General features: G+C 56.8%; 114 protein-coding genes and 3 tRNA genes (2 of these 117 running past the window's edge). 73 read left to right on the forward strand and 44 right to left on the reverse strand.

Annotated elements, in window-relative coordinates; genetic code table 11:
* The 4 genes in view from ade to CU100_RS09005 are tightly spaced (at most 8 nt apart) and all read left to right on the forward strand, a layout consistent with a single transcriptional unit that may run on beyond the window.
* On the forward strand, window positions 1-1461 hold the 3' portion of the coding sequence (gene ade, locus CU100_RS08990; protein ID WP_106717189.1) for an adenine deaminase. 354 nt of this gene lie to the left of the window's left edge; only the last 1461 of its 1815 coding nucleotides appear in the window; its start codon lies beyond the left edge, outside the window; it ends in the stop codon at window positions 1459-1461.
* Window positions 1458-2717 (forward strand): threonine ammonia-lyase IlvA, encoded by a 1260-nt coding sequence (gene ilvA / locus CU100_RS08995; RefSeq protein WP_106716252.1) that lies wholly within the window; start codon window positions 1458-1460, stop codon window positions 2715-2717. The genes ade and ilvA overlap by 4 nt, the downstream gene beginning before the upstream one ends.
* 8 nt (window positions 2718-2725) lie before the next feature.
* The gene (locus CU100_RS09000; RefSeq protein WP_106716254.1) at window positions 2726-3271 is read left to right on the forward strand and encodes a DUF1697 domain-containing protein; all 546 of its coding nucleotides are present in this window, start codon (window positions 2726-2728) and stop codon (window positions 3269-3271) included.
* Window positions 3268-3804 carry a DUF1697 domain-containing protein gene (locus tag CU100_RS09005; RefSeq protein ID WP_170113782.1) on the forward strand — a complete coding sequence of 179 codons (537 nt, stop codon included), beginning with the start codon at window positions 3268-3270 and terminating at the stop codon, window positions 3802-3804. Before CU100_RS09000 ends, CU100_RS09005 begins: the two co-directional genes overlap by 4 nt.
* Here CU100_RS09005 and CU100_RS09010 read toward each other — a convergent pair.
* Complete coding sequence (locus tag CU100_RS09010; RefSeq protein ID WP_106716256.1) at window positions 3780-5198, reverse strand: aminotransferase-like domain-containing protein; 1419 nt, start codon at window positions 5196-5198, stop codon at window positions 3780-3782. The genes CU100_RS09005 and CU100_RS09010 overlap by 25 nt on opposite strands.
* A gap of 111 nt (window positions 5199-5309) precedes the next feature.
* Between CU100_RS09010 and CU100_RS09015 the strand changes: the two genes are divergently transcribed.
* From CU100_RS09015 to CU100_RS09050, 8 genes are all read left to right on the forward strand, one after another.
* Window positions 5310-6173, forward strand: a complete 864-nt coding sequence (locus CU100_RS09015) for a DMT family transporter (RefSeq protein WP_106716257.1) — start codon at window positions 5310-5312, stop codon at window positions 6171-6173.
* Window positions 6174-6505: 332 nt separating this feature from the next.
* Entirely contained in the window at window positions 6506-7837 is a 1332-nt protein-coding gene (locus CU100_RS09020) for a DEAD/DEAH box helicase (RefSeq protein ID WP_106717190.1), read from the forward strand.
* Window positions 7838-8005: 168 nt separating this feature from the next.
* Complete coding sequence (locus CU100_RS09025; protein ID WP_106716259.1) at window positions 8006-9040, forward strand: cysteine synthase A; 1035 nt, start codon at window positions 8006-8008, stop codon at window positions 9038-9040.
* Window positions 9040-9786 (forward strand): alanyl-tRNA editing protein, encoded by a 747-nt coding sequence (locus tag CU100_RS09030; protein ID WP_106716260.1) that lies wholly within the window; start codon window positions 9040-9042, stop codon window positions 9784-9786. The genes CU100_RS09025 and CU100_RS09030 overlap by 1 nt, the downstream gene beginning before the upstream one ends.
* A gap of 2 nt (window positions 9787-9788) precedes the next feature.
* Window positions 9789-10640: a 3-mercaptopyruvate sulfurtransferase gene (gene sseA / locus CU100_RS09035; RefSeq protein ID WP_106716261.1), complete on the forward strand. Its 852-nt coding sequence runs from the start codon at window positions 9789-9791 to the stop codon at window positions 10638-10640.
* A 157-nt stretch (window positions 10641-10797) separates the two neighbouring features.
* Complete coding sequence (locus tag CU100_RS09040) at window positions 10798-11325, forward strand: GNAT family N-acetyltransferase (protein WP_106717191.1); 528 nt, start codon at window positions 10798-10800, stop codon at window positions 11323-11325.
* 195 nt (window positions 11326-11520) lie between these two features.
* The gene (locus CU100_RS09045; protein ID WP_146141819.1) at window positions 11521-11952 is read left to right on the forward strand and encodes a hypothetical protein; all 432 of its coding nucleotides are present in this window, start codon (window positions 11521-11523) and stop codon (window positions 11950-11952) included.
* A gap of 69 nt (window positions 11953-12021) precedes the next feature.
* Window positions 12022-12495, forward strand: coding sequence for a DUF1203 domain-containing protein (locus CU100_RS09050; RefSeq protein WP_106716264.1), 474 nt, complete (start codon window positions 12022-12024; stop codon window positions 12493-12495).
* Between the two features lie 217 nt (window positions 12496-12712).
* Here CU100_RS09050 and ald read toward each other — a convergent pair whose 3' ends face one another.
* The gene (ald, locus tag CU100_RS09055) at window positions 12713-13828 is read right to left on the reverse strand and encodes an alanine dehydrogenase (RefSeq protein ID WP_106716265.1); all 1116 of its coding nucleotides are present in this window, start codon (window positions 13826-13828) and stop codon (window positions 12713-12715) included.
* Window positions 13829-14047: 219 nt separating this feature from the next.
* On the opposite strand from ald, the gene CU100_RS09060 reads away from it, so the two are divergent.
* On the forward strand, window positions 14048-14530 hold the full coding sequence (locus CU100_RS09060; RefSeq protein ID WP_106716267.1) for an Lrp/AsnC family transcriptional regulator: 483 nt from the start codon (window positions 14048-14050) through the stop codon (window positions 14528-14530).
* 171 nt (window positions 14531-14701) lie between these two features.
* Here the strand turns inward: CU100_RS09060 and CU100_RS09065 are convergent, their stop codons facing one another.
* Window positions 14702-15058, reverse strand: a complete 357-nt coding sequence (locus CU100_RS09065; protein ID WP_106716269.1) for an MmcQ/YjbR family DNA-binding protein — start codon at window positions 15056-15058, stop codon at window positions 14702-14704.
* Window positions 15055-16311: an SAM-dependent methyltransferase gene (locus CU100_RS09070; RefSeq protein ID WP_106716271.1), complete on the reverse strand. Its 1257-nt coding sequence runs from the start codon at window positions 16309-16311 to the stop codon at window positions 15055-15057. Before CU100_RS09070 ends, CU100_RS09065 begins: the two co-directional genes overlap by 4 nt.
* A gap of 542 nt (window positions 16312-16853) precedes the next feature.
* Here CU100_RS09070 and CU100_RS09075 point away from each other — a divergent pair.
* From CU100_RS09075 to CU100_RS09095, 6 genes are all read left to right on the forward strand, one after another.
* Window positions 16854-17384 (forward strand): Csu type fimbrial protein, encoded by a 531-nt coding sequence (locus CU100_RS09075; RefSeq protein ID WP_106716272.1) that lies wholly within the window; start codon window positions 16854-16856, stop codon window positions 17382-17384.
* Window positions 17385-17412: 28 nt separating this feature from the next.
* Window positions 17413-18129, forward strand: a complete 717-nt coding sequence (locus tag CU100_RS09080) for a fimbrial biogenesis chaperone (RefSeq protein ID WP_106716273.1) — start codon at window positions 17413-17415, stop codon at window positions 18127-18129.
* Entirely contained in the window at window positions 18110-20530 is a 2421-nt protein-coding gene (locus CU100_RS09085) for a fimbria/pilus outer membrane usher protein (RefSeq protein ID WP_106716275.1), read from the forward strand. The genes CU100_RS09080 and CU100_RS09085 overlap by 20 nt, the downstream gene beginning before the upstream one ends.
* Before the next feature lie 68 nt (window positions 20531-20598).
* The gene (locus CU100_RS09090) at window positions 20599-21513 is read left to right on the forward strand and encodes a Csu type fimbrial protein (protein ID WP_245419012.1); all 915 of its coding nucleotides are present in this window, start codon (window positions 20599-20601) and stop codon (window positions 21511-21513) included.
* Window positions 21506-21652 carry a hypothetical protein gene (locus tag CU100_RS26800; protein ID WP_170113783.1) on the forward strand — a complete coding sequence of 49 codons (147 nt, stop codon included), beginning with the start codon at window positions 21506-21508 and terminating at the stop codon, window positions 21650-21652. The genes CU100_RS09090 and CU100_RS26800 overlap by 8 nt, the downstream gene beginning before the upstream one ends.
* A complete protein-coding gene (locus tag CU100_RS09095; RefSeq protein WP_106716279.1) occupies window positions 21649-22635 on the forward strand; it encodes a Csu type fimbrial protein in 987 nt (328 codons plus the stop codon). The genes CU100_RS26800 and CU100_RS09095 overlap by 4 nt, the downstream gene beginning before the upstream one ends.
* 847 nt (window positions 22636-23482) lie before the next feature.
* On the opposite strand, the gene CU100_RS09100 is transcribed toward CU100_RS09095, so the two are convergent.
* Complete coding sequence (locus CU100_RS09100; RefSeq protein ID WP_106716280.1) at window positions 23483-23926, reverse strand: hypothetical protein; 444 nt, start codon at window positions 23924-23926, stop codon at window positions 23483-23485.
* Window positions 23923-25458, reverse strand: coding sequence for an NAD(P)H-hydrate dehydratase (locus CU100_RS09105; RefSeq protein ID WP_106716281.1), 1536 nt, complete (start codon window positions 25456-25458; stop codon window positions 23923-23925). The genes CU100_RS09100 and CU100_RS09105 overlap by 4 nt, the downstream gene beginning before the upstream one ends.
* Window positions 25459-25595: 137 nt before the next feature.
* Between CU100_RS09105 and CU100_RS09110 the strand changes: the two genes are divergently transcribed.
* Window positions 25596-25850 carry a DUF2171 domain-containing protein gene (locus CU100_RS09110; RefSeq protein WP_106716283.1) on the forward strand — a complete coding sequence of 85 codons (255 nt, stop codon included), beginning with the start codon at window positions 25596-25598 and terminating at the stop codon, window positions 25848-25850.
* A 23-nt stretch (window positions 25851-25873) separates the two neighbouring features.
* Here CU100_RS09110 and CU100_RS09115 read toward each other — a convergent pair whose 3' ends face one another.
* Complete coding sequence (locus tag CU100_RS09115) at window positions 25874-26182, reverse strand: DUF6665 family protein (protein WP_106716285.1); 309 nt, start codon at window positions 26180-26182, stop codon at window positions 25874-25876.
* A gap of 123 nt (window positions 26183-26305) precedes the next feature.
* Between CU100_RS09115 and CU100_RS09120 the strand changes: the two genes are divergently transcribed.
* Complete coding sequence (locus tag CU100_RS09120) at window positions 26306-26515, forward strand: hypothetical protein (RefSeq protein WP_106716287.1); 210 nt, start codon at window positions 26306-26308, stop codon at window positions 26513-26515.
* A 34-nt stretch (window positions 26516-26549) separates the two neighbouring features.
* Here CU100_RS09120 and CU100_RS09125 read toward each other — a convergent pair whose 3' ends face one another.
* Window positions 26550-26984: a hypothetical protein gene (locus tag CU100_RS09125; RefSeq protein ID WP_106716289.1), complete on the reverse strand. Its 435-nt coding sequence runs from the start codon at window positions 26982-26984 to the stop codon at window positions 26550-26552.
* 344 nt (window positions 26985-27328) lie between these two features.
* Here CU100_RS09125 and CU100_RS09130 point away from each other — a divergent pair, with 344 nt between their 5' ends.
* Entirely contained in the window at window positions 27329-27817 is a 489-nt protein-coding gene (locus CU100_RS09130) for a DUF4126 domain-containing protein (protein WP_106716291.1), read from the forward strand.
* A gap of 76 nt (window positions 27818-27893) precedes the next feature.
* Here CU100_RS09130 and CU100_RS09135 read toward each other — a convergent pair.
* Window positions 27894-27968, reverse strand: a tRNA-Asn gene (locus CU100_RS09135).
* Between the two features lie 162 nt (window positions 27969-28130).
* Between CU100_RS09135 and CU100_RS09140 the strand changes: the two genes are divergently transcribed.
* Complete coding sequence (locus CU100_RS09140; RefSeq protein ID WP_407070316.1) at window positions 28131-28451, forward strand: hypothetical protein; 321 nt, start codon at window positions 28131-28133, stop codon at window positions 28449-28451.
* A 48-nt stretch (window positions 28452-28499) separates the two neighbouring features.
* On the opposite strand, the gene CU100_RS09145 is transcribed toward CU100_RS09140, so the two are convergent.
* The 3 genes from CU100_RS09145 to CU100_RS09155 form a co-directional block, all read right to left on the reverse strand.
* Complete coding sequence (locus tag CU100_RS09145; RefSeq protein ID WP_106716293.1) at window positions 28500-30437, reverse strand: PAS domain-containing hybrid sensor histidine kinase/response regulator; 1938 nt, start codon at window positions 30435-30437, stop codon at window positions 28500-28502.
* A gap of 97 nt (window positions 30438-30534) precedes the next feature.
* The gene (locus CU100_RS09150) at window positions 30535-32046 is read right to left on the reverse strand and encodes an ATPase domain-containing protein (protein ID WP_106716295.1); all 1512 of its coding nucleotides are present in this window, start codon (window positions 32044-32046) and stop codon (window positions 30535-30537) included.
* 257 nt (window positions 32047-32303) lie between these two features.
* Entirely contained in the window at window positions 32304-33773 is a 1470-nt protein-coding gene (locus tag CU100_RS09155; RefSeq protein ID WP_170113784.1) for a glucosyltransferase domain-containing protein, read from the reverse strand.
* Between the two features lie 255 nt (window positions 33774-34028).
* Here CU100_RS09155 and CU100_RS09160 point away from each other — a divergent pair.
* From CU100_RS09160 to CU100_RS09190, 6 genes are all read left to right on the forward strand, one after another.
* Window positions 34029-34102: transfer RNA gene (locus tag CU100_RS09160), tRNA-Cys, on the forward strand.
* Window positions 34103-34800: 698 nt separating this feature from the next.
* A complete protein-coding gene (gene tauA, locus CU100_RS09165; protein WP_106716299.1) occupies window positions 34801-35808 on the forward strand; it encodes a taurine ABC transporter substrate-binding protein in 1008 nt (335 codons plus the stop codon).
* A 72-nt stretch (window positions 35809-35880) separates the two neighbouring features.
* Window positions 35881-36675 (forward strand): taurine ABC transporter ATP-binding protein, encoded by a 795-nt coding sequence (locus tag CU100_RS09170; RefSeq protein ID WP_106716301.1) that lies wholly within the window; start codon window positions 35881-35883, stop codon window positions 36673-36675.
* The gene (locus CU100_RS09175; RefSeq protein ID WP_106716303.1) at window positions 36672-37514 is read left to right on the forward strand and encodes an ABC transporter permease subunit; all 843 of its coding nucleotides are present in this window, start codon (window positions 36672-36674) and stop codon (window positions 37512-37514) included. The genes CU100_RS09170 and CU100_RS09175 overlap by 4 nt, the downstream gene beginning before the upstream one ends.
* 40 nt (window positions 37515-37554) lie before the next feature.
* The gene (ssuD, locus tag CU100_RS09180; RefSeq protein ID WP_106716304.1) at window positions 37555-38760 is read left to right on the forward strand and encodes an FMNH2-dependent alkanesulfonate monooxygenase; all 1206 of its coding nucleotides are present in this window, start codon (window positions 37555-37557) and stop codon (window positions 38758-38760) included.
* A 391-nt stretch (window positions 38761-39151) separates the two neighbouring features.
* Window positions 39152-39376 (forward strand): hypothetical protein, encoded by a 225-nt coding sequence (locus tag CU100_RS09190; protein ID WP_106716305.1) that lies wholly within the window; start codon window positions 39152-39154, stop codon window positions 39374-39376.
* 358 nt (window positions 39377-39734) lie between these two features.
* On the opposite strand, the gene CU100_RS09195 is transcribed toward CU100_RS09190, so the two are convergent.
* From CU100_RS09195 to CU100_RS09220, 6 genes are all read right to left on the reverse strand, one after another.
* On the reverse strand, window positions 39735-39944 hold the full coding sequence (locus tag CU100_RS09195; protein ID WP_106716306.1) for a hypothetical protein: 210 nt from the start codon (window positions 39942-39944) through the stop codon (window positions 39735-39737).
* Between the two features lie 222 nt (window positions 39945-40166).
* The gene (locus CU100_RS09200; protein WP_106716307.1) at window positions 40167-40937 is read right to left on the reverse strand and encodes a pyrroline-5-carboxylate reductase; all 771 of its coding nucleotides are present in this window, start codon (window positions 40935-40937) and stop codon (window positions 40167-40169) included.
* A 69-nt stretch (window positions 40938-41006) separates the two neighbouring features.
* Window positions 41007-41210, reverse strand: a complete 204-nt coding sequence (locus tag CU100_RS09205; RefSeq protein WP_106716308.1) for a hypothetical protein — start codon at window positions 41208-41210, stop codon at window positions 41007-41009.
* Window positions 41211-41351: 141 nt separating this feature from the next.
* Entirely contained in the window at window positions 41352-42320 is a 969-nt protein-coding gene (locus tag CU100_RS09210; protein ID WP_106716309.1) for an NAD-dependent epimerase/dehydratase family protein, read from the reverse strand.
* A 258-nt stretch (window positions 42321-42578) separates the two neighbouring features.
* The gene (locus CU100_RS09215; protein WP_106716310.1) at window positions 42579-43580 is read right to left on the reverse strand and encodes an NADP-dependent oxidoreductase; all 1002 of its coding nucleotides are present in this window, start codon (window positions 43578-43580) and stop codon (window positions 42579-42581) included.
* 59 nt (window positions 43581-43639) lie between these two features.
* Entirely contained in the window at window positions 43640-44455 is an 816-nt protein-coding gene (locus tag CU100_RS09220) for an oxidoreductase (RefSeq protein ID WP_106716311.1), read from the reverse strand.
* 89 nt (window positions 44456-44544) lie between these two features.
* On the opposite strand from CU100_RS09220, the gene CU100_RS09225 reads away from it, so the two are divergent.
* The 3 genes from CU100_RS09225 (at window position 44545) to CU100_RS09235 (ending at window position 48566) form a co-directional block, all read left to right on the forward strand.
* Window positions 44545-44985: a winged helix-turn-helix transcriptional regulator gene (locus CU100_RS09225; protein ID WP_106716312.1), complete on the forward strand. Its 441-nt coding sequence runs from the start codon at window positions 44545-44547 to the stop codon at window positions 44983-44985.
* Between the two features lie 368 nt (window positions 44986-45353).
* Window positions 45354-48239: an autotransporter family protein gene (locus tag CU100_RS09230; RefSeq protein ID WP_245418977.1), complete on the forward strand. Its 2886-nt coding sequence runs from the start codon at window positions 45354-45356 to the stop codon at window positions 48237-48239.
* A gap of 69 nt (window positions 48240-48308) precedes the next feature.
* Complete coding sequence (locus CU100_RS09235) at window positions 48309-48566, forward strand: DUF982 domain-containing protein (protein ID WP_146141821.1); 258 nt, start codon at window positions 48309-48311, stop codon at window positions 48564-48566.
* A 249-nt stretch (window positions 48567-48815) separates the two neighbouring features.
* Here CU100_RS09235 and CU100_RS09240 read toward each other — a convergent pair whose 3' ends face one another.
* Window positions 48816-49208 (reverse strand): YkvA family protein, encoded by a 393-nt coding sequence (locus tag CU100_RS09240; protein ID WP_106716314.1) that lies wholly within the window; start codon window positions 49206-49208, stop codon window positions 48816-48818.
* 138 nt (window positions 49209-49346) lie between these two features.
* Between CU100_RS09240 and CU100_RS09245 the strand changes: the two genes are divergently transcribed.
* Window positions 49347-49814 (forward strand): hypothetical protein, encoded by a 468-nt coding sequence (locus CU100_RS09245; RefSeq protein ID WP_146141822.1) that lies wholly within the window; start codon window positions 49347-49349, stop codon window positions 49812-49814.
* 2 nt (window positions 49815-49816) lie between these two features.
* Here the strand turns inward: CU100_RS09245 and CU100_RS09250 are convergent, their stop codons facing one another.
* Complete coding sequence (locus tag CU100_RS09250; RefSeq protein WP_106716316.1) at window positions 49817-50368, reverse strand: GGDEF domain-containing protein; 552 nt, start codon at window positions 50366-50368, stop codon at window positions 49817-49819.
* 342 nt (window positions 50369-50710) lie between these two features.
* Here CU100_RS09250 and CU100_RS09255 point away from each other — a divergent pair, with 342 nt between their 5' ends.
* The 7 genes from CU100_RS09255 (at window position 50711) to CU100_RS09285 (ending at window position 62000) form a co-directional block, all read left to right on the forward strand.
* Window positions 50711-51367 carry a protein-L-isoaspartate O-methyltransferase family protein gene (locus CU100_RS09255; protein WP_106716317.1) on the forward strand — a complete coding sequence of 219 codons (657 nt, stop codon included), beginning with the start codon at window positions 50711-50713 and terminating at the stop codon, window positions 51365-51367.
* 139 nt (window positions 51368-51506) lie between these two features.
* A complete protein-coding gene (locus tag CU100_RS09260; protein WP_106717194.1) occupies window positions 51507-52901 on the forward strand; it encodes a TolC family outer membrane protein in 1395 nt (464 codons plus the stop codon).
* 203 nt (window positions 52902-53104) lie between these two features.
* Window positions 53105-53920, forward strand: coding sequence for a DUF2497 domain-containing protein (locus tag CU100_RS09265; protein WP_170113785.1), 816 nt, complete (start codon window positions 53105-53107; stop codon window positions 53918-53920).
* Between the two features lie 336 nt (window positions 53921-54256).
* A complete protein-coding gene (locus tag CU100_RS09270) occupies window positions 54257-57043 on the forward strand; it encodes a valine--tRNA ligase (protein WP_106716319.1) in 2787 nt (928 codons plus the stop codon).
* Between the two features lie 400 nt (window positions 57044-57443).
* Complete coding sequence (locus tag CU100_RS09275) at window positions 57444-58739, forward strand: OmpP1/FadL family transporter (protein WP_106716320.1); 1296 nt, start codon at window positions 57444-57446, stop codon at window positions 58737-58739.
* Between the two features lie 347 nt (window positions 58740-59086).
* Window positions 59087-60388, forward strand: a complete 1302-nt coding sequence (locus tag CU100_RS09280; RefSeq protein WP_106716321.1) for an OmpP1/FadL family transporter — start codon at window positions 59087-59089, stop codon at window positions 60386-60388.
* 817 nt (window positions 60389-61205) lie between these two features.
* Entirely contained in the window at window positions 61206-62000 is a 795-nt protein-coding gene (locus CU100_RS09285) for a tetratricopeptide repeat protein (protein WP_106716322.1), read from the forward strand.
* Window positions 62001-62052: 52 nt separating this feature from the next.
* On the opposite strand, the gene CU100_RS09290 is transcribed toward CU100_RS09285, so the two are convergent.
* The 3 genes from CU100_RS09290 to erpA all read right to left on the reverse strand — a co-directional run bounded on the left by CU100_RS09290 (window position 62053) and on the right by erpA (window position 65881).
* A complete protein-coding gene (locus CU100_RS09290) occupies window positions 62053-64497 on the reverse strand; it encodes a phosphocholine-specific phospholipase C (RefSeq protein ID WP_170113786.1) in 2445 nt (814 codons plus the stop codon).
* Between the two features lie 227 nt (window positions 64498-64724).
* A complete protein-coding gene (gene xth, locus CU100_RS09295) occupies window positions 64725-65504 on the reverse strand; it encodes an exodeoxyribonuclease III (RefSeq protein WP_106716324.1) in 780 nt (259 codons plus the stop codon).
* A gap of 41 nt (window positions 65505-65545) precedes the next feature.
* Window positions 65546-65881, reverse strand: coding sequence for an iron-sulfur cluster insertion protein ErpA (gene erpA / locus CU100_RS09300; RefSeq protein WP_106716325.1), 336 nt, complete (start codon window positions 65879-65881; stop codon window positions 65546-65548).
* 310 nt (window positions 65882-66191) lie between these two features.
* Here erpA and CU100_RS09305 point away from each other — a divergent pair, with 310 nt between their 5' ends.
* The 14 genes from CU100_RS09305 to CU100_RS09370 all read left to right on the forward strand — a co-directional run bounded on the left by CU100_RS09305 (window position 66192) and on the right by CU100_RS09370 (window position 81434).
* A complete protein-coding gene (locus tag CU100_RS09305) occupies window positions 66192-67400 on the forward strand; it encodes a deoxyguanosinetriphosphate triphosphohydrolase (RefSeq protein WP_106716326.1) in 1209 nt (402 codons plus the stop codon).
* Window positions 67401-67574: 174 nt separating this feature from the next.
* Window positions 67575-69332 (forward strand): arginine--tRNA ligase, encoded by a 1758-nt coding sequence (gene argS / locus CU100_RS09310; RefSeq protein WP_106716327.1) that lies wholly within the window; start codon window positions 67575-67577, stop codon window positions 69330-69332.
* A gap of 111 nt (window positions 69333-69443) precedes the next feature.
* Window positions 69444-71993 carry an SPOR domain-containing protein gene (locus CU100_RS09315; protein WP_106716328.1) on the forward strand — a complete coding sequence of 850 codons (2550 nt, stop codon included), beginning with the start codon at window positions 69444-69446 and terminating at the stop codon, window positions 71991-71993.
* Window positions 71994-72140: 147 nt separating this feature from the next.
* Window positions 72141-72449, forward strand: coding sequence for a DUF2442 domain-containing protein (locus CU100_RS09320; protein ID WP_280951591.1), 309 nt, complete (start codon window positions 72141-72143; stop codon window positions 72447-72449).
* Window positions 72450-72515: 66 nt separating this feature from the next.
* The gene (gene nagZ, locus CU100_RS09325) at window positions 72516-73535 is read left to right on the forward strand and encodes a beta-N-acetylhexosaminidase (protein WP_106716330.1); all 1020 of its coding nucleotides are present in this window, start codon (window positions 72516-72518) and stop codon (window positions 73533-73535) included.
* A gap of 13 nt (window positions 73536-73548) precedes the next feature.
* Window positions 73549-74400 (forward strand): segregation and condensation protein A, encoded by an 852-nt coding sequence (locus CU100_RS09330; protein WP_407070317.1) that lies wholly within the window; start codon window positions 73549-73551, stop codon window positions 74398-74400.
* On the forward strand, window positions 74393-75121 hold the full coding sequence (gene scpB / locus CU100_RS09335; protein WP_106716331.1) for an SMC-Scp complex subunit ScpB: 729 nt from the start codon (window positions 74393-74395) through the stop codon (window positions 75119-75121). The genes CU100_RS09330 and scpB overlap by 8 nt, the downstream gene beginning before the upstream one ends.
* A 172-nt stretch (window positions 75122-75293) precedes the next feature.
* Entirely contained in the window at window positions 75294-75521 is a 228-nt protein-coding gene (locus CU100_RS09340; protein WP_106716332.1) for a twin-arginine translocase TatA/TatE family subunit, read from the forward strand.
* Between the two features lie 83 nt (window positions 75522-75604).
* Window positions 75605-76234: a Sec-independent protein translocase protein TatB gene (tatB, locus tag CU100_RS09345; protein WP_106716333.1), complete on the forward strand. Its 630-nt coding sequence runs from the start codon at window positions 75605-75607 to the stop codon at window positions 76232-76234.
* Between the two features lie 41 nt (window positions 76235-76275).
* Window positions 76276-77055, forward strand: coding sequence for a twin-arginine translocase subunit TatC (tatC, locus tag CU100_RS09350; protein ID WP_407070326.1), 780 nt, complete (start codon window positions 76276-76278; stop codon window positions 77053-77055).
* A gap of 207 nt (window positions 77056-77262) precedes the next feature.
* A complete protein-coding gene (serS, locus tag CU100_RS09355; protein WP_106716335.1) occupies window positions 77263-78546 on the forward strand; it encodes a serine--tRNA ligase in 1284 nt (427 codons plus the stop codon).
* Window positions 78547-78558: 12 nt separating this feature from the next.
* A complete protein-coding gene (gene surE, locus CU100_RS09360; RefSeq protein WP_106716336.1) occupies window positions 78559-79317 on the forward strand; it encodes a 5'/3'-nucleotidase SurE in 759 nt (252 codons plus the stop codon).
* Window positions 79314-79967 carry a protein-L-isoaspartate(D-aspartate) O-methyltransferase gene (locus CU100_RS09365; RefSeq protein WP_106716337.1) on the forward strand — a complete coding sequence of 218 codons (654 nt, stop codon included), beginning with the start codon at window positions 79314-79316 and terminating at the stop codon, window positions 79965-79967. Before surE ends, CU100_RS09365 begins: the two co-directional genes overlap by 4 nt.
* Window positions 79968-80129: 162 nt before the next feature.
* Window positions 80130-81434, forward strand: a complete 1305-nt coding sequence (locus CU100_RS09370) for a peptidoglycan DD-metalloendopeptidase family protein (RefSeq protein WP_106716338.1) — start codon at window positions 80130-80132, stop codon at window positions 81432-81434.
* 96 nt (window positions 81435-81530) lie between these two features.
* On the opposite strand, the gene CU100_RS09375 is transcribed toward CU100_RS09370, so the two are convergent.
* On the reverse strand, window positions 81531-82394 hold the full coding sequence (locus CU100_RS09375) for an ATP-binding protein (protein ID WP_170113825.1): 864 nt from the start codon (window positions 82392-82394) through the stop codon (window positions 81531-81533).
* A gap of 270 nt (window positions 82395-82664) precedes the next feature.
* Here CU100_RS09375 and yajC point away from each other — a divergent pair, with 270 nt between their 5' ends.
* From yajC to CU100_RS09395, 4 genes are all read left to right on the forward strand, one after another.
* On the forward strand, window positions 82665-83006 hold the full coding sequence (yajC, locus tag CU100_RS09380; RefSeq protein ID WP_106716339.1) for a preprotein translocase subunit YajC: 342 nt from the start codon (window positions 82665-82667) through the stop codon (window positions 83004-83006).
* A 121-nt stretch (window positions 83007-83127) separates the two neighbouring features.
* Entirely contained in the window at window positions 83128-85395 is a 2268-nt protein-coding gene (gene secD, locus CU100_RS09385; RefSeq protein WP_106716340.1) for a protein translocase subunit SecD, read from the forward strand.
* Window positions 85396-85399: 4 nt separating this feature from the next.
* Window positions 85400-85789, forward strand: coding sequence for an Mth938-like domain-containing protein (locus tag CU100_RS09390; RefSeq protein ID WP_106716341.1), 390 nt, complete (start codon window positions 85400-85402; stop codon window positions 85787-85789).
* A gap of 27 nt (window positions 85790-85816) precedes the next feature.
* On the forward strand, window positions 85817-86653 hold the full coding sequence (locus CU100_RS09395; RefSeq protein WP_106716342.1) for a phytoene/squalene synthase family protein: 837 nt from the start codon (window positions 85817-85819) through the stop codon (window positions 86651-86653).
* A 130-nt stretch (window positions 86654-86783) separates the two neighbouring features.
* Here CU100_RS09395 and trmFO read toward each other — a convergent pair whose 3' ends face one another.
* Both trmFO and CU100_RS09405 read right to left on the reverse strand, forming a co-directional pair.
* Window positions 86784-88193, reverse strand: a complete 1410-nt coding sequence (gene trmFO, locus CU100_RS09400; protein ID WP_106716343.1) for a methylenetetrahydrofolate--tRNA-(uracil(54)-C(5))-methyltransferase (FADH(2)-oxidizing) TrmFO — start codon at window positions 88191-88193, stop codon at window positions 86784-86786.
* Between the two features lie 81 nt (window positions 88194-88274).
* Window positions 88275-89222 carry an aldo/keto reductase gene (locus tag CU100_RS09405; RefSeq protein WP_106716344.1) on the reverse strand — a complete coding sequence of 316 codons (948 nt, stop codon included), beginning with the start codon at window positions 89220-89222 and terminating at the stop codon, window positions 88275-88277.
* Window positions 89223-89296: 74 nt separating this feature from the next.
* On the opposite strand from CU100_RS09405, the gene CU100_RS09410 reads away from it, so the two are divergent.
* Window positions 89297-89860 (forward strand): hypothetical protein, encoded by a 564-nt coding sequence (locus CU100_RS09410; RefSeq protein ID WP_106716345.1) that lies wholly within the window; start codon window positions 89297-89299, stop codon window positions 89858-89860.
* Between the two features lie 138 nt (window positions 89861-89998).
* On the opposite strand, the gene CU100_RS09415 is transcribed toward CU100_RS09410, so the two are convergent.
* Window positions 89999-90145 (reverse strand): DUF1127 domain-containing protein, encoded by a 147-nt coding sequence (locus CU100_RS09415; protein ID WP_106716346.1) that lies wholly within the window; start codon window positions 90143-90145, stop codon window positions 89999-90001.
* A gap of 250 nt (window positions 90146-90395) precedes the next feature.
* On the opposite strand from CU100_RS09415, the gene CU100_RS09420 reads away from it, so the two are divergent.
* The 4 genes from CU100_RS09420 (at window position 90396) to CU100_RS09435 (ending at window position 93789) form a co-directional block, all read left to right on the forward strand.
* On the forward strand, window positions 90396-91523 hold the full coding sequence (locus CU100_RS09420) for a DUF2157 domain-containing protein (protein WP_106716347.1): 1128 nt from the start codon (window positions 90396-90398) through the stop codon (window positions 91521-91523).
* Window positions 91520-92095, forward strand: a complete 576-nt coding sequence (locus CU100_RS09425; RefSeq protein ID WP_106716348.1) for a GDYXXLXY domain-containing protein — start codon at window positions 91520-91522, stop codon at window positions 92093-92095. The genes CU100_RS09420 and CU100_RS09425 overlap by 4 nt, the downstream gene beginning before the upstream one ends.
* A 116-nt stretch (window positions 92096-92211) precedes the next feature.
* Window positions 92212-92294 (forward strand) — tRNA-Leu (locus CU100_RS09430).
* A gap of 136 nt (window positions 92295-92430) precedes the next feature.
* Window positions 92431-93789, forward strand: a complete 1359-nt coding sequence (locus CU100_RS09435) for a DUF6538 domain-containing protein (protein WP_106716349.1) — start codon at window positions 92431-92433, stop codon at window positions 93787-93789.
* A 227-nt stretch (window positions 93790-94016) separates the two neighbouring features.
* Here the strand turns inward: CU100_RS09435 and CU100_RS09440 are convergent, their stop codons facing one another.
* From CU100_RS09440 to CU100_RS09495, 13 genes are all read right to left on the reverse strand, one after another.
* Window positions 94017-94436 carry a hypothetical protein gene (locus CU100_RS09440; protein WP_106716350.1) on the reverse strand — a complete coding sequence of 140 codons (420 nt, stop codon included), beginning with the start codon at window positions 94434-94436 and terminating at the stop codon, window positions 94017-94019.
* A complete protein-coding gene (locus CU100_RS09445; protein ID WP_106716351.1) occupies window positions 94433-95068 on the reverse strand; it encodes a hypothetical protein in 636 nt (211 codons plus the stop codon). Before CU100_RS09445 ends, CU100_RS09440 begins: the two co-directional genes overlap by 4 nt.
* Window positions 95068-95262 (reverse strand): hypothetical protein, encoded by a 195-nt coding sequence (locus CU100_RS09450; RefSeq protein ID WP_106716352.1) that lies wholly within the window; start codon window positions 95260-95262, stop codon window positions 95068-95070. Before CU100_RS09450 ends, CU100_RS09445 begins: the two co-directional genes overlap by 1 nt.
* The gene (locus CU100_RS26805; protein WP_170113788.1) at window positions 95262-95438 is read right to left on the reverse strand and encodes a hypothetical protein; all 177 of its coding nucleotides are present in this window, start codon (window positions 95436-95438) and stop codon (window positions 95262-95264) included. Before CU100_RS26805 ends, CU100_RS09450 begins: the two co-directional genes overlap by 1 nt.
* On the reverse strand, window positions 95435-95650 hold the full coding sequence (locus CU100_RS09455; RefSeq protein ID WP_106716353.1) for a hypothetical protein: 216 nt from the start codon (window positions 95648-95650) through the stop codon (window positions 95435-95437). The genes CU100_RS26805 and CU100_RS09455 overlap by 4 nt, the downstream gene beginning before the upstream one ends.
* Window positions 95647-96123, reverse strand: a complete 477-nt coding sequence (locus tag CU100_RS09460) for a DUF1367 family protein (protein ID WP_106716354.1) — start codon at window positions 96121-96123, stop codon at window positions 95647-95649. Before CU100_RS09460 ends, CU100_RS09455 begins: the two co-directional genes overlap by 4 nt.
* A gap of 3 nt (window positions 96124-96126) precedes the next feature.
* Window positions 96127-97164, reverse strand: a complete 1038-nt coding sequence (locus CU100_RS09465; protein WP_106716355.1) for a hypothetical protein — start codon at window positions 97162-97164, stop codon at window positions 96127-96129.
* Window positions 97161-97397 (reverse strand): hypothetical protein, encoded by a 237-nt coding sequence (locus tag CU100_RS09470; RefSeq protein ID WP_106716356.1) that lies wholly within the window; start codon window positions 97395-97397, stop codon window positions 97161-97163. The genes CU100_RS09465 and CU100_RS09470 overlap by 4 nt, the downstream gene beginning before the upstream one ends.
* Window positions 97394-98425, reverse strand: a complete 1032-nt coding sequence (locus tag CU100_RS09475) for a hypothetical protein (protein WP_245418978.1) — start codon at window positions 98423-98425, stop codon at window positions 97394-97396. The genes CU100_RS09470 and CU100_RS09475 overlap by 4 nt, the downstream gene beginning before the upstream one ends.
* A complete protein-coding gene (locus CU100_RS26810) occupies window positions 98425-98598 on the reverse strand; it encodes a hypothetical protein (RefSeq protein WP_170113789.1) in 174 nt (57 codons plus the stop codon). The genes CU100_RS09475 and CU100_RS26810 overlap by 1 nt, the downstream gene beginning before the upstream one ends.
* A gap of 288 nt (window positions 98599-98886) precedes the next feature.
* A complete protein-coding gene (locus CU100_RS09480; protein ID WP_146141824.1) occupies window positions 98887-99318 on the reverse strand; it encodes a hypothetical protein in 432 nt (143 codons plus the stop codon).
* 430 nt (window positions 99319-99748) lie between these two features.
* The gene (locus tag CU100_RS09490; RefSeq protein ID WP_106716359.1) at window positions 99749-100561 is read right to left on the reverse strand and encodes a tetratricopeptide repeat protein; all 813 of its coding nucleotides are present in this window, start codon (window positions 100559-100561) and stop codon (window positions 99749-99751) included.
* A gap of 77 nt (window positions 100562-100638) precedes the next feature.
* A complete protein-coding gene (locus CU100_RS09495) occupies window positions 100639-101325 on the reverse strand; it encodes a LexA family protein (protein ID WP_106716360.1) in 687 nt (228 codons plus the stop codon).
* Window positions 101326-101656: 331 nt separating this feature from the next.
* On the opposite strand from CU100_RS09495, the gene CU100_RS09505 reads away from it, so the two are divergent.
* A complete protein-coding gene (locus CU100_RS09505; protein WP_106716362.1) occupies window positions 101657-102634 on the forward strand; it encodes a DUF2312 domain-containing protein in 978 nt (325 codons plus the stop codon).
* A gap of 11 nt (window positions 102635-102645) precedes the next feature.
* On the opposite strand, the gene CU100_RS09510 is transcribed toward CU100_RS09505, so the two are convergent.
* A complete protein-coding gene (locus CU100_RS09510; RefSeq protein WP_106716363.1) occupies window positions 102646-102957 on the reverse strand; it encodes a hypothetical protein in 312 nt (103 codons plus the stop codon).
* A gap of 115 nt (window positions 102958-103072) precedes the next feature.
* Between CU100_RS09510 and CU100_RS09515 the strand changes: the two genes are divergently transcribed.
* A complete protein-coding gene (locus CU100_RS09515) occupies window positions 103073-103387 on the forward strand; it encodes a hypothetical protein (protein WP_245418979.1) in 315 nt (104 codons plus the stop codon).
* A gap of 51 nt (window positions 103388-103438) precedes the next feature.
* Window positions 103439-104368 (forward strand): hypothetical protein, encoded by a 930-nt coding sequence (locus CU100_RS09520; RefSeq protein WP_245418980.1) that lies wholly within the window; start codon window positions 103439-103441, stop codon window positions 104366-104368.
* A 233-nt stretch (window positions 104369-104601) separates the two neighbouring features.
* Here the strand turns inward: CU100_RS09520 and CU100_RS27540 are convergent, their stop codons facing one another.
* The gene (locus CU100_RS27540) at window positions 104602-105459 is read right to left on the reverse strand and encodes an HNH endonuclease (protein ID WP_342588302.1); all 858 of its coding nucleotides are present in this window, start codon (window positions 105457-105459) and stop codon (window positions 104602-104604) included.
* 148 nt (window positions 105460-105607) lie between these two features.
* Here CU100_RS27540 and CU100_RS09530 point away from each other — a divergent pair, with 148 nt between their 5' ends.
* From CU100_RS09530 to nusG, 7 genes are read left to right on the forward strand one after another with little or no spacing between them, the layout of a single operon-like run.
* A complete protein-coding gene (locus tag CU100_RS09530; RefSeq protein ID WP_106716365.1) occupies window positions 105608-106303 on the forward strand; it encodes a TRM11 family methyltransferase in 696 nt (231 codons plus the stop codon).
* Window positions 106300-106506, forward strand: coding sequence for a hypothetical protein (locus CU100_RS09535; protein WP_106716366.1), 207 nt, complete (start codon window positions 106300-106302; stop codon window positions 106504-106506). Before CU100_RS09530 ends, CU100_RS09535 begins: the two co-directional genes overlap by 4 nt.
* Window positions 106503-107294 (forward strand): deazapurine DNA modification protein DpdA family protein, encoded by a 792-nt coding sequence (locus CU100_RS09540; RefSeq protein WP_106716367.1) that lies wholly within the window; start codon window positions 106503-106505, stop codon window positions 107292-107294. Before CU100_RS09535 ends, CU100_RS09540 begins: the two co-directional genes overlap by 4 nt.
* On the forward strand, window positions 107291-107893 hold the full coding sequence (locus CU100_RS09545) for a YdaU family protein (protein ID WP_106716368.1): 603 nt from the start codon (window positions 107291-107293) through the stop codon (window positions 107891-107893). Before CU100_RS09540 ends, CU100_RS09545 begins: the two co-directional genes overlap by 4 nt.
* Window positions 107880-108110, forward strand: a complete 231-nt coding sequence (locus CU100_RS09550) for a hypothetical protein (RefSeq protein WP_106716369.1) — start codon at window positions 107880-107882, stop codon at window positions 108108-108110. Before CU100_RS09545 ends, CU100_RS09550 begins: the two co-directional genes overlap by 14 nt.
* An 11-nt stretch (window positions 108111-108121) precedes the next feature.
* The gene (locus tag CU100_RS09555) at window positions 108122-108433 is read left to right on the forward strand and encodes a LexA family protein (protein WP_106716370.1); all 312 of its coding nucleotides are present in this window, start codon (window positions 108122-108124) and stop codon (window positions 108431-108433) included.
* Between the two features lie 35 nt (window positions 108434-108468).
* Window positions 108469-109053, forward strand: a complete 585-nt coding sequence (gene nusG, locus CU100_RS09560; RefSeq protein ID WP_106716371.1) for a transcription termination/antitermination protein NusG — start codon at window positions 108469-108471, stop codon at window positions 109051-109053.
* Window positions 109054-109061: 8 nt separating this feature from the next.
* Here nusG and CU100_RS09565 read toward each other — a convergent pair whose 3' ends face one another.
* Both CU100_RS09565 and CU100_RS09570 read right to left on the reverse strand, forming a co-directional pair.
* Complete coding sequence (locus CU100_RS09565; RefSeq protein WP_106716372.1) at window positions 109062-110087, reverse strand: DUF1214 domain-containing protein; 1026 nt, start codon at window positions 110085-110087, stop codon at window positions 109062-109064.
* Window positions 110088-110099: 12 nt separating this feature from the next.
* Window positions 110100-111474, reverse strand: partial view of a DUF1254 domain-containing protein gene (locus CU100_RS09570; protein ID WP_170113790.1) — the 3' portion only. 41 nt of this gene lie beyond the right edge of the window; the window shows 1375 of its 1416 coding nt (coding positions 42-1416); its start codon lies off the right edge, out of view; its stop codon occupies window positions 110100-110102.

Below are 111474 nucleotides of genomic sequence, written 5' to 3' on the forward strand. Positions count from 1 at the left end.
ATGTTCATCGATCCGCACGAAATCGCCAACGTGCTTGGGCTCGACGGTGTCCGCCTGATGCACGACGAGGCGCTCGCCATGCCGATCAATGTGCACGTGCAGATGCCAAGTTGCGTTCCGTCGGCACCAGGGTTGGAAAATGCGGGGGCTGCCATCAGTCCAGCAGACGTCGCCGAGGCAATGGCTTGGCCCAACATAATCGGTCTCGGCGAGGTGATGAACTTCCCGGGCGTGGCCAACAACGACGCTTCCATGCGCGGAGGGATCGATGCCACGGTAAAAGCCGGCAAAACCGTCGGCGGTCACTTCGCGTCGCCTGAGCTTGGGCGGGCCTTCCACGGATATGTTGCAGGTGGTCCAGAGGATGATCATGAAGGCACTCGCATGGAGGATGCCATCGCCCGGGTTCGCCAGGGCATGCGCGCCATGTTGCGTCTTGGCTCTGCCTGGTATGACGTTGCCCGGCAGATCAAGGCTGTTACCGAGCAAGGCCTCGATCCACGCAATTTCATCTTGTGTACGGATGACAGTCATTCCGGAACGCTCGTGAACGAAGGTCACATGGACCGTGTTGTGCGCCACGCCATCGCCCAAGGGCTGAAGCCGGTGACCGCAATCCAGATGGCGACACTCAATACAGCGCAACATTTCCGGCTTGAGCGGGAGATTGGCTCGATTACACCGGGACGACTTGCCGACTTCCTTCTCGTTTCGGACCTGGCGAACCTCACCATCGACCGCGTTTACGCACGTGGTGTGCTTGTGGCGGAGAAGGGTAAGCTCACTGCCGAGATTCCAGCCTATGACTACCCTGCATTTGCCAAGCATACGATCAAGCTCGGCAAGAAGCTGCAGGCTAATGATTTCGACATCAGGTCTCCCAAACCCGCAAATCACGTCACTGCGCGGGTGATAGGCGTCATAGAAAATCAAGCGCCGACAAAAGCGCTCGAAGCGGAGCTCACCGTGAGGGATGGCATCGTACAGATGGATCGGCGCAATGATGTTTGCCAGATTGCTCTTGTCGAGCGGCACCGGGGAACTGGAGCAGTTGTCAATGGCTTCGTCTCGGGCTTCGGCTATACCCTTGATTGCGCAATGGCTTCAACTGTCGCTCATGACAGCCATCACATGATTGTCGTTGGCACCAACAAGGCGGACATGGCCAAAGCTGCCAACCGCCTAGGCGAAGTCGGCGGTGGTGTCGTGCTCTTTTCCAAGGGCCGCGAACTTGCATTGGTGGAAATGCCGATTGCGGGACTGATGTCGGATCAGCGTGCAGAACTTGTCGCAGCAAAGGCCGACAAACTCGTCAACGCGATGCGAGCGATGGGTTGTACTCTCAACAACGCGTATATGCAGCACTCGCTGCTCGCATTGGTGGTAATACCGGAATTGCGTATTTCAGATGTCGGGATTATCGATGTCCGGACATTTGAGAAGGTTGACCTGTTCCTATGACTGCATTCATCAAGGCCGTGGACCGCGCGACGGAAAAGATGCGCGTGCTGTTCCCCGAAACTCCGCTGCAACTCAACCATTATCTTTCCCAGAAATACGGTGCGCAAGTCTGGCTCAAGCGCGAAGACTTGTCGCCAGTAAGGTCCTATAAGATCCGTGGCGCGTTCAATTTCATCTCGCATTACTTGACAGGGCACGGATCGCAGGACTCATCCTTCGTTTGTGCCTCGGCTGGAAACCACGCGCAGGGCTTCGCCTATATCTGCCGGCATTTCGGCAAGAGGGGCGTCGTTTTCATGCCTGTGACCACGCCCCAACAGAAAATCGACAAGACACGCAGTTTTGGCGGTGATTTCATCGAAATACGGCTGTTCGGAGATATTTTCGATCAATGCTACGCCGCTGCGCAGGACTTTGCCGCAAAAACCGGGGCAATCATGGTCCCGCCTTTCGACCACATGGACATCATCACTGGACAAGCGACCGTGGCGCATGAAATCGCTACTCAGCTGCCGGACAAGCGCAAGCCCGACCTGATGATCTTGCCTGTGGGCGGTGGCGGGCTTTCCGGCGGTGTTACACGCTATCTTGCCGATCTCGGCTGGGAAACCCGTTTTCGCTTCGTTGAACCTTCGGGTGCGCCAAGCCTGAAACGCAGTCTTGAAGCGGGAAAACGTGTCAAACTCGACACCGTGGACAATTTCGTCGATGGCGCTGCCGTCGCCGAGATAGGTCGTGAAAACTTCAAGTTGCTCAAAGGCTTCGCGGCAGACTCTGTATCTTTGATTCCAGAGAACCGCCTCAGTTCAACTATCCTCGAAATGCTCAATGTTGAGGGTATAGTCGTAGAGCCGGCGGGTGCTCTCGCAATCGACGCACTCAAGGACTTCAAGAAGAGCGAGATCAGGAACAAACGCGTGGTTCTGGTCATATCCGGCAGCAATTTCGACTTCGAACGTCTGCCGGAGTTGAAGGAACGATCGCTGCGCTACGAGGGTCTAAAGAAGTATTTCATTTTCCGGTTTCCCCAGCGACCCGGCGCTCTTCGGTCGTTTCTTGATCTTCTCGGACCGGAAGACGATGTCGCGCGCTTCGAATACCTCAAGAAATCCGCACGGAATTTCGGTTCGGTGCTTATCGGCATCGAAACGAAAAACAAAATCAATTTCGACATGTTGTTCAAACGATTTGATGAGGCGGGTTGGGCATATCAGGACATCACTGATAATGAGACCATTGCCGGATTGATCATCTGAGGAGGTATATGACCACCTGGATTGTCCTGTTTCGCGGTGTCGGCGGCGATACTTTGTTGCCAGTGCAGCCATTGAAGCAAGCACTGGCTGAAGAGGGCTTTCGGTCGGTTGTAACCTATATCAACACCGGCAATGTGGTCCTTGTTTCAAACGATACGCCAAAGCGTATTGCCAGACATGTTGCTAACATCGCGCTGGAGCATTTCGGCTTCTCCAAGCACATCATGATCGTCAGTAAGGCCGAGTGGGGTAGACTGATCGTCAACAATCCTTTCCCACTGGCGGTAAACGAGCCGGCCAAACTTCACGCCTACGTCATGGAGCGGGCACCCGATCCTGAGGCGGTAGAGGCGCTCAGGCAGAAGGCAACCGGACCAGAACAGTTCGAGATAAGGGGCAGGGTACTGTACTATTACACTCCGCAAGGGGTTTCGAATGCAAGGTTGCATCCCAAAATTGAACCGACCCTGAAGATTGCGGCCACAGCAAGAAATTGGAATACTGTGGTCAAGCTGTCCCATTTGGCAGAACAAGTGGCGAGGGATGCAAAGTGACCATTTATATCGTGCTTTTTCGTGGCATCAATGTTGGTGGAAACAAGAAAGTCAAAATGGAGACTTTGCGGAGCTTGCTTGTGGAGGCCGGCTACGAAGGCGTGGCAACTTACGTGCAGAGTGGCAATGTTGTCCTTAAATCCAGCAAGACCGCGCGTCAGATTGCCGAGGTAATTTCGAAACGTTTTTCGGGGAGTTTCGGTTTCGAATCACGTGTTTTCATCCGAAGTACTGATGAGTGGAACTGCATGATCAATAAAAACCCCTATCCCCAGGCAGTGGAGAATCCCATCTCTCTCCATTCGGTCATTCTTGAAGGTGACCCGACGGATGCTGCTTTGGAGGCGTTTGCAAACAAGGCAAGCGAAAACGAGAGCTTCACGATCAGGAATCGCGTGCTCTACCTCTATACGCCTAACGGGTTTGGTACTTCGCCGCTTGCTGCTGCACTCGACAAGGCCCTGAAAGTGCCGCTTACCTCGCGCAACTGGCGAACGGTGCTGGCGCTTCAAGAACTGGCCGAAGCGGCCTGATCGGCAACGAGCCTTCCCAGCACTTCGAAGATATGTGGATTGTTGCACTGGGCTACATTGAAACGCATGTACGAATGAGCGGCCTGCGCTTGGCTAAACACATTGCCCGGCGCGAAAACGATCCCTTCTTCCAGTCCGAGTTGGGCGATTCTAGCGGCATCGACGCCGTCTGGAAGTTTACACCAGAGAAACATGCCACCGCGCGGCTGTATCCACGGAACAATGCCGAGCGGCTTTAGCCTGGCGATTGTATCGCCCATGCTCCGCGCGAGTCGCGTACGCAGGCTATCCATGTGCTTGCGATAGGTTCCATCCTTCAACATGGACAGCACGACCTCGGATCCTATTCGTCCGCTCCCGAACGAAGTGGCTATGCGCAGGTCCACCAACCCATCAATCCACTCGCGCCGCGTGGCCACGAAGCCGCAACGAATGGATGCAGACAACGATTTCGAAAAGCTTCCAATATGTATAACGCGGTCGAGCCCGTCGAACGCAGCGAGTCTGGGGGCCGGTTGATGTTCGAAATCCGCGAAGATATCGTCTTCGATGATTGTCAGGTCATGCTGTTCCGCAAGCTTGAGCAGCCGGTGAGCGACAACGGATGAAAGTACCGCGCCAGTCGGATTATGCAGGGCGGAGTTGGTAATATAGAGGCGAGGGCGGTGTTGCGACAGGATTTTGCCAAAAAGCTCGGGGTCGGGGCCGTTCCTTGTGTAGGGTACGCCTATTATCTTGGCGCGGTGCGCTTTCAACAAAGCGTGGAAATTAAAATAGCAGGGATCGTCGACCATTACTGCATCGCCAGGTTCAATCAGAAACCGGCAAAGGAGATCGACCGCCTGCGTGCCCGACTCCGTTAACATGATCTGGTCGGGCATGACCTCCACTCCATGTTCAGCCATGCGTCGCGCAAGCAGTTGCCGCAGTGGTTTCAAGCCGAGTGGCGACGCGTAGTCGGTGAGCGAGTTGTCTTGCCTCCTCGCCAGCGCACGCAACGCGCGGCGAATACCTGCTTCAGGCATCCATGAAGACGGCAGCCATCCGCAGCCAGGTTTTGCCATACCGTCACTCGCATCAAGTGATGACCTCGACACCCACAACGGATCAATGGCGCGGTCTGGCCTGGGTTCGATCTCAGCCAGTGCCAAAGGGGGCATACGCCCGGCGACATAGAAACCTGATCCGCGCCGGGATTGTATGACACCCTCTGCCACCAGCCGGTCATACGCTTCGACGATTGTCGACTTGGAGGCTGCCATTGTCTTGGCGAAGCTCCGGATCGAGGGAAGCCTGGCGCCCGGTGCAAGCGTGCGGGCAGCAATGCGCTGGCGAATGTCATTCGCCACACGGCTTACCAGTGTTCCGCTTCCCCCAATCAATCCATCATCCATCTGTACTGCTCACAATTCCATGACAGTTTGGCAGTATTGTACTGCACCGTATCTGGCAAATCCAGTGTTCAGGGTCGATAGAACGAGCATGGATCACATGGCTGGGAAAACATGGACAAGATAACAAGCGGCTGGATCAACGGATTCATAGGCGTACTCATCTTCAGCGGGTCTTTGCCGGCAACGCGCGCGGCTGTTGCGGGCTTCGATCCGCTATTCTTGACCAGTGCTCGGGCAACTATTGCCGCCGCGCTTGCACTTGCGCTCCTGCTCGCCTTCAGGGAAAAGCGTCCTGTGAAAACGGATCTCGGTCCTTTGTTCATTACAGCCATGGGTGTCGTCGTTGGCTTTCCGCTCCTGACTGCTCTTGCGCTCCGCCATATCACGTCAGCTCATTCCATCGTTTTCATAGGACTTCTGCCGCTTTCCACCGCAATCTTCGGTGTCCTGCGCGGCGGTGAGCGAATGCGCCCCATGTTCTGGTTGTTTTCGTGCCTGGGCAGCCTGCTTGTGGCCGGATTTGCCCTGACACAAAATCTGGTCGTATCGCTGAGTGGTGACCTGCTGATGTTAGCGGCCATCATCGCTTGCGGACTTGGCTATGCGGAGGGTGCCCGACTATCACGCAGACTCGGCGGCTGGCAGGTGATCTGCTGGGCGCTGGTCCTTTCATTGCCAGTGATGTTGCCTCTAACCCTTTACGTTTTTCCGCCAGATTTGAGCGGCGTTGGCCAAGCCGCTTGGATAGGCTTCGTCTATGTTTCGCTATTCTCGATGCTGATAGGTTTTATTTTCTGGTATCGTGGACTGGCCCAAGGCGGAATCGCGGCTGTCGGTCAGTTGCAACTGCTGCAACCTTTCTTTGGCCTTGTTCTCGCCGCGACACTTCTGCACGAATCCGTTGGCTGGCCCATGATCGCGGTCACTTTGGCGGTAATACTATGCGTCGCGGGCGCCAAGCATTTCGCCAAATAGTCAATGCATTTTGCGCCGCACAATAAAATCGGTTGCATTTTTGTAGAGATGAGCCCATATGCCTGTCAGGCGCTTGGACCGGTCATGCCGGTGTTCCGAACCAGGACTTGTGGCGTCTGAGACCCATCCGCGTTAGGCGGTGGGCACGGCTGCGCAAGTCGCTTTGATCCTCTGGCCTTAAGAGCCTTGAGTTCCCAGCGTCTCGTCGTTCATCCAAATAATGTTGCACGCAGGTTGCGCCCTGTGGTGCGTTGTGTGGCTCGCGATAAATCGCGCTTGGCCAATGAAAGAGAATTGAATTGGAAAATATTGAAACAAACGGCTTTGCCGCCATGGGTCTGAATGCCATCCTGCTGAAAGCAGTGGATGCTTCCGGAATGGCTGCTCCCAAGCCCATTCAGGCACAGGCCATTCCGGCACAGCTTGCCGGACAGGATATTCTTGGCATCGCCCAGACAGGCTCCGGCAAGACTGCAGCTTTCGCACTGCCGATCCTGCAGAAGATCATAACTATAGGTGACAAGCGCAAGGGAAAGACCGCCCGTGCTCTTGTTCTTGCTCCAACCCGCGAATTGGCCGTGCAGATTGAAGAAACGTTCCGCACTTTGGCGAAAGGCGCTCACATTTCGACCGCACTCGTCCTTGGTGGGGTCTCGCGCATCGCGCAGATCAACAAAATGCAGGCAGGCGTCGATGTGCTGATCGCAACACCAGGTCGTTTGACCGACCTTGTGCGTGACAATAGGGTCGATCTCTCGGAAACGCGCTGGCTCGTGCTCGATGAGGCCGACCGCATGCTTGACATGGGTTTCATCAACGACGTTAAGCGCATTGCCAAGGGCACGCATCGCGATCGCCAGACGGCTCTGTTCTCCGCAACGATGCCTCAGGAGGTTGCTACGTTGGCGGCCACCCTGTTGCGCAATCCTGTTCGCGTCGAAGTTGCACCTCAGGGTACAACGGCCGCCGAGATCAAGCAGGTCGTACACATGATCCCGACGAAGCAGAAGAAGCAGGTTCTTTCGGCTATGCTCAAGGATGAGACTTTGTCTTCGGTCATAGTTTTCACCCGGACGAAGCACGGTGCCGACGCGGTTACCCGCGTTCTTGAGAAGGACGGCTACAATGTTGCAGCCATCCACGGCAACAAGTCTCAGAATGCGCGCCAGCGCGCGCTAAATGGCTTCAAGGATGGTTCGGTACGTGTTCTTGTCGCGACGGATATCGCTGCCCGTGGTATCGATGTCGTTGGCATCAGTCACGTGATCAATTTCGACCTGCCCGATGAGCCGGAGAGCTATGTCCACCGTATCGGTCGCACGGGCCGCAACGGCGCGTCCGGCAAGGCGATCACGCTCTATGATCCGGCAGAAGAGGCGTCCAAGTTCAAGGCGGTGGAACGCGTTACACGCATGCGTCTGCCCTTGGCGGATTCGCCGATCGACCTTTCAAGTCTTCCGGCTCGTGCTGCCAACAGCGACCAGCGTCCGCCGCGTCGCGAAGGCGGCAACGGTGCACCCGGCAAGAAGCCGCACCGCGGCCAGTCTGCCGGCAAGCCGCGTGAGGCACGTGGCGAAAAGGTGTGGAGCAATGATGCGGGTGCCCCTGCGAACAAGCGTCCATTCCGTCGCAACAAAAAGGGCTTCGGTGCAAAGGCTGCTTAACGGCTGCTATCAAGACTGATACCCGGCCACCGGAGCCTTGTGCCGGTGGCTTTTTCATTTCTATCGTTACACAAATCTCCTCATATCGTTCTGTTTGAGAAATTCTCTGCTTGAACGGTTTGATCGGGGCAAATAGGTTCGAGCCAAGCAGAATGAAGGACTTGGCCCATGTACGATTCAGTTATCGACACTATCGGAAACACCCCTCTCATTCGCCTCAAGAAAGCTTCCGATCTCACGGGCTGTGAGATTTACGGCAAGGCCGAATTCTTGAACCCGGGCCAGTCCGTCAAGGATCGCGCAGCGCTCTACATAATTCGCGACGCCGAAGAACGCGGCCTTTTGAGGCGAGGCGGGGTGATAGTTGAAGGGACGGCCGGTAACACCGGTATTGGGCTGACCATGGTTGCACGAACGCTTGGCTACCGCACAGTTATCGTGATACCCGAGACCCAGAGTCAGGAGAAGAAAGATGCCTTGAGGCTTCTTGGCGCTGAATTGGTCGAAGTGCCGGCTGTTCCGTACAAAAATCCGGACAATTATGTGAAAATCTCCGGTCGTCTTGCAGAGCAGATGGCAAAAACCGAGCCGAATGGGGCGATTTGGGCCAATCAATTCGACAATGTCGCCAACCGTCAGGCTCACGTAGAGACGACGGCGCCGGAGATCTGGCGCGACACGAACGGCAAGGTGGACGGGTTCGTCTGTGCAGTCGGTTCTGGCGGCACTCTTGCGGGGGTAGCGCAAGGGCTGAAGGCGAGAGACGCGAACATAAAGATCGGACTTGCCGATCCACTCGGCGCGGCACTATTTTCCTACTATACGACGGGTGAGTTCAAATCCGAAGGAAGTTCCATTACCGAGGGCATTGGGCAAGGCCGTGTGACAGCCAATCTTGCGGGCTTCACGCCCGATTTCTCCTATCAAATCCCCGACGCGGAAGCGCTTGAGATCGTCTTCGATCTCGTGACTGAGGAGGGGTTGTGTTTGGGGGGGTCGTCGGGAATCAATATCGCCGGGGCGATCCGGATGGCGCGGGATCTCGGACCCGACAAGATTATCGTGACGGTCCTTTGCGACTACGGTAATCGATACCAGTCGAAAATGTTCAATCCGGAGTTCCTGCGTTCCAAGAACTTGCCGGTTCCGGCATGGCTGGAAGCAAAGACAAACATACCGGTTCCTTTCGAGAATATATCCTGATGGCCTATGACACCGGAATTCTTTTCCGCGAGGATTCTTACCTCAAGGAGATCAACGCGACAGTATTGGCGATCAATGATCGCGGCGGCATCGTCACGGACCAGACCGTGTTTTATGCCACATCCGGCGGCCAGCCAGGCGATACGGGCTTTTTCATCCGGGATGATGGTTCGACGGTCAACATTGCCGCAACAATTACCGGCGAAACAAAGGAAGAGATCATCCACATACCAGCAGCGGACCAGCCTTCTGTTACCGTCGGCGAAACGCTCACGCTGCGTATCGACTGGGACCGCCGCTACAAGCTGATGCGGATGCACACGGCTTGTCATCTGCTCAGCGTGGTCTGTCCTTTTCCAATCACTGGAGCCGCGGTCAGCGAGGATGACAGCCGTGTCGATTTCGATCTGCCCGACGCGGGTGTGACCAAGGAAGACATTACGCGCAAGATGATGGAACTCGTCGAAGCCAATCACCCGATATTCACGCGCTGGATCACCGATGAGGAACTCGCCGCCAATCCGGGCCTGATCAAATCCAAGAATGTGAGGCCGCCAAGCGGGACGGGCCGTATCAGGCTGGTTTGCATCGGCGAAAACGCTTCGGTGGATTCGCAACCCTGCGGCGGCACACATGTGGCGACGACCGGTGAAGTAGGCACGATCCATATCGGCAAAATCGAAAAGAAAGGCAAGGAGAACAGGCGGTTCCGTATCCGCATCGGCGCTTTGCCAGAGGGAGTATGAACGTGGCAGACAAGAGCCCCTTTGTGGTTTCACCCGATTGGTTGCAGGAAAGACTGGGCAGGCCTGGCCTCAGCGTTCTCGATGCCTCCTGGTATCTTCCCGCCCAGAACCGCGATGCCAAGGCGGAATATGACACAGCTCATATTCCGGGCGCCATTTTCTTCGACCATGAAGAAATGTCTGATCCGGATTCGCAGCTGCCGCACACTCTCATGAAGCCGGAAGCCTTCGCGGCGGCTGCGAGCAGCATGGGCATCACCAATGACGACACGATCGTGGTCTATGACGGGCCAGGAATGATGACCGCTCCGCGTGTATGGTGGATGTTCCGTACGTTCGGGGCTAAAAATGTCTTCGTACTGGACGGAGGATTCGATAATTGGAAGAAGGATGGCAGACCGGTCACCAATGCGGTGACCAAGATCGCTCCATCCGCCTTCGCTCCCGATTTCGACCCGGGCAAAGTGGCAAGTTTTACGCAGATGCGCGAGATCGTCGAAGGCAGGTCACGACAGATAGCGGACGCGCGTTCGGCCGGGCGCTTCAAGGGCGTTGATCCCGAGCCTCGCGAAGGGTTGCGATCAGGCCATATGCCTGGCGCCCGCAGCGTGCCATCGACCAGCCTTTCAGAAAACGGTTACCTGAAGGATGTCAGCCAGTTGCGCGACGTTTTGAACAGCGCTGGCATTGATTTGTCGCGCCCTGTCGTGACGAGTTGCGGGTCGGGCATAACGGCCGCCGTGATTACGCTCGCGCTCGAATCGGTGGGTCACAAGGACAATATTCTTTATGATGGATCCTGGTCGGAATGGGGTGGCAACAAGGACACTCCCGTCGCTACCGGCAACGCATGAGTATCTGTCCAGAAACTCTACCGTGGCGATCATCTGACGCGATTTTCAGCGCTTCCGGTGCTCACGTGCTTTGTGTACGCTGCTCTCGTCGCCAGGACGATCGCAAAAACCACGCCATATGCCCCGCCGCAGCGACGTTCAAGACGGACACCAGGCCATGACGAAGCCAAGGATATTGAAGACACGTGTTACGCATCTCGAGATGACGGAGCGGCCAACGCAATCGGTGCCGACGCCTGTCAGTTTCAAACTGGCGCTGATGCGTGCCACGAAGATTTCATTGCCGTTCTACCGCTTTCTCTATGAACAGGTGGGCAAGCCGCATCATTGGTCCGTGCATCGCCGCCTTGGCGACGACGAATTGAAGGCGATTATTCATCGCAACAATGTGGATATACATGTCCTCTACGCCGATGGTTCACCAGCGGGCTTTTTCGAACTGGTCATCGATGAAGAACAGGCAGTTACCGAAATTCTGTATTTCGGCCTGGTACCGGAATTTCAGGGCAGGGGGCTCGCCAAGTTCTTCTTGAACGAAGCAATTCTGACCGCCTGGATGAGCAGTCCGCAACGCGTTATTATCGAAACCAATACTTTGGATAGCCCGCGGGCATTGCAAATGTACCAAAGAATGGGCTTTAAACCCGTCGGTTTTGCGGAGGCGGAAATCGAAGCCTGGGACTAGGTCCTCAATCAAGTGGTACAAGCACCGACATTATTTTCATCCAAGTGCCCGAACAAGTAGTCGTTTGCCGTTTACATCAGATTTGGGGTCGAGCGCCTTAAGTCAAACAATTCTTCGACCTCCACCTTTCGTTCTATATGCCTTGCCCCGATCTCTCTTTAAACAGAGAAAGCCAAGCGATTCTTCGGGGGTAGAATGAAAAGTTTATTGTGCGGCTTGACGCTCGTAGCGTCGAGCCTTGTGGTTTCTTCTTGTCAAACAAGTGATCCCAAGTTTACGAAGTCCGGATCAGCCATCTATTCGATACCGGCGAAGGCGGGTCACAAAACCGGACTTTTGAACAATTATATGGTCAATCCTGATTGCTCCAGTGGCAGAACACCGGATTTCAAGGTTGTAACCGCTCCTGCAAACGGGACCGTTGACCTTTGGCGCGGTACTGTTTCTCCTTCATTCCGGCCCGGGCATCCGCAAGAGAAGTGCAACGCGCGTAAAATAGCGGCAGTTGGCGCGTATTACACTCCAAGAGCAGGATTCGTTGGTAGCGACACTGTGGTCGTTTCAAGCAAGGCACCCGGCAGCGACGTCTTCAGCTACGTCACTCTCAACATCAACGTCACGAAGTAGCGTTCTGCAGGAATCGGGTGGCTGATCGCCGAAATCGGGTGTTTCCTTGTCTTGACAAGGAGACTTCCCATGAGCGCGATTCAATTTGTTGCCATCACGACAACAATGGCACGTTACTATCAGATGGGCGGGGCTGACGCGAATGGCCAGACGCCGGAGACCCATGTTTCAGATGGCGATGGCGTGCCCTGCAGGCATTGTCTGCAAAACGTGAAGGCAGGCAGCAAATATCTTGTCCTTTCACACCGGCCGTTCCCCGCGCCGCAGCCCTATGCAGAAACCGGCCCGATCTTCCTGCACGCGGAAGAGTGCGAGCGCTATCAGGAACCGGCAGAAATGCCCGAAATGTTTCGTGAGAACGATGATTATATACTTCGCGGCTATTCCTGCCAGGATCGTATCGTTTACGGCACAGGCGGAGTGATCGGGACAAAGGAGATCCTGAGCCGCGCAGGGCAGTTGCTGCGACGCGACGATGTCGCCTATGTCCACATGCGATCGGCGCGGAACAATTGCTTCCAGTGCCGTATCGAATTCGCATGAAGGTCTGGGCGACGTCCCTCAGCGTTGCCGTCGCCAATGGGTCCTCGGGTCGAGCCCGAGAATGACGGCGAGGAAGGAGCGCTTTGATGTAGGCGTCGCCAATGGTCCTCGGGTCCAGCCCGAGGATGACGGCGAGGAAGGAGCGCTTCGATGTAGGCGTCGCCGATCGGTCCTCGGGTCAAGCCCGAGGATGACGGCGAGGGAAGGTCCAGCAGGATCAGGCGGCTATTGCTGATTTTGCCTCGACCATTTCCAGCCCGAGCGCTTCGGCAACGGCCTGATTGGTGACGCGTCCCTTGTGGACGTTCAGTCCATTGCGCAAATGCGGATTGTCGACGAGCGCCTTGACGCCCCGGTCTGCCAGCTGCAGGCCATATTGCAAGGTTGCATTGTTCAACGCATGGGCGGACGTGACCGGGACGGCTCCCGGCATATTGGCGACGCAGTAATGGATGACGCCATCCACTTCATATGTGGGTTCGGAATGAGTGGTCGCATGCGAGGTCTCGAAGCAGCCGCCCTGGTCTATGGCGACGTCCACGATAACCGCTCCCTTTTTCATGCCGGAGAGCATCTCGCGTGTGACGAGCTTTGGAGCGGCTGCGCCCGGGATAAGCACAGCACCGACAACGATATCGGCCGAAAAAACCTCCTCGTCGAGGGCTTCGATCGTCGAGTAGCGCGTATGAATGCGCCCGCGAAAAATATCGTCCAGCTGGCGCAGGCGCGGAATAGAACGGTCCAGGATGGTGACGTCGGCGCCTAGTCCGGTTGCCATCATGGCTGCATTGATGCCGACCACGCCGCCACCGATTATGGTTACCTTGCCCGGTAGCACGCCAGGAACGCCACCAAGCAGGACACCGCGCCCGCCATTCGCCTTCTGAAGTGCTGTTGCGCCGGCCTGTATGGCCAGACGCCCGGCAACTTCCGACATTGGAGCGAGCAGAGGCAGTCCGCCCCGGTCGTCCGTGACAGTTTCATAGGCAATGGCGGTGACGCCTGAGGCCAGCAGACCCTTTGTCTGTTCGGGATCTGGCGCGAGATGCAGATAGGTGTAGAGGAGCTGACCTTCACGGAGCTGCGCCCATTCCGAGGGCTGCGGTTCCTTCACCTTGACAATCATGTCTGCCTGCTGGAAGACTTCTTCGGCGGACTTGACGACCTTGGCGCCGGCCGCCTTATAGGCACCATCGTCGGCGCCTATTCCCAAACCAGCTCCGGACTGGACGATGACCTCGTGGCCGTGGGCAATATATTCGCGTACGGCGCCCGGAGTGAGGCCGACGCGATATTCATGGTTTTTGATTTCCTTTGGGCAGCCAATACGCATAACGCCTCCTGTTGATTGAGGATGTGTCGATGTTCACGCCTTGGCGGCCTTGTGATTTGGCCCGCCCGGACCTTGATCTCGACACACCCGAGATGTTCCCTTGAGGCAAATATAACACCACAGATCGCGTTGCATGTCCTTGCCAAGAAGCCTCGACGTTGACCTGTTTTTCGAATATTCTTGCGCCAAAACGACCAAGATCAGGAGAAACAACGAACAATGGCGCTGGACAGGATCGATATCGCTATTCTTGACAGTTTGCAAAAGGATGGCCGCATGTCCAATGCGACGCTTGCGGAGAAGGTTGGACTGTCGCAGTCGGCATGCTCGCGGCGGCTGGATATCCTGGAGAAGTCAGGGGTCATCCGTGGCTACCATGCACGGCTTTCCAACAAGATGCTGGGGCACCCGGTAATCGTCATCGTCAATATCTCGCTATCCGGACAGGCGGACAAACAGCTGCGCGAATTCGAAGCCGCAGTAAAACTCTGCCCCAATGTACTGGTGTGTTATTTGATGTCGGGCGAATATGACTATCTCTTGCGCATTGCTGCAAAGGATCTTGAGGACTACGAACGGATACATAAATTCTGGCTGTCGGCCATGCCGCACGTTACCAAGATAAACTCATCCTTTGCTTTGCGGGAAGTAGCGGACCGCACGGGTCTGGGCGTTGAAACGGCGCTCGTCGATGCAGGTTAGCAACCTGGCGCAACTAAAAGACACGCTAAAATAGAATTTATCGCGTCAAATTCATGGGTTTTCGTGTGGAAGTCGATTTTTTTCGTGCGAGAGCGGGTTATTCCCTTGCCAAGGCCGATCCAGAACGCTGCCGCTTGAGGTCAGAATCCCTTCAGCTTCGGTGCAAAAACCTCACCCCGCCTCAAGCGCTTTCTTCACCTTGGCGGGCGCCCTTGCGTGCCACGCCAACTTGATGCGATGACGGAGTTCCGCGTCCGACACGGCATCAAGATGCATCAGTATATAGGGCCAGCCCTTGTAATGATCGGTCTCGAAATAGATGTTCGGAACACTCTCCATCAGCAGGGGCTTCTCCTCCAGCGGGCAATAGATTGCAAACGTTTCGACATCTTTCAGGCGTCCCAAAAAAGAGGTCTTCACCTTCAACGAGGGCGTGCCGTAGGTTGTGCTGCGCACGAGTTCCGGCAGGTGCAGCGACTCGGCGATTGCCCAGATACGTTCGAAAGCTTCGTCCAGCGTCTTTGTCATGATTTATAGAACACCTGGCGCACGTCGATATATTCGGAGCGGAAACCAGCCTCGCAGTAAAACAGGTAGAACTCCCAGAGCTTCTTGAAACGGCCATCGAAACCGAGGTGGCGCAGGCGGTCCCATGAGCCCCAGAAACGCTCGCGCCATTCGGCCAGTGTGCGGGCATAATCCTGCGGGAAGATGTTCTCGCAGTAGAGATCGAGCCCGAAATCCCTGCCGAGGCTCTTCAGTTTCTCCGGCGTTGGCAGCATCCCGCCGGGAAAGACATAGCGCTGGATGAAATCCGGCCGCTTGCGATAACGGTCGAAACTCCTGTCGTTGATCGTGATGATCTGCATGCCGGCGCTGCCGCCCGGATTGAGGCAATCCTTGACCTTGCCGAAGAACACCGGCCAGTATTTCTCGCCGACGGCCTCGAACATCTCGATCGATGCGACGTGGTCATATTTACCCGTCTCGTCCCGATAATCCTGAAACTTGATTTCTGCCATTCCCGACAAACCGGCCTGTTCTATGCGCTGCGTTGCGTAATCGAACTGCTCGCGGCTGATGGTCAGCCCCGTGACATGGGCGCCAAGCTCACGCGCCGCATATTCGGCAAAGCCACCCCAGCCGCAGCCGATCTCCAGAACGCGCGACCCGCGGGTGATGCCGATATTCTTGGCGAGCGCCCGATATTTGGCAGTCTGGGCGCTTTCGAGATCACTGGCCGTCTCATCGAAAAGCGCCGAGGAATAGGTCATCGTCGGATCGAGCCATTCACGGTAGAAGGCATTGCCGAGATCATAATGCGCCGAGATATTCTTGCGCGACCTGCCGCGTGTATTATCGTTGAACCAATGGCGAAGCCGCTGCGCAGCATTGATGAACCAGTTTGAACCGCCGGCAAGATCCTCGCCAACATCCTCGTTGACGACAAAGAGCTCGAGGAACGTGGTAACGTCCGGGCTGTCCCAGTCGCCATCCATATAGGACTCGGCAACGCCGATCGTGCCGCCGGCAAAGGCCCGGCGCGGCAGGTTCCAGTTATGAAGCACGATGGCGGCATCCGGACCGTGCTGCCGGCCGCCGACCTTGAAGATTTTCCGGTCCGGCGTGGTGATGGTCAAGGTTCCGCGGGGAAGATGCGCTGCCGCGCGCAAGGCTGCCTGCGCCTTGAGCGGCAAACCTTTCAGTGCCGCCCCGACATTCCCCGGCGTCAGCCATACGGGCTCCGTCACCGCATCCCCTTTTGTCGTCTTGCTTGCCATTCGATCTGTCTGTCCCGTAACCCCGCAAGCATTATTCGCGGGAATGTCATAAATGTTCAAGATGATTTGTTGAATAGACGCGTTCGAGGTTGCGGGACTATTGGACCAACGAGGAGGACGCGCGGTTTCGAGCCGCCGATTCGTCTGGAGGCGACCCGTGCGAGAGGGATTGGCGCAAACTGTCCGCTGCTGAATTCGCCGCGTTTGCCAAGTGAGATCAGAAAGAATGATGGAAACAAGCCACCGTGGAGCCCGATTGCGGCCCCGGCTCAGGGTTCGATACAGGCGGAATACGTGCGCCGAGGTTCGATATACACGTAGAAAGTTTAAATTTGAGACTAAAGTATAATTGGAATAACACGCGCCGGTTGTTATGTGTTTATTGGGTAACACGCGGCAGATGATTTCATCCATGCCGGATTTACTTGCCATTTTATGGCAGGGCATGTCTTGACCTCAAGCATGCTTCACATCATGTTAACCCCATGCTCCCAATTAATTGGGGGTCTTTTCATGTGATCAATTAATCAAGGAATTTATTAATGACACTTCGTTTTTCAACACGCATCGCATGCGCGGCCATCGTTGCGGCATCATTCGGACTGACAGGCCCTGCATTCGCCGCGGCCAAGACCGGAACTCTTAACGTGAAGCTTGAGATTGTAAGTGGCTGCAGCGTTTTCACGAGCAGTGCCGTCGGCACCCTTAATTTCGGCACATGGACGACGCTGAGCGACACTATCGAGCAGTCGACAACCTTAAATGTGTCCTGCAGTGCAGCAGACCAGACCTTCAACGTTCTTCTCGATGGCGGTCAGAACGGTACGATCGCCGATCGCAATCTGGCATTGGCCTCCGACAAGACCAAGAAGATCAAGTACAATCTCTATACTGATGGCGGCTACGGCACTGTGTGGGGTGAAACTGTGGGAACCGATACTGTCGAGAAGAAGTCAACAACGCCCGGCACAAACGTGCCCTTCACGATTTTCGGCCGCGTGCCATTGCAGACACCCATTCCCGCCGCTGGTATCTACACTGACACCGTCACGGTAACTGTCAAACTAAACTAGAACATCCCGCACATCACAGGAGGACGCCATGCGATCCTTGTTATACGGCATGGGCCTTTTGGGCCTGTGCGCGTTGCAAACCAGTATTGCCGGGGCGTCCTCCCTGCAGGTTTCACCCACGCGTCTGGAAAAGGTGCTGCCGGAAACTGCCGGCGTGATCACGCTCAGGAACGGCGACAGCAAGCCCGTCAGGGTGCAGGTGCGGGTCTTCCGCTGGAGCCAGGTCATGGGCATCGAGCGGCTCGATCCGACGACCGATGTGGTCGCGAGCCCGCCCGTGGCGCAGATCGGCGCCAATAATCAATATACGTTGCGCGTCGTGCGGGTTAGCAAGAAGCCGGTCGCCGCCGAGGAGAGCTACCGCGTCCTCGTAGATGAGTTGCCGGACCCTTCGCAGATGAAGAATGGCAACGTCAATTTCACCGTGCGGTTTTCGCTGCCGGTGTTCTTCAGGGCTGCCGAGACGCAAGCGGGTCAGGTGAGCTGGAATATCCGGCGCGGCAATGGCGGCTATCTCCTGTCGGGAACCAATACCGGTGCGACGAAGCTGCGCGTCAAGGATGTCCAGCTTCTGCAGAACAGCCGGATCATCCCCATCAAGAAAGACGTTGCGGGCTATGTGACAGCTGGCGGCTCGGCACAATTCGAGCTCGGCAGTGCCAAGGGGCTCGTCGCCGGCCCCGCGATCTTGAAACTCGACACTGACAAAGGACCGGTAGAAGTCAATGTCAACGTCAGTAACTAGCCGCGCACCCCTGGCGCTGTTGCTGCTTGCCTGCCTCGCCGGGGCGGGGCAAGCGCAGGAGCCGCCCACAGATCCGACTGTTACCGCGGCAACCGGAGCGACCGGCGTGCAAGGGCTGCAGCTTGCCGTGTTCATCAATGACGTGAACACGGATTTCGTCGGCACGTTCGAACAATTGCCGGATGGCAGCCTGACGGCCAAGCCTGGCGAGCTGGAAGAAGTCGGCATCAAGCCGCTCAAGGCGGCGATCAAGCCCAATGGCTCGATCCATCTCAACGACCTTCCGGGCGTCGAGTATCATGTCGTGCCGGAAACCCAGAGCATCTACGTGGTCGCGACCGACGCGGCACGTGTGCCGCGCAAGATCGATCTCGATGGCGAGCGCAGCGAACGCGAGCACCCGAAGCCGACCTCGAGCACCGGTGCAGTGTTGAACTATACGCTATATTCCAGCTCGAACGATCTGACGGATAAGGATATCGAGCCATTTCAAGGCGTTTCCGGCGGCTTCGATGCACGGTTTTTCAGCCCATTCGGCACGGTGAAACAATCGTTCACAGGCAATCTTTCCGATGGCGAATTGCAGGGCTTCAAGCGCCTCGATACGACGTGGTACTATTCCGACCCGGAGCGGATGATCACCTACAGCGCTGGCGATTTCGTCACCCGTAGCCTGCCTTGGACCCGATCGGTCCATCTCGGCGGCATGCAAGTGGAAAGAAATTTTGCCCTGCGTTCCGATCTCGTGACCTTGCCCATGCCCGTCGTCTCCGGCTCGGCGGCCGTGCCTTCGACGCTCGAAGTCTATACGCAGAACGTCAAAACCTTTAGTTCCGACATTCCGGCAGGGCCGTTTCAACTGGCCAATCTGCCCGTGGTCACCGGTTCGGGCGAGGCGCAGGTCGTCATCCGCGACACGCTCGGCCGCGAGACACGGACCACTTTGCCCTTCTACACATCGAGCGAACAGCTCGCCAAGGGATTGATGGATTTTTCGGCGGAGCTGGGCTTTCCGCGCCGCAATTTCGGCAGCCAATCGGACGATTATGCCAGCGACGTCTTCGGCACGGCAACCATGCGCTACGGCCTGACAAACTGGCTGACACTGGAAGGGCACGCGGAAGGCGGTGCCGATCTCCTCAATGGCGGAATCGGTGCAGCTTTTCCGCTCGGCCGATGGGGCGCAACCTCGGCTGCGGTGGCCGGCAGCCAGCATGACGGACAAACCGGCATGCTGCTGAACGGATCGCTCGAACTACGATATGATGATTTTTCGCTTTATGGGCGCATGCAGCGCGCGTTTGGCAATTATGACGATATCGCTTCAGTGACCGCCGACAACCAGCGCATCGATTATTTCGTTCCGGGCGCACGCATCTATTCGGCGCGCACGGCACGCGCAGTCGATCAGGTGAGCCTGAGCCTGCCCACCTTGTTCAGCAGGTCCAATATCTATTTGTCCCTTACACAGATCGAAACGGATATGGGCGAAAAGACCCGTACCGCCAGCGCTTCCTACAGCACTTCGCTTTGGAAGAATGCATCATTTTACGCTTCCGCCTTCAAGGATCTCGACGACGGCGACAATTTCGGCGTCTATGCCGGCCTCAGCGTATCCTTCGACAATGACATCTATGGTTCGACCGGCGTCGATCAGAACGGCAAGGACATTGCTGGTTTTGCCGAAGTTTCCAAGTCGGCAACGCGTGAGGAGGGAAGCTACGGCTGGAACGTGCGTACCAGCGAAGGCAAGACGGCCAATCGCTCCGTTGGCGGCAATTATCGCAGTAAATATGCGCGTGTCGATGGCTGGGTCCAGCAATATGGCGAAGCGGTGCGAGCCAGCGGCTCGCTGGACGGCGCCATTGCCGTTGCGGGCGGCGGCGTCTTCGCGACAAACCGTATCGACGACGCCTTTGCAGTCGTGGATGTCGGCGCGGCCAATGTCGAGGTGCGATCACGCAACAATGTGGTCGGACACACCAATAGCAGCGGGCGGTTGATCGTGCCGGACCTCAATTCATGGGATCCCAACCAGATCGATATCGACCCGCAAAACTTGCCCGTCGACGCAGCTATAAGAGATACGCGCACGATTGTGGTGCCGGCCAACAATGGCGGTGTGGTCGTGGACTTCAACGTGAAGGAAGCGGCAGCCGCGGCCCTGGTCGGGCTTACCGATGCGGGCGGCAAGCCGCTCGCTGCCGGGTTGTTGGGGCGGATCGACGGAACGGACGCGACATTCGTCGTCGGTTACGATGGCGAGGCCTATATCGAGGGGCTTTCCGGCAATAACAATGTCACCGTGGAATTCGTCAACGGTCAGACCTGCCTTGCGGCGTTCGCCTACAAGCGCCAGCCGGGGACGCAGGTCGCGATCAGGGATGTGGTGTGCCAATGAAACGTTTTTTGTTGCCGTTGATATGTTTGTTCGTGTGGTTTCTGGCGCCGGAACCGGCGTCGGCTGATATGACCTGCAGTTTCACTGGAAGTCAGCCATTCTCCTTTGGCAACGTCGATTTTGGGCTCTACTCGGATTCCGGTCAAGACGGGTCGATGACCGTGAAATGCGATGACTTTGTTATCTTTGGTTTCTTGAATGCCTTCAATTCGCCGAATCGTATCTGTGTATCGTTGAACGAGGGAACCGGAGGCGGGGAGGCTGGTTGGCGATATTTGACGGATACAACCAATAATAACAAGGTGAAGTTCCAGCTGTACACGGACAAAACTCGTATCGAATCCTATAAGCCGGATATCGCGTTCGGTAAGGACGTGGCCATCGATTGGGGTGTGCTAACGGTTTTGAGCCCTGTAACCGGTACTGCGAACTATCCGATATATGCCTGGTTGCCAAAGCAACAGAACGTTCCAGAGGGCGAATACTCCACGAGGATCACCGCACATTTCAAGTACATGCGAAAAGATGGGGCCAATCCCGTGGGCTGCAACTTTGGTGGAAAGTCGTCGAGCGCCACATTCAACGTCAGGGTTAAGGTTGCTTCCCGGTGTTCGTTGGACGTGACCCAGCACATCGATTTCGGCTCATGGCAGGATTTGAACGAGCCGCGAGATCAGGAGGGGAAGGTAGCTGTAACTTGCGACAAGGGTACGAGCTATAAGCTTTATCTTGGATGGGGCGCGCAGGGCGATGCGGGCACGACACGCTATATGGCCAACGGTGATGAGAAGATCAGCTATAATCTCTTTTTGGACAAACAGCGCAGCAATCTTTGGGACGGTGTTTTCGGAGGAGAGAAACCGTCCGGTGGAGGTGATGGCAATAAAAGAACATTCCCGATTTATGCGCGTGTCCCCAAGCAGAAAACCCCATCGCCCGGAACCTACACGGATAATGTCATTGTGACGCTTGACTATGATTGAGGTGCCTGCGGCCGCGCTGCTTTCCGGCAATAACAATGTCACCGGGGAATTCGTCAACGGTCAGACCTGCAACGCGGCGTTCGCCTACACGCGCCAGCCGGGGACGCAGGTCGCAATAAGGAATGTGGTGTGCCAATGAAACGTTTTTTGCTGCCGTTGATGGGGCTTGTTGCGCTTCTGCTTCTGGCCGCCCCGGCGTCAGCTGCCAACCCCAACTGTACCTTTACTGTCGACGGGATGAATTTTGGCAAAGGGGATCCTGCCAGAGATCGCAATTTAGATATGACCGTGACGATCAGCGCCGATTGTTCACAAGATGGCTTAGACATCTTTTCGCTCCTTATGCCTTCCATCAAAATGTGTGTGGCGATAAGCCCGGAGCCCGCTGGTAGCGATACGGGCTGGAGGCACCTGAGCGGCAGCACAGGAGATACACTCCGGTACAATGTCTACACCGCTCCGGACCGTAAAACCGTGCTTAAAGCGAACGAAAAAGTTGCTGTCCCAGTCGTCTTCCAATGGGAGTTGCTCACATTGGGCCGGCGAAAAGGTGCCGGAACAATGCAGATCGCTGGACGAATGCCGCCTCGACAGTCTGTTCCTGATGGTCTGTACACGGCGAATGTTCCCATGACCATCAGTTATTTTGAGAATCCTTTCGAGGCTGACAAGGATTGTAACAACCCTTCGGAACGAAGGGCGCAGAAAACATTCAAGGCAGCGTTCCTCTATGTGTCGAGTTGTCAGCTGAGCATAACCAGCGATATTGACTTCGGAAAGGTGCTAGACTTGGACCAAGCATTGCAGGCGCAGGGTGCGTTGCGCGCCAACTGTGACAAGGAACTTCCCTATACGATCAGGATGGGTTGGGGGAATAATACCGAAAGCGGCACCGCCAACGGGCGATTCATGTCCAACGGCAAGGAGAAAGTTAAATACGAGCTGTTTCAGGACAGCCAGAGAATGCTGGTCTGGGGGGATGGACCGAATGATTTGCTGAAGGGCAAGAAGGGGACGGGAATACCGATCAGTATACCAATCTATGCGCGTGTGCCGAAACAGGCAACGCCTCCGCCGGGAACCTATACGGACAACGTGGTCGTTACGCTCGAGTATAATTGATGTTGCGGCTTCAAGCGCAGGCAATCGCTGCAGCTGTCGTAACGGTCTGCACCGGCTGAAGAAAATCGGTGTGCCGTATACAGAGTGGCGGGATGGCCGGTGATTGCTGCCATCCATGGGTGTAAAACCCACCGAGGGAAGCACTGCGTGAACCGTCCCGCAATCGCCCTGCATGAGGCGAGGAAGCGTTGTAAATGCGTGCTAAGCTTTGGTGCGCCGCGGCAGCACTGAACAGGTCGAAGGCGCGATAGACATCTGGCGCCGACCATGTCCGGACCCGATGCAATGGCGCTGAGGGCCGCCGAAGACTTCGCCGCTTCCAAGACGATCGCTTCGGGTTCCAATGGTGTGATAAACAATAGAAAAGCAAAAGGCCGGGAGCTACCCGACCTTCCTAAGCTTACCTCGACACCAGTGCCAGTACATCCGTGGTCAAAAATGGAAATAAGCTATTCGCTATGACTAGAGATTAACTTGCCAATGCGACAGAATGATGACGCATGGCAAGAAAACTGGAAGCGCGTACGCACTACATATTCGCGCTTGAGAACAAGGTGAATGATCTAGGTAAAGACCGGGTTAACAGGCAAGGGAAAATTTGGTAAAACGCTGCCGTGATCTTTCTCCGCGACCTTTATCGCCACGCGACTGCTCCTCAAACAGGGATCAGAGGCCGGCTGTCATCGGAACCTTCCTCGATCTCGGGCATGATATGCCACTTCTCCCTGCGCCGGTGATTTCGACCCGACGAGCTCATGTCCGGGGATGACCGGGAGAGGGGTGAGGCAGGGTAAGGATCCGCGGATGACGGGGAGATTAACCCGAGGGAATGCTGGCCCGGCGGCGCTCATGCCGGTCCGAGCAGCACGTCGGAAGGTCCTCGCATGCGCTCGCAGCGATAGCGCACTTCGTAGCGCGGATCGAGGATGAGGGTGACGTCTTGCGCGGTGCAGCGGCGTTCGGTCGATCGCAGATATTGCTCCGCAACGTCGCGGAAGACGACAGGCGGAATAGAACCGAGGCCAAGACCCTTGACAAAGCCTTGCGTGGCCGAGGCTGTGGCACCCGGTCCAATCATCAGCCTGCTTTGGCCGATATTGTCATAGATGGTGTATTTGTCACCATTGGCTGCGGTAAAATACTGGGGCGTGATACCGGCATAATTATCCTTGGCATAGCTGATGGCGGCGCATCCTGCCAAGCCGGCTAAAAGGAGAGGGGCGGTCAATCTAAGCGCCCGCGCGACGTTTGGCCATGGAAGTCCGGCTTTCGTGCTTGCTATTGCTCTCATGGTGCAACTCCTTCGTTCCTTGCGCTTTTCTCCTGCTGCCAATCATCCATCAAATCGCCGAGAACGATTGCCGTGACGGCGGGAAGGTCCTCGGCGATCAGGCCAAAGCCGAGGCTGCGGGCCGCTGCGGCGTGGATGAAGACCGCGGCGCAGGCTGCCTCGAATGGCGGCATGCCCTGTGCCATCAAGCTGGCAACGAGACCGGCGAGCACGTCGCCGGACCCCGCCGTCGCCAGGAGCGGCGTTCCATTGGTGTTGATCGCGGCGCGGCCATCCGGCGACGCGATCACCGTGTCGGCGCCCTTATAGATGATGATTGCATGCGCCCTGGCGGCGGCTTTACGCGCCCGTTCGAGCTTCGATCCTGTTTCGCTCCCGGCAATATCGGGAAACAGACGCTTGAACTCGCCTTCATGCGGCGTCAGCACGAGCCGGATTTCAGCTGTGCTGCCTGCCGCGTGGAAGAGGACGTCCGGATGTTTCTCGAACGATGTGATGGCATCCGCATCGAATACGAGTTGTGCGGGCTGGTAGCCGAGGAGCGCCAGGGCGAACGTGCGCGCTCTTTCGCCGATGCCAAAGCCGGGCCCGAGTACGAAGGCGGAAGCTTTCCGCGTTTCAACGAAGGTCTGCAAATCCTGGTTGTGATCGCAGCGTGCGAGCATGATCGATATGAGGTGGGCAGCGTTCACGGCCAGCGCTTCCCCCGGCGACAAGACCGTCACCGCGCCTGCACCGGCTCTGGCGGCGGCCAGGGCGGAAAGCCGGGCTGCGCCGGTTGCGGTTGCACCACCGGAAAATACCGCGACGTGACCGCGCTTGTATTTATGCGTGTTGGCCTCTGGGGCCGGTAGCCGTTCGCACCACTGATGCGGCGTATTTTCAAAACAGCGGGGCTTTATGGCGGCGAGAACGTCCTTGCGGATGCCTATATCGGCAACGACAAGCTCACCGCACAAGGTGCGTCCCGGATAGAGCAGATGGCCAGGCTTCTTGCGAAAGAAGGTGATCGTGCGGCCGGCGTGGAAGACGGGACCGAGCGGCAGGCCCGTCAGCCCGTCAAGGCCGGAGGGGATGTCGACCGCGACGCGCCGGGCCGCGGCCACATTGGCACGCCCGATCGCTTCGGCTGCTTCGCCTGTCACCGCCTTGTTCAGCCCTGCGCCGAAGAGTGCATCGACAATGACGCTGCCTGGCGTCGGCTGGAACTCCGCAATTGGCCGCGGCTGGACCGGACAATCCTGCAAGGCCATTGCAGCATCGGTCTGAGCCGCCGGTTTGCCATATGACCAGACATGGACGCTTGCGCCGCTCTCGGCAAGAAGGCGCGCGACGACATATCCATCGCCGCCGTTGTTTCCAGGTCCGCACAGGACGTGAAACGCCGAGGCGTCGCCATCGTCTGCGAGCAGACGATGAGCGATGGCCGACCCTGCATTGAGCATCAGTCCATATCCATCATATGGGCCAGCGGCGATCGTCAGCTTGTCAGCCTTCCCCATCTCCACAGGCGTCAAGATTTCATAAGCCATTTAACAGCAATGCTTTCTTGCAAAAGAATCTTCCGGCCAGACTAGAGCTTTCGCACCGGCCGGGTAAGCCTTGAACGCAACAATGCATCCAAAGTTCATTTCACGCGTTCCTGATGCGTCGCCTTTGGAGGTAAGTCATGGCTGTTACTGGCATCAAGGAACATATGGAAGTGATTGGCGCCGATGGTGTCCATATAGGCACTGTCGACCAGGTTGACGGGGCACGGATCAAGCTGACCCGCAAGGATAGCGGCGAGGGCTCGCACAGGGGTCATCACCACTATATCTCGACGTCGCTCGTGGCAGAAGTGGAAGGCGACCGGGTTCGCTTGTCAGCCAATTCCGACGTGGCGGTGATGTTCGAGGAAGAGGAAGAACCGGGCAAAACGTAACGGCGCGCCTGCCGCGGTTCCTGTCAGACAGCACCCAGTCTTACCAGGACAGAACGGGGAATCCCGTAGTGCCTGACAGCGTCGTCATGGTTGCGCAGGCCGCATAGTTCACGCTGGATGAAATAGGCGTGGACCGCTCGAGCGGCCGCCTTCAGGTGCGCGGTACGCTCCGCTTCCGGAGCCGCACCGAGTTTCTCCAAAGTCTGTTCGACTTTTTCCCCGGCACGCCCGAGGGCGGCGGCCATCTCGGCCATGATTTCCATGTCAAGCGCGTTGGGGGGACTGGTGCCGGCGGAATTGCTGGAAATGTTTCGCGGAGGTCTGACGGACATTGGCTGACTACGACTGCTTAAAACCGGTGGAGGCGATTCGATCATAATCGCCAAGCTCATGCAAGAAGCGGCGGAACATTCGGTGGCGCGCGGGATTAAACCTTGATGCAAGGAGGAACCGAAATGGGCGATCCAGTACCAATCCCGGAACCCGGACCCGGCACCAACCGGCCGGGCGATCCTGCTCCCACGCCGCGGCCCGAGGAATTGCCACCCGAGCCCAACCCGATGCCCGGCGAGATACCCGTGGAGGAGCCGCCACCAGACCGGCTCCCGGACGAGATGCCGGTGCCGAATCCGGACGAGGTGCGCGAGCCGCCGAAGCACGTCTGAACCGAGCGCCACGCGCCTCTATCGCGGCGCCACGCTACTGGTTCGACCGGCCCGAGCCTCCCATATAGTTGCGACCGCGTTGCGGGATATAGATCGGGTCTCCGCCAGGCGTGCGCTCCCTCACTCTGTCGGTCCGCTCCCGTGACCTGTCGGAACGCTCGATCCGGGCCTGCTGGCGGCGCCAATCGTCCCGGCGCTCCGAACCTTCGCGCCAGTCACTGCGACGGCGCCAATAATCCCGGCGATCGTCGTAGCGGCGATAACGCCGGTCGTAGCGCGGGCCATCATAGAACCCGCTATAGATCGTGGTGCCGTAATAACCGCCATAGCCACCATAGCCGCCATACGTGCCGTACCCGCCGTAACCACCATAACCACCGTAATAGGGACCGGTGGTCTCGACGCACCCGGAAACCGACAGGCCGGACAGGCCAATTACTGCGGCAACGAGCAAAGATTTTATCGACATGATACCTTCCTCCCGGCTGTTGATATCAACCGCTATCACCGTTGAACCAATGCACAATAAAAAGGTTCCAGCGGCTACATTGATGACAAAGAAGATCGGCAGGGAAGACGAGAAGTCAACCGGCGCTTGAAAAGCGAAGGGCCTGATCGTTGTGATGCTGTTTGGCTAAGTTGCACATTCACATCTGATCGGATGTGACGTCATCGGCATTTAATTGGAGTTCAAGCACATCGCAGACACTCTTGATTCACCAAGGACAACCTGAGGTTTCTGTTGTTGCAGGAATCGCTCCATTCGTGCCACTTTCACGAGTATCGTCACCGGGGGTCGACAGGCATATCATGATGACATTGATCTTGGCACTTCTGATCGGGATCGTCGCTGGCCTGCGCACGATGACTGCCCCAGCGGCCATCAGTTGGGCCGCATATCTCGGGTGGCTGAACCTGGGCGACAGCTGGCTCGCCTTTCTTGGCTATGCCTTCACACCGTGGATATTGACCATTCTCGCCATCGGTGAACTTTTTGCCGATCAACTGCCATCGACGCCCAGCCGCAAGGTGCCGATGCAATTCGGCGCCCGCGTATTTATGGGAGCACTGTGCGGTGGGGCGATCGGTATCGGTGGCGGCTCAGTCATCGGCGGATTCATCGCGGGAATAATTGGCGCGGTCATCGGGACGTATGGAGGCGCGGAGATCCGCGAGCGCCTTGCTGCAAGGTTCGGCAAAGACTTGCCAGCGGCGCTGATCGAGGACGTCGTGGCTATCGCCGGCGCCTTGCTGATCGTTGCCGCTTTGCCGTTAGGCGAGGGTGCGTTGAGTTTAGTTTGATCTTCACACAGCCGGATCGTCGGTGAACGTTCGGGCCTATAGACGCCGGGGTCAGCTTCCCGGCTAGATGAACAAGTGGCTCCCCGGGCCGGATTCGAACCAGCGACCGATCGGTTAACAGCCGATTGCTCTACCACTGAGCTACCGGGGAACAGCTGCTTATTCATCAGCGAAGTGGCCTATAGCAAAAGGGTTTCCCTTTTGCAAAGGACCATTTCGATTTTTTTCCTCTTATGTGCATAACAGGCCGATGACATGAGGCAAAACCGTTCCTACATCGGGTTTTGATGCCGACAAGCAAAAGAGAAGATATTTGTCAGAAGACCCCACCCATAAGGAAAGCCAGGCCAACAAGGCGCATCACAGCCACAAGAAGCGGCGCCATATGCGCATCTTCGGCCGTCACGTGCCGGTGCCGCAGTCGGTGGCAATGCGCCGCACGCTGGGCGGCGTGTTGATCGCGGGCGGTGCCTTGGGGTTCCTGCCTGTCCTGGGCTTCTGGATGGTTCCGCTCGGGTTGGTTGTCCTCTCGCAGGATTCCGCGCTCGTCAGGCGCAAGCGTCGCCAGATAGAGGTGAAGCTCGGCCGCCGCTGGAAGAGCGGATGGTTCAATTCCGACAAGGACAAGATCTAAGCCGGCGTCATTGCAGGCGGGTGCCCGTTCTTCGGCTCGTTCCCGATCCTAGTTCGCCAAGGCTTTGGCGATGTGAGATGCCAGATCGGCCTGGGTATAGGGTTTTGCCAGCCGGGGGATATCGATATCCATGCCCGGGGGCAAATCCGCGTAGCCTGTTGCAATCAGGACAGGAAGGCCCGGCTTCAACAATCTCGCTGCCTTGGCAAGTTCCGCACCGGTCATCTTCGGCATGGAATAGTCGGTGATGAGAAGGTCGACTTCCTCTCCAGCTTCCAGGATTTCCAGTGCGTCCTTCCCGGAATGGGCTTCGATTACCTCGTGACCCAGATCCTCCAGCATATCGACGGTGCTCATGGCGATCAGAGCGTCATCGTCCACCATCAATATCCTGAACTTTGCCTCCACGATCTCGGGGCTGACCTCAACTCCGGGGTTCGCACTGCTCTTCGAACCTGTGCTGACAGGCAACCATAACTCCGCTTTTGTCCCGGCTCCCGTAGAACTCGATAACCTGAGCGCGCCCTTGAGCTGGACCGCGAGACCGTGGATCATGGATAGACCGAGGCCGGTCCCTTTTCCAAGTTCCTTCGTCGAGAAGAAAGGATCAATGGCCCTTTCAAGCGTCTCAGGCGTCATGCCCTGACCGTTGTCACGCACCGACATGACAACGTAGGTTCCCGCGGTCAGGTCCTGTGTCGACGCAGCCACTTCCATTTTCTGAAGCCCAATGCCGATTTCTCCACTCTTTGAAATCGCGTCGCGTGAATTGACGACCAGATTGAGGAGAGCAAGTTCTATCTGATTGGCATCGGCCAGAACGGGTGGCAGGGCAGCTGGCAGGTCGTAGTTCAACTGAATGTTGGAGCCGACAGATCGCCTGAGCAGGTCATTCATTCCCCTGACAAGTTCGATAAGATCGACCGGCTCGACCTTCAGGTCCTGCCGCCGGGCAAACGCCAGCAATCTCTGGGTCAGTGCCGCTCCCCTTTGTGCACCCTTCAATGCGCCATCGATCAGCCGGGTCGCTTTCGGATCATTCATGCAATGCTTGCGCAACAGGTCGAGATTGCCCAGCACTGCCATCAGCAGATTGTTGAAATCGTGCGCAACGCCGCCTGTGAGGTGGCCTATGGCCTCCATCTTCTGCGCCTGTCTCAGCTGTTCCTCGGCGATCTCGCGCTGCTTCACCTGCGCAAGAAGCGATTGGTGGGCATCGTGGAGTTCCAGCGTGCGCTCGACAACGCGATCCTCAAGTGTGCCGTTAAGTTCGATGAGCTCTTTTTCAGCGATCTTACGTGCCGTTATATCAGATGAAACACCAACGAGCCTTGAAACATTGCCATGCCGGTCGCGTACGGCCCGTCCCCTGAACTCCGCCCAATGCGGACTTGAATCCTGCCAGATGGTGCGGCACTCGAGTTCGAAGTCCTCGCCGCTCGAGATTGCCTTGTCTATGAGCGATTGCATTGTGCCGCGATCATCCGGATGGATGGTGCCGAGCAGTTCGGTGTCGGTGAAACTGTCGTCCGGGTTCCTGCCGAATACCGCCTTGCAAACATCCGATGTCACGAGCACTCCGGTGGCAAGGTCATATTCCCAGGAGCCAAGCCGCCCGGCCCGCAGGGCTGTCTGCAGCCGGCGCTCGCCCTCACTCAGTTCTTCCATTCTACCCAGGGCTTCATATTGTCGGGCCCTTGCCCGACGAGCGGTCTTCGCAATGCTGATGAAGCTGGTGGCGTGGAACGGGCGCTCAAAGAACGTCACGTTGCGCAATATCTCGGACACTCTCGCCGCTGCCGGGTTGCGCTCCGGTCCGCCGCCGCGCTGTGTCAGAACGATAAACGGCAGGTCCGACCAGCTGGGCTGATGTTCCACCCACGCGGAAAGGGGCTTGAGATCGGCATGGCGAATTGCTTCCTCCGTTGTTACGACGAAAGTGACGCGTTCGCCGAGGGCGCGGCAAAGACTTTCCAGATCCGGCATGATCTCGGAGGCAATCTCGGCCTCCCGGAGAATCGAGACGGCAACCGCCGCGTCCCTGCCGCCAGGCGCATAGATAAGTGCAGCTTTGTTTATGCTCTCAGAAATGATCTGGATCCGCCTGACTTGGCTTTAACAACGGGTCTACCTTGCCGACAAACTGCGGCACGCCACGCAACACGCCCTGGAACTCATCGAGAGGCTGACCGAGCGACAATCCTTGACTGGATATCCGGAATTCCCGGATCGTATCCTCGTGGCGGCCCGTCCTCTTCTTGATGACAGAGACAGCCCTGCGAACCCTGCCATGTGCCTCGAAATAACGGAGAAGGACCACTGTGTCGGCGAGATAAGTAACGTCGACAGGCGCTTTCATGTCGCCGACCAGGCCATGCTGGGCGACGGTGAGAACCGTTGTCGCTCCCTGGCGATTGAGATATTGCAGCAATTCGTGGATGTGCAGGACGAGGGCGTTTTCCTCCGGCATGGATGCCTGATAGCCATTCAAGCTGTCGACCACGACAGTTTTGGCGTTCGTGCTGTCGACATGCTCGCGGACGCGATGGGCAAACTCGCCCGGAGAGAGTTCCGCAGCGTCAAGCTGCTCTATGTGAAGGTTCCCATCGTCCCGCATCTGCTGGAGATCGATACCGATTGCCTTGGCGCGTGCGAACAAAAGGCCAAGCTCTTCGTCAAAAACAAAGATGGCAGCCTTTTCTCCGCGATTGATGGCGGACATGATGAACTGGAGTGCAAACGTGCTTTTGCCCGTACCGGCGGGTCCGAGAACAAGGCAGCTCGAGCCGCGCTCGAGGCCGCCGCCAAGAAGATCATCCAGCTCGCCAATGCCACTCGGCAAAACGTCGCGCGTGAACTCTCGGCGGTGCTCCAGCGCCACGAGGCGCGGAAACGCCGAAACACCGCCAGTCTTGATGATGAAATCATGATAGCCGCCGCGAAAAGCCTGGCCCCGATATTTGAGGACGCGAAGGCGGCGCCGTTCGGATCCGTAGGTAGGTGCGAGTTCTTCGAGTTTTATGACGCCGTGAACAACACTATGGACGGTCTTGTCCTGACTGCTTGAAGTCAGATCGTCGAGGAGCAAGACCGTTGCACCCTGCCTGGCGAAATAGTGCTTGATCGCCAGTATCTGCCGGCGATAGCGGAGCGATCCCTGCGCCAAAAGCCTGATCTCCGACAGGCTGTCCAGAACAACCCGGCGCGGCCGGACACGCTCGAACTCCTCGAAGATGGCCTTGGTCGTCTCGCCAAGCTCCAGATCCGAGGAATAGAGGAGGCTTTGCTGCTGCTCGGCGTCAAGCAGGCTTTCCGGCGGCACAAGCTCGAAAACCCTTATGTTCTCGCCAATCGTGAAACCGTGGGAGCTTGCCCCTTCACGAAGCTCATCCTCGGTTTCAGAGAGCGTGACGTAGAGGCCTTTCTCGCCTTTAGCTGCGCCCTCGAGCAGGAAACTCAACGCGATCGTGGTCTTTCCCGTACCGGGATTTCCCTCCAGCAAAAATACCCGGCCCTCGCTCAGTCCTCCTGCTAGTATTTCGTCCAGTCCGGGAATCCCAGTTCGAGCTTTTTTCGATCTGGGTCGAGAATTCATGTTGGAGCTCCATGAGATGTGTGGGGTGACGCGGCAAGAACGGCACTGGACCTTCTACGGGCGGTCGCCCCCGCAGACGGCAATTCAGCCCTGATAAACGACTGCACGTCGAATTGGTTCCTTCGATCTCGTCTGAAAACGACACATACTTTTAGGGGGAGCGACGATAGCCATGCGCGCGCGATCCACGCTAATGGTCCGCAGTCGGACCGTCAGCCTATGCGAAGCCTCGAGACAACGCAGAGGTCAAGCATTGCTCAAGGGAAGTAGCCTATGGCCTCGCCGAGTTTGACGAGGACGATATCTCCATCCCTTACCACCGAACCGGCGTTGGGCCAGGAGGGCATCGACCTGTATCTGCCTACGAGGCCCCGCCGCTCGGCTTCCGGCAGGAGCTGAAGATTTTCATAGCCGAGCAGTTTCATATAGGCCGCGATGCGGCCAGCATTGCCGTTATCCCAGGAAAAGAAGGAGCCGGCGGCAGATGAGGTCCTGCCGGTCCGAAAGACCGGTTTTGGGGCGGGCAGGCCTCCAAAGAAATCGACCTTGGTAACCTGCGTCAAGTCGGCGACAGACGCGATACGCTGATAGATCTGCGCTGCGGCGCTCCGGTCATGTTCCGCCACGAGATTCCTGACGGCCTGATACTGGCTTATAACCGCCACTGACTGAATGGTGAGAAGAGCAATTGCGGCGATCGAGACATAGCGGATCGCCTTGACGCGATCGTGAAGCGCCAGAATGGAAAGGGCCCATATGGCGATCGGCACGCCAAGCAATGCACGATCGGGTAAACCGCTGCCACCTGACGCGAAGGCGAGGCCCAACGGCACACTCATGAGCGACCCGACGAGGCAAAGGTTCACCCACGAACCGCGACTTCCAGCAATCGCCCCCATGACCACTACTACACCGACGATGAGGAAAGAGCCGAATACCCGCGGTGTGCCAAAGTAGATGTTTGCAGCCTGAAACGCCGTTTTGGCCAGTACCCACAGCGGCGAGTCCAGGAAGAGGTCCAGTCGCAGGAATTGGGCTACATAGCCGCCGGGCAGCAGGCCAAAGCCGAAGTAGAACAATTTCTGTATGGCATAGTTCAATAATGTTGCGGCGATCAGGATCAGGGCAGCCTGTACAGCCAAGCCTGTTCTGTCTTTGAGGTTTGCAAAAGAAGGGTTGATCAGCAGAAGCGCAATGATCATGGTCGGGTAGACGACGACGAAGGCCTGATAAGTGCCGATGGCCATGGTGAGCGCGGCGATTTCCGCGGCGACTAGCCAGCCAGGTGTACCGTTTTCGGCCCGCCTGGACTTTATCGCGAGGGCGGCGAGGGCGCAGAGAAGCAAGCTGACGCCGGCACCCGCAATGTTGGAGGGGAACTCCGCGATGAAGCTCCAGATGGGGAAGCCGCAGAAAATGGGAAAGGTCAGGAGCGTTCGCCAATCGAGCGGCAGGGAGCAAGACTTGAGGACCAGCAGGTAGGCAGCGCATGCCAAAAGGCCGAACAAGGCGATTGTAAAATAGGGAACGAGGTGCGGAGGCAGGATGAACGTGGTCAGGACATAGGCAAACCAGCGGCCCTGTGTAATCCAGTAATGATGGTTCGGGGCGATCGTCGTCCATTCGGCGTCGATCGTCAGTGGCATTGCGGTGAGCATGCGAAAGTAAACGAAGGCAAAGATAAGCCAAAGTTTGACAAAGTCGCTTGCCCGCTGCTCCAGATACATAAGAATATCCATAAAAAATAAATAATGGTGCCACTACCGCTGAGCCGTGTTGTTTGCAAGTGCCGACGTGGGTCCATTAGTCTAATGCCGGGTCGATGAGCGTATAAACATATTGACGAATGTTCCGGCAGTTCTCATTTTTCGTATTGCGGCACAAAACAAAAACGGCTATTCGGAATGCCGCAAGTGACGCTGTTCGCCATGAACTATGGTCACTTCACTAAGTAGTTAATTTCATTAACTATTTGACGTCGAGGCCTCGTGGCGGAGTGGTTACGCAGAGGACTGCAAATCCTTGCACCCCGGTTCGATTCCGGGCGAGGCCTCCAAAAAACACGCCTAACATGTTGATTGATATTACTGACGAACTTAGCTTTGTGGGCAAGGGCGGAATCCCACCTTGTAGCCTGATCAGAGTCTACCTGATCGGCTGGATCGACAGACTGCAAACGCAGACGCCGCTTGGGGCAAGCCTCGCTTGGGTTACAGCAACGGAGCATTGGCAAGCGACAAACCTTGACGGATTTCCAATAGCGTGCCGGCCGGGATGCAACAGCGATGTTCTGTGACCACACTGGTCTTCCGCCGAAGGTCTGTAGCGACGGTCATGACGCGCTTTTTGGCCAAACGGGCTATCGGGCCGATGCGTCCACCCCGTGAAATGCCTCGATGACCTTCTGTCCAAAGTCGTGGCTCCGCAAATGGGGCGTTGATCGCAGCTCCGCAGCCGTGAACTCATCATAGTTGCGGCCGCTGCGACACCTCGGACAGAGGCATGCTTTTGTGAAGAACACTTCTGACTGTATTTCAGACCTTATGGGCAATATTTTCTAAGTGGATCGCAGTTAACAAGAAAAATATACTGGTTAATAAAACAGGCAGTACAGGACATATAGTTCTTCTTATAAGCAATTTTTAAAAAGTCGTTTCTTTGTCTTTGCTTCCTTGTCGATAGCCTTCAAGCGGTCGGGGCAAAAGTAGTTCAGCCGGTCTGAAGCTGCCCCCTTTGCAAGAAGGATAGATATTCATGCGCAAGCTTATTCCCGCCGCTCTTTTCGGAATAGCCCTGGCTTCAATGTTTTCAGCTGCGCATGCAGATGAAAAGAAGGTGGTCATCGCCTATCAAACCGGAGCATCTCCCTATGTTGCGGGCATTGCCGATGGCAATATCGCAAAGAAAACGGGCTGGGACATTGAGTTTCGCCGCTTTAACTCCGGAGCCGATATATTTGCAGCGATTGCATCCGGCGACGTGCAGATCGGCGACGTTGGTTCAAGTCCGTTCGCAGCGGCTGTCAGCCGAGGCATCGATGTGAAGGCTATCTATATTACCGGTGGCGCAGGCGATGGTGAGGCGCTCATTGTCCGGCCGGAAATCAAAACACCAGCCGATCTGAAGGGTAAGAAGTTTGCTGCTGCCCCGGTCTCGACTGATCACTACCAGTTATTGGCCGTTCTGAAACAGGAGGGGATCAGTGAAAAGGAAACGCAGATTATCGCGATACCGCAACCGGAAATCGTTGCTGCCTGGAAGCGCGGTGACATCGACGGTGCCTTTGTCTGGGATCCTGCACTGTCGGAGCTAAAGAAGGACGGTCGCGTTTTTCTGACATCCGGACAGGTTGCCGATCGCGGCGCTCCAGTTTTCGGGGCTTTTGTGTCGACTGGCGAATTTGCCGCCAAGAACCCGGAATTCGTCTCTGACTTCGTTCATGTGGTGGATGACTATTACACCTCATATCAGAACGACAAAGCTGCATGGGGACCAGACTCCGAGAACGCAAAGCTGATCGCAAATCTTCAGGGTGGGACAGCCGCGGACAATGCGGAACGGTTGAAAGCGACTGTGGTGGTCCCGATTTCCGAGCAGATTTCCAGCAAATGGCTCGGTGGCGGCAACGAAGGTGGTGTCGCCAAGGTCCTGAAGGATACTGCAGGGTTCCTGAAGGACCAGCGCAAAATTACGGCGATCAAGGACAGCTATGCAGAGTTTGCCGATCCGAAATTTGCGGCAACAATTGTCTCTTCCAACTGATCCTTCCCCTGCAACCCGAACGTGACCGCAGGGCTCGCGGTTGCGTTCCTACCACGTAAAAAGGGGTTAGTCGTGCTTCAGATTCGCAATGCCAGCGTGCGATTTCCCGCTGCCGATGGCAGTACCGTTCATGCGCTTGATCACGTATCGCTCGATATTCCGCCCTCGTCGATAGTGGTGGCGCTCGGTGCTTCTGGATGTGGAAAGTCCACGCTCCTCAATTCCATCGCCGGCTTCCTGCCCTTGACTGAGGGTTCGATTACGCTCGATGGCGTTGAAATCAAACAGCCGGGCGGCGACCGGGGTGTAGTGTTTCAAAAGGATACGCTCTTGCCGTGGGCGAATGTGATCGACAACGTTGCTCTTGGCCTCAAATATCAGGGCGTGCCGAAATCCGAGCGATACGAGAGCGCCCGCAAACTTCTGCGGCTTGTTGATCTCACCGAGTTTGCAGATAAGCCACCCTATGAACTTTCCGGAGGAATGCGGCAGCGGGTCGGCATCGCGAGAGCACTCGCCACCGACCCGAAGATACTGCTGATGGACGAACCATTCGGCGCACTCGATAGCCTTACCCGGGAGACCATGCAGCAATTGCTGGCATCGTTGTGGGCGCGAACCGAGAAGCAGATATTCTTCATCACGCACTCTATTGAGGAGGCCCTTATTCTTGGCACCGAGATCGTTGTGATGTCGCCGCGTCCCGGCCGCATCATCGCGCGCTACAGCGCCGATTTCGTCAGGCAGTTCGCAGAAACAGGCGACATTGGTCCGATCATGTCCGATCCGCGATTCATCGAACTGAGAGAAGCGATCCGCGACCTCATCCACCGTCCGGACACCAGAGGCTTTGGAGGATTGCAATGACGATTGCAGCTGATCACCGCACCGATATCCCTGCTGAAGCTGCCAAAAACTCAAGGAGGCGGCTGCCTGCTACCGAACGCGGTACGCTCGGCATCAGCGTCGCAACATTCTCTGTTCTTGCTGCATTGTGGCTTGTTGCAACGAAGTACCACTGGGTCTCTTCGCTGTTTTTTCCGTCGCCTGATGAAGTGGTACGTCAGTTTGTCGATGTTGCGACGTTTGGCTACGCCGATGGATCGCTGCTGGACCATGTTCTGTCCAGCCTTGGACGCTTGTTCGCAGCTCTCCTCATCGGCGTCGGACTTGGTATTCCTGTGGGTCTGGCTATGGGCATCAACCGGTGGGCACGTGGTGTTTTCAGCGTCCCAATCGATCTTTATTGGGGCCTTCCTCCTCTCGCCTATCTGCCTCTCCTTATTATCTGGCTCGGGATAGGAGAGACGTCGAAAATCGTCCTTTTGACCTTATCCACCTTCGCTCCGATTTGTTTTTCGGCGCAGGCCGGCGTGCGATCGGTTCCGCCAGAACGTGTGAATGCTGCGCTTTCACTTGGCGCCAATCGCGCGCAAATCTTCACGAGCATCATTCTGCCGTCTGCCTTGCCGGAAATCCTGACTGGTCTGCGCATCGCAATTGGTGCCGGGCTCAGTACGTTGGTGGCCGCGGAGCTCATCGCTGCCCGCTCGGGCATTGGCTATATGATCATGTCTGCGGCCAATTTTCTTGCGATCGACGTCGTTTTTGTTGGCCTCATAGTCATAGCTGTACTCGCCTTCACATTTGCCTTCCTGATGCGCTTGCTGGAGCGACGACTGGTTCCCTGGAAGGGCAAGTTGTGACCCGACCAACGCGTTATCATATCCCTCGAGAGGCTTGAAAATGTCCCGGACCGCACCACTTGATCTTTATTGGTATCTTCCAACCCATGGTGACGGTGCTTATCTTGGCACCGACGAGCGCCACCGGCCCGCAACATTCGGTTACATGCGCGACATCGCGCAGGCTGCGGACAGGCTCGGTTTCAAGGGGGTTTTGCTTCCCACCGGAACGCGCTGCGAAGATGCATGGATCACAGCCGCCGCGCTTATTCCACTAACCGAACGTCTACGTTTCCTGGTGGCGTTGCGGCCGGGAAGCGGTACTCCTTCTCTGTTTGCGCGACACGCCGCTGCACTCGACCGAATTTCTGGCGGTCGCGCGCTCGTGAATGTCGTCACCGGTGCGGATCCCGCAGATCTTGCTGGCGACGGTAACAAGCTCTCCCATAGCGAACGCTACGAACAGACAGATGAGTTCCTCACCATCTGGCGCCGGATCCTTTCCGGTGAACCCGCAGACTTCGAGGGGAGGTATCTATCAGCGCAGGGAATAGAGTTGTCCTTTCCGCCTGTTCAGCGCCCACACCCTCCGCTGTGGTTCGGCGGATCATCCGACTCCGGCATCGCGGTCGCTGCCAAACATGCCGACACCTATCTGAGTTGGGGTGAACCTGTCGGTCTGCTCGCGGGAAAGATAGAACAGGTCAAGGCAAGGGCCAGCGAAGCCGGCCGCACCATCCGGTTTGGTCTGCGCATTCACTTGATTGTACGGGAGACAGAGGCGGAAGCTTGGGCGGCGGCGGACAAATTGATCAGTCATGTCACCGACGATCTGATCGCAGAAGCCCAGCATCAGTTCTTGAATGTTTCTGAATCTGTGGGCCAGAAGCGAATGGCCAGCCTGCATCAGGGCAGTCGTGACAAGCTCGTCATCGGCCCCAATCTATGGGCAGGATTTGGCCTTGTCCGTGGCGGCGCCGGTACCGCCCTTGTTGGCAATCCCCAAAACGTGGCCGAACGCCTGCGCGAATATCAGGAGATCGGTATCGAAACAGTGATTGCGTCTGCCAACCCGCATCTTGAAGAAGCGTTCAATGTTGCCGAACTGTTATTTCCGGAGCTCGGGATCACCGGTGAGGCTTCAAATCCAGAACGTGGATGGGACCTGGAATTTGGTCGCGGCCCTAGCGCTTTATCGCCTGCACGCTCATCTGCCCGGGCGGCATCAGCACCGCAGGAAACGATCGTATCGAAGCTGCCCGCATGACCTAGCATCCGAACGCATACACCAGTGCTCGAAGATACGACCGTGCCTTTTCCATATGAGCAAGGGCAGGCGGCTTTAGCCCGCAGGCATTCCTTTTCAGGTCACCAAAGCCCATACTACTCGAGAGCTAATGGAGGATTGCACGACGCTGGTAGCCGGCAACGGGCGTGTTGTGGCGGCCGCTGGCCTTGGCATTGGCAACGGTATCAAAGAATATCAAGCTGGCCGAAATTCTGGTCGCGACGCATGTCAGCCCCAACCCGTTAGCACTGGCGGACGCTGGCGTGAACCTCAAGACCCTTCTACGAGCGCGCGGGGCGGAGTGATGCGGATCGCCAAAGCAGCAACTTCTTGACCCGGTGCGAGTTAGGAGCGTCAGGAGGCAACTGCCATGCGACATCCAGATATGACAGACAAAATCAGTTCGAAAAGGCGGGGCGATGCCGTCAATGTCCTCCGACGCAACGATGACGGCTCGGATGAGAATTGGGTGCAGGCAACAGTCGTCTCGAACTTCGAGTCGGTTATCACCGTGGAATATTCAGACGGTGTGAAAGAGGTCATACCATGGGTGTCAGGCAGGATTGGCGTCGATGTTGCCGGCAGAGCCGGATAGGAAATCGAGCCAAGGTCACCTTTCTCAGAGTCTGCCGCCTGGCGAGGCTGGCGGTCTGCGCGTGCCGGAGTTCTCAACGACCGCCAGACAATCAAACCGTCCTGCGGCAACGTTCCTCGATTAAATCCATAGCATCCGGTGAAGCACGAGAAGAACGAACGTTTTTCGAAGCGTCCGTCTGTATAAAATCCTCATAACCCTGATACCCTGCCCACCACGTTGTGGCTTTGCTTCAGCCCCGGCCTTCGCCGAAGACTGGCGTTATCGGCTCGGAGCCAGCAGCGCATCTCCACAGATGTCCCGCTAGAGCGACAGAGCTATTCCAGCCGTGGCCGAGGAATGGTCATCTCACGAGCGGCTAGTCAGACCTCACGTTTGGCTTGCTGGGAGCTTGGCGGTCTTTCTTGTTCTCCTTCGCATCCGATTTGAACGTCGCATCGCCGTCCTTCTTGCCAGATAAGACGCGCGGATTTGCACTGGAAACTCCATCGTTGTCGCCCCCGTGCTGAGTCTTGGCGAATTGACCTTTGGCGTCGGTTTCCGGTGACTTTTGAGTTGATTTAGCCATTGCGACCTCCTGTTGCCAAGAAACCATTTGCCGCGGGGAGGGTTCCCTGGCGCTACGATCTATCAAGAGAATGGCGATGACACAGGCTGCCTTTACCGCTCTGCCCCTAGATGATGGCAGTTATGTTCATGCACTCCGCGACACGTATTCGACAGAACAACATCTGCTCGTTTGCGGATGTCTCAATTTCGATGCCGCGGCTGATTGCGAGATGGCAGTTCGCTATGCCTGTTCAATACGCTTGAGTACCGATCCGAGGGCAAGCGTCAAAGCTTCCGGTCCGCCATTTCGGGTAAACTCCGCCAATACCTGCTCATTCAAGCCGCCTTTCGTCGAAAACTCGGAGGCCATTGCCTCGAACGTTTGCTCTTTCGATGAGTTGGCGACGTTGGAAAGACCGCCAAACAGCTGTCTTAGATACAAATTGGCCTGATCGTAGGGCATTCCTTGCGCTTCGAGCCACCGGGCGCTTGTCTCCATCAGGCCGAAATACGTGGCCATCAATGCACTCGCGGTGCCGAAAAGGTTATACTGCTTGAGTTCTTTCGCCTGAACCGCAGTTCCCAGGGAAGAAAACAAGTCGGCTATGCGATCATTGGGCGGGTATATTGCCGTTGCTCCACGCAACTCGGCGACGAACGGAAGGGGAATTGCCCTGTTGATGGTCGCCGGCACGCCAATCCAGCTGGCAAGTGCTTCGATCTGGACGGCAGCAACGAAACTCACCACATGCTGTTGCTCACGAAACCTGAGCTCTCGCACCACGTCTTCGGCAATCTGCGGCCTGATTGCGAGAAACACGATGTCGGCGCTGTCTACGACCTCCTGATTGCCGGCACCCACGCGTACGGTTGGAAACGTCTTTGCGAGGCGGGATGCCACGTGTTGATTGCGCGGCGAAACGATCACCCCGTCGATATCCGTCCTCGATTTCATCAGGCCTGTGACGACAGCTTCGGTTATGGCACCCGATCCCACAAAGCCTAGTTGCATCGCTCCTCCGATCTGACGTGTCCGGTATCATAGGCCGATCAACATGAGAAATCGACCGGCTTTCACAGATCAGGCCGGAGCGGCTATGGCAAGTACAACGGCGATGATCACCAATAGCGGTCCCATCCATCTGAAATGGTTCACAATATTTGCAAGCCACGCATTTTTCTCGCCGGGGCCCGGGATTGGAAAGGAAATATAGCGGAACCCTACGGCGGTCATCCACAACCCTGCACAGAGCATGATGAACTCGTCGATATAAGCTGCGATCATGGCTGTCTCCCCCACAGTTCAATAACAGCCCCGGTGCCCGGGACGTACGGTGACTCATGAGAATCGCCGGACGGCGAGATGATATGTGCGGCCAGCAAGACGGGCAAGCCGATCGAAAGCTCATAGCAGGAACTGGTGGCACTACTTACCGCGTTGCAGGCTTTCTATTTGTCGAATCGGGTCCTCCACGGCGACCCAGCCGGTGGACTGGAGCTTGCTCGAGCTTGCCACGAGGTCACGGTACAGCCTCTGTTTTCGGTCGTTTTGAGCGGTTATTTGCGCGACCAGATCGAGAACATGGTCGGGAAGGGAAAAAAGCATGGGGCGGTGGCCCATTCCCCGGCGCATGGCCGAAATCATTTCGCCGAGCGTCAAGGAGCGCTGATCCGCAACGATGAACACCTCGCCATCCGTCTTCGGTTCCTGCAGACAATGGATGATGGCCGCGCAAAGGGCGGCGCGGTCGAGCAGCGATCGTCTGCCGGGCAGTGATTTCAGCGGGAGCGGTACGGGCAGCGCCGCGAGCCGCGCCAGTTTGGCAAGATTGCCGGTTGCGGCCGGACCGTAGACGAGAACCGGCCGCAGGATCGTATAGTTCCGGCGAGGCATGGCGGCGGCGATCTCGGCTTCCGCAGCGAGTTTCGCCCGTCCGTAATCATCCGTCGGGTGCGGCGGATCGTTCTCGCAGATGACGCCGTCGAATACGCCGCCGCACTGCGCCCGGATCGAAGATGTGAAAACGAGTTTCCCGCTTATCATCTTGTCGGCAGCCTGAGCCAGTCTGGCGGTCAGCATGCAGTTTGCGGCATGATATTCCTCGGCCGACACGGATGCACTCGCATGGTGAATGGCCGCCAGATGCACCACATGGTCAACATCCTCAAGCAGGTCTTCAAAGGCGGTGAGGGGGTCGTCAAAAGAGGGCAATTGTAGCACCGGAAGCCTGCCGGGGCGGGTGTTGCGTGAAGCCTGGGTCACACGATAGCCAGAGGTTTCCAGCTGTCTGATCAGTTCGCTGCCGATAAACCCCGATGCGCCCGTCACAAGGACATTTTTCCGCCGGAGCAGGCTCGTTTCATGGCCGAAATTCTGAACGACCTGTTTATTCATCGCCGACGGACGTCCTGCTCTAATATATGCTCAGTCCCAGTCGATCATTCGGATCATTCGAAAAAACATAGGGTCGATGGTCCTCCATTTGGATCTCACTGGAACCAAGCTAAAACAGTGGTTTACGCAAGTGCGTGCCTGCCGCTATCTTAACCGGCAGCGTGACTTAAAGTTCCGGTCAAATTGGTGGGTAAGCCGCCTTGAGTTCCCGATCTCTCAATGCGGGATTTCAATGTAAAAATTCGAACAGCTCGCACCTCATGCCACTGAGATCACGACCTTCCCCTTCGCGCGTCCCGTTTCGACATATTCAAGCGCCTCGTTGGTTTTTTCGAACGGGAAGATACGGTCCACGACAGGCCTGATCGCACCTGCCTCGATCAATGAGGTGATCTGCGAGAGCTGCCCACCGTTCGCGGTCATGAAAAGGAAGGAATAGCTGACGCCGCGATGCTTTGCTTTTCTCCTGATGCCGAGGCTGAGGAGGCGCATGACCTGTTGAAGCAGCCAGTTGGAGCCATTTGCCTTGGCAAATTCCCGGTCAGGCGGACCGGAAATCGAGATCAGCTTTCCTCCCGCCTTCAGTACAGCGAGTGAATTTGTCAGTGTGTCGGTGCCCAAGCTGTTGAGCACGACGTCATAGTCCCTCAGAACCTCTTCGAACTCATCCCTCTTGTAGTCGATCGCGACATCGGCGCCGAGGCTTTCGACGAGCTCGATATTTGCCGTGCTGGTGGTCGTCGCCACTTGCGCACCAAGATATTTGGCGAGCTGGATGGCGATCGTGCCCACGCCGCCGGAGCCGGCATGGATCAGGACCTTCTGTCCTTTCTGCAGGTTCGCCCGCTCGACCAGCACCTGCCAAGCTGTCAAGGCAACCAGTGGTATCGACGCCGCTTCCTGCATGGTCAGGTTGTTGGGCTTCAATGCCACATCGGCCTCGTCCATCGCGATATATTCCGCAAATGTCCCGATGCGATCCTGGGCGGGCCGCGCATAGACTTCGTCACCGGGCCTGAACCGCCGGACGCCGGATCCGACCCGGGCCACGACGCCCGCTACATCATTGCCAAGGATCAATGGCAGGCGATATGGCAGGATGAGCTTGAATTCTCCGTTCCTGATCTTGGCATCCAGGGCGTTCACACTGGCGGCATGGACCTCAACCAAGACGTCATTCTCCCGCAACTCCGGCTGCGGATGATCAGCGAGGCGGAGGGCGCCGCCCTTCTCATATCGATCGATCAGGAAAGATTTCATGGAACGCAACTTTCAGATTTAGCAAGGGGGCGAAGCCACATGGTGTCGCTTTGAGCGTTTCAGTTGGGGAGCCGAACGAACTTCCGCAGGTTCTTGTCGACAAACGATTCCGGCATGAAGCGACGCATCAGACGAACCTGGCCCGCCACCTTGCCGGAAGTGTAACGCCTTTTGGGCGCGGCCGCATTGGCGGCTCTCACAACCGTTGCCGCGACAATCTCGGGTGCATCGCCCTTCTCGATGATTTCCCGCATCAGTTGCTCCGCGAAGTCACGGATAGAGTCGTAGAAGGGGAGCGGCTGGTCCGGGCGGGTGAGGTTTTCCTCGAAGGACGTGCGCGTTGCGCCGGGCTCGACGAGCACAACGCGGATGCCCTGCGTGCGAACCTCATGATCGAGTGATTCCGAATAGCCCTCGATTGCATGTTTGGTCGATGCATAGAGGGCGTTGTAAGGAGCTGGAACCAGGCCGAATATGGAACTCAGATTGATAATGCGGCCGCTGCGCTGATTTCTCATTACGGGCAGGACGGCATTCGTCATCCGCAGGACGCCGAATACATTCACGTCAAACACAGCTTTCGCCTGAGCCGCAGAGGATTCTTCTGCGCCGCCGAGCAGGCCGATACCGGCATTGTTGACGAGCAGATCGATTTGTCCGGTCCGCGCCATGACATCGTCTACGACCGCCTGAACAGATGCATCATCTGTCACGTCGCAGACCAGCATCGTGATCCCGTCCGCCGCGTCGGGCATCTGTTTGCGGCTGGTTCCAAATACGCGATAGCCATCGCGCCGCAAGGCCCGAGCGGTTACCAGCCCAATTCCCGAGGAAGCGCCCGTGACGAGGGCTACGCGGGGTTCTGTCTTGCTCATCTTCGTCTGCCTTCAATTTGTTGTGGAACATTGATGGACAATCAGTTACTATCATTTTCGTACTAAGTCACTATCAAAAAGATATCGACATGAAGAATCTTTCAAACCAGCCATGCCTGATCGCCCGGAGCCTCGCTCTCGTGGGGGATGCGTGGAGTATGCTGATCATGCGGGATGCCAATACGGGCCTCACCCGATTTGATGAATTCCGCAAAAGTCTTTCGATCGCGCCGACAATGCTGACGGCGCGGCTTGCAACGCTGACTGACGAGGGGTTGCTGGAGAAGCGACGCTATTCCGACCGCCCCCCGCGCGACGAATACGTGCTGACGCAGGCTGGACGTGACTTTCTGCCGGTCCTTTTTGCGATCGGCGCATGGGGAAGCAAATATCGCAGTGGAGGTGAGGTGACGCGGTTTTTCGATGCCGAGACCGGAACCGAGATCGATCCGGTCACCATCGACCGCAGGACCGGCGCCCCCGTCGGTACGCGCCCGATCAGGATTGTCGTTCCCGAGCGAGAGGGCTGAAGCTTTGACGAAAAGGAGCCGGGCCTGGAGCCCGGCTCAGTTTCCATGGGAGGGCCAGGAAAGAGGGGAGTATTTCCTGGACGGGGGGCCTAACTGGTAACCTGAGCAAACGTTCCCAGTTTATTTTCTGCGGCCGACCTCGAATGTCGGAACCTCCAGCCGCTCTGGTGACTACAACCGAAGTTGAACAACCGAGCCGATCATCCGAAGCCGCGTCGTTGCTGCACGGCAACAGGTTCAAGCTTTCTTAAGCAACAATGAGAATTGCCGATACAACCTATTGATGTACTTCTTGAATGCCATAGGTTGCAGTTCCAAGAGTAGCATCAAGGGGCAGGTCGGTGGGAAGAAGCGGCAGCAGTGAAATATTGGGCACACGAAACGCGCTTCTTGCCGGGGTGTGCACTTCGGCATTGGCGATTGCCTTTTCCATATCTCCAGCTTCGGCGGGTGATTACACGGCCAGTACCGACGCGGAGTTGCGCCAGGCCATTGTTGATGCGAACGCAGATGGCGATCCGAATGCGACGATTGTGCTTACCGGTGACTTCGCGGTGGCGAACAGCGTTTTGCCGTCGCCTGCCAAACCCATCACGATCGATGCGCAAAGTTTCACACTCTCGGGTTTCTATAATGTGGCAACCCTGACAAGTCGGGGGGCCGTGTCGTTGACTGGTCCTTTTCCGGCAGGGGCCCAGTTCGCATTCGCCGGATCACTGGTTGGCGGCAGCGCCGGTCCTGCTGGCACGACAAGTGGACAGGTCGGAATGTGGCTGAATCAACGAATGACGGTAACCAACAATGGAACAATCACTGGTGGGGCAGGCGGTGGAGCGGGCGGAAGCGGAGGGCTTGGCGCCAAGGTTGGCTCGAATGCATCGCTGAGCAACAACGGCGTTATTCAAGGAGGTAATAGCTCAGTTGCATTCGGTGGCAATGGCATTGATATAGGCGGTCCTTTAGGAACCTCGACACTGATTAACAATGGAACGATTCGCGGTGGCAATGGGCCTCTGAATGGCACGACGCCGACAGTGGGGTCCGCACTATATGTCCGCATAGGAACCGGAACCATCGTCAATAACGGTACGATTGAAGGCGGGGGCGGGGCGACCGCAATCGTGAACAACACAACCGGTGTCACTTTGGACCTCATCAATAGCGGAACCATTCGCGCTGGGAGCGGCCAAGCCAATGCAATTCTGCTTAACCCAGGAGCAACGAACTCACTGATCCTTGAACTCCAATCCGGATCGGTCATCGAAGGCAATGTCGTCGGCAATGCAACAGCGACGACTGACACGCTGAGGCTTGGTGGAGCGGATGACGATGTCTTCGATGTCTCGACCATCGGCCCGCAATACCAGAATTTCGACTCCTATCAGAAGGTCGGTGTCAGTGCCTGGTATCTGACCGGCACCGGTGCCGCCGTGACGAACTGGGATATACAGGAGGGCGGCCTGGCCATCGGCGATGGTGGCACGAGCGGCAGCATCGTCGGCGACATCACGCTGAGCGGTGGTGCGCTGGGCTTCAACCGGTCCGATACGGTGACTTTCGATAACGCCATTACGGGTGACGGGACCGTCGTGCAGATCGGCACCGGCAAGACGATCCTGAATGGCGCTTATACCTATAGCGGCCTGACGGCGGTCGGCCTCGGCACTCTGGTCATCAATGGCTCGATCACCACTCCCATGCTCGTGGCTCCGGACGGTACACTCGGCGGCATCGGCACGATCTTCGGTGACACGGATAACGAGGGGACGATTGCCCCCGGCAATTCCATCGGCACATTGACGATCGACGGCGATTATACGGGCAGCGGTGGCCTGCTCGAGATCGAAACAGAGCTTGGCGGCGATGCCTCGCCGACCGACAGGCTGGTTGTGACCGGCGCAACCTCCGGCAGCAGCGATGTGAAGGTGATCAATGTCGGCGGCGCAGGTGCAGCGACTGTCGAGGGCATCAAGATCGTCGACATTGGCGGTGCTTCCAACGGCACATTCTCGCTGCTCGGAGATTATGTGATCAACGGCGAACAGGCGGTCGTTGCCGGCGCCTATGGCTATACATTGCACAAGAACGGCGTTGCAACGCCCGCCGACGGCGACTGGTACCTGCGTTCTCAATTGACCAATCCCCCGACAAATCCACCGACCAATCCACCTACCAACCCGCCTACGACACCGCCTACGATACCGCCGTCAGGCCCGATCTACCAGCCGGGAACGCCGCTCTACGAAGCTTATTCGCAGGTGCTGCAGAAACTGAATGGCCTGTCGAGCCTGCAGCAGCGTGTCGGCAACCGCTACTGGGCGGGGGCAGGCAACAGCGCGCTTGCACAGGGCGATGGCCCCGGCACGCTGGAAGCTGCGCCGATGGCTTCCGAAGGCGGCGATATCATCACCAATGCGCGCGGCATCTGGGGGCGGATCGACGGCGCGCATGGCAGGTTCGAGCCGAGGACTTCGACGACGGACGCGGATTACGACGTGGATACCTGGAAGGGCACGGCCGGTATCGACGGCCAGTTCCACGAGAGCGACGCCGGCAGGCTCATCGGCAGCCTCAGCGCGCATTACAGCCATGGCTCGGCGGATATTTCCTCGTTCTTCGGCGATGGTTCGATCGACACGGACGGCTATGGTCTTGGCGGCACGCTGACCTGGTATGGCCAGAACGGCTTTTACCTCGACGGTCAGGCGCAGGCGACCTGGTATGACAGCGATCTCAGGTCGAGCACGCTTGGTACGAACCTTGCCGAGGGCAGTGACGGCTTCGGCTATGCGCTCAGCCTCGAGACGGGCAAGCGCATCGGCCTGAACCAGAACTGGACCCTGACGCCGCAGGCGCAGCTTGCCTATTCCAGCGTCGATATCGACGACTTCACCGATCCGTTCGGGGCAGCGATCTCCTTTGGCAGCGGCGACAGCCTCAAGGGCCGTATCGGGCTTTCCGCCGATTACCAGAATGCCTGGGAAGACGGCGCCGGCAGGATGACCCGCACCAATCTCTATGGCATCGCCAATCTCTATTACGAATTCCTCGACGGCACCGACACTGACGTCTCGGGCGTGAACTTCGCTTTGGAAAACGATCGCACCTGGGGCGGCATCGGCGCCGGCGGCAGCTATAACTGGAACGACGACAAGTACTCGCTCTACAGCGAGCTCTCGCTCAATACGAGCCTGTCCAATTTCGCCGACAGCTATAGCGTCAATGGTACGGCAGGGTTCAGGGTGAAATTCTGAGGAGATATTTGCCCGATATTGGTCCTGTGGCGGACAGCAACCTTTTGGGATACCGGTCGTTCACCGGGCATGGAAGAGCTCACATTTCCAAGGGTATTCGTCATCGGCCCGCGTGTCGACGAGAGTCGAGGGCTGAATTCCGTACCTGCGGCCCTGGCTTTCATGCTGGAACATTGGCCGGGCGATACAGGACCGAAAAAAGCAGCGGCGCTTGAAACATTGAGGCGAGCGATCGCAGGAGATGCTTCAGCGGAGGAAGCTCGAGCGGACTTCGTGCATGCTGCCGATGAAGCCGGAATCCTCGCCCCGCCTGTCGCGTCGGGATAAAATCACACTTTTTCTTTCCGGCGCTGGAACCTACACCGGACTTTCGGGTTTGCTGCCCAACTGAGCAGGAAGCCATGGTCGAAGACAAAAGCCCAGGGAACGCTGCAATGCCAAAACAGCGGTCACACCGTCATGAGCTGCGTGAAGCGCTCCAGACGCACTATAAGGCCGTGCCCACGGACCAACGCTTCCGTGACTTGCTGGAGCGCCTCGATCAAACCGAGCAGGAGAAGCGAAGCTTCTGACCGGTCATGTGCCGCGCGACCAGAAAGCTGCAATCAGCAATAAACTGCTCACCAGCCATAATGCGATGATGACGGCCGCGCCGATGCGACTGACAGGCCGGCGTTCTGCCGCGTCGGCTCTCGCCCGGAACTCCGCCATCAACGGCCGCGGCACCATGCGAACAGCCGCGAGAATGCCGAGAGGAACAATGATGATATCGTCGAGATAACCGAGGACCGGAATAAAATCCGGGATGAGGTCGACAGGCGAAAGCGCGTATGCCGCAACGCACCCGGCGAGAAGCTTTGCATACCATGGCACGCGTGGATCCCGTGCGGCGATCCACAGGGCGACCACATCGCGTTTCACCAGCCGCGCCCATGTCTTCGCCTTTTCCAGCCTTTGGCGGAATGTCATGGCGAATCAAACCGTCCTTTCCCTACACCTACACCTGCACCAGCACATTGCACGATGCACCATGCCCGTAGCTTGTTTCAACCGGGCTGCGGCATCTTCGATCTTGACGCGCCGGAACGATGTTCGCATTTTGTTCTCATGACGAAGACGATTACAACGCTGGGGCAGGCCGCCCGACACGGTATGCTGGTGCGATCCCGGTGCCTGACGTGCAACAAGTCTGCAAGCTTCACGGCTGGCAGTCTCGCTGAAATGTTCGGCCATGGCCGCGACATAAGGAGCCTCAAGTTCAAATGCAGGGACTGCAACAGCACCAAATGCGAGGTGTTGCCCTACGAGGAGCTTTCGAAACGCCCCGCAATCCCGAAACCCGTTCAGGTGCAAACCGGCACAAGCGACAATGGCACAATCGGCGCGTTGATCGACAATGGCTACAAGCTTTGGGCGCATTGTTACGAATGCCGTCATTCCCGGAAAATGGAGCTCGCGCTCCTGGAAGCCAGGCTTGGGAGAAGTCACAGCGCCATGCACAAGGACCTTGCCCCGAAACTCAAATGCTCGGCTTGCGGATCAAAGAATCTCGGCCTGAGTGCAACGCCGTACTGACATCAGCTGGAACGTCGCTCGGAATATCTGCGGTACACGCCTTTGCCGGCCTTCTTGGCAATGTAGAGCGCTGCGTCGCCGCACCACAGCAGGCTTTCGGGCGTATCGCCATCGCGCGGCGCCAGCGCGGCGCCGATCGTGACACTGATCGCCACGGGCTCCGGCCCACCAAGATCATAGGGCTGTGAAACCGACCCAATGATACGATCCGCAACGCTTGCAACCTCGTTGGCCGTTACCTGCAAGAGGACGATGGCGAACTCGTCGCCGCCCATGCGATAGACGACATCGCTCTTGCGCAGGCAGGTTTGCAGGCGGTCCGCCACGAGCTTCAAAAGACTATCGCCTTCGGCACGCCCATACTGGTCGTTGAATTTCTTGAAGCCGTCGAGATCAATACAAAGAATAGCGAACTGAAGCCGGTCATCGAAGTCGCTTTGGGCATAGGAACCACAAAGACTGTCGAGATGATCTTCAAGTGCGGCCCTGTCCGCCAACCCCGTCAATTCATCCTGGCTTGCAGGGAAATCGCTGAATCCCTTGATCTCAATCATCTGCTTTGCATTCCCACTGGTTGCAGAACGACTCCCTTCTGCAAGTATAGAATGACAGGTGCAGCCAATACATTCAATCCCGCAATAGACCTAGGGTTAAACGCCGTCGTTCAAAGGTGGTGCGCGGACACATCATGCGGCAAATATCGCCAGCGAGGCGCTGGCGCCCGTTAGTCATTCATTGACGCTGATGGAATTTTTTGCCACATCCAGTGACAAATATCGCTTCTGGTGACGGACGGGTAACCATACGGGCTTTAAAGTCTGTGCCTGATCGTCAGGAGCATGTCACGCGCCCGCAAATCCTTTCCTTGCGAGTGCCTTGAAGAAAGCTTGTAGACCATGACGCTGAACTTTGAAGACCTGCGAATCAAGATGGTCGACAATCAGTTGCGCACGACTGATGTCACCGACAAACGCTTGCTCCAGGCCTTTCTCGACGTGCCGCGCGAAAAATTCGTGCCTGAAACCCGGATGCCACTCGCCTATATCGACGACGACGTGCTTGTCGCCGACGGCCGTTACCTGATGGAGCCTTCGCCTTTCGCCAAGCTGGTCCAACTCGCCAATATCCAGCCGGAAGATGCGGTGCTCGACGTTGGATGCGCTACCGGCTATTCCTCTGCAGTGCTGTCGCGCATAGCCCGTTCTGTCGTGGCAGTCGAAAGCAACACGGACCTAGCCGCTCAGGCGCGCTCGAATCTGTCCAGTCTGGGCTATGACAATGTACGGGTTGTCGACGGGCCGCTGCCGAGCGGGTACGCCGCCGAGGGACCCTACGATGTAGTAATAATTGAGGGTGGCGTTGACCACGTTCCTGCGTCATTATTTCAGCAGTTGAAAGACGGGGGACGGCTTGTGGTTGTTGAGGGTGTGGGAAACTCTGGAAAATCAATGATTTACGTGAAAAACGAGGGAATCGTTTCCGGACGCCGCGCATTCAACTCGGCCGTTAAAACGCTCCCAGGTTTTGAAAAACTAGCTGAGTTCGAGTTCTGAAACCCGTTGCACGTGAGACAAAACTGCAACGGTTGGCCACTTTGTTCGCATTTTAGGGAATGCCCCAGTGGTCAACCCGGAATTTGGCGGCTATCTAAAGCGCACTGTCGAACCGAATGGTTCGGTCGGAATTGAAAGAATGAAGGGGTTTATAGTGTTCATAGCGGGCAAGCGATTTTTAACCGCAGCGCTGTTGTCAGCCACGGTACTAACCTCTACGCCTTCGATGGCCGAGACGATTTTCGGAGCGATGGCCAAGGCCTACGAGAGAAACTCCACTGTCAATGCCGACAGGGCGGGCGTACGCGTAACGGACGAAGGCGTGGCGATTGCAAAATCCGGGTACCGCCCGACTGTATCGGCGACAGGAAACCTGTCCAGCACCTATACGCGGCAAGATGGGGGCGCGAGCGGCCGTGCCGACATCGGGCAATTCGGCATCGAGGTCAATCAGCTGCTGTTCGACGGGTTCACAACGCGTAACACAGTCGCATCTGCAAAAACACAGGTGCTCGCAGCCCGTGAAAACCTGCGCAACAGCCAGCAGAACCTGCTTTTCAGCGCCGCGCAAGCCTATATGGACCTGTATCTGGCACGGCAGATCGTGGTGCTTCGACAGAAGAACCTCGAATTCCTCGACGAACAGCTACGCGCTGCACGCGCCCGTTTCGACGTAGGTGAAGGAACGCGGACGGACGTCGCACAGGCCGAAGCATCGAAAGCTTCGGCGATTGCTACGCTGAGCGCGGCAAAATCCGATGCTCAGATCGCCGAATCCACCTATATCCAAACTGTCGGAGCAGAGCCGGGTCGTCTCAGCCCGGCTGCGATGGCGTCGAAATCCTTGCCGAAATCCATGGAACAGGGATTCAGCATTGCCACCAACAATCATCCGGCGATCCTCGCCACGCAGTTTGCGGTCGATTCGGCGGGATATGACGTAAAAGCGCGGGAGGGGCAGCTTCTGCCGCAGGTGAGTCTCAATGGCGCGATCACCCGCAATGAGATCTTTGCGCCCGGCATCGGTAACCAGACGACGGACTCGACGCAAGCAAGTGCGGGTATCCAGGTGACAATTCCGATCTATAGCGGCGGCAGGACATCGGCTCAGGTTCGTCAATCCAAGGAGACACTGGGTCAGCGGCGCATCGAAGTCGATGTGGCACGCGACCAGGTTCGCCAGGCTATTGCCCAGGCCTATTCGCAGATGGCATCGGCGAAGGCGCAGATCATCGCCCAAAGATCGGTGGTTGCAGCAGCGGAACTCGCCCTCAACGGCGTGATCGAAGAGCGCAAAGTCGGCCAGCGTACGACGCTCGACGTGTTGAACGCCCAAGCCGATGTGCTGACCGGACAGGTCAGCCTTGCCCAGGCGGAGCGCGACAGCGTGGTGGCGAGCTACGCCGTCCTGCTCGCCGTGGGACGCCTGAATCCGAGCCAGATCGGCTTGCAGGTTGCCGAGTATCGTCCCGAAGAGCATTACGAGGCCGTGAAGGACAAGTGGATCGGCCTGCGCACGCCAGACGGCCGCTAGGCAACGAAAATAATCCTGTGAAAACCGAACTTTGCCGTCGGGGCATGTCCCCGGCGGCAAAGTGCATTTCGGCCAGGTTTCACAAAAGTCTGTGGGTTAGGCCCAAACAATCCCCGCGGGGATTCTCAAACGCAATGCAAGCCTCTACACTGGATACAGATTCGTTGCTGCGCAATGAAACAAGATGTAGTGGGCAAAGTATCATGGCACAATCATCCAGCGTCGCACGGGAACCCTCGATGGAGGAAATTCTCGCGTCGATCCGCCGTATCATCGAGGAAAGCGATACGGGGCGTCCCGAAGAAGCGGCGCCTCAGCCCGTCAACTCCGATGTGCCACCGCGTGCAGCGATTCCAGAACTTCCGCCTGCGGTGCACGCAGGCGAGGAGGCCGAGCTTCCGCCGCGCCAGGGCATCGCCGTGCCGCCCGCAGCGCCGCGCTCCTATTCAAGCGCATCCGAACGCCCTCTGACGCCAATGCGATCCGGGCCGATCGAGCGCGAAGCTTCGCGGCCCGAACCGCTTGCCAAAGCCGAGATGGTGAAGGTTCCGGTCGAATCGATCGAGCCGGCGAGCACAGTCGATGCGAACGATGCGTTGGGTGGAGATGTTCCGGAGGCCCTGTTGTCACCGGAGGTTGCGCCGGAGTCGCCGGCAGAGGAGGAATTCATCGCCGAACCCGTCGATGTGGCGAGTGACGCCGGTTCGCCGCAAGCGGACGGGGCCATGCGAGCGCCCGCCGTCCAACATACGAAGACTTCGGAGGACGAGGAAGTATCGATGGACCTCCAGCGCGCCCTTGAACCGATCCTATCCGAAACTGTCGAGCGGCAGGTGAGCGCGTCGTTCGAGGATTTGTCGTTCGCGGTACGAAGCGAGCAACGGCGGTCGTTCGACGAGATCGCCCAGGAAATCATGCGGCCCCTGCTACAGGAATGGCTGGACAACAATCTTCCGACGCTTGTCGAACGCCTTGTGCGCGAGGAAATCGAGCGCGTGGCACGCGGCGGGCGGCGGTAACAGGATTCCATGGTGTCCACGCCATGGCCGTCTTTTTGCAATCCGGTGCTGGACAATTGGTCACTACCGATTGACGTGACACTCGTTGGCAATGCTGCTGTGCGTGGTTCGACAAGCTCACCATGAGGGATGCAGAGAATTGCCAGGTGCCGTGTTCTGCATGGTCTGCCGTTGGCGATGCTGCTGTGCGTGGTTCGGACCGCGCGAAACAGCATTGCAGGCCAAAAATACCTGACATCTCAAAGTCGTACCCAGTGCAATATCATTGACTTGAGCCCCGTCATTGGGTTTACACCGTAGCCAATCCCCTTTTCCGCAAATGACGGACACTTTCGCATGCTTGAGAAGACCTATGATGCCGCGGCCGTAGAGCCTGAGATCGCAAAGCGCTGGGACGAGGCCGATGCGTTCAAGGCGGGAGCGGGTTCGAAACCCGGAGCGGAGGCATTTTCCATCGTAATTCCGCCGCCCAACGTGACGGGCTCGCTGCATATGGGACATGCGCTGAACAACACCATTCAGGACATACTCGTGCGCTTCGAGCGCATGCGCGGCAAGAACGTGCTGTGGCAGCCAGGCATGGACCACGCCGGCATAGCGACGCAAATGGTGGTCGAGCGTCAGTTGATGGAACGCCAGCAGCCGGGCCGCCGCGCGATGGGCCGTGAAAAGTTCGTCGAACGTGTATGGGAGTGGAAAGCCGAATCGGGCGGTATGATCGCCGGACAGCTCAAGCGTCTCGGCGCATCCTGCGACTGGTCGCGTGAGCGCTTCACCATGGATGAAGGCCTGTCGAAAGCCGTGCTCGAGGTTTTCGTCACGCTCTACAAGCAGGGATTGATCTACAAGGACAAGCGGCTGGTCAATTGGGACCCGAAGCTTCTGACGGCGATCTCCGACATCGAGGTCGAGTCGCGCGAAGTCAAGGGCAACCTCTGGCACTTCCGCTATCCGCTGGAGAATGTCGCTTTCGATCCGGAAAATCCACACACATATATTGTTGTTGCAACAACGCGCCCCGAGACGATGCTGGGCGATACGGGTGTTGCCGTCAATCCTGAGGATGCGCGTTATCACGCACTTGTCGGCAATGATGTGGTTCTGCCACTTGTAGGCCGCCATATCCCAATCGTTGCCGACGAATACGCTGATCCGGAGGCCGGGTCAGGCGCGGTCAAGATCACGCCTGCCCATGACTTCAACGATTTCGAGGTCGGCAAGCGCAACGATCTGCGCCAGATCAACATTCTTCACACGGATGCATCGATTTTCCTAAGGGAAAACAACGATTTCCTCGAAGGTCTGGAGAAATCGAGTCAGCTCGACCAGCTGATACATGCGCTGGACGGCAAGGATCGTTTTGCCGCGCGCAAGCTGATTGTCGCCATGATGGAAGAAGGCGGCTACCTGGAGAAAATCGAGGATCACACCCATTCGGTACCGCATGGCGATCGCGGCGATGTGCCCATCGAGCCATACCTGACTGATCAGTGGTATGTGAATGCAGGTGAATTGGCGAAGCCCGCCATTGCCAGTGTCCGCGAAGGGCGGACCAGCTTTGTGCCCAAGAACTGGGAAAAAACCTATTATGACTGGATGGAAAACATCCAGCCCTGGGCGATTTCACGGCAGTTGTGGTGGGGCCATCAGATACCGGCGTGGTACGGGCCGGATGGTCAGGTTTTCGTCGAGCGCACGGAAGAAGAAGCGCTTGGTGCCGCCGTTCAGCACTATCTTGCGCATGAAGGTCCGATGAAAGCCTTCGTTCAGGATCTGCTTGAAAATGGCAAACCGGGCGAGATTCTGACGCGCGACGAGGACGTGCTCGACACATGGTTCTCTTCGGCGCTTTGGCCGTTCTCGACCTTGGGTTGGCCAGACGAGACGCCGGAGCTATCAACCTACTATCCAACCAGCGTCCTCGTCAGCGGCTTTGACATCATCTTCTTCTGGGTGGCCCGGATGATGATGATGGGTCTGCACTTCATGGACAAGGAGCCTTTCCACACAGTCTATATGCATGCGCTTGTCCGCGACAAGAACGGCGCCAAGATGTCGAAGTCGAAGGGCAACGTCATCGATCCATTGGAGTTGATCGACGAGTACGGCGCCGACGCATTGCGGTTCACGCTTGCAATCATGGCGGCACAGGGCCGGGACGTGAAACTCGATCCGAGCCGCATTGCCGGGTACCGCAATTTCGGTACGAAGCTGTGGAATTCGACGCGCTTTGCCGGGATGAACGGTGTTGCGCGCGATCCATCTTTCCAGCCGGAAAATGCGAGCCTGACTGTCAATCGCTGGATCCTGACAGAACTGACCAACACGGTGCGCGATGTCACGGACGCAATTGCCAGCTATCGTTTCAACGAAGCGGCGGGCGCTGCCTATCGCTTCGTCTGGAACCAGTTCTGTGATTGGTATATCGAGCTGCTGAAGCCCGTATTCAACGGCGAAGATCCGGAAGCCAAGGCGGAGGCGCAGGCCTGTGCGGCCTATGTGCTCGACGAGATTTACAAGCTCCTGCACCCGTTCATGCCCTTCATGACCGAGGAATTGTGGACGCTGACCGCGGGCGAGGGCCGGAGCCGCGAGACGTTGCTGTGCCACGCGGGTTGGCCGGAGCCGGACTTCGCCGACGCCGAGGCTGCCGCCGACATCAACTGGCTGATCGACCTGGTCACGGGGATCCGTTCGGTGCGCGCCGAAATGAATGTTCCGGCATCGGCCGTGGCACCGCTCGTCGTGATCGGCGCCAATGCGCTGACGAAGGAACGCTTGCAGCGCCACGACGCTTCGATCAAATGGCGGGCGCGGGTCGAGTCCATCACATTCGCAGACGCTGCGCCAAAGGGCTCGGCGCAATTCGTCATCGGCGAAGCTACGGCGTCGCTGCCGCTCGGCAGCTTGATCGGTGTTGGTGCGGAGATAGCGCGGTTGACAAAGGAAGCCGGCAAGATTGCCGATGAATCCGCCAAGATCATCAAGAAACTCGAGAACGAGAGATTTGTCGCCAACGCCAAGCCGGAAATCGTCGAAGCCGAGCGTGAGCGTCTCATCGAGCTTCAAGCCGCGGCGGAAAAAATCGACGCTGCCATAATGCGGGTGCGCGACGCAGGCTGACACGTTCAGAGGGAATCGCCAGCGCGTGTGAGATAAGGACAATGGTCCCGATCAACCGACACACGCGTTGCTCCGCGCGAGTAACCGCCCAATCCCGCCGATGAAAAGCCGCAATTTTGTCAATTTTGCCGGCCGTTGCATTTGCGCAACATTGCCGGATTCGGCGGTAAAATACCGCTGATTTGCCTGTAACTATTTCGGATTAGGCGCCAGAAAGCCGGAATCCTTTCTACTAAAGTCCAAAAACAGCCGGTTTTTCGTTTTTCCGATGGGGAGAAGAGGATGCCGCAACTCGCAAACCCGTTGCACGTGTTGCGTGTGATTTGTACGTATTACGTATTGGTAACAATTTTCCTGAACTGTGGGGATCAGGAAGTTTCAAGGCTTCGGGAGGGACTTAATGTCTAGAGCGATTTCAACGATTTTGGGTGGTGCACTGCTTTTGACGAGCGTGGCCTCTGCTGCACAGGCCGGTGGCCTCGAGCGCAATGGCTATAATTGGGACCTCCTCTTCGATCAGGAACGCTTTGCTTCGGAAGCCGGCGTGATCTACGTCATGCCCGATCGCAAGATCAAGAATGCGGTGGACACCAATCCGCTGAACGGTACAGGGTCGGACGGTATCGGCGGGGGAGCCACATCCGTTGACGAGACGCCCAACTACACTGTGCCGCGCTTCGGTGCGAAGGTCGGGCTCACTCCAGAAGCCGACTGCCTGGCGACCTACAGCCAGCCATGGGGCGTTCATACCAATCCCGGATATGACTGGGTTGGCGCGAACGAAAACATCGAAACCAAGATCAAGAGCAACGATTACGGCCTGACCTGCTCCTATAAGTTCGACATGACCAAGGGGTATGTCCGCGCCATCGGCGGTGTCTCCTATCAGGAAGTCTCAGGCTTCAAGAGGCGGCTCGTCAACGGCCTGCTTGCCCAGACGCCGTTCGCCGCAGCCGGCTTTGATGGAACCGGACTTCTCGACCTCGAGGCGGATGGTGTCGGCTGGCGTGTTGGCGCTTCCTACGAGATTCCCGAAATCGCGTTCCGCGCCAGCCTTATCTATAATGCCGAAATCGATCTCGGGCAGATCAACGGCACCGTGGACCTGACCGAAATACCAGCCATCCTGGCAGGACCGACCGGCAATCCATTTGTGGGCCAGGTGACCGACGTTTATGGCACGGCGACGATGCCTCAGTCCGTCGAATTCAAGTGGCAGACAGGTATTGCTCCTGATTGGCTGGCATTCGGAACGGTGAAGTGGGTCGACTGGAGCGTTCTCCAGGTCGTCGCTTTCTGCCCCACCGTCACGAAGTCCCTCGGTAGCTGCGGACCAAGCTCACCCTTCCGCCTGACCTCCCTCGATCTGATGTTCCAGGACGGATGGACGGTTTCAGCCGGTATTGGCCACAAGTTCAACGAGCAGTGGAGCGGATCGGCACAGATCAGTTGGGATCGCGGCACGTCCACCGGCCTGACCACACAGACCGACACCTATCTGTTGTCCGGCGGTGTTGCCTATACGCCCAACAAGAATGTCGAGCTTCGCGTCGGCGGTGCCGTGGGCGTGCTGACGGCAGGCTCATTTGGTCCGACGGATTGCCCGGGCAACCAGCCATGCGGCACGGAAGTGACCTACGACTTCGGCGATGATTTCGTGTCGGCGCTGTCGATCTCGGGCAAGGTCAAGTTCTGAACTGCCGGCAACTTTTTTGAAAGCGGGAACCCGGTCGAAAGGCCGGGTTTTTCTTTGCATACTATGTTGAAAACCAATTTCGCGTTCCGTTGCAGATGGGTAACAGAGGCCGTTTGCCGTGAAAAGCCGCGCGTTTCTGGCTGTTTTCTGTTCCTGCTTCACGAATATTCCTCGCTTTTCAGCCGCGAGATCGCAGATCGGAACGTTTTCAGCCTGAAGTAATCTTCCAACCGCGACCCTGCGACCAAAGTCGTATTGCGCGCCGGCGATCCTCGGTTACTGTTACGTATTGGTAATACATTTTTCGATTCTGCGATTTTTTAAACTATATTTCGGGGGAGATTTTGATGACGAAAGCTATTTCAACGATTCTGGGGAGCGCGCTGGTTCTTTCAGGACTCGCGGGCGCAGCCCAGGCGGGAGGGCTTGAGCGCGGCGGTTATGAGTGGGATCTGCTTTTCGATACGCAGCGTTTCGCCACCGAGGCTGGCGTGGCCTATGTCATGCCGGAGCGGAAATTCAGGAACGTCAAGGATATCAATCCGGCGGATGGTCTGGGTGCCGATGGCAAGGGCGGCGGTGCCAACTCGGTCAAAGGGACCGCAAGCTTCGCGATTTACAATTTCGGTGCAAAAGTCGGGCTCACTCCGGACGCGGACTGTCTTGCGAGCTACAGCCAGCCTTGGGGTGTTCATTCAAAGCCTGGTGCAAACTGGGTGGGCGCTCAGGACGAAATAGAGAAGAAGGTCAATAGCCATGATTACGGCCTGACCTGCTCTTACAAGTTCGACGTTGGCAAGGGACAGCTTCGAGCCATCGGCGGTGTTTCTTATCAGGAAATATCAGGTTTCAAGGAAGGCCTCGGTCTCTCGCCAAATGTTTTCAAATCCCTTGATCCCCGCTTGGCGCGTTTTCCCGGTGACGGAACCGGTCGCCTCGCGCTGGAAGGCGATGGCGTGGGCTGGCGTGTCGGTGCAGCCTATGAAATACCGGAAATCGCACTTCGGGCAAGCCTGATCTATAATGCGGCGGTCGACTACGATCTCAACGGCACTTATGATCTGACCAAAATTCCCGCACTGGATCCTGTCAACAAGCCATTGCTGGGTCGGCTCACGGATGTTTATGGTTCGACAACGCTGCCGCAATCGGTTGAACTGAAGCTTCAGAGTGGTATCGCTCCGGGCTGGCTGGCTTTCGGCTCGGTCAAATGGGTTGATTGGAGCGTGCTTGATATCGTGACATTCTGCCCGGTTTCCACGAAAGGCGTCGTCGCATGCGGGCCCAGATCGCCTGCCTTGGCCGATTCACTCGAATTGATGTACCAGGACGGCTGGACTGTATCCGGCGGTATCGGCCACAAGTTCAACGATCAGTGGAGCGGCGCGGTTCAATTGGCCTGGGACCGTGGGACGACGACGGGCATCTCCGCTCAGACGGACACATGGACATTGTCAAGTGGTGTCGCATACTCGCCGAACAAGGATTTCGAGGTGCGTCTTGGCGGTGCTGTGGGCCTGATGACGTCCGGATCTGCCGGCCCGGTGGATTGTCCCAATACTGCAGGCAAATGCGGCACCGGCATTACTTATGATTTCGGCAACGATATCGTGACCGCCGTTTCCATCTCTGGCAAGTTCAAGTTCTGATTGCATAAGCCTCCCAAGGTTGAAGAGAGCCCGGCCTGGTGCCGGGCTCTCTTGTCCATGCTCCATCTTGAATGAAAATCTTATGGATTGCCGTGGTATCCGAACTCGTAAGCTCCAGGGCGCAAGGCCGAAGGGAGTCATTTTGTTGCGGCTTGCACCGGAAAATCTCGCGATTTCGGGCATATCCAGCGGGACGTGAGGCCTTCAGCCTCGGCTTTGTCGAACAGCCCGGTTTAACGAGACACCGGGGGTCGGGTTTTTTCGCCCTCCCGAGTTCACACAATATCGGCTGGCGGGCGCAAACCGATCAGTATCCATCCGACCTGCCTTTGCACGCGACCTGCGGCGGCCATCAATTTTTGTGACGATTTAGCAACACTGCGGAGTGATGATCGTCTAGGGGCCGGGCGAGGGCTGAATTTGCCCATTTTGCGCCACAAACCCGGAGCAACTCGAAAGGGCGGCAACCTTGGATGGTTGGATACATCGAGTAACGGTACAGATGTTCCGCTTGGGGATATGATGGACACGATACTTGTTTCATTGGAAAACACCTGGAGCCACAGGGTCATAACCTGCTTCCACCTTACCGTTGCGCCATCAAGCAGATCCTGTTCTTTCGACACGCCCCTGCATTGCGGTTCTGGCCGTACTAAAGCCGGAATGCGGTCAAATGTTTGCTGGAATGGCATGCAAGCTTTTGACTTCCCGTTGTCAGCTGCCGCGAAAGGGCGGCCCGGCGGGAGGGCCATGACCGTTTGCAAGGCGCGCGGACACGCTGCGACACATGCGATCAGGGCAAAGGATGAGAATAGTCATGCTTATTGCTGATCGTTTTTATGGTCCGATTACCGGGTTCGTCCTGTTGATGAGCGCGATGACGATGCCTTGTTTTGCCTTCGATACGCAAAATGAGGTCAAGGAAGACTCAAGCCCGTTCGCGCTCTTCAAGTTCGGTTTTTCCGCCTACAAGAACGGCCACAAGGATGAGGCGGTGAAAGCGTTGCGCTTTGCGGCCGAAAAGGGTCATCAAGGCGCCAACTGGAAGCTTGCACGAATGTATGCGGAAGGCGACGGCGTCAAGGAAGACGACTACCAGGCCTACAAGATGTTCGAACAGGTGATCCACGAAGGCGCCGAACAGGGCACCGAGAATGTAAGCTATGTCGCCGACGCGCTGGTGGCGCTTGCGGGTTATGTCAAACGCGGTATCCCCAATTCGCCCATCAATTCAAACCCTGGCGCAGCGCGTGATCTCTACCTGCAGGCAGCATCGAATTTCGGCGATCCGGACGCGCAGTTCGAGCTCGGCAAGATGCTTATGAAAGGCGAGGGCGGACAGCCCAGCCCGAACCAGGCGGCGCGCTGGTTCCGCCTCTCGGCCCAGAAGGGCCATCCGGGCGCTCAGGCCATGCTCGGCAATCTGCTGTTTCAGGCTGGCAAGACGGTTCGCGGTCTGGCGATGATGACGGCGGCGCTCGAACATGCATCAGGCAAGGACCGCATCTGGATCCGCGACATCCAGGAGCAGGCATACTCGATCTCGGACGAGGCCGACCGCCGCACAGCGATCGCACTCGCGGAAGACATCGTCAAGACCGGCGATTTTTGAGTGGAACAGCTGCCGGCGAGAGCTGCCGGCAGCTATTGGAGTCGAACCAAGATCAGACCATTTGGTTGTAGGTCAGGAAAACGTCAGTTGTGCTCGGCTTGCCATTTTCCATGTGCCCGGCATAACGCCGCAGAAAAAGGTCGTCGGCATGACCTACCGCATCCGCGAATTCAACCGATACGTCGTACCATCCATCAAGAGTAATGATTTCAAGTTCAATCGTCTCCTTTTTCATTGTGGTCGGCAGGGGCACGAGATAATAAAGCCATTGTTTCTTGCCGTTATCGGTTACTATCTTGGCGTATTTGGTAGTAACCTTCAGGAAATTGTTCTTCCATTGCCCCTCGACGTTGATCTTCAATCGGATGCCGCGAAAATTTCCGTATTTAGTGGTTATAAGCTTATCTCTCATGTCTTCGACGGCTATATCGATGCAATCGTCGACCATAGTCCGACAGCCACCCTTGGCCTGGAACAGATAGCCATTGGGCCCATGGACGGAATATCCGTATTGAAAGTTGTAGGTGCGTAACACCGCCTTCAGCGGTTCGCCGGTCACAACGGTGTAGCGGGTCGGTGCCTTCCTTTGTGTTACGGTAGGGGTAAAATAAGCCACTTCGTCAAATATATAGAAACAGACACCCGCCTTGCCTCTGTTGATCAGATCAATTGTGAATGCGCTTTTCGCCGTGTCTTTCATATTGCTGATGCGGCTGGCGTTCACACTAAAATCATAGGGAATTGGCCGCGCCTTGCGTGTTCCTGTCGCGCGATTTGATGTTTCGTGTTTGAACAAGTGATGTGGATTTTCGACTTTCGGCAGATTTGTCCGGTTGTCGGCGGGCACTTTCGGTGGCGCTCCCGCTTTTTTCGGGCCTCGAATCTCAAAGCTTTTGTGGATGAGGTCTTTGTTCAGGAGTTCCGTGCTTCTCACATCTGGATTGGCGAAATCAAATGCGGAGGTCAGATCACCTGCAACCGCACGCCGCCAGGCACTGATATTGGTTTCCTTGATGCCAAAGCGCGCTTCGAGGAATTGCAGCACGGATGTGTGATCGAAAACCTGGGAACAAACCCAGCCGCCCTTTGACCAGGGTGAGATGACCAGGCAGGGCACGCGTGGTCCAAAGCCAATGGGATGATCCTTGCAGATAATGGGATCACGTTGAATTTCGTGGGTAAGCCCCTTTTTTAACGAGGGTGACACTTTGCCATCGGCATCCGTGACCGGCGGCATCGGTGGTACGATATGGTCGAAGAACCCGTCATTTTCATCGTAATTGATAATGAACACGGTTTTGCTCCAGACATCCGGATATTCAACCAGGGTGCTTAGCACTTTGTTGATGTAGTAGGCACCATGCGTGGGTGCGTTGCCGCCTGTGTGCTCCGAATAGAGTTCCGGCGGAACGATCCACGATATATTCGGTAATTTGCCGTCTCTCACATCGGCGTGAAATTCTTCCAAGGTTCGGTTGACAGCGCCGTATTTCGTCAGATTGCCCAATTTGTCATAATTGACATCGGTCTTTTCCTTGTAGCGCCCGTATTTGTCGGGTGCGAAACATTTCCCAGCGGACCAGTAGCAGCCCTTCACCGGATCGTTACGATAGGCTTTGAAATACTCAAGGCTGTTGTCGCCATAATTATCGGTTGCTTTTGAAGCCGGATCACCTGTCCCGCCTTGGTAAACGCGCCAGCTCACCTTCCGGTTTGTGTCCTGCTGCTTGGCATTATACGCTTCGATCCTTTCAGGATAAGTCTTCCATCCGCAGCCGGTACCGGCTTCCGGTCCAAGCAGACCAACCAAACCTTTCTCGTAAGCATCTTTGCCGCCTTTCAATACAGCCGGATCGGAAGCCGTTCCAGAGAAAAGGTGCAGCCGGTTCGGATTGGTATTGCCATGGACGGACGAGAAATAGTGATCACAAATCGTGAATGAATTGGCCAGAGCCCGGTGGTAGCTCACGTCCTGATGTTTGAGATAGCCCATGACGAGAACATCAAGCTTGGCTTCTATCCAGTTATCGTAGCTGCCGTCGCTCCACGCCTGTATCCCTGAATGAACCAGATGACACGTCGAACGGATCACTTCCCCGGTTTGTGCGTAGTTGATATGAAATGGGGCAACCGTGCCGGTGCTGGTGGCGACCCCGCATGTCAGATCGATGTTGAGCTTTGTAACGTCTTGTACGGCTTTTGAAGCATCCTGAAGGATTTTCAGGCCACCGTAGCTCGGGTAGGGCTGGAACCAGATCGGAAGGTCGTGGCCCCCCCACAATTTGACGGGACGCGTATCCGTGTAGCCGCGCACGCCATTATAGGTGCCGAAATAATGGTCGAAGGAGCGGTTTTCCTGCATCAGGATCACCACATGCTCGACATCTTCTATCGTGCCTTTGGCCCTGTTGGGTTCAATCGCGAGAGCCTGGGCGATAGCCGGTGGCATCCTGCTGAGGCCTGCCGTGCCCGCAGCCGTGACACCCATCATTTTCATAAATCTACGCCGGTCGAATTCACTCATAATTCTCGTGCCCTAAAAAGGTAGAAGGCGCTGAAGGCGCTAAAAAACTAAGCCGCCGGAAACAGGCGGGGTATCGGTCAAAAAAAGTGTTTGGAAAAGGATTTCCGCTGCACACAAACAATTTAGTGACAGGTAGAAGGCGAAAGAACCCCGGTCAATTCACCGAAGGTCTAAGGTAAATCGTCATAAATCTGTTGAGATCAAACGATGGAAATGGCCACCGGAACGTGATCCGATGGCTTTTCCCAGGCGCGGACATGCTTTTCGATACTGGCGGATTCGAGCATGTTCGCCGCTTCCGGGGACAGCATCAGGTGATCGATGCGGATGCCGTTGTTCTTTTGCCAGGCGCCTGCCTGATAATCCCAAAACGTATAGACATCGCCCTTGTCGGTGACGCTGCGAACCGCATCGGTGAAGCCGAGGTTTTCCAGGCGCCTGAAGGATTGACGTGTCGCCGGCTGAAAAAGGGCATCATTGACCCAGACCTCGGGCACTTTCGCGTCGATAGGCTCCGGGATGACGTTGTAGTCACCGGCCAGGATGAGCGGTTCTTCAAGCGCCAAGCGCTCTTCCGCCCAGCGCTCCAGCCGCGCCATCCAGCCTATCTTATATGGAAACTTTTCCGTGTTGATCGGATTTCCGTTGGGCAGATAGAGCGAAACAACGCGCAGTGCGCCTTTCTCGGTGGAGAAGACGGCTTCGATGAAGCGGGCGTGATCGTCTGCATCGTCGCCGGGGAGACCGCGATTGACCTCGTCGGGAGACTGCTTCGATAGAATCGCGACGCCGTTGAAGCCCTTCTGGCCATTCGTCTCGACGTGATAGCCGAGCGCTTCAAGTTCAAAGCGCGGGAAGCCTTCATCCACGGACTTGATTTCCTGGAGGCAGACGATATCCGGGTTGGATTCCTGCAGCCAGGTCGTCAGTACTTCAATGCGGGCTTTGACGCCGTTGATGTTCCAGGTGACGATTTTCATGGGCTTGCGCTCTGGTTGCAACGGCGGACAATTATAGGCGATCAAACGGAGAAGCTTGTCCCGCAGCCGCAGGAAGAGGTGGCGTTCGGGTTGCGGATCTGGAAGGACTGGCCCATCAGATCATCGACAAAATCGATTTCGGAGCCGCCAATATAGGGCAGGGATATCTGATCGATCAGAACCCGGGCGCCCAGTTTCTCGATGACGATGTCATCGGCTTCCTCTACGTCGACCAGGTCATATTTATAAGAGAAACCCGAGCACCCGCCGCCTTCGACGGAAATGCGCAATGCAGTCTTTTCGGGGTCGGACTGGAGTATCGCCGAGATGCGCTTTGCGGCGGCGTCGGAGACGGAAACATTGGCAACTTCGGTCATTGTTCAAAAGGTCCTTGCGAATTACTCCGCCACTCTCATAAAGGCGTTCGACATTGAAATGTCACGCCTTGCCGTTCATCATACACCATAGCTAGGAATTGGCGACTGGGAAGTCAACGTCGCGAGTGGATGCTTATAAGATGTGCGTGGTTCGACAAGCTCACCATGAGGGAGGACGGTGCAGGGAAGCCAGGACCTGCAATGTTGGCGATTGTCATTGCAGCAACCCACCTCCGTCATGGTGAGCTTGTCGAACCACGCACATGGTCATGCAATCCGGCGCTAAGCGCGAACGAAGGAACAGTCGAACATGTCCATGCAGGGTATCGGATTCGGTTACAGGGAGAGGGCACCATACGCCTCTGATCCCGCGAAAAGCCGTGGAAGGCTTGTGCCGGAAAGCGAAAGCCCGACGCGCACGGTATTCCAGCGTGATCGCGACCGTATCATCCATTCGACGGCGTTCCGGCGGCTGAAGCACAAGACGCAGGTGTTCATTGCGCATGAGGGCGATCACTACCGCACGCGGCTGACGCATACGATCGAAGTGGCGCAGATCGCCCGGGCACTGGCCCGTTCCATGCGGCTCGACGAGGACCTCGCCGAAGCGATTGCCCTGGTGCATGATTTCGGCCACACGCCTTTCGGTCATACGGGTGAGGATGCGCTCAACGAAAAGATGCGCAACTTCGGCGGCTTCGACCATAACGCGCAATCCCTGCGTATCGTGACCAGTCTTGAAAAGCGCTATGCCGAGTTCGACGGGCTCAATCTGACATGGGAAACTCTGGAGGGATTGGTCAAGCATAATGGCCCGCTAACGGATAGCCATGGCGATGGTTTGAAGCAGCAGGTACCGGCTGCCATCCTCGAATATAGTGCGCAGCACGACCTGGAACTCGCGCGCTTTGCCTCGCTGGAGGCGCAATGTGCCGCAATTGCCGACGATATCGCCTACAACGCCCATGACATAGACGATGGGCTGCGTTCGGGTCTGCTGACGCTCGATGCGCTGGAAGCCGTGCCGATAACAGGGAATATCCTGGGGGCTGTCCGGCAGAAATATCCGCATCTCGACGATGTTCGAACGGCGCACGAAATTGTTCGCCGGCAGATCACGCTCATGGTCGAGGATGTTATCAGAAGCGCACAGGCCAATCTGGAAGAGCTGCAGCCTGGGACAATCGACGATATCCATGACGCGGGGCGGACATTGATCGGATTTTCTGCGCCGCTGCGCGAACAGGAAAAACGTCTCAAGGCTTTTCTCTACAAGAACCTTTATTTTCACGACAGCGTCATGCGGGTTCGGAAATCCGCCGACAGGATCGTGAAAGACCTGTTCGACGCCTATATCGCGGACGATCAGTGCATGCCCCAGGGCTGGCGGGAGACAGAAAACCGGGGTGACCTGCGCGCTCGGGCGCGGCTGGTGGCTGATTTTCTCAGCGGCATGACCGATACCTATGCTGTGCGCGAGCATCGACGGTTGTTTGACGACACGCCCGATTTGGCCTAGAGACCCTCTGCAAATCCACCCCGATGGCCATCTGATGCGATTTTCTGCGCTCCGGTTCTCGAAAACCACACCAGACTGCCTCATCGGGCTGAATTTTCAAATGGTCTCTGAAGGCGAGCGCAACGTCGGCAAATAGCCGGTAATTTTATACAAACCCCGAATGAGTATGACGTCATGAACATCTTCGCCGATTTCGACGCGCGGATTAAGAACGCCCTGCAAGCGCTTGATTTAAAAACCACAGATGGTTCTGCAGTGGATTTGTCCCGCGTGGGCGTCGAGCCCCCGCGCGATCCCAGCCACGGGGATATCGCCACCAATGCGGCGATGGTACTCTCCAGGGCGGTCGGCCAGAACCCGCGCGAACTCGCCGTCAAGATTGGCGATGCGCTGAAGAACGACCCCGATGTCGGCTCTGTTGATGTCGCAGGGCCGGGTTTCATCAATCTGCGGCTCAAGGATGTCTACTGGCACCGGCAACTCGCCGTGATGCTCGGCGCTGGCGTCGATTATGGACGCTCGAAGCTCGGCTACGGACATCGGGTCAACGTCGAATATGTGTCGGCCAATCCGACCGGCCCCATGCATGTCGGTCATTGCCGGGGTGCGGTGGTCGGCGATGCGCTCGCCAACCTGCTCAAATTTGCAGGTTATGACGTGGCCAAGGAGTATTACATAAACGATGCGGGCGCACAGATCGATGTGCTGGCAAGCTCTGTGATGTTGCGTTACCGCGAGGCGCTGGGTGAGCAGATCGGCGATATTCCTGCCGGGCTCTATCCTGGCGATTATCTCGTACCCGTGGGGCAGGCACTTGCCGCCGAGCATGGGACGAGGCTCCTGGAGATGCCGGAAGACGAGGCGATGGCTATCGTCAAGGAGCGGACGATCGACGCAATGATGGCTATGATCCGCGACGACCTCGCGTCGCTCAATGTCCATCATGACGTATTCTTTTCAGAACGGACGCTGCACGCCAACAATGCCAAGCTGATCCGGTCTGCGATCAACGATCTGACACTGAAAGGTCACGTCTACAAGGGCAAACTGCCGCCGCCCAAGGGGCAATTACCCGAAGATTGGGAAGATCGGGAGCAGACGCTGTTCCGGTCGACCGATGTGGGCGACGATATCGACCGGCCATTGGTGAAATCGGATGGCCAGTTCACCTATTTTGCCGCCGATGTTGCCTATTTCAAGGACAAGTACGACCGGCATTTCGACGAGATGATCTATGTGCTCGGCGCAGACCATGGCGGTTACGTCAAACGGCTCGAGTCCCTGGCGCGTGCAGTATCAGGCGGTACGGCGAAGTTGACCGTTCTGATATGCCAACTCGTCAAGCTCTACCGGAACGGCGAACCCGTGCGGATGTCGAAGCGCTCTGGCGAGTTCGTCACCTTGCGCGACGTCGTGGAAGAGGTTGGACGCGATCCCGTCCGGTTCATGATGCTGTACCGGAAGAACGACGCGCCGCTCGATTTCGACTTTGCCAAGGTGACCGAACATTCCAAGGACAATCCTGTTTTCTACGTTCAGTATGCCTCGGCCAGATGCCACTCGGTTTTCCGGCAGGCAATGGAACAGCTCGGTATCGGCGAAGTCCAGCTCGCGGCGAGCGCACAGCATTTCGATCTACTGACGGATGAGAGTGAAATCGCGCTCATCCGCAAGCTTGCGGAATACCCGCGACTGATCGAAACAGCAGCCTTGCATCAGGAGCCGCACAGGCTTGCTTTTTACCTCTACGATCTTGCAAGTTCGCTTCATACGCAGTGGAACAAGGGAACCGAAAACCCGGACTTACGTTTTATTAAGGTTAACGATCCAAACTTGTCCCAAGCCAGGCTAGGGCTGGTGCAGGTTGTTTCGAAGGTCTTGACGTCCGGATTGTCTATTATTGGTGCGGACGCCCCGACTGAAATGCGTTAGTAAACGCTGAAAAGCGTAGCAATCCTGTCAACTTTTGCCCACATTGCGCTGGTAGGGCCAATGCGGCGACGATTCCGGTCGTCCCACAGTTGAGAGTACAGGATTAACGCTATGGCGGACAACTATCTTCAGCGTTCTCACCGGCAGGATGATTCGCGACAAGGTCATGACGACCCTCTAATGGAGCTTTCCCGTATCATGGGAACGCTTGAAGAAGAAAGGGCGTCTTCCGAGTCGGGCGATGATTTTGCCATGGATCTCGAACGCGAACTGATGGGCGGCCTCGATGAGTCCGTTGAGTTACGGTCCGCCGACACAGAGACACAAGACGACGATTTTGCGGCTCGGGATTTCCAGGAATCCATCGAGCGTGAATTGTCGGCAAATGGTTCGCGTGTGGATCCCGACCGGGTTTCGAGCGTGCCACTGGCAGCCTATGAGGAACCGGACTACGCGGATTATGAGCCGGACCCAATCTATGCCGACAGCGAAGTTGGCGAGGGTGCTCCGGTGGAGTCTGTCGCCGCCCCCTATGAGGAGCGTGCCGTCGCTGCACCATCTCTCAGCCTTGAAGATGAACTTGAGAATCTGCTGGCAGGAGCGGCGCAGCCGGCGGTGCAACGCTCTGCACACGCTTCCTGGGGTTATGGATCCCAGACGCAGGTTCCGGGGAGGACAGAGATTGCTCCCACGATCAGCCGGACCACGCCATACCAGCAGGTAGCACCGCAAGCGGTCGTCGACCAGGTACCCGAGCCCGAGCCTGTCGCCTACGACATTGCCGGCGAGCAGGTTCTGGACTCGGCAGATGAGGATTTCGATACTGACGAACTGATGACGGCATTCGATGATTTCGACGTCGCGGCGGATCAGGACGAAGAGAGCGAACCTGTTGCAGAAGCCGACCCGGTTTTTCCACTGTATCAAACCGTCGAACAATCGTCGGCGCCGGTTCACGAACCCATCGCCGTGCCCGTGGCCGCACCGATTGCAAGTGCGCCGCAATTGCCGGAAGTTCATGCACTCAGCGACTATGCCGATGAACTCGACCGTGCCGTGTCATCGTTCAGCGCCGCGCCGGACGTTCATACGGTTTCCGTGTCGGAAAATCGCGTGGACTATACAGAATCGCTCGACCTTCCTGTGGTCAATTATGAAGACGACGTACCGCAGCACAACGGTTTAGGTGAACTCGAGAACGAATTCGCCGAGGTATTCGGCTCCATCGAGGAAGATCCACGCGGCGTCTATGCAGCGGAAGAAGCTGCGAAGCCGGCGTCAGAAGATGACGAATACGCCGAGATTTTCGCGGATGTGTTCGGCAACCAGGCAGATGGTGCCACGCACAATCCTGCCGGTCATGCGGTAGCGGCTGGAGCGACTGCAGCCGGGATGGGCGCTGCCCGTGCGCAGCAGAATCGCACTGCAATGTCCGCCTACGGTCCCGAGGACGACGATCTGGACTTTGCCTATGACCCGCGCCGGGATGAGGTCGACATGGCCGCATCGTCCCAGGTTCAGGCGGAGCAGGCGGTGCGCCGTCGCAGCAGTCTCTTTGTTCCAGGTGTTGCCGCGGCAGTCGTGCTGCTCGCCGTCGCCGGTGCTGTCGCCTATAAATGGACCGGCGGATCGAATGGCGAACCCGTGGTCATCATGGCCGATAAAACGCCGATCAAGGTGCAGCCCGAGACTGCCTCCACGGCCGCTGTTCCAAACCAGGACAAGGCTGTTTATGACAAGAGCGCGACGACCGCTCCGGAGGCGCCGAAGCAGGATCAACTCGTGACCACGCGGGAAGATCCGATCGATCTTCCATCCGACGAGGACGAAGCCCTTTCTGCCATCGATGCGCCAGACGCTGATGCGCCTGTTGCAGACGACAAGGTGGAGGCCCGTATCGATCCGGCAAACGAAGACGCGAGTGCAGATACAGCCGACGCAGCCCCGAACAATGCCATTGCACCGCGCAAGGTGCAGACAATGGTCGTCAAGCCTGACGGCACGATGGTCGCCTCCATCCCAGCGCCGGCCGACCCCGTCAGCGCCGGCCCCGCCGCTGCTCCAGCGGATCGTCCTGCGCAGGCTGATCCGGTCGGTGCGCTGCCATCAGCAATGGGCAATGACGAGATCGGCGACTTGATGCAGGACGATCAGACGGCGGCTCCCGTCCACACTGCCGGGCTGGCTCCAGCGCCTGCAGCACCTGTTGCCACTGAGGCCAAACCGGCACCTGCTGCCGGTAAACTGCCGCCGAAACCTGTTGCAACCAAGAAAATCACCCCCGAGACGGTTGCTTCCGTTACGCCTCGAAACATTCCGGTAGTGGAATCGCGTCCAGCAGATCAACCAATCGATATTGTTGACCGCGTTCCGCCAAAGAATGCGGGCCAGCAGGTCGCTTCTGCAGCCCCGGCAGCGGGCAGTTATCTGATCCAGATTGCTTCGCAGCCAAATGTCGAAGGCGCACAGAAGACCTACGCCTCGCTCTCGCAGAAGTATGCCGGCGTAATCGGGGGGCGGGGTGTCGATATCAAGCAGGCCGAAATCGCAGGCAAGGGCACATTCTTCCGTGTCCGCATCCCGGCAGGCTCCAAGAGCGACGCAAACGCCCTTTGCGCCAAGTATAAGACCGCCGGTGGAAGCTGCTTCGTGACGCAGTAATCAACCGTACAGCCGCACCGAAAGGCTCCGCCATCGCGGAGCCTTTTTCATTTGCGCATCATTAATCGGCTGATAGCTTGACCTTTTCATCACAAAACCAGCACACCACGGGCGGCACTTGCTCGATATGATATCGTAACCCGGCGCGTGGCAATAGAACTGATGAATGGGTGCAGCTATGCATTTCCCTTTCATTTAGCGCAGGATTTACAGAATGCGAGTGATGCGGACCTCGCCGACATCCGAGTAGATGGAGCCCGCCTTAACCTGCAATGGCCAAAGCTGGACGTTGATCTCTTAGTGCCTGCACTTGTGGCTGGCATGTTCGGGACACGTGCCTGGATGACCCGGGAACTTGCTCGCGTAGCAGGGAGGGCCGTTTCACCCGCCAAGTCGGCTGCAGCCAGGACGAATGGCGCAAAAGGCGGTCGTCCGCGGAAAATCGCGAATGGCTGATCCTGGTATTCTCAAGTTTCAAGCGAAGCCTGTGCCATCGGCGTTAATTTGCAGTAGACTTGGCACATGAGCGAATCAAAAGCATGGATTGCCGGAACGACCGGTCTGAAACTCACCCCCGACGAAATCGCGTTCTTTCGCGATGAGCGGCCGTGGGGTTTTATTCTTTTTGCCCGCAACGTCAGCGAGCCGGCACAGATCGAGGATCTCTGCGCGCACCTGCGTGACTTGGTGGAGCGCGACGACGCACTGGTGCTGATCGACCAGGAAGGCGGACGCGTGCAGCGGCTGCGGCCACCACTTGTGCCGGATTATCCATCCGGGTCGCAACTCGGTGCGCTGTACCGGGAGAACGAGGAACTGGGTCTGCGTTCGGCATGGGTCCTGTCGCGTCTGCACGCATTCGATCTTCTCAAGCTCGGCATCAATGTCGATTGTCTGCCTGTGCTCGACGTTCCGGTCGAAGGCGCCAATGACGTGATCGGTACGCGCGCCTATGGCAAGCATCCGGAGATCGTGACGGCAATGGGTCGTGCTGCCGCGGACGGACTGCTTGCGGGGGGAATGTTGCCGGTGATCAAGCATATCCCTGGCCATGGGCGCGCCTTTGCCGACACGCATCATGAACTGCCCACGGTCACGACGCCGCTCGACGAGCTGGCCGAGCATGATTTTGCGCCCTTCCGCGCATTGGCGGACCTGCCGATGGCGATGAGCGCGCATGTGATTTTTTCGGCAGTCGATCCAAAGAACCCGGCGACGACGTCGGGAAAGGTGGTCGAGGAGATCATCCGGGACTATATAGGGTTCGACGGGCTTTTGATGAGCGACGACGTCTCCATGAACGCACTTTCTGGGGATTATTTCGACCGGACCAAAGCAATCTTTGCGGCCGGACTTGATATCGTGCTTCATTGCCACGGCATCATGGATCAGATGAAGGCTGTTGCCGCTTGCACGCCCGAGCTCGAGGACAAGGCTTTCGAGCGGGCGCAGCGGGCAATCGCCTATCGAAAAGAACCGGATGCTTCCAACGAGGAAGAACTTCGGGAAGAGTTCCAGCGTATTTTCGAGGCGGTGGCATAGAGGCGAGAAAGTCTTGGCAGCAAGCGAGCAAAAGATAAACGGCACCGGTACGGCACCCATGGAGGCGCTGTGGGAAAGTCAGGTCGATCGCGCTGCCAGCGAGCCCTCGCTTGTGATCGATATCAAGGGGTTCGAAGGTCCGCTTGATCTTTTGCTTCATCTGGCGCGCAACCAGCGGGTTGATCTTGCCCGTATTTCCGTACTCGCGCTGGTTGAGCAATACCTGATCTTCATAAGGCAGGCGCAGGCATTGCGGCTTGAGCTTGCCGCCGACTATCTGGTCATGGCCGCGTGGCTTACATATCTGAAGTCCAAGCTTCTGATCCCCAAGTCGCCCGGCGATGATGGCGAAAGCGGCGAGGAACTGGCGGCAACGCTGCAGTTCCGGCTGAAGAGGCTGGAGGCTATGCGGGACGCGGCGACGAAGCTCATCAACCGCAACCGGCTCGGCCGCGATGTTTTCGCGCGCGGCATGCCCGAGGCGGTTATCGTCGATCAGACCAACGCCTATGCGGCGACGCTCTACGAGCTTTTGACGGCTTACGCCGCCCAACGGCAGAAACGGGCCACATCGCATGTGCAGATTGCGCGCCGCACTGTCTGGTCGCTGAAAAACGCACGCTCGATCCTGATGCGGCTCGTGGGTGAGATGAAGGACTGGACGGCGCTGGATCATTACCTGCTCGAATTCATAATCTCGCCGGCAGAGCGTGCGACCGCCATGGCGAGCTCCTTTGCTGCCAGCCTGGAAATGGTGCGCGAAGGACATCTGGAAATACGCCAGGCCGGTGCATTCAACCCGATTTATCTGCGCAACAGGCTGGACAAGCAGACCGAGCCGCTGAAGGACGTGGCCAATGGCTGACAGTATACGCGATCACATCGATGATGATGACAAGCTGGAACTGCCTGCCGGCAACTGGAACTCACCGACTTCACTATCGGAAGCGTTGCGCATGGCCGAGGCCATATTGTTCGCATCGGCGGAGCCGGTGACGGAAAAGGCCCTGCGGGAGCGCCTGCCTTCAGGTGTCGACGTGACGCGGCTGCTCGGTGAATTGCAGGAAATCTATTCCAAGCGCGGCATCAACCTGCGACAGGTCGGGGGAGCATGGGCATTTCGCACTGCGGCCGATCTTGCCTTCCTGATGAACCGGGAGGCCGTGCAGCAGAAAAAACTGTCGCGTGCTGCCCTCGAAGTCCTGGCGATCATTGCCTACCACCAGCCGGTGACACGCGCCGAACTTGAAGACATTCGCGGCGTCGAAACATCCAAGGGCACGCTCGATGTGCTGATGGAGACCGGGTGGATCAAGTTTCGCGGCCGCCGCCGCACGCCCGGCCGCCCTATCACCTATGGCACCACGGCATCGTTCCTCGATCATTTCGGCCTGCAGGAAGTGCGCGATTTGCCTGGAGTCGATGAATTGCGCGGGGCAGGCTTGCTGTCAACGCGTATGCCGACGAATTTCGCCATCCCGATCCCTGTCAACGATCCGGATGAACTGACCGAAGATGAAGATCCTCTGACGGACATCGATCTCGAGGAACTCGGTCTTTTGACACCCCGCGTCGAACATGATTGAGACAAGCTTTTTGGCTACAAGTAAGCGCATCGCATAAAAATCGTGATCCCGATTTCAATTCGGACTTGCGCAGCGTTTACATGAATGTGAAAGAGCAGATGAGACTTGTGTTTGAAAAGCACGGGGATAAGACATAGATCAGCCCGAACGGTTGGGCGAATGTGAGGATCAAATGGGTAGTTTTTCAATCTGGCACTGGCTTATCGTGCTTGCGGTCGTGCTTCTTCTTTTCGGCCGTGGCAAAATCCCGGAATTGATGGGTGATGTTGCGAAGGGTATCAAGAATTTCAAGAGCGGTATGAGCGACGAAAATGCCGACACTGCCGACAGCTCAAAGACGATTGACAACCAGACAAGCCAGCCGGTGAATTCAGCCAAGGAAAAGACCACAAAGTCTTGAGAGCCGTGAAACGGGCTCCAAGTTCGACAATCGCCTCGCCCTACGGGCGGCTATGCTGTCGCGTGACGGCTGGAGCATGATGAATGTTTGAAATTGGCTGGTCGGAAATCCTGGTGATCGTGATTGTCATGATCGTCGTGGTTGGACCCAAGGATTTGCCGAAGATGTTGCGCGCCTTCGGCAAGGCGACTTCGAAGTTTCGGGCAACTGCCGGCGAGTTCCGCAAGCAGTTCGACGAGGCGTTGAAAGAGGCCGAGCTCGACGATGTTCGCGACATCGTCAATGAGGCGAAGAGCCTTGATCCGCGCAGCGATATCCGCAAGGTCTTCGATCCCGTACGTACGATCGGCGAGGAGATCCGCTCCAGCTTGAAGGATGCGACGGTAACAGGCAAAGACAATGTCGCCGTGCCGGATCCAGCCGCACCGGATGCTACACAGTTGCAACCCCAGGTGATGGAGCCGCTGGCGGCTCCAGACGTTGCAAAGAAGCCAGCGAGGGTGAAGTCCAAGACAGCCGGCCAGACATCCGGAGCAGCAGCGACAGTATCTGCTCCTGTCAAAAAGCCGGAGCCGGCGAAGGCCCCTAAAGCGGGGGCGAAGCCGAAGAATGGTCCGGCTGCGGACATTGCAAGCAGTGCAACAGCCAGGACGGCTACAAAAAGAACAGCGAAGCCAAAGGCCGAAGCTCGCGATGCGGGGACAAAAAGTTGAGCAGCGCTGACGACGAAATCGATAAAAGCTCGGCCCCGTTGATGGAGCATCTGATCGAGCTGCGCCGCCGCCTGATCTGGGCGCTGCTGGCGTTCTTCATCGCATTCCTCGGATGCTTCCATTTTGGCAAGCAATTGTTCAATCTGCTCGTGATCCCCTATCAATGGGCCGTCATGTGGGCGGGGTTCGACCCAGACAAGGCACAACTCATCTACACTGCTCCGCAGGAGTTTTTCTTCACGCAGGTGAAGATCGCCATGTTCGGCGGTATCGTTATTGCCTTTCCGGTCATTGCATCCCAAATCTACAAGTTCGTCGCGCCGGGTCTTTATCGCAACGAGCGCATGGCGTTCCTGCCATTCCTCATTGCCTCCCCGATCCTGTTTCTGATGGGCGGTGCACTTGTCTATTTCTTCTTCACGCCAATGGTCATGTGGTTTTTCCTTGCCATGCAGCAGACCGGCGGAGCAGGGGAAGTGCAGATCTCGCTGCTGCCCAAGGTTTCCGAATATCTCAGCCTGATCATGACGCTGATCTTCGCCTTCGGTCTCGTGTTTCAGCTGCCGGTCGTGACGACGTTGCTCGCCCGCGTCGGTCTTGTGGGCTATGAGGGACTGAGGTCGAAGCGCAAATATGCCATCATCATTGCGTTCGTCGTAGCTGCCATTATCACGCCTCCTGATCCGATCAGCCAGATCGGTCTTGCACTCCCGACGATCCTTCTCTACGAGGTTTCGATCTGGATGGCGCGCCTGATCGAGAAGAAGCGGGCTGTAAGCGAGGCTGAAGCAAAATCAGACTCCAGCGAAGTCTCGTCCTGACGATATCCAGGTGAAGAAAGAGTTTGCATAACCATTGTGCGTGGTTCGACAAGCTCACCATGAGGGATGTGGATGGATGGCAGGGAGATGCGAGCTGCAAGGTAGCCATTCAGCCTTGCAAACCATCTCCTCCCTCATGGTGAGCTTGTCGAACCACGCACCGTAGAAACAGAACCCGGTACTTAACTCCAATACGGCTTTACTCCCATGCTCGACATCAAATGGATCCGAGAGAATCCGCAAGCGCTTGACGCGGCTTTGGCCAAGCGGGGCGCCGAGCCGGCGTCTGCGCGGCTGATCGAACTCGACGAAAAGCGCCGTCGGCACATTGCCACGTTGCAGGAAGCACAGGAACGCCGCAACGCCGCTTCGAAAGAAATCGGCAAGGCAATGGGTGCCAAGGACCATGCAACCGCCGACCGCCTGAAAGCCGAAGTTGCGGAGATCAAGCTGTTCCTGACATCGGCTGAAGAGGAAGAGCGCCAGCTCGACCGCGCGCTGAGCGATGCTTTGTCGGTGCTGCCAAATATACCACTTGCTGACGTTCCCGTTGGTGAGGATGAAAGCGGCAATGTCGAAGCGCGCCGTATCGGAGACCTCAAGAATTTCGCCTTTGAGCCGAAAGAGCATTTCGAGATCGGGGAAAAGCTGGGCTACATGGATTTCGAACGGGCTGCCAAGCTTTCGGGGAGCCGCTTTACGGTCCTGAAGAGCCAGTTGGCTCGGCTGGAGCGCGCGCTCGGGCAGTTCATGCTCGACCTGCACACGACCGAACATGGATATACCGAGGTCAATCCACCGCTGCTGGTCAATGACGAAGTGCTCTATGGCACGGGCCAATTGCCGAAGTTTACCGAAGACCTGTTTCAGACCACTGACGGCCGGTACCTCATTCCGACAGCCGAAGTTCCTCTGACCAATCTGGTGCGCGAAGAGATACTCGATATTCGCGATCTACCGATCCGCATGACTGCCCTGACCGCGTGCTTTCGCTCGGAGGCGGGGTCGGCCGGACGCGACACGCGCGGCATGCTGCGCCAGCACCAGTTCATGAAGGTTGAACTTGTATCGATCACCGACGCAGAGCATTCCATCGAGGAACATGAGCGGATGACGTCGTGTGCCGAGGAAGTTTTGAAGCGGCTTGACCTGTCGTTCCGAACAATGACGCTGTGCACCGGCGATATGGGCTTTGGCGCGCAGAAAACGTATGATCTCGAAGTCTGGCTGCCGGGGCAGAAGGCTTATCGCGAGATCTCCAGTTGCTCTGTTTGCGGTGATTTCCAGGCTCGCCGCATGAACGCGCGTTACCGTCCGGAGGGCGAAAAGTCCACGCGCTTCGTTCATACGTTGAACGGCTCAGGTACTGCCGTGGGCCGTGCGCTGATCGCCGTGGTCGAAAATTATCAGAATGAGGACGGCAGCGTAACAGTTCCTGAAGCTCTTGTGCCCTATATGGGTGGACTGAAACGGATCGAAAAAGCGACTTAAAAGGCCTCGGCAATGCGCATTCTCCTGACCAACGATGATGGTATTCATGCAGAAGGTCTGAGCGTGCTTGAACGCATTGCACGCCAGCTTTCAGACGATATCTGGGTGGTTGCGCCCGAGACCGACCAGAGCGGTCTTGCGCATTCGCTGACGCTCTCCAATCCGCTGCGCCTGCGCAAGATCGATGACCGGCACTATGCCGTGCGCGGCACGCCAACGGATTGTGTCATCATGGGGGTCAAGCATCTGATGCCGGAAGCGCCGGACCTGATCCTGTCCGGCGTCAATTCGGGGTCGAACATGGCTGACGACGTCACCTATTCAGGGACTGTCGCCGGAGCCATCGAAGGTACGCTGCTCGGCATCAAGTCCATTGCCTTGTCGCAGGAATACAATCTCGATGGCAGCGCACGCGTGCTGCCATGGGAGGTGGTGGAGGAGCGGGCGCCCGCAATCCTCAAAAAGGTACTTGCTGTGGATCTCGCAAAGAGTGTTCTCATCAACATCAATTTTCCAAGTTGCAGCGCTGCGGAAATTGCCGGAACCCGGGTCACGGCGCAGGGCAAGCTTTCCCATGGTCTGACCATCGAAGAGCGTCATGACGGGCGCGGCTTGCCCTATTACTGGCTGCGCTATGGCCGGGGCAAGGATGTGCCGGCGGAGAACAGCGACGTGGCGGCACTCGCCCGTAACTTCATCTCCATCACGCCGCTGCAGCTCGACCTGACAGCACATGACACGCTTGCAAGCCTGGCGAGTGCAATTGCATGAAGGTTGCCATGTCTGATCGTGAGGGTTTTGCGGCTTTCGTACTGCGCATGCGAGCGTTGGGCTTGTCGGATCAGCGGATCGTCAGCGCCTTCGAGGCAACACCACGTACTGCCTTTGTCAACGGCAATCTCGGCAATCTGGCCTATGGCGTCGGAACGCTGCCGATCGAATGCGGTGAGTTCATGGAGGCGCTCGATCTGCAGGCGCAACTCATCAACTCGCTTGATCTCGAGCCCGCGCACCGGGTGCTGGAGATTGGCACCGGCTCCGGCTTTACAGCAGCAGTGATGGCGCGGCTTGCGGGCCGCGTGCTTTCGCTCGAGCGGTATCGCACGCTGGTCGAACTGGCGCAGCAGCGGCTCCAAGCGCTGAAGATCGAGAATACATTCGTCAAGCATGCGGATGGCCGGCATGGTCTTGTCCATGACGGTCCGTTCGATCGCATCATCGTATGGGGCGCTTTCGAAACCATGCCGCGACAGTTCGTCGATCTCCTGTCGTCGAACGGCGTGATGATTGCACCCATCGGTCCGCTCGACGGCAGGCAGGTGATGGCGCGCCTCTCGAAGATCGGCAGCCGCTTCGAGCGCCACGATCTGATGCCTGTGCGGCTGCTGCCCCTGATGGAAGGCGTTGCGGCAGCGCTTTAAGGGTGATGCATCGTGACGATATGGCGGGGTCATGCAAAGCGCTGACCCTTTACGAGTTTGGTGAATTTTTTACAAATTTTATTCGCTCTTTAACGGTCGAGTAACATTAACGCGATCTAATGAGTCCCACAATTCTTGTATTGAGTACGGGCGGGATATGCGATGCGTTTGAGTGTACTAGACAAAGCGTCACGGCGGCTGGCTCTGAATGCCGCCATTCTCATGGTTGCCGGTGCTGCGGCGGGTTGCAGCTCGGGGGTACAGCGCTTTACCAGCGCCGATTTCAGTTCCGGATACAGCGATAATCAACGATCAGTCATGCAAGCGTCGAACAACACTCCACAACCATACACACCACCTGTCGATTCAACGCAGACTGCTTCGGTCGGCCGCAGCGGCGGCGTCCAGCGCAGCAGCCTTCCTCCGGTCGGCGCCGCAAGCGCTTCGACGCTGCCTCCTGTCTCATCGCAGCCAACACGTCCGGCTCTTGCGCCCGTTGCCAGCGCAGCTCCTCTACGCCAGCGGCAGGTCGCATCCGCAGAACCGATGCAGGCTGCGCCGCTGGGATCAGGAACACTGAAAACCCCGGATGGGCGTGAAGCGAAGATGCCTGTGAAGCCATCATCGGCGACCCAACCCTCAAACAATGTTGCTGTATTGCAGACGCCGACGGCGAACAAGCAGGCAACGGCCACTGCCAAAGCAACGAGCCAAGGTACCTACACGGTCCAGAGTGGCGATACGCTGCATGCCATATCGCGGAAGACCGGCAGCAATGTCGAGGCGATCAAGCAGGCCAACAGCATGAAGGACGGTACTGTCCGCGTCGGGCAGTCGCTCATCATTCCGCCATCGAACTCGGCGCTTGCGCAGAATGTCGCCAATACCATGAAGCCGAAGACCGGTGCAGTCGATCAGGTCAAGACAGCCTCGACACCTCCTGCAGAACAACCGAAGGCCGTTGCAAGTGCGGCAACGCAGGCAGCGGCGGCACCCGAGGCAAATAACTCGGCCAAGCCTTACACACCGCCTCAGGCCAGCGAGAAGGTGATCGAGAACGCCGACAAGGACAAGGATGTAGCAGCAGCACCTTCAGCCACCGGAGTGACGGGAATGCGCTGGCCGGTACGCGGCCGTGTCGTTGCCAATTATGGCAAGGGCAGCGACGGGATCAACATCTCCGTGCCCGAAGGGACGCCGATCAAGGCAGCTGAAAACGGCGTTGTCATCTATTCCGGCGATGGCTTGAAGGAATTCGGCAACACGGTGCTGGTACGCCATGACAACGGCCTTGTGACCGTCTATGGCAATGCCAGCAAGCTGGACGTGCAGCGTGGCCAGAAGGTCAAGCGGGGCGAACAGCTTGGGGTATCGGGCATGACCGGCAATGCGACGACGCCAATGCTTCACTTCGAGGTTCGCAAGAACTCGACGCCGGTAGATCCAACGAAATATCTCGAATCCTAATGGATCCCTTATCTCCCCTTGGGGAGAAAGCGATTTCAGCAACTTGAACTCTTTGCTGAACCTTTCTCTCTCACAGGGAGAGATAAACGGTACCGATTAAAGTTTCTTGCCGAGACGTCCGGCAAGATCCTGGGTAAACTGCCATGCGACACGACCGGAACGCGCGCCGCGCGTCGTGGACCACTCCAGCGCCTGTGCATGCAGCTGTTGCTTCTCCATCGGCAGATCGAAATGGGCCGCATAGCCGTCGATCATCGACAGGTAATCGTCCTGGCTGCATTTATGAAAGCCGAGCCAAAGACCGAAGCGGTCTGATAGCGAAACTTTTTCCTCAACCGCTTCAGAAGGGTTGATGGCGGTTGACCGCTCATTTTCAATCATGTCGCGTGGCAATAGGTGACGGCGGTTGGACGTGGCGTAGAAGATCACATTGTCGGGCCGGCCCTCGACACCCCCTTCCAATGCCGCCTTCAGCGATTTGTATGAGGTGTCGTCATGATCGAAGGAGAGGTCATCGCAAAACAGGATGAAACGGTGGTTCGTGTCCTTGATGGCATTCATCAATGCTGGAAGGCTGTCGATGTCCTCGCGGTGGATTTCGACGAGTTTCAGCGGGTGGTCTCCGGTGGGGGCGGCGACGTTGACCGAAGCATGCACTGCCTTGACCAACGACGACTTGCCCATGCCCCGCGCACCCCACAAGAGCACGTTGTTTGCCTGCAGCCCATCGGCAAAACGTTTTGTATTATCGAAGAGAATATCGCGCACATTATCGACGCCGCGGATAAGGGAAATGTCCACGCGATTGACTTTGCGGACAGGGTCGAAGGCGAATTTGTCGGGATTCCATACGAAGCAATCCGCCCCATCGAGGTCAATGGGTTGGGGCTCCGGCGGGGCCATACGCTCCAGCACGGCGATCAGCCGGTCAAGTTTATCTGTCAGCAATTCATCGGACATTCTCGTCATGCCTTTGTTATCATGCATATGGTCAGGTGGTGCCCATTCACCGGCCGCTTTGACGAAGTCTCGTAGCGGCTTCGGCATACGTCCCGCCTCAAGCAATTTTCTCCGGCAGAACGGGCGTGGACAGGCAAAACCTGCTCTATCATGTTGAAGATAATTCGAAAAGCAGGACACGCAGTTTTGTACGGTTGCTTTTGACAACCCAAACATTGTATTGCGCAGGCTCAAAGTCTTTCAAAACTGATTTCTCTGGAGGTTGTCTCAATGTTCGTAACTCCCGCATATGCACAGGCAACGGGTGTCGGTGGCGCACCGGAAATGCTCATGAGCATCCTGCCTTTCATCCTGATCTTCGTTATCATGTACTTCCTGATCATTCGTCCGCAGCGGACCGCCGCAAAGAAGCGGGAAGAACAGCTGAAGAATATTCGCCGCGGCGATACAATCATCACCGGCGGCGGTTTCATTGCCAAGGTTACAAAGGTCTACGAAGACACCGGCGAGCTGGATGTCGAAATCGGCGATGGCGTCAAGGCCCGCGTCCTGCGGGGCATGGTGGCTGACGTCCGGGTCAAGGGCGAGCCGGTTGCCGACAACAAGAAATAAGGCATAGTGACGGGGCGGCCATCGAGCCGCCCCTTTGATTCTAGTACTTGTTTCGTCGCAATTCCGGATGGAAAACCGGTTCCTATTTCGAGAATTGCTCCAAGCTCAAGGTTGCGACTGCATGCTTTATTTTAGCCGCTGGAAGACCGTACTCATCTGGGCTGTTGTTCTGGCAGGCGTCATTTTGGCGCTGCCAAATCTCTTTACGCAAGACCAACTGGTGAAACTGCCGGACTGGCTGCCGAAGAAGCAACTGGCACTGGGTCTCGACCTCGAGGGCGGATCGCGGCTGCGTCTGCAGGTCGACAAGGACCACCTGCCGGATACGGACGCGACGATTGCAATACTCACGCGACGTCTCAGCGAGCTCGGCTATACCAATCGGATCGTGGACGGACAGCGGAACGGCCGGGTACTGGTCGAGGTGCCGGGTCTATACGATTCGCAATTGCTGAAGGACATCCTGAGTCTTACCGGCGAACTGCATTTCCAGATGGTCGACGACTCCGTTCCGGTGCAACAGGCAATCGATGGAACACCGCCTGAAGGCGACGAAATTGTCTATTCCTTTGACGATCCGCCGGTCCCCTATCTGGTCAAGAAGGAACCGCTCGTTTCAAACAAGAATTTCGTTGATGCCCAGGCAGGCATCGATACGGCGACCCAGGAGCCCGTGATCACCTTTAGACTGGACAGCATCGGTGCTGACAGGTTTTCAAAGGCAACGAAGGCCAATGTCGGAAAATCCTTCGCGATAGTCCTCGACAACCAGGTTCTGTCGGCACCGGTGATCAGCGAAGAAATCCCCGGGAATACGGGTCAGATCTCCGGTAATTTCGATCTCTCGGGCGCCAGCAACCTCGCGCTCGTGATGCGCGCAGGCGCACTGCCAGCCAGTGTTACCGTCCTTGAAGAGAGGACGATCGGCACCGACCTAGGGGCCGCGTCAGTGGCTTCCGGCAAGATCGCAGCGCTTATTGGCGCGGCACTTGTCATCGCTTTCATGCTCTTGACCTACGGACTTCTCGGCGTCATTGCCAACATCGCACTCGTCGTCAATGTGATCCTCATCCTTGCCGTGCTGACGCTTTTCGGAGCGCCCCTGACGCTCGCAGGTGTCGCCGGTATCGTGTTGACAATCGGCATGGCCGTCGATTCCAACGTGTTGATCTATGAACGTATTCGCGAGGACAGGCGCGCCGGCTTCTCCGTCACGCAGGCCATCGACTCCGGGTTCTCACGGGCGCTCGCAACGATCGTCGACGCCAACGTGACCACACTGATCGCCGCGCTCGTGCTCTTCACACTGGGCTCCGGGCCGGTACATGGTTTCGCGCTCACCGTGACTATCGGCATTGTCACGACATTGTTCACGACGTTCACCCTGACGCGCTGGCTCGTGTCGATCTGGGTGCAGCGGGCGCGGCCCAAGGAAGTGCCCGGTGCGCTTCTCAAGCTCGTTCCAGACGACACCAGAATCCCGTTCATGAAGCTGCGCTTCCTCACGCTTGGCTTTTCGGCACTGTCGAGCATCGCAGCAATTGTCCTGTTTGCGATCATAGGCATGAATTTCGGCATCGATTTCAAGGGCGGCACAATGGTCGAGATTCAATCGCACGAAGGCGCGATCGACCTCGACGATGTCTATAGCCGGCTCGAAGACTTGAATATTGGTGACATCAAGATTGAACCGTTCAAATCGGACAATCGCGCTTTGATCACTGTGGGCAGTCAAGGCGAGGGCGAGGACGCCGAACAGACTGTCGGCGTGAAAATCCGCGGCGAATTGCAGGATGACTTCGATTTCCGTCGCATTGATGTGATCGGCCCCTCCGTATCGAGCGAACTGTCGCAGGCCGGAATGCTCGCTGTCGGGCTCTCCCTGGCGGTGATCTTCGTCTATGTGTGGCTTCGCTTCGAGTGGCATTTCGCGTTAGGCGCAATACTCGCGACGATTCACGACGTGTTGCTGCTGCTCGGTATGTTCATCGTCTTCCGGATGGAATTCAATCTGTGGAGCATTGCGGCACTTCTGGCGATCGTTGGCTATTCGCTCAACGATACGGTGGTCATATACGACCGCGTGCGTGAAAACTTGCGTCGATACGGTAACAGCATGTCGCTGCCGGCTCTCCTGGATGCCTCGATCAACCAGACCCTGTCGCGTACGATCCTGACCTCGGTCGCAACTTTTCTGGCACTGATCGTGCTATACATCTATGGTGGCGACGACGTGAAATCATTTGCGCTGATCCTTGCTGTCGGCATAGTCGTTGCAACCTACTCGTCCATCTTTGTTGCCGGGCCGCTGCTGATGCTGTTCGGCCTCAGGGGCAGGGACGTGACGAACAAAGGACCGTCGGCTGTGTCCGGCCAGAGTGGAGCCTAGTCAATTGGTCAAGGGCATTGAAATTCGGGACGCGCACTTTCCAGGGCGTGCACCCATCGATGCCTATGGCAATGGCGGGTTTCGCTTTGCGGACATGTCGCACCGAGGCTCCATACTATGTCTGCCCTCCGGCATACATGGCTGGGAGCCAAAGGCTCCGCCAATTCTGACCATCGCCGATTTCTCGCTCGTGCTTGAACAAGCCGCTGATATTGAAATCCTGCTGGTGGGGACGGGAATAGACCTGCGCCGGTTGCCTCAGGAGGTGCGAGATGCACTACGCCAACATCGTATATCATCTGATCCGATGAGCACGGGAGCGGCGGTGCGTACTTACAACGTGCTTCTCGCCGAAGATCGCGCGGTGGCTGCTGCGTTGATTGCTGTGGATTAACCCGGTGCATCCCTATATCTCAGCATTATGAATGCCAACGAAACTCACTGCCTGCAATTGCTGCGGAATGCTGATCCTGATCGTTACCTTTCGGTACTATATGCGCCGGAAGAGAAACGCGGCGCCTTGGCTGCGCTTTATGCCTTCAATACGGAGATCGCCCGTATCCGTGATCTGATCCACGACCCTTTGCCGGGCGAAATCCGATTGCAATGGTGGCGCGATCTTATCATCGGGATGGAGCATGGCGAAGCAACGGGCAATCCCGTCGCGGCCGGGCTCATGGATGCGATCAGAACCTACGATCTGCCGCGCGCGGCCTTCGATAATTATTGTGAGGCCCGGATCTTCGACCTCTATAACGATCCAATGCCCAGCCGGAATGATCTGGAAGGTTATTGCGGCGAGACCGCGTCAGCTCTAATCCAGCTTGCCTCGCTGGTCCTCGATGCCGCCAAAGCGCCTGAACATGCCGAAACAGCGGGGCACGCGGGCGTAGCGCAGGCTGTCGCGGGTTTGCTCCGGCTATTGCCCCTGCACAGGCGGCGCGGCCAGATATACATCCCCGCCGATATTCTGGCGGCCGTTGGCTGCAGTGGGACTATATTGCTGGACAACTCCGATCAACCGGCCGTCAAGCGTGCGATGGATGCCATGATCGCGCTCGCCGGGGATCATCTCGCGAAATGCGAAACGGCTATGAAGACGTTGCCGGCGACACTCCGCCCGGCCTATCTGCCAGCTGCGATGACTCCGGTATATCTGAAGAAGCTGAAAGCCAGCGGCTTGAAAGCCGCCACGGACATAGCAGACATCTCGCCGCTTCGCCGCCAATGGGCGATGTTCAGGGCTTCAACGCGCTAATATATTGGGTTTGTGTTCAGTGCGTGGTTCGATAGGCTCACCATGAGGGATGTGGTGCGCTTCAGAACCCAGCGTTGGCGACCATGGCAATTCACCACGCCTTATGGTGAGCCTATCGAACCATGCACAACTATTCCGCAGCCTCGGCGATAGAAGGCAGACCAAGCCATGCACGGAAATCGGCGAGTGCACGCGCACTCATGGCGCGCTTCTTCGCATTCGACTTTTCCTTGCCGCGCAAACGCTTGCCCTCGATCTTTGGCGCCTCGATAGGGGGGAAGAGGCCGTAATTGACATTCATGGGCTGGAAAGAACGCTTGCCGGGCTCTTCGTCCGTGACGAGATGGCCACCGGTGATATGGCCGAGGAGTGCACCGAAGGCCGTTGTCGGCGGCGGCGGCGTATAGGCCTGGCCAAGCCGCTCAGCCGCAGCAAACCGCCCGGCCAGCAAACCGATGGCGGCAGACTCCACATAGCCTTCGCAGCCGGTGATCTGGCCGGCAAAACGCAGGCCCGGACGGGTCTTCAGCTGCAATGTCGGATCAAGCAGGACTGGCGAGTTCAGGTAGGTGTTGCGGTGCAGGCCGCCCAAGCGCGCAAATTCAGCGTTTTCGAGCCCCGGAATCATGCGGAAAATTTCGGTTTGCGCGCCATATTTCAGCTTTGTCTGGAAACCGACCATGTTGTAGAGCGTGCCGAGCGCATTATCCTGGCGCAATTGCACGACCGCATAGGCTTTCACCGCAGGATTGTGCGCATTGGTCAGGCCCATCGGCTTCATCGGTCCGTGGCGCAAGGTTTCCGGACCGCGCTCGGCCATGACCTCGATGGGCAGGCAACCATCAAAATAGGGCGTGCCTTCCCATTGCTTGAACTCCGTCTTGTCGCCCGCGACAAGTGCCTGGATGAATGTCTCATACTGCTCCCGGGTCATGGGGCAATTGATATAGTCCTTGCCATTTCCGCCTGGTCCAACCTTGTCGTAGCGTGACTGAAACCAGCAGACGTCCATATCGATGGAATCGAAATGCACGATCGGCGCGATAGCGTCGAAAAAGGCGAGGGCATCCGCACTGGTTTCCTTGCCGATTGCTTCGGCAAGCGATGGCGCCGTCAGCGGACCGGTGGCGATGATGACCTTGTCCCAATCGGCAGGGGGCAGACCTGTTACTTCCTCGCGCTGGACGGTAATCAGCGGATGAGCTTCGATGCGGGCGGTTACCGCTTGTGCAAAGCCATCGCGATCGACAGCCAGCGCGCTGCCAGCCGGCACCTGATGCGCGTCGGCGGATGCCATGATCAGCGAATTGGCAAGGCGCATTTCGGCATGGAGCACACCGACCGCATTGGTCTCGGCGTCGTCGGAGCGGAATGAATTGGAACAGACGAGTTCGGCAAGATCCTGGGTCTTGTGCGCATCCGTGCCCCGGACCGGGCGCATCTCGTGCAGGATGACAGGAATGCCCGCCTCGGCAAGCTGCCATGAGGCTTCGGAACCGGCGAGACCGCCGCCAACAATGTGAACTGGTTTGTGTGACATGCGCTTCCAATAGTCTTTTTGGTGCCGCGCATCAATGCAAAAGCCGCCGCGGTCTATCAGCAGCGGCGATTGATCATGTGCTCAGGTACTGGCCTTATCGAGTTCCGCCACATCATCATTGTCCAACCTCAGCGCTGCGGCGCGGATCAGGCTTTCAAGCTGTTGGAGCGACGTCGCACTGGCGATCGGCGCTGTGACGCCCCTGCGCTGCATGATCCAGGCGAGTGCCACCTCCGCCTGTTTGGCGTTATGCCTGGCCGATACTGCATCCAGTGCTGCCAGAATACGAAAACCGCGAGGGTTAAGATATTCCTTGATCCCGTCGCCGCGCGGACTTTTGTTCAAATCGGCTTCACTGCGGTATTTACCGGAGAGGAAACCCCTGGCCAAGCTGAAATAGGTGATCACGCCGATGTTCTCGGCAATACAAAGCTCGCGCAGCCGACCGTCGAACTCGCCGCGATCGTAGAGATTATATTGTGGCTGCAGGACATTATAGCGGGGCAGGTCCTTCGTCTCGGAGACGTCGATTGCCGCCCGAAGCTGATCGGCATCGAAATTTGAAGCGCCTATGGACTTGATCTTGCCTTCCCTGAGCAGCTTCTGATAGGCGCCGAGCGTTTCTTCGTAGGGTGTATCCGGGTCGTGCCAGTGCGACAGGTAAAGATCGATGGCGTCGATCTGCAACCGCTTCAGCGAGGCTTCGACCGCTTTGGCGATATAAGCCGCGGATAAATCCTTCTTGCCTTGGCCCATATCGGAGCCGACTTTGGTGATGACAACGACTTTGTCGCGAGCGTTACGGGATTTTATCCACTCGCCAATGATCGTTTCGGATTCTCCTCCCTCGTTGCCGGGTGCCCACCGCGAATAGGCATCCGCCGTGTCGATCGCATTGAAACCGGCATCGGTGAAGCGATCGAGCAGTTCGAAAGAAGTCTTCTTGTCGGCGGTCCAGCCAAAGACATTGCCGCCGAAAACCAGTGGCGCAATATGTATATCCTTGCGGCCGAGACGACGTTTTTCCATGGTCTTGCTCCGGGGAATGATCGCGAGGTGCAAATCTTGTATGCTTGATCATCGACGGTTGCTAGGGTCCTCTCATGATTTTGATCGCACGCTTGCTACCTCTGATTCTTTTCCCTTTAATGTGTGGTGCTGCCGATGCGCAGAATTTTCGCGTGTGCCACGGCTACGGGTGCACGTTTCAGACCCGGGTTGCCCTGAGCGGCGCCGATCGGTCACGCATCGCGTCTATCATGACGAGTGGACGCGCTTCACCTGCCGCTGAACGCGCTGCGGTTCGCCGCGCAGTGCAGGTATTCGAGCGCCGCAATATCCAGGTCATAGGGATTACGGACCGGCCAAAGATGCAATTCGGCAAGAGTCGCGAGAAAGGCCAAATGGATTGTGTGGATGAGTCTACCAATACGGACCAGTTTCTCCGCTATCTGCAAACAACTGGCTTGCTTCGCCATCATAGCGTTGCGCGTCGGGATTCGCGCGGCAGTTTCATCGATGGCCGCTATCCGCACTTCACCGCCGTCCTGAAAGACCGGTCAGGTACATTATGGGCAGTCGATTCCTGGTATGAACCCGGGGGCGGAGCGCCTGACGTAATGCTGCTGACAGAGTGGCACCGCCGGGGCTTTGGCGGCCAGAGGTAGTCCAGATACAACAACACCCACCGCGGGAGGAGGTGCGGTGGGTGTCGTTTTGTAAAGACCGGCTGGGAGGAGGAGGGCCGGCCTTCGATCGCGGGAGCTTTGGGAGGAGGATAAAGCCCGGCGATATTCGTGTTCGATTTAACGTAGCGACGACTTCTTGGCCACGAACGGGATGTCCGAACGGGCAATGCCCAGGTCGCTGAGTTCGCGGGTCGACAGGCGGTTCAGCTCGGAAACCGTGTCACGGTAACGGCGCCAGTTGCTGTAAGAGCGGATAAGGTTCATTTCATTCACCACTTCGATTTGTTTGTTTGATCACTCTTGATCGTTGAGTGGAAGATAGTGGATGACCTCTTGAAGTTGCAGAGCCAAGTTTGCACGACAGCTATGCAAATGGTGCAATGCACCATTAACACGCGTTAATTGTTGCGGTGCACCAATGGCAGAATCAAGGTGACTTTACGCCCTACGGTGCAATTGCGTTTTTGTATTCAGTCGCGTTACCCTCACATCGGCAAGACTCAAGGGAGCATCCGTGGCACTCACCATTGGATTGAGGAAGCATATCGCGCGCTGGCAGCGGGACGGGGTGATCGACGAGATCGTCGCCGAACGGCTTCGCAGAGACTTGGAAAATCATCGTTCCGGATTCGGGCTTGGTGGCATTCTTGCCGTCCTTGGAGCGGTGCTTCTCGGTGCGGCGATCATCTCGCTGGTCGCGGCGAACTGGGAGGCAATGCCCCGGCTGTTGCGCGTTGGCCTTATCATTTCGGTGCTTTGGCTAGGCTATGTTGGAGGGGCGTGGCGGCAAAGTCTGGGCGACGGGCGTTTCGGCCAGGCGCTTTATCTTCTTGCAGCCATCACATTCGGCGCGGGGATAGCATTGATCGGCCAGATGTATCATCTGTCCGGTGATGCATCGGACGCGGCATTGCTTTGGATCGCCGGGACGATGGTCGCCGCATTGTTCCTGCGCTCGCCCGTGCTCGTCTCCGCAAGTACTGTTATCACCGGCTTTTACCTGTTTGTGTCACTTGACGGCAGCGCGAGCGAGGCCGTCAATTATCTCTGGATGGTGCCTGTCCTGTTGTTCATCTGTGGTGGGCTCGTTTGGTACACGAAGGGCAGGGCGGCGCGGCATCTCATTGCGCTGCTGTTGATCACGTACGTGATCGTTGTGCGGATCGATCTCGATGACGCAGCCATATTATGGCTCGCGGCTTTGGCCGGAGGTGCATTGTTCGTGCTGGATGGCGTGCGTCCCGGCCTGTTGGAGCGATTGACCGGCTGGGCGGAAGCCTTGGGAGCTTATGGGTTTTTCATGCTGCTGGTTGCGCTGCTGTTCTTCCAGTTCGATATCGCAACGGGCAGTATCACCGACGACAGCATCCCCAACCAGGTCCTGATCGGGTTTGCGATACTCGGTTTTTCCATCGCCGGTCTCATCCTTTCCGGGCATCGCAATCTTGCCGTGCGCTGGGTCGCCTACAGCGTTTTCTCTATCGAGGTCCTTTACCTGGCATTCGAGACGATCGGCACTATGATCGGCACTGCGAGCTTCTTCCTCAGTGCAGGCGTGATTGTGCTGCTCCTTGCAGCCTTCGTCATCCGCATGGAGCGGAGACTTCAGAGAAGGAATCCGAAAAGGCAGGTAACGGCATGATCTTAAAGATAAACCGTTTACTCTGGCTTGGTGCAGCAGTGGCGCTTTTGCAGTCTGGCGTGCTCTACGCGATGGTCCGGCAGCACGCTTCGATCCTGCGCGATGGCACTGACATTACGCTGTTGAGCGAGCCGGTAGACCCGCATGACATCATGCGAGGCGACTATGTGGTACTTCGCTACGCCATTTCTACGATCGAGGCGGGCAAGATAACCGGGACGCGCCCTGCGAAGGATGGCCCCGCCGATGTTTACGTCACCGTCAGGGAGGGAGACGCCGGCGCTTGGAGATTCGCCGGCGCGTCGTGGCAGAAGCGCGAAGATGTGCCATCCGGCGAAGTCCAATTGCGCGGCCGTACAGAAATGTTTGCGAACGCGGCCGCTGACAGCCAATTGCGCGTTACCTATGGCATCGAGCGTTATTACGTGCCTGAGGGTGAGGGGCGCGTCATTGAAGATCAGCAGCGGGAGCACAGGATAGAAGCCGTGGTTGCCGTGTCGAGTGAGGGTGATGCGCAGATCCGCGCACTCAAGGACAATGGAATTGTGCTTTACGACGAGCCGCTCTACTGAGTTTTCCTAGGCCGAGCGCTCATCCTCAAGATATTCTGCCGGACACCGGCTTTTTCCTTTGACCGGGGAAGAGAGGGTGATATAGGGACCGGCGCTTGGGAGTTATGCTTCCATCTGCGGATATGGCGAAATTGGTAGACGCACCAGATTTAGGTTCTGGCGGGAGACCGTGGGGGTTCGAGTCCCTCTATCCGCACCATCTCACTTTTGCTAAGTATCTGTGTTTGCTGCACAGTTTATGTAATATGCGACGCCTTATTGATTTTATCCCTGTTTATGTGCCACATATTGCGCCACATAATGCGCCACAGTCGCAATCTCAACAGGGCATCTGATTGACCAGGAAACGCGAGAAAAACAGCTACGATCGCTTCCTGCAACAGCGGCTTGGCAATTACTATTACAAGCGCCGCGTGCCGGCGGAAGTTGCCGACGCTGACGATCGCGCACCACATGTCCGCATAGCGCTCAAGACGGATGACGTCACAATCGCGCGGGCCAAGCGGGACGCGCTCGAAATTGCCGACAATGAGTTTTGGGCTTCGCTGCTGAGTGGCAGCAACGCCGCGATCGCGCAAAGGCTATATTCCGCTGCCGTCAAACGGGCGCAGGCCTATGGGTTCTCATACAAGCCCGTAGCTGATCTGGCGCGCGATGCGTCACGTGCTGACATCGTAGATCGCTTTGAGTTGATCAATGAGCGCACGCAACCCGCGGTGGAGACCGCTTTGCTTGGCGGTGTGTCGCGTCCCAATGCCAAGGTTTCCGAAGCCTTCAAGACTTATCTCGAACAGATCGTTCCAGATGAGCACATGGGCAAGAGCGCATTTCAGAAATACCAATGGAAAAAGGTCAAGCAGCGAGCGGTCAACAACTTCGTTGAACTGATCGGCGACAAGGCCATGACTGAGATCACCCGCGATGATGCTCGGGAGCTTTATGATCACTGGATGAAGCGGATAGCGCCGAAGTCCGGACGCGCGACGCACTCCCCATCGTCTGGCAATCGCGACGTGGGCAACATGCGAGTGCTCTACAAGGCTTACTTCGAATATATGGGGGATCACGAGCGAAAGAATCCGTTCGATGGACTGTCCTTTTCGGAGAAGCGGAAAAAAACGCGGCCACCGTTTCCCCTTGAATGGATCACAGACACCATTCTCAAGCCAGGTTCATTGTCCACCATGAACAGCGAGGGGCGCGGCGTTGTGCTTGCGCTGATCGAGACAGGAGCGCGGCCGAGCGAGCTTTGCAACCTGACGCCGGATGCGATCTGTCTTGAGGCGGCAATCCCTCATCTGAAAATCAAGCCGCGTGAAGATCCCGACGACCCACGCGAAGTGAAAACCGATTCATCTATCCGTGAGGTGCCTTTGGTTGGTGTCGCCCTGGAAGTGTTCAAGCAACATCCAAACGGCTTTCCGCGATACAGGAACAAGGAAAATCACATGTCGAAGGCGTTGAACAAATACTTCAACGCCCGCGCGTTGTTTCCGTCGCCGGACCACAAGATTTACTCTTTTCGCCATTCGTTTGAGGATCGCATGAAGGATGCAAATTTGCATGACGACCTGCGCCGGCTGTTGATGGGGCACGCTATCGATCGTCCTACTTATGGTTCGGGGGGATCATTGGAATGGAAGCGTGATGAAATGCTTAAGATCGCGCTTCCGTTCGATGCTTCGATCGTTTGACTCGAGCAGCTGCGGCGGCAACCACATTCTCTACGTCCCGTTGCATATCGAGCTCGTGCTCCAGTCGCTTCCACAATGGAAGATAGATGCTGGCATCCTTAGCCCGCGACATGACGAATGCCAATTTGTCGAGGCATTCCTCCAGTTTCGCGGAGTTGATGACCACGGGTGGTTTCGGGGATCTTGCCATTAGGCGTCCGCTCCCTCGATGAAATCGCAGACGTAGTTCATCCGACAATCGCTCCACGTGTCGTGATGCTCCTGAATAGCTTGCGGGGTGGCAGGGATTTGGAACTGGGCGCGTGCTCCTTCTCGACCTCGCGAAAGCCTGGCGACTTAATGGTGCCTTTCGACCGCTTCATCCCGAGGTGCTTTTCCTCGCGGCGCTTGGCTTCTGCAATTACCGTGACATCGACCTTCGTCTTCGGCTTATGACAGCATTCTACGCCGAGCAGCTGACCGTCGTCGGCCGTCAGCTTGGCGCTCTTCTCGATCTCAAGGCCATCTGCCTTGATGTGGTCGACGTGATACGGCTTCTTGCCCAGGATCAGCCCACAGCCCTCACAGAACACGCCATGGACCGGGTGCATCGCCCGTTTCACGATCTGGGCGTAGACAGTCTTGGTGAACTCGCGCCGGGCCATCATGCAACCCCATCGATGTTCTGCTTGATCACTTCAAAGGTGACAGCGACAATCCAGGGGTTATCTTCCCACGCGCCTGCGCCGTTGATGTGGTCCCATAGGGCGGCATAGGCACTCACCGGAGAGCCGAAGCGGTGATCACCCTCAAATCCCCAATCGCAACCGGCCTTTACTGCCGCCGTAGGAGCGAGAGGCATTCGGATCAATCCTTCGGCTATGGCATCGTCTCGGCTGATGTCCTGCAACCGTTCCACGCGAACGTCGGTAACGATCAGCGTGAGACGGGAAACCGCTCTAGGCATATGAATGGCGGGAAGCTTGTCGCGCTTCCACGCCCAAACATAACTGTATTGCGCGCTTCCGTCCGCGACGTAGCCGATGCCATTTCCAGTGTCGGCGATGGTCTCGCGCACCCAAAGGCGGTCGCCAATCTCATAGCGGACATAGTCGGGTGCGATTGCTGGTAGATCCGCCGTTTCGACGCCGAATGTTCCGCCGCCGGAGTTCGAAATTTGCCATGTGCCATTCGCCAACAATTCAGGCTGCGGCTTCATGATCCGACGTGTCTGCGTCTTTCGACCATCCAGCAGTGCACAGACCATCGGCGCGCTGAATAGGATAGGGCGGTCGGTCATTACAGCATCTCCCGTGCTGCTTGAAGAGCATCAATGAGAACGTCGAGGTTTACGAGACCGTTGATGAAAATCGTATGGGTTTCGCATCCATCCTCATCCTCTAAGATGGCTACACCGCCGTTCTCCACGCACAGGAAAACTACGGCTTGCCGCGGCAATACAACGTTTGTTTCGTCTTCGTTTAGCTGGATCATCAGTTTGCCTCCCACTTTTCAGCCGAGAGGACGCGATCGAGATAGCGCGCCAAGGCAGGCTCGTGCATCGCATCAAGCCGGAGCTGTTCGTTTGTTGCGGTTTGCTTTTCGATGAACTCGGCAAGACGGGTTTTTGATCGGCGAACGTGGCTCGGGGCGTAGAGAGCGGAGGTCATGCTGTTTTCCTTGCTGCCCAGATGCGGCGGTTCTCTCGATTGCGGCGGTTTCGGTCACGAAGATCGCGAGCAAGGCTTGATGCCATGTCGTGAATCACTTCATCGTGGAAGGCGGAAAGGCCATGTTTCCCAAGAGCCGATTGGATCGCGTCATTGATGGTTGGGCCGTCAAAGCTGCGAATGAATTCCTCTTTGCGGGCGCGGCTGGTCATGACGCCCTCGCGAGGTGATTTGCTTGTGAACGGTAGGGCGCGTCGACAATGGCGATGATCTCGTCGCGGACCGCTTCCCAGTCTTCTTCGTGGGTCAGTCGGTTGCACATCATCCAGACGGCGCGGTCGAAGAACTTGCGGAAACCAGCTTGGTCAAGGGAAGCGAACTTGATCGACTTGGGCGTGTAGTGAACCTCGCCGTTGTGATCGACCTTCGTCTCGACATGGCCGGTCGCATATTTGAGCCAGGTCAAAAGGCTTTCGTCATCGCCATCCCATGCTCCGCCGTCGACGACCCGCTTCATCAGCAAGAACATCATGCGGTGATGAGCCGGATTGCGGGGCATGTGAACTTCGACAAGGCATTGCTTACCGATCTTCATCGCACTCAGAATCTCCATGCCGTCGGTATCGCACGCCACAAGGACGTGCTTGCCGTTGATAACCTCGTGAGAGAACGCGGCCGTGCTCATCGCTTATCCTGTCACCCGGTCGTAATGCTGCTGCATGATGGCAACCAGCGCTTCCCAATCTGGAGGGAAGAACGTCTCCTGCAGGTGGGCGAACTCGCAACGAAGCTCTTCCCAGTCGCCCTCGTCCTGGACACAGGCAAAGCGGGTTTCAGCATCCTTCAGAACATCATCTGGATTGGTGAAATCCTGCTTGGCAGGCTGCTGTTTCGATGGCGACGGCGGTGTGAGGTCCATCGTCTGCTGTTCATCGTCGGCGATGACCTGAGCTTCTTCGATCTCGGTTTCGCCTTCATCATCGCCACGGTCATTATCGAATCCGTTATCCGGTATCGGATCAATGCCGCTAAGTTTCGTGGGCGAGGGTGGGACTAGCGAAGTCGTCGATTCTGGCTCATAGATTTCGCCAGCGATCTCGCGGGCCTCATACTCATCGGTGATGCCGCCGAGGACATCGGCAAAGAGCTCCCGCAGGCAATAGCCAGCCGCGCGCCATTGCTGCATACGCTGCGGATAGCGGAACCATGGCGCCTCGTTAGGCACATCGTTCCACTGCTTGGTGTTCCAGTCCTGCTTCTTGACGAATGGGCGTTCATCCCAGAGACCGGCACGCTTTGCATCGGCGATCGAGAACTCTACACGCTTCTGCTCGCCGGTATCTGCGCGCTTGGCCTCGCACCAGCCGACACCGCGCGCCTCGTCATATCCGGTGCGGATGTATGCGGCCTTTTTTGAGCGCCGGGCCACGTTGATGATACCATCGCCATAGAGGGCAGGCTTGCCACCGATGACGGTGAAACTGCGCAGCGCGACCATAGGCGGCAAGCCAAGCTCGGCCCCGGCCATGATGGCAATAGCAACCGCGCTGACCGCATCATTGCCTGTTTTCTTTCCCACAAGAGCCTTCGGCGCCAAACCAGCCGATACGACCATGGTCGACACGCGCCAGATTTCTTCGATCGACTGAGGAACGATGGCATGCACACTGCCACCAACCATCAATGCAGGTGGGCGACTGTCTAGGATTTGTGCTGGAGCGTTCATGCCGCTTCTCCTGTTGGTGGTGTCTCTGGCTCGACGATGCGAAGCACCGATCGTTCAGCGCGATCAGATTTGGATTTGATCTCAGTGACGGTGGCTTTTGTCTCGCCGCGGCTGGTTTCGACGTAGACCCTCTGTCCGACCTCAACGGGAATGTCGGAGAAGAAGTCATACGTCTTGTCGCTGAAGCCGAATTTGACGGCGACGATCAGGTGTTCTGAGAGAGCGTCGCTCATGCTGCCCTCTTTTCTTCGAAGCGCTCGACACCGTCGAGCTCGTGTCCGGCGCGAACGGCGCGGTTGGCGAGCTGCTCGACGAGGGCCTTCATCTCGGGATGATCCTTGAGGGCTTGGAGCGCCTTGTCGTAATCAGTGATGCGTGCGGAAACGAAGGTGCGCAGCGCGAGCTTCGACCCAGTTCGGCCGGCTGTGACATTGCGGGCCTGCGCCTCCTTGTCAGCCTCGGCGGCAAGCTTGGCCAGACGCTCTGCATCCGCCTTTGCTGCCTCGTCTACCGGATCATTCGGATTGGAAGAGATGTTTTTCGCAGCTCGCGCGGCTTCATCCGCTTCTCGCCGGGCCCGGTCGGCTTCCTCGCGAGCCTTGCGCTGGCGTTCCTGCTCAAGACGATCCTGCTCGTTCAGATAGGCGTCAGCTGCGCGCTTGATCTTGGTGGACAGAAGTTTCGGTTCTTCCTTGAGATCGCGGAACTTCTCGTCAACCCGGCGACCCTCATCGAGGCTCGGCTGCTTTTCAACCTTGTGCAAGGCAGTGGCCTTGTTGGCGATGGCAGTCAGTCGCTTCGACCAGACAGCGGCTTTGTCCGCCTGCTCTCTCGTCGTGATAGGCGTCTTGAGGAAGTTCTCAGCGATTTCCTTCTCGCTCTCGAATTCAGCTTTCAGCGCCTCGAAAGGATCAGAAGGAAGGTTCGACAGGACCTGGGCTGGCCCAGGCTCGCGCGGCCATGGTTTGCCACTCCGGACAGCCTGGTAGGTCTCTTCCGAGATTGGGTTGCGGCAAGCGTACGTCCAGACCGCATCGGCTTCTGTGAGCTTGCCATCAACGAGGCAAATAAGCTTGCCCTTCGGATCAATCCAGATGGCAACCGTGTTCCAGGGTCCATCCTTGTAGGCGCGGCGCCGGAAGAAGCCGGACTTGGGATCAGCTTCTGAAACGCCGAGAGTTTTCATATGATCGCGGGAGAGCTCGCCGCAATCACCAACCAGTTCCAATGCTTTGAAATACCATGCGTAGTGATCGGTCATCACGCGACTTCCTTCCGTTCAAAAACTGAGTTGTAGGCACGCTTCAGTGCCAAAATGACCGTGCCGTCGGGCTCAGCGCGCAGGCGGCTTTCGAGATGTTTGAGCGCATCTTCGCGGGAGAGCCGATCGATGATCGACAGGTCAGAAGCGATGCAGATCTGGGCTGCGGTCATTTCGGACTCCGCGAACCGCTACCCATTTCACTGGACCGATTGCTCGTCCGCAAACCGCATTGGTAGTAACCGTCAGCGCATGAGTACCGCGTGGCGGCCTCAATCTCGCGTGGCGTCCAGGAGTTGTATGTGCCGCAACCGGACAGCTGCAGGGCAGCAATTACGATGAGAATTTTGCGCGGAATCATTGGTCTACCTCTGGTCTGACTTTCTCTGCTCCTTCTTCGATGCTTCCGAAAAACACGGCCACAAGGCCAAGCAGGGCGACGATGGCTACAAGGATGCTCATCAGTTTGCCCTCGACTTGAAGCCGTTGCAGATGATGTGCGTCTCGCGAGCCAGAAGCTCTTCGACGTCGCGGAAGTGACCGAGCAGGGAATACTGCTCAACCATCTGTTCGGCGGCTTCGCAGTTGAGTGGGATCAGCGCTTCGAGCTGCTGATAGACGGTCCAGCAATCCCGAGGCAGCTTAGCCAGTGAAACAGCTGTTTCCAGATCGCCTGTGAGATTGGCGTGGTCTGTGAAGAGGGCAGAAGCGGTGTTGCCAAAGCTGGTGCGAACCCAAAAAGCAGGCTTTCCCTCAGCAGCGGCGATGCAGGCGTATCGCATGGAATTGGTGTCCGGGTAGAAGCGCAGGGCATCGCCGATAGCTTCGATGAGGTAGCCGGTTTCGGCTTCGACCTGTTCCCGTGTCCTGAATTCGTGGTTGATGATGTTCATTGCATCCATCCGTTGTTCGATGGACAGAATATGCGATAATCGCACAATTATAGCAAGGTGCTTTTGTGCGAAAAAAGCACAATTATTTGGAATGCGCTTTCAAGCTATGGGAAAATCCGACTCGACTTGCGGTCGCGATTCTGCTTTTTATGGAACATAAGGAGAACGAAACATGGGCTTCGCGTTAGAAGAGTGTAACCGCGTGTTCGCGCTGCATGTCCGATGTGTGAACTGCATTAGGGAAAGTGTGAAAGAGATATTCGGAGGTCAGGGCGGTCCTTCAGATGTGGACGAGTTGATAGAAAGCGGCCTGATCGAACAAGTCCGATTCGAGTGCGTTCATTGCGAAAGCGCGATCGGCCAGCTCGTAGCAATCACTTGTGAAAGCGATTGTTAATGACGCTACTAACCAGTTGGGAAACTTCGCAACCTAGCCTTTGTGAAACGGAAGGCTTTCGAGAAGGTTTTGACTTCTCACATCTCCTTGATCAGCGGCTTTGCGCCACCACTCGGCTGCCTTGGCGTCGTTCTTGTCCACACCAATGCCGTCGCGGTACAGCACGCCCATATTGTACTGGGCCTCTAGATTGCCTTGTTCAGCTGCACGCAGCCACCATTCGGCGGCCTTAAGGGCGTTTTTTTCGGTGCCGAACCCTTCATGATACATTATCCCGAGATTAAATTGCGCATCCGCATGCCCTTGGAGTGAGGCTTGGTCAAGGTAGTCAATAGCGAGTCCGTAATTCATCGAGACATCCTCGCCGGAAACGTACAGAATGCCGAGATTGTATTGGGCATTTGCATTTCCTTGATCTGCGGACTTGGTCCACCATTCCGCGGCTCTAGCTACGTCCTTTTGGATGCCCTTACCATGGATGTAATATGACCCAAGGTTAGTCTGCCCGACATCGTTGCCTTGCTCAGCGGACTTGCGAAACCACTCGATTGCTATCTCGTAGTTTTGCGGGACGCCCCAACCCCGTCCATACATCAAGCCCAGATTATTTTCCGCTGGCGCGTAATCTTGGTCTGCGGCCAATTGAAACAACTTAAGTGCTGTTGCGAGATCTTTCGTGACGCTTTCGCCATTAAGGAATAGGATGCCTAGATCATGCTGGGCCTCGGCCGAGCCTTGCTCTGCCAATGGTTTCCATTGGTTGTAGGCCTCAATATAATTGCCAGCTTTATATGCTGTGTTGCCCTCACGCTGACCTGCCAGAGCTGGGTGTAATGCCGAAAGCATCAGGCCAACTACAAGAAAACATCTCGAAACTCGCAATCGTTTCCCCCTCCCACACGACTCGCATTCAAAATCGCCCGCTAGTTCAGGGGCAAATCGTTGATGATTCTCCGGACCAGCATAATTATCTCTACTGTAGTTCCTTCATCAGCATGCATATCACGCGTTATGACAATAGGCTTATGTTTTGGATTGGTCGATCGAGGGTGAAATTCTGTGCGGTCTGCATATATTTCAACCTGTTTGACTGACCATTCGCGGGTGTGGCCGCCATCGCGGGTGCGCTGCACGACAACTATCATTCCGTCTCGCAACGTCGCTTCGTGGGCGACGTCCTCATACGCCACGCCGACGGCTCGGTCGCCCGGAAAGATCGGCCGCGGCTTGAGGGCATTCATGGAATCTCCTTCAACGTCAAACGCCATCTGCCGCGCACCTGGAAAACGATCGTCGGGCGGAAGGGACATAAACACTTGCTCTGATTGGTCGAACTCATCAACCTCACGGAAGGATCCTGCTTCTGTTTTCCCGACGACGGGCACTGGCACGAGCCCGCCGATAGAGGGCCTGATTTCAGGTGAGGGTGCTTGCACACCGAAGTAGGTAGCAGCAGCGGCGACCTCATGTGACTTGAGCTGGCGCTTGCCCTTTACAACTTTGTTAATGGCGGACGGATGCAACCCAAGACTTTCGGCAAGGCCTGTTTGAGTTTTCCCGGGCTGTTCAAGATTTTCAACAACCCACTTTATGTACGGATCTTCAATCATATGTGATTTTCGCACAACGGAAATTTGCCGTCTTGTGCGAAGATCGCATAATTCCTGTTGCAATGTTTGTGCGATTATAGCACAATGCTGCCATGACATACGCACTTGAACCTGCTTCCAGCATAATTTCACGTCTTGGCGGATTAAGCGTCGTCCAATCAGTGACGGGTGCTAGTCGCACCCGAGTGTATCGATGGACACAACCAAAGGAAAAAGGCGGTACCGGTGGAATTATCCCCCTGAGCCACGCTCCGAAACTGCTGTCGTACGCGAGAGAAAGCGGCGTTGCGTTGAGTGCAAATGACTTTCTCCCAGTCGAGGAGAACGCAATATGAGTGCCGAAGCTGAAATCAAACAGTTCATTGATCGCATTCTTCGCCTCAAGGAAGAGCAGGACACGCTCGGCGAAGACATTCGCGAAGTCTATGCCGAGGCGAAGGGCATGGGCTACGACAAGACCGTGCTCGGCAATGTGGTTTCGCACCTGCGCAAGGTCGAGAAGCTTGGGCGTGACACACTCAACGAGCGCGAGGCCATCTTCGATCTGTACCTGACTGCCTACGAAACTGGAGGTCGGGCGCCCGCGTCTGCGCGTACACGAGAAAACGTTGAAGAATTTCCCGCCAATGCAAGGCTTGTCGCCACTGTTGCGAACGCTGTCCAGACTGAGGCCGGTCGCGCCGCTCTGATCGCAGCTGTCGACATCATGATTGAGCGCGAAGAGCAGATAGACCCGGATACGGGTGAAATCCTCGACGATACAGGCGAGGAACACGAGACCCCAAGCAGTGTCGTGGAAGCGGATGCTGCCAACGCAGGAGGCGACGATGTAGACAGCTGCGCACTGCGCACCAGCAGCGCCGTGGAAGCCGGCGCAACCAATTCGCCGGAAACGGCAAACGAGATGGACGATGACGCAATCGCTGCAGTGAAGGGTCAATCCCGACTGGCGAACGTCGCTGACGTTGAACCGTTGTCGTCCAGCCAGACCAACCCTGACTCGCGTACCTTGAGTGCTGCCGACGGCCAGCGCAGTATACCAAGCTCTTCTCCCGCGAGCGTAAAAAGCGATGGACTCCCATCCATCGTCGGTCAGGGCCGCGCGAGCGGTGTTATCCATACGGGTTCGAAAGAAGAGCAAGCCGTCAATCAATTCGATCCACCGGCATTCCTGATCAAGGATGAGCCGGCAAAAACGATCCGCGACTATCGCCCTCGTTGTCAGAAGCCTGATGCCTGTGGCGCGTCCGGGCTCAAGCATTGTTATTCCTGTGCGAAGTTGATGGCAGTCGAGAGCGAGGTCGCATAATGGACCGCGCCTCATTTGACCTGTTGTTCCGTCCTGAAATTCTCGTTGTCGTGTCCCGCCAGGCTGCATCCCTTGCGCCGGTTGCCCGCACGCACAACACGCCGAACAATCTGATTGCTCGCCACGTCCTCCCGGCTTTGAGCAAAATCGGCCACAGAGGGTGCGACATCCTCTGTGGCCTTTTTCCTCGCCTTTACACCGGACAGGATTGTGCGGGCGAGATCTCCTATCGAATTCCAGTCATCAACCGTGTGATCCCCATCGCTCTGGTTACTGCTGGTCTGTGTGTCTTTGTTCGTCGTCTCCTTCGGCTGATCCGTCATGTGTTCAACCATATGATCGGAGTCACCCAAAGTGTCGGAAACATTGACCAAAACACCGGAAAATCAATCCGGGAATCTGGAAATCTCACCCAAATTGGAGTCGGAGGGACCAGCCATGTCTGACGCTGATCTTGCCGCCAACCTGCTTGATGACGTCATCGGTCACCGCGGTGTCCGTGAGCCTGTCAAGAGCATGTTGGATCGTGCGTATCGTGCCTTGAGTAAACGCAATGACGAATGGACGCGCCGCCGTGTCCGCTCAATTTTCAACAAAGAAGCAACGCGTATCGACCATCACGAGATCGAAGAGATGCGCGCTGTCATCCGAGCGAGGGAAGCCCATGCAGCATACAAATCTCAGACCGCCCGTGTTGCTGCGATGGCTGTCAACTCAGCGCCGTCTGAAACTCGCGGCCTCTATCCGAGATAGGGCCGCCACTCTCGCCGAGTGGATCGCCCCCGAATTAAAGGCAGGTGAACAATGAACGCCGCATTCGAGCTAACAACTGACATTGAGAGACCAGCGAGTGGCCAGCCAAAGGTTCGCCGCGGTGGCTGGTCTTGGGGCTTGGTTGAAGGAGCTAAACTGCGCGTTCTATCAATGGGAGCGGGGGTACAGTCAACCACCTTGGCGCTAATGGCTATTCACGGAGAGATTGGTCCACTTCCGGATTGCATGATCTTTGCAAATCCCGGTGCGGAAACTCCGGCGACACTAAGGCACTTAGACTGGTTAGAGGGCGAGGTGATCAAACGCACCAACGGGCGGATGCGAACCGAACGTGTCTCGAACGGCTCCATAACGGAGACAATCGAACGGCGGGCACGAGGTCAATCAGGCGTTAGGAAAGACGGCGGATCAAACCGTTTCGTGTCTGCGCCCTTCTTTACTGCGAACGGTGGCATGGGGCGCCGCCAGTGCACAAGAGAGTTCAAGGTTGAACCACTTACCAAGATGCAGCGCCAATTGATGGGTTACACGCCGAGACAACGTATTCCGGCCGGGAGCTGTGAAGTCTGGATCGGCATATCGACTGATGAGGTAGTAAGGGCAGGGGCAGCGTTCGATCGTTGGGCGGTCAATCGGTATCCCCTTCTCGAGATGCGGATGAGCCGCAACGATTGCGAACAATGGCTTCGTAAGAATAGCTACACGGTACCGCCAAAGTCAGCGTGCGTCTTCTGCCCTTATCGCTCTGACCATGAATGGCGCTGGCTTAAAGAGAACGATCCTGATGCTTTTGCCGAGGCCATAAGGATCGACGCATTAATCCGTGACACACCCGGAATGATCCATGCTGAATATCTCCACCGGAGTTTGAAGCCGCTTAGCCATGTCGATCTTTCGACTGCTGAGGACAGAGGCCAAAGCAACATGCTCATGGTGTGCGAAGCGGGGTGCGGGCTATGACCAGTATTGACCTCATAGCACGTCAATCAGCGCTTCTCTCTTTCGTCCGGAAGTTTGAACAGGGTCACGGCTCCACGCCATCCTATGCCGAAATGAAGGAAGCCTTGATCGGCAAGCGGCATTCATCGCCTCGTCTGCGGTTTGGAAGAGCGGGGGTATATTTCTCGCATCCCTGGCCGGGCTCGCTGCCTAAAGCTCTTGGTGGCAGCATGAACAACTGCGCCCTACCGAGATCAGCTCTTCTTGTCAATCGCAAGCATGGCCGTTGCGAGTTTGATGTTGAAGTCGAAGCCATCAGCCCCGGAATGCACGCGCCTGTGGCAGTTTGGGCAAAGGGCTATCACGTGCCGCGGATCGTCCGGGCCGCCATCTGTCATCCTGCGAATGTGATGTGGCTCGAGGTAAGGAACCCCATTCGACCGCAAGAACGGGGCAGGGCCTTTGCATCCCTCGCAGGTGCCTTTTGCTCGCGCGACTACGTAATCACGGACGTGCCGGCTGCGTTCGAATACGGTCGTCGTTGTTTTCGTCTTGCCTGGACTTTCCTTGGCGGCGGCAATTGCCTTTTTTCGAAGCTCCTCAAGTTCGACCGCAGCAGCTTTAGCGGTGGGCGGTTCTTCCTCCACTACCTCGACAACACTGGCAATCGGCCTCAACTCGAACACCATAGCGTCGCGAAGATTTTTTTCCCGATCGGGAGCGCGTTCGATGTGATGGGATTCGTAGACGAATTCGTCTTCAAATCGCAAGCCAGCTTTGGTTTTGGTAAAAAGAAGCAGGCTTTTACCCTCGATCGAATGTTCAGCAATTGCCTTGTTGCCGGCTCTCATCGACATGTCGCCAACCTGACCTTCTCCGAAGTATTCAAATACCCCTTCGGGTTGCCAACGATCGGCGTATCCGTGTTCTGCCCCTTCTTCGCCGGTAATGATGACAACCAAGGAATGCAACGCGGGCGTGATGATGCCGCCCTGCTGTTGACCGCCAAAACGCGCATGAATGTCTTTGCGCCGATTGTAAATCCGACCGCGCTCAAAGCCCCAACTCATAGATTTCCCCCAGACGTATTTGCCCCGCACGGACAATTCCATTTCGCCGGAGATTTATCAATGGGAGAGGCGGCGTGAACGACAACCACAATGACACTGTCAGTCCTTTAAGCGTCGTGCTCGGCATTTGCCTGGCACTCTTTGCCATCGCTTGGATGATTGTCCCTCTGTTCTTTATCGGAGGGATCTGATGAGCAAGGCAGCACCATCAGCTCGCGGCCTGTTTCGCGCGACCGGCAAGAAGTCAAAGCCAGTTGTTCAGCGCCAGCTCGACGGCAGTTATGAGCGCGTCGACAACCTGGAACGTGAGAAGGATGATTTCTATCCCACACCGCCCGAACCGACCCGCGCACTGCTACATGCCGAGATCGGTCGCCTCCGCGACTTCCGCAGCATTGCTGAACCGGCAGCAGGCGACGGCGCCATGGTTCGCGAGATGGAAGCGCTCGGGCTCAACGTCTTCGCCTCCGACATGATCGACCGAGGCTGTGGTGCCGTTATAAAGAACTTTTATGACTTCACCCACGAGACATTCCCTTCCTACGCCATCGTGACCAACCCGCCTTTTAGTGAATGCGGATGGGGAAATGGCAAGGCGCGCTGGCTCAAACATGCGCTCGAAACCCTGCAAGTCGAATACATGGCGCTGCTGATGAATTGGGGATGGCCGGGCGCCGGCGGGATGAAGCACTTCTACGCCGCTCATCCACCAGCGCGCGTCTACCTTATGCGCTGGAAGATCGATTTCACAGGGCAGGGCGCTCCGCCAATGCTCAATGCCTGGTTCGTCTGGGACACAAAGCACCATGGCGAGACAGTTCTCCGCATGCTCGATCGCAAGTCAGATGCGAGGCAGTCCACGCTATTTTCGGAGGCCGCGGAATGACCTCCAGGATCCCCAATCAAGAGATGGCGGAGGAACTGAACAAGCTCGTCATTGGAAAAGCAACCTGGCTTCAGGACTTCTCGGAAGGCAGGCGCAAGCGGCCAGATCATGAAATCGAGGCACGTTGGCGCGAACTTACTGTCCTGCAACAAGCGGTGTCTGATTATAGCGCCGCCGCCGCGCGCGAGCGAGGTGCGGCGTGAGCGTGCGTTTTTATGTGGGCCTTCACCAACCTGGTGATGCCGAAAACTTCAATCGTGCCTGTATCAGCGTGCGTCGCCTCAAGGGGCGCAAGAAACCTGTCGATTGCGCCGATGTGTTGGTGGACAGCGGTGCCTTTACCGAGATCAACCTTCATGGCGGTTATCGGTCAAGTGTCGAGGAATATGCGAACGAGCTTCGACGCCTTCATTCCGCAGGCGTCATCAACATAGCAGCCGCTGTTGCACAAGATTATATGTGCGAGCCAGTCATGCTTGTGAAAACTGGTCTAACGATTGAGGACCATCAGCGTCTAACAATAAAGCGCTATGACGCCCTTGTGGCGGAGCTTGAGCGCTTATTCGGCGGATCGATTCCCTTCCACGTCATGCCGGTGCTGCAAGGCTTTGCGCCGCAAGACTACGCCAACCACGTTCGCATGTATGGCGATCGGCTCAAGCCGGGAATGTGGGTAGGCGTTGGCTCTGTTTGCAAACGCAACGGCATACCGGAGAAGATCATAGAGGTTCTTTTCGCAATTCATGCCGTTCGTCCGGACTTGAGGCTCCACGGATTCGGGATAAAACAAACGTCACTTCTCCATCCCGGCGTCCGCGCGATGCTCTACAGCGCAGACAGCATGGCTTGGTCGTTTGCCGCTCGTAAGCAGGGCAGGGACGGCAACTCATGGAAAGAGGCTAAGGCCTTTGCCGATCGCGTCCAGGGCGCTGCTTCTCGTGCCTTTGAGGCATGGCAGCTTCCTCTCCCTCTGTGGAGGGTTGCAGCATGAGTGAGCGACCATTCATGCAGCTTTACGTCTCTGACTTTATCGGAGACACGCTGCACCTCAGCACGGAGCAAATTGGTGCCTACATGCTCTTGCTTATGGCCATGTGGAACGCCGACGGATCATTGCCAAACGATGATGCCAAGCTCGCTCGTGTTGTCCGCATGTCCGTCAAAAAGTGGCGCTCCATCAGCGATGATCTCCTGTCATTTTTCGTCATTTCAGATGAGACGATCAGGCACAATCGTCTGACAAAAGAGCTTCAAAAAAGCACGAGTAAAAGTCAATCGAGGGCTACCGCCGGGGCAAAGGGTGGCGAGGCTAAGGCTTTGAAAGATAAGGATGCACGTGTGGCAAATGCTACCGGTTTGCCACAGCATCTTCCAGATACCAGAGACCATATAGAAAAACTTGACAGTTTTTCAGAGCGCGCAAGCGCGCGAAAACCGAATGGATTTGTCCATCTTCGGAAATCAACAGATGCAGCACGTTCACTCATTCAGGAGCTCAAGGAAAATGAACAACTCGGAGAAGATCGAGGCGACAAAGTCATTGACCAAACTGTTCGGGAGTTTCCCGCAATCGCCCATGTCCGATCCTGATCTTCAGCTTCGCGCCTACCTCGACGCGGTTGAGGACTTCGAGTGTATCGACGTGCTGGCAGCCATAGAGCGGTTTCGTCAAGGCGAGGTCAAGGAGGTCAACAAGGCCTATTGCCCGTCGACTGCGCAGCTCTGCGACGAAGTCCGCTACCGGAAGAAAATGCGGGAAATCATGGCCCGCGCCGGCGTGAAACCGGGGCAGGTGGTTATTCAGTAGGAGTATGCGTGATGTTTGAAAATGATGAAATTGAGGAAAGGGCAAAGCGTCTCATCGCAGCAAGCCCGGCCTTGGCTCGTGAGATCGTCCGCCAATACGATCCGAAGCCCAAGAGGCTGACAGAGCGTCAACAGCAAGCACTCGACCTTCTCAAGGCTTATCAGGACGAGCAGAACGGCGACCCACTGACCTACAAGGAAGCGGCAGAGGCATTGGGCTGCTCATCGACCGCAGCGTTTTACATGCTCCACCGGCTCCAGGCACGCGGCCATGTCGAAATAGAACCACATCAGCGGCGGTCGATCATACTCAAAGCGGCATAACCGGAAGCGGCGCCTCGAACGAATTAGGACAGGACATGAAGACTGGCATCGACAAAGACAAGCACTGGTATGTCGTTCGCACCACTGTGAAGGGCGAAGAGAAGGCTTTCGAGAACATTCAAAAGGCAGGCTTTGACACGTATTATCCACGACGCAAGGTCGAGGTGAAGAACATGCGGACCCACACCTACAAGGTCAATGAAAATGCGCTGATGTCGCGATATCTGTTTGTCGGATTTTCACCAAAGAATGCAAACTTCTATCGTGTCAACAAATGCGACGGAGTCGAGTGCGTCCTCGGTGTGAACGGCAGACCTATCAGGATATCCGAAAATCATGTCGAGGCGATCTACTTGGCTGAGTTGGACATGATGTTCGATGATACACGGGAAGCACGGATCCATCGTCGGGAAGAGGCTGTCTCCGCCAAGGAAAACACTATCAAGCATTTTCCCGCCGGTACGAACATTTTCGTAACGGACAAAGGCAATCCGTTCGCCACATTCGGGGCGATTGTCGAGGAAGTGACGAAGGCAGGTAGGGTCATCGCCCTAATCGAGTTATTCGGCAGAATGACAGCAGTCGAGTTTAAACCAGCGCAAATCTCACCAGCAGCTTAGCCCAATTTCTACTTCGAAACTTGAGGCTCCGGAAACTTCCATGCACCGTTCAAAATCTCTTCGCGCGGACGGTACAGCCGCACCGTATAGTTCCAGCCTTTCATTATCGGCAAGCAGTTCAAAGTTTTTCCGTCACAACCTCCGAATTGGATGTCGATAGAGCCATCTGCGCTTTTATTTGCAGTGACATTGTTCAGTGAATAGGCATCGTAGGAGTTTTTCGCAAAGTAGCCTGCAGGATTATAGAGGCTGATCGACCAGAAGCCGTCAACGGGAACATCTTTCACATCAAGCCTGTAGACGGCCGTACCATCATTATTCTCAGGTGTGACGTTAAGATAAGTGGCATCCTTGTCAGGGTTGCCGCCCCAGGCAGCGGCGCTTGCAACTAGGTGACGCACCGGATCGACCTGGTCTTTGGAGCCGAAGGCTTTGTTAAAATCTGGCATAGTGGTCGCCAAGACTAATAAGGCGTCACGAACCTTTTTCTGAGTGGCCTGGTCCCACTCCGGAACTGCGAACGTACCGGGCCCGCCTGGCTGGCCGATCTTGATGGCGTCCTGCAAAGCATGAACCTGTTCGACGTCCTTCGCATCGGTGGGGTCGACAAATGTCCGTATGGCAGTCACAAAATAGCGCGTGCCGACCTGTTCTCTTGTGAAGGTGCTCGCGCCGCCATACGATACCGCGGAAATATAATGGTCTTCGTTGATCGCCAAGAGCGACATGAAGCGTTTTCCAGCGTCGGGAAGTGTAATCGTTACCGGGCCGGCGTCGAGGTCGAAGACAGCGGCCGAATAGAGTGTGTCGCGATTCAGGCGTATGACTGTCTGATTATCGATTGCCGCAGGTTCACGACGATGGAGAAATTTTCCGAATCCCCCATCCTTGACGATATTGCCAAGATAAAGGTCGCTCTCAGCCCGGGTAAAATTATCGACCGTAACAACGCCTGCCGCAGCGAATGCAGTGGCATTGCCAACTAACATAGAAAAGCCAAAAATCGCCGCCGCCGTTAAATTTCTGATGTTCATGGTGGTTACCCTTCAGTTCGTTTTTTCCAGTGGCGGCGCCTTCCATTTTCCATCCAGCGCGTCGGATTTCGGCCAATAGAGACGCATGACGACGAAGAATGGCCCGTTTGGTGCTGGCAGCCAGTTAGGCTCGTTCTCCTGTCCGGGGGATTCGTGCTGGATGTAGAGCGTCACGCCGCCGTCGGCTTCACGCTTCAATTCCGGTAACATGGGAGAGTTTATCAGATAGCGGTTGAGGCGGTTTGCGGACAGTAAGCTTTCTGGGAGCTCGTATAGTGTCAGCGACCAGAAAGCATTGACTGGCGGGAGGCTGTTTGGGCCGAAGCGGAGCGCGTATCGATTGGCTCCGTTCAGCGCATTCCTCTCGTTGTCGACGAAGTAGGCTGGATAAATTGCTTCGTCTTTCGAATTACCATAGATGCCAAGTGCCGCGGCTGACATTCGTTCCAAGTAGTTGTTTTTAAGGAACGCGCGAGTACCAAACCCGTCGGCACTCGACGTCTTGCCAGTATCAAGATCTTTTTCCTTGTGTTCCTTAAATGCGGCCCAAGCATCAGCCATGCCAGCCTGTACTGCGTTACGTGCTTCCGCAGAAAGGTTAGAAGGATCAAACGTTTTTCCTGCACCAATGCCTAGTTTGGCGAACCGCGTCATCAACTCTGTTTCTGAGGGATGGGTTGGGCAGAATTGGAGAACAAAATTGAGTTGGTTGAAAAACTCCAGAGAATTTTTCTCATCCGGTGCACTTAGAGGCTTGATGAAATCTATAGTCGGAGCCGGTGCTGGTGCGGGAGTCCCCAGAAACGAGGACAGGGGACTAACCTTATAGCCTTCTTGGACTCTTTTGACATTGTCGATGTCATCTGGACCGAAGAGCTGCGTTCGGTAAAGAATGAACGCGAATTCGGTCTCGGAACGGATGACAGCTTTTATACCCTCCGGCCGGTCGCCCTTCCAATTTGGTCCAGCAAGTAAATACGAACCCGCTCCATTGCCTGTGGCACGACTACCAACGTAGGCGAAATTGAACGTATATAAGTCGATGAATTGCAGCGAGTAATAACGCGCCTGTTCAACTTCGGGAACTGTAAACACGAGCGGTTCCGCGCGTAAATCTGCTCCAACATATGAATAGGGCGTGTCAGAGTTAGGTGTCTGAATCGCCTTGTCATTTGGTGTATAAACACGAGCATTATTGAAAATCTTATTCCAACTGGACTTAAATTCGGGACTTGCATGGTCTGCAAAATATGAGTGCTGGATGCGGTAGTTGTCGACCAATGGGAAACCATAAATGGTGGCTTCCTTCGCTATTGCTTGTGCATCTTCTGCAGAGACTTCTTCCTGTTGTGCTCTGGCCGGAAACGTCGTGAACGGAAGGACTATA

The sequence above is a fragment of the Phyllobacterium endophyticum genome, from assembly GCF_003010935.1.
Classification (GTDB): Bacteria; Pseudomonadota; Alphaproteobacteria; order Rhizobiales; family Rhizobiaceae; genus Phyllobacterium; species Phyllobacterium endophyticum.

Bases quoted from the DNA above. Each gene is read 5' to 3' on its own strand.
- ilvA (WP_106716252.1), top strand. From the start codon at position 1,458: ATGACTGCATTCATCAAGGCCGTGGACCGCGCGACGGAAAAGATGCGC.
- CU100_RS09000 (WP_106716254.1), top strand. From the start codon at position 2,726: ATGACCACCTGGATTGTCCTGTTTCGCGGTGTCGGCGGCGATACTTTG.
- CU100_RS09010 (WP_106716256.1), bottom strand. From the start codon at position 5,198: ATGGATGATGGATTGATTGGGGGAAGCGGAACACTGGTAAGCCGTGTG.
- CU100_RS09015 (WP_106716257.1), top strand. From the start codon at position 5,310: ATGGACAAGATAACAAGCGGCTGGATCAACGGATTCATAGGCGTACTC.
- CU100_RS09020 (WP_106717190.1), top strand. From the start codon at position 6,506: ATGGGTCTGAATGCCATCCTGCTGAAAGCAGTGGATGCTTCCGGAATG.
- CU100_RS09025 (WP_106716259.1), top strand. From the start codon at position 8,006: ATGTACGATTCAGTTATCGACACTATCGGAAACACCCCTCTCATTCGC.
- CU100_RS09030 (WP_106716260.1), top strand. From the start codon at position 9,040: ATGGCCTATGACACCGGAATTCTTTTCCGCGAGGATTCTTACCTCAAG.
- CU100_RS09040 (WP_106717191.1), top strand. From the start codon at position 10,798: ATGACGAAGCCAAGGATATTGAAGACACGTGTTACGCATCTCGAGATG.
- CU100_RS09045 (WP_146141819.1), top strand. From the start codon at position 11,521: ATGAAAAGTTTATTGTGCGGCTTGACGCTCGTAGCGTCGAGCCTTGTG.
- CU100_RS09050 (WP_106716264.1), top strand. From the start codon at position 12,022: ATGAGCGCGATTCAATTTGTTGCCATCACGACAACAATGGCACGTTAC.
- ald (WP_106716265.1), bottom strand. From the start codon at position 13,828: ATGCGTATTGGCTGCCCAAAGGAAATCAAAAACCATGAATATCGCGTC.
- CU100_RS09060 (WP_106716267.1), top strand. From the start codon at position 14,048: ATGGCGCTGGACAGGATCGATATCGCTATTCTTGACAGTTTGCAAAAG.
- CU100_RS09065 (WP_106716269.1), bottom strand. From the start codon at position 15,058: ATGACAAAGACGCTGGACGAAGCTTTCGAACGTATCTGGGCAATCGCC.
- CU100_RS09070 (WP_106716271.1), bottom strand. From the start codon at position 16,311: ATGGCAAGCAAGACGACAAAAGGGGATGCGGTGACGGAGCCCGTATGG.
- CU100_RS09075 (WP_106716272.1), top strand. From the start codon at position 16,854: ATGACACTTCGTTTTTCAACACGCATCGCATGCGCGGCCATCGTTGCG.
- CU100_RS09080 (WP_106716273.1), top strand. From the start codon at position 17,413: ATGCGATCCTTGTTATACGGCATGGGCCTTTTGGGCCTGTGCGCGTTG.
- CU100_RS09085 (WP_106716275.1), top strand. From the start codon at position 18,110: ATGTCAACGTCAGTAACTAGCCGCGCACCCCTGGCGCTGTTGCTGCTT.
- CU100_RS09090 (WP_245419012.1), top strand. From the start codon at position 20,599: ATGACCTGCAGTTTCACTGGAAGTCAGCCATTCTCCTTTGGCAACGTC.
- CU100_RS26800 (WP_170113783.1), top strand. From the start codon at position 21,506: ATGATTGAGGTGCCTGCGGCCGCGCTGCTTTCCGGCAATAACAATGTC.
- CU100_RS09095 (WP_106716279.1), top strand. From the start codon at position 21,649: ATGAAACGTTTTTTGCTGCCGTTGATGGGGCTTGTTGCGCTTCTGCTT.
- CU100_RS09100 (WP_106716280.1), bottom strand. From the start codon at position 23,926: ATGAGAGCAATAGCAAGCACGAAAGCCGGACTTCCATGGCCAAACGTC.
- CU100_RS09105 (WP_106716281.1), bottom strand. From the start codon at position 25,458: ATGGCTTATGAAATCTTGACGCCTGTGGAGATGGGGAAGGCTGACAAG.
- CU100_RS09110 (WP_106716283.1), top strand. From the start codon at position 25,596: ATGGCTGTTACTGGCATCAAGGAACATATGGAAGTGATTGGCGCCGAT.
- CU100_RS09115 (WP_106716285.1), bottom strand. From the start codon at position 26,182: ATGTCCGTCAGACCTCCGCGAAACATTTCCAGCAATTCCGCCGGCACC.
- CU100_RS09120 (WP_106716287.1), top strand. From the start codon at position 26,306: ATGGGCGATCCAGTACCAATCCCGGAACCCGGACCCGGCACCAACCGG.
- CU100_RS09125 (WP_106716289.1), bottom strand. From the start codon at position 26,984: ATGTCGATAAAATCTTTGCTCGTTGCCGCAGTAATTGGCCTGTCCGGC.
- CU100_RS09130 (WP_106716291.1), top strand. From the start codon at position 27,329: ATGACATTGATCTTGGCACTTCTGATCGGGATCGTCGCTGGCCTGCGC.
- CU100_RS09145 (WP_106716293.1), bottom strand. From the start codon at position 30,437: ATGCCGGATCTGGAAAGTCTTTGCCGCGCCCTCGGCGAACGCGTCACT.
- CU100_RS09150 (WP_106716295.1), bottom strand. From the start codon at position 32,046: ATGAATTCTCGACCCAGATCGAAAAAAGCTCGAACTGGGATTCCCGGA.
- CU100_RS09155 (WP_170113784.1), bottom strand. From the start codon at position 33,773: ATGTATCTGGAGCAGCGGGCAAGCGACTTTGTCAAACTTTGGCTTATC.
- tauA (WP_106716299.1), top strand. From the start codon at position 34,801: ATGCGCAAGCTTATTCCCGCCGCTCTTTTCGGAATAGCCCTGGCTTCA.
- CU100_RS09175 (WP_106716303.1), top strand. From the start codon at position 36,672: ATGACGATTGCAGCTGATCACCGCACCGATATCCCTGCTGAAGCTGCC.
- ssuD (WP_106716304.1), top strand. From the start codon at position 37,555: ATGTCCCGGACCGCACCACTTGATCTTTATTGGTATCTTCCAACCCAT.
- CU100_RS09190 (WP_106716305.1), top strand. From the start codon at position 39,152: ATGCGACATCCAGATATGACAGACAAAATCAGTTCGAAAAGGCGGGGC.
- CU100_RS09195 (WP_106716306.1), bottom strand. From the start codon at position 39,944: ATGGCTAAATCAACTCAAAAGTCACCGGAAACCGACGCCAAAGGTCAA.
- CU100_RS09200 (WP_106716307.1), bottom strand. From the start codon at position 40,937: ATGCAACTAGGCTTTGTGGGATCGGGTGCCATAACCGAAGCTGTCGTC.
- CU100_RS09205 (WP_106716308.1), bottom strand. From the start codon at position 41,210: ATGATCGCAGCTTATATCGACGAGTTCATCATGCTCTGTGCAGGGTTG.
- CU100_RS09210 (WP_106716309.1), bottom strand. From the start codon at position 42,320: ATGAATAAACAGGTCGTTCAGAATTTCGGCCATGAAACGAGCCTGCTC.
- CU100_RS09215 (WP_106716310.1), bottom strand. From the start codon at position 43,580: ATGAAATCTTTCCTGATCGATCGATATGAGAAGGGCGGCGCCCTCCGC.
- CU100_RS09220 (WP_106716311.1), bottom strand. From the start codon at position 44,455: ATGAGCAAGACAGAACCCCGCGTAGCCCTCGTCACGGGCGCTTCCTCG.
- CU100_RS09225 (WP_106716312.1), top strand. From the start codon at position 44,545: ATGAAGAATCTTTCAAACCAGCCATGCCTGATCGCCCGGAGCCTCGCT.
- CU100_RS09235 (WP_146141821.1), top strand. From the start codon at position 48,309: ATGGAAGAGCTCACATTTCCAAGGGTATTCGTCATCGGCCCGCGTGTC.
- CU100_RS09240 (WP_106716314.1), bottom strand. From the start codon at position 49,208: ATGACATTCCGCCAAAGGCTGGAAAAGGCGAAGACATGGGCGCGGCTG.
- CU100_RS09245 (WP_146141822.1), top strand. From the start codon at position 49,347: ATGACGAAGACGATTACAACGCTGGGGCAGGCCGCCCGACACGGTATG.
- CU100_RS09250 (WP_106716316.1), bottom strand. From the start codon at position 50,368: ATGATTGAGATCAAGGGATTCAGCGATTTCCCTGCAAGCCAGGATGAA.
- CU100_RS09255 (WP_106716317.1), top strand. From the start codon at position 50,711: ATGACGCTGAACTTTGAAGACCTGCGAATCAAGATGGTCGACAATCAG.
- CU100_RS09260 (WP_106717194.1), top strand. From the start codon at position 51,507: ATGAAGGGGTTTATAGTGTTCATAGCGGGCAAGCGATTTTTAACCGCA.
- CU100_RS09265 (WP_170113785.1), top strand. From the start codon at position 53,105: ATGGCACAATCATCCAGCGTCGCACGGGAACCCTCGATGGAGGAAATT.
- CU100_RS09270 (WP_106716319.1), top strand. From the start codon at position 54,257: ATGCTTGAGAAGACCTATGATGCCGCGGCCGTAGAGCCTGAGATCGCA.
- CU100_RS09275 (WP_106716320.1), top strand. From the start codon at position 57,444: ATGTCTAGAGCGATTTCAACGATTTTGGGTGGTGCACTGCTTTTGACG.
- CU100_RS09280 (WP_106716321.1), top strand. From the start codon at position 59,087: ATGACGAAAGCTATTTCAACGATTCTGGGGAGCGCGCTGGTTCTTTCA.
- CU100_RS09285 (WP_106716322.1), top strand. From the start codon at position 61,206: ATGCTTATTGCTGATCGTTTTTATGGTCCGATTACCGGGTTCGTCCTG.
- CU100_RS09290 (WP_170113786.1), bottom strand. From the start codon at position 64,497: ATGAAAATGATGGGTGTCACGGCTGCGGGCACGGCAGGCCTCAGCAGG.
- xth (WP_106716324.1), bottom strand. From the start codon at position 65,504: ATGAAAATCGTCACCTGGAACATCAACGGCGTCAAAGCCCGCATTGAA.
- erpA (WP_106716325.1), bottom strand. From the start codon at position 65,881: ATGACCGAAGTTGCCAATGTTTCCGTCTCCGACGCCGCCGCAAAGCGC.
- CU100_RS09305 (WP_106716326.1), top strand. From the start codon at position 66,192: ATGTCCATGCAGGGTATCGGATTCGGTTACAGGGAGAGGGCACCATAC.
- argS (WP_106716327.1), top strand. From the start codon at position 67,575: ATGAACATCTTCGCCGATTTCGACGCGCGGATTAAGAACGCCCTGCAA.
- CU100_RS09315 (WP_106716328.1), top strand. From the start codon at position 69,444: ATGGCGGACAACTATCTTCAGCGTTCTCACCGGCAGGATGATTCGCGA.
- nagZ (WP_106716330.1), top strand. From the start codon at position 72,516: ATGAGCGAATCAAAAGCATGGATTGCCGGAACGACCGGTCTGAAACTC.
- scpB (WP_106716331.1), top strand. From the start codon at position 74,393: ATGGCTGACAGTATACGCGATCACATCGATGATGATGACAAGCTGGAA.
- CU100_RS09340 (WP_106716332.1), top strand. From the start codon at position 75,294: ATGGGTAGTTTTTCAATCTGGCACTGGCTTATCGTGCTTGCGGTCGTG.
- tatB (WP_106716333.1), top strand. From the start codon at position 75,605: ATGTTTGAAATTGGCTGGTCGGAAATCCTGGTGATCGTGATTGTCATG.
- tatC (WP_407070326.1), top strand. From the start codon at position 76,276: ATGGAGCATCTGATCGAGCTGCGCCGCCGCCTGATCTGGGCGCTGCTG.
- serS (WP_106716335.1), top strand. From the start codon at position 77,263: ATGCTCGACATCAAATGGATCCGAGAGAATCCGCAAGCGCTTGACGCG.
- surE (WP_106716336.1), top strand. From the start codon at position 78,559: ATGCGCATTCTCCTGACCAACGATGATGGTATTCATGCAGAAGGTCTG.
- CU100_RS09365 (WP_106716337.1), top strand. From the start codon at position 79,314: ATGAAGGTTGCCATGTCTGATCGTGAGGGTTTTGCGGCTTTCGTACTG.
- CU100_RS09370 (WP_106716338.1), top strand. From the start codon at position 80,130: ATGCGTTTGAGTGTACTAGACAAAGCGTCACGGCGGCTGGCTCTGAAT.
- CU100_RS09375 (WP_170113825.1), bottom strand. From the start codon at position 82,394: ATGTCCGATGAATTGCTGACAGATAAACTTGACCGGCTGATCGCCGTG.
- yajC (WP_106716339.1), top strand. From the start codon at position 82,665: ATGTTCGTAACTCCCGCATATGCACAGGCAACGGGTGTCGGTGGCGCA.
- secD (WP_106716340.1), top strand. From the start codon at position 83,128: ATGCTTTATTTTAGCCGCTGGAAGACCGTACTCATCTGGGCTGTTGTT.
- CU100_RS09395 (WP_106716342.1), top strand. From the start codon at position 85,817: ATGAATGCCAACGAAACTCACTGCCTGCAATTGCTGCGGAATGCTGAT.
- trmFO (WP_106716343.1), bottom strand. From the start codon at position 88,193: ATGTCACACAAACCAGTTCACATTGTTGGCGGCGGTCTCGCCGGTTCC.
- CU100_RS09405 (WP_106716344.1), bottom strand. From the start codon at position 89,222: ATGGAAAAACGTCGTCTCGGCCGCAAGGATATACATATTGCGCCACTG.
- CU100_RS09410 (WP_106716345.1), top strand. From the start codon at position 89,297: ATGATTTTGATCGCACGCTTGCTACCTCTGATTCTTTTCCCTTTAATG.
- CU100_RS09415 (WP_106716346.1), bottom strand. From the start codon at position 90,145: ATGAACCTTATCCGCTCTTACAGCAACTGGCGCCGTTACCGTGACACG.
- CU100_RS09425 (WP_106716348.1), top strand. From the start codon at position 91,520: ATGATCTTAAAGATAAACCGTTTACTCTGGCTTGGTGCAGCAGTGGCG.
- CU100_RS09440 (WP_106716350.1), bottom strand. From the start codon at position 94,436: ATGATGGCCCGGCGCGAGTTCACCAAGACTGTCTACGCCCAGATCGTG.
- CU100_RS09445 (WP_106716351.1), bottom strand. From the start codon at position 95,068: ATGACCGACCGCCCTATCCTATTCAGCGCGCCGATGGTCTGTGCACTG.
- CU100_RS09450 (WP_106716352.1), bottom strand. From the start codon at position 95,262: ATGATCCAGCTAAACGAAGACGAAACAAACGTTGTATTGCCGCGGCAA.
- CU100_RS26805 (WP_170113788.1), bottom strand. From the start codon at position 95,438: ATGACCTCCGCTCTCTACGCCCCGAGCCACGTTCGCCGATCAAAAACC.
- CU100_RS09455 (WP_106716353.1), bottom strand. From the start codon at position 95,650: ATGACCAGCCGCGCCCGCAAAGAGGAATTCATTCGCAGCTTTGACGGC.
- CU100_RS09460 (WP_106716354.1), bottom strand. From the start codon at position 96,123: ATGAGCACGGCCGCGTTCTCTCACGAGGTTATCAACGGCAAGCACGTC.
- CU100_RS09465 (WP_106716355.1), bottom strand. From the start codon at position 97,164: ATGAACGCTCCAGCACAAATCCTAGACAGTCGCCCACCTGCATTGATG.
- CU100_RS09470 (WP_106716356.1), bottom strand. From the start codon at position 97,397: ATGAGCGACGCTCTCTCAGAACACCTGATCGTCGCCGTCAAATTCGGC.
- CU100_RS09475 (WP_245418978.1), bottom strand. From the start codon at position 98,425: ATGACCGATCACTACGCATGGTATTTCAAAGCATTGGAACTGGTTGGT.
- CU100_RS26810 (WP_170113789.1), bottom strand. From the start codon at position 98,598: ATGACCGCAGCCCAGATCTGCATCGCTTCTGACCTGTCGATCATCGAT.
- CU100_RS09480 (WP_146141824.1), bottom strand. From the start codon at position 99,318: ATGAACATCATCAACCACGAATTCAGGACACGGGAACAGGTCGAAGCC.
- CU100_RS09490 (WP_106716359.1), bottom strand. From the start codon at position 100,561: ATGCTTTCGGCATTACACCCAGCTCTGGCAGGTCAGCGTGAGGGCAAC.
- CU100_RS09495 (WP_106716360.1), bottom strand. From the start codon at position 101,325: ATGATTGAAGATCCGTACATAAAGTGGGTTGTTGAAAATCTTGAACAG.
- CU100_RS09505 (WP_106716362.1), top strand. From the start codon at position 101,657: ATGAGTGCCGAAGCTGAAATCAAACAGTTCATTGATCGCATTCTTCGC.
- CU100_RS09510 (WP_106716363.1), bottom strand. From the start codon at position 102,957: ATGACGGATCAGCCGAAGGAGACGACGAACAAAGACACACAGACCAGC.
- CU100_RS09515 (WP_245418979.1), top strand. From the start codon at position 103,073: ATGTCTGACGCTGATCTTGCCGCCAACCTGCTTGATGACGTCATCGGT.
- CU100_RS09520 (WP_245418980.1), top strand. From the start codon at position 103,439: ATGAACGCCGCATTCGAGCTAACAACTGACATTGAGAGACCAGCGAGT.
- CU100_RS27540 (WP_342588302.1), bottom strand. From the start codon at position 105,459: ATGGAATTGTCCGTGCGGGGCAAATACGTCTGGGGGAAATCTATGAGT.
- CU100_RS09530 (WP_106716365.1), top strand. From the start codon at position 105,608: ATGAGCAAGGCAGCACCATCAGCTCGCGGCCTGTTTCGCGCGACCGGC.
- CU100_RS09535 (WP_106716366.1), top strand. From the start codon at position 106,300: ATGACCTCCAGGATCCCCAATCAAGAGATGGCGGAGGAACTGAACAAG.
- CU100_RS09545 (WP_106716368.1), top strand. From the start codon at position 107,291: ATGAGTGAGCGACCATTCATGCAGCTTTACGTCTCTGACTTTATCGGA.
- CU100_RS09550 (WP_106716369.1), top strand. From the start codon at position 107,880: ATGTCCGATCCTGATCTTCAGCTTCGCGCCTACCTCGACGCGGTTGAG.
- CU100_RS09555 (WP_106716370.1), top strand. From the start codon at position 108,122: ATGTTTGAAAATGATGAAATTGAGGAAAGGGCAAAGCGTCTCATCGCA.
- nusG (WP_106716371.1), top strand. From the start codon at position 108,469: ATGAAGACTGGCATCGACAAAGACAAGCACTGGTATGTCGTTCGCACC.
- CU100_RS09565 (WP_106716372.1), bottom strand. From the start codon at position 110,087: ATGAACATCAGAAATTTAACGGCGGCGGCGATTTTTGGCTTTTCTATG.